This is a genomic window from Lactobacillus taiwanensis DSM 21401 (assembly GCF_001436695.1).
Lineage (GTDB): Bacteria > Bacillota > Bacilli > Lactobacillales > Lactobacillaceae > Lactobacillus > Lactobacillus taiwanensis.
The window spans coordinates 222,358-312,297 of the sequence record NZ_AYZG01000051.1 but is presented as its reverse complement, the minus strand read 5'-3'; the positions used below and the strand labels follow the sequence as shown (position 1 = coordinate 312,297).

Sequence of the window (89,940 nt, the reverse complement as noted above, 5' to 3'; positions counted from 1 at the left end):
CATAAAACTAAAGATGATGAGGTATTGTTAACTCTATCTGAGCGCATGAGCCGTGAATTCTTCATTATACGTATTCCCGACAAGACTTCTGTCAGTGTCATGCAGGCCTTTAAAGAACTCCAAAGGCAATACAGCGAACATTGGAATGATATTTTTAAAACCATTACCACTGATAATGGCTCAGAGTTTGCAGATCTTTCCAACCTAGAAAAAGTATCCAATACACTGGTTTACTATGCCCATCCTTACACTTCTTGTGATAAGGGAACAGTTGAAAAACAAATGGTCTTATTCGCAGATTCATTCCTAAAGGAGAAGCAATAGCTAACTATTCTTTACAAGACATCATTGATATTGAAACCTGGTGCAATTCTTTGCCAAGAAAGATATTGGCCTATCATACACCAGATGAAATCTTTGAAAGAGAATTAGATCTAATCTATCAAGCAGCTTAGCTAAAAGTGTTCAATTTATTATTGCAATTTGCGAGTTTATTAAAATAAAAAAGTCAAGAAGTTAGTCAGGAAAAATATGTGTTAGTTCTGATGCCCAAGAGAAAAGATAATAAATGCTTAGTTGATGGTAGCTAAATGTAGAAATTGTAAGTTTCTAATTTTTGGATTTTTATATAAAATCGGAGTCCTTGTAAGAAGTACCTTTAAAAAATTGGTCATTTAATATTATGTAAAGTGATGAGACAAAATCAAAGCAAAAAACTCTGTATAAACAAATTGGTTAATCAATTTATTTTATATTGTTTTAACTGTCTCCTTCTCTCCCGCGGTATGGATAATATATAAAATAGTTTTAGCTTACAATTTTACTCATAAATTAATATTGAATATAAGTATACTATAAAAAATAGTAACGCTAGTATATTGAACTTTGTTAAAATATAGAGAACACTAGTATATCGATAAAAAATGAAATTAGTAAAAAATGTTATAATTGTGATCTGACTTTTTATTTCAATAGATATTAATTTTATTGTGTAAATTAAATGTAAGAAGTGAAATTATGAAGATAAATGCTATTGATTTATTTTGTGGCGTAGGGGGATTAACGGCTGGTTTGCAAGAAGCGGGGATCAATGTCATAGCGGGGATTGATATTGAAAGTAAATGTAAATTTCCATATGAAAAAAATAATCATGCCAAATTTATAAATGCTGATTTAAAAAAAGTAAAAAGTATAGATATTGAAAAACTATATCCTAAAGATACGGATATAAAAGTTTTAGCAGGGTGTGCACCGTGTCAGCCATTTTCATCATATAGTTATAGGTATAGAGGCAGTGATGTAACAAAAAATAAAATGAACTTATTGGACACTTTTTCGAGAATAGTAAAAGATATTAAACCTGATATTGTTTCTATGGAAAATGTCCCCCAGTTGGCTAAAGAACCTATTTTTAATGATTTTGTTATGACATTAAAAAAATTAAATTATAAAGTAAACTGGCATATTGTTTATGCACCTCAATATGGCGTCCCACAAAAAAGAAAAAGGTTGGTTTTATTAGCCGGAAACACAGATATAGATTTAGTATCTCCATTATTTAATAAAGATAATTATCCTACTGTTAGAGATACAATTTTTAAATTACCTAAAATAGAGGCTGGAGCTACAAATAAGAGGGATCCGATGCATCGTTCTCCTAAATTGACAAAATTAAATATAAAAAGAATTAAACAATCTAAACCAGGAGGGACATGGCATGACTGGGACGAAAAATTACTTCTGAAAGCATATAGAAAGAAATCAGGTAAATCCTATACTTCGGTATATGGAAGAATGCAATGGGATGAACCCGCACCTACGATAACTACGAAGTTTTATGGCTACGGGAATGGTAGGTTTGGACATCCTGAACAGAATAGGGCCATTTCTTTTCGAGAAGGAGCAATGTTGCAAACTTTTCCAGAAAATTATCTCTTTTTTGATGAAGATCATCCTATTTCAGGAAAAGATCTAGGGATTATGATTGGAAATGCTGTACCGGTTAAATTGGGAGAAGCTATTGGAAAGAGTATTTTGAAAGGGTTTAATAAAGTTGAAAAGTGATAATAAAAAAGTAGATAATGCGATTAACATAGAAAACGCTAAGAAACAAATAAAAAGATTACAGCAAACGATAAGTTATGATACACGAGACTATCCAGTAGAATATCTGGTGAAAAATTATAATGATCATATATTTATTAGACCCGATTATCAAAGAAATGAATTAATTTGGGATAATTATCGTCAGGCTAGATTTATAGAGTCGTTATTATTAGGATATCCTACTCCAATGCTGTTTTTATCTGATACATCTAATGGTAATTTAGAAATTGTTGATGGATTGCAGAGAATTTCGACATTAGCAAATTTTTTTAAAAATGATTTAATCTTAGAAAAGTTAGAAAAATTATACGCTTTAGATGGATTTAAGTTTGAGAATTTACCGGAAGAAGAAAGAAAAAGATTAGCAGCTACTTCTTTACGTGTAATTGTTTTAAGGAGAGATACGACTTTAGAAACTAGAATTGATCTGTTTAAAAGAATTAATACATCATCGTTAAAGGCAAATGATAGTGAGCAGCGAAATGGAGCTGAAAGATTAAATCCGTTAATGCAATTGATTATTGATTTAGCTAAAGATCCAGTGTTTAATAGATTAGTTGGATTAACTGAAGCGAAGATTAGAAGAAAAGAAGATATTGAGTTGGTTTCAAGATTTTTTGCATATTCTTATGAATATAAAAATTTTAAGCATGAGGTAAGGCGTTTTATTACTAAATTTATTCAAGATTATGGAAATTCAAAACAATATACAGTTGGACGAGAAAAACAATTTAAAGATGAGTTTAGGGATACATTTCAATATATACAGAAAAACTACCCAGAAAATGTTTTTCATAATGGCAATAGAATAAATCAAACCCCCAGAGTAAGATTTGAAGCTATAGCTGTAGGAACAAATTTAGCACTAAAAAAGACTAATGGAAAATTAAAAATATCAAAAAGAAAAATTGAACAGCTTATAGCTGATCCCACATTTAAAGAGTATACAACGTCTGATGCTAGTAATAGTAGAAATAAGATTGCTAAAAGAATAGAATATGTTGAAAATTATTTGCTAAGAAATAATGAAAAAAATTGATAGAACAGAATTTAACAATAGAGTTTCAGAACTCCGATTTTATATTAGATCTTTAAAAAAATTAGAAACTTTATTAGAAATTGATAGAACAAATGAACATGGCCAATATTTAAGAAAAGAAATAGATGGTTTAGAAAAAAAGCATAAATCATCAGATTTAATTGCTATATTAAAAGCAAACGCTTATATGGTTATGTATAATTTAATAGAAGACACTATAAGAAAAATAGTGAAATATATATATTTATCTATAAATGAAGAGCAGTTAATATTTTCACAGTATAATAAAGAATATCAAGAATTAATTAGAAAATATAGATTAAATATAAAAAGTAATCCTAGTTCTACAAAAATGGCACATTATTCAGAAAGATTAATTTCTGATATTCTTAATGATGAAAATATACTACTTGAAATAAATAAATTTAATTTATCAGGAAATGCAAATTTGAAGGCAATTGAAAAAGTTTGTAGAGAGCATAAAATTCCAGTTACTATAAATTATGTTAAAAAATACAAAATAGAATTAGATGACATAAAAAAATTACGGAATGATTTAGCACATGGCAATGTAAGCTTTGTAAATGCTACGCGAAATAAAACGATAGAAGATACTAATCAATGTGTTTTGGACATAGTTCATTTTTTGAAGTACTTGATGAAAAAGGCAGAACAATTAATAGAGAAAAAAGGATATAGATCGGTAAATAATTAAAAGCATATAGATTAAATGCAAGTGCTACTAGTTAAATCGATTTAGACAATAGACCATGTTTAAAGCTAAAATTGCTACTTCTAATCTTTCTTAAAAATCCGTACATTTCGCGTTCGAGTGTTTTTTCTATTTTTGGTAAGATAACATCTTGAAGTCATTTTCGATAGCGTTCGGATAGTCATTAGTTGATAATTATTATACTTGTTGGCAGTTTTCATATTATGTCGCTTTGGCGTCTGAAGTATGTTTGCTCATTCTTTGGCTCAAATATCCTTGATCACAGAGATAATAGAGATTGGGCAAGCTGCCATTATGAACAACAGAAGTCATAACTCCATAATGTGAGAGATAGTCGTTGTTGTTAGCAATTACATGAACTTTAAACCATATCTGCCTAACTGTGAAAGCATCTTGCATCCCGGCGCATATTGATTGACACAGAGGTATTAAAACAGTATCAATGATTATAAGTTTGTTGGTAGATAGATAATATAAGAAAGAGGTAATAAGTCCCCAGCTTGACGATCAAATATTGATCTTAATAGAGTATAAGAGATTCATAAACTCTTCTCTGTGATTCTGTAGCTGTTTATCTTACTATTATAAACAAAGATAAGATAATCTCATCAAAGACTGTACATTTGTTTTGATTTTAGGCTTAAAAATATAGTCTGAAGGTAAAAGGGGATACCATTTATTACAAGTAAATATAGTGATAATTAAAATGCTTAAGCTTAAAGGTGTTCAATATCATCAGACTTCTTTCATATAATGTTTACAACTTGAGTCTAAGTGTATTGGAATTTTTTGTACCTACTACGACTTAACTGGTACGACACGTAGAATTAATTAATAAGATTATTTGTCACATCTCGTCGATAGAATATCATAGATATTCATCAACAGGAAAAAGTATAGAGCCTTTTTTATTAAGTAGCATTATTGTCCAATCAATTGCTGGAAATCGCTAACTAGTTTTTGAAAAGTTGCATTTAAATTCTGCATAAATTCGTTTTGATTATTTTTCATTTGATCTAATAATGAATCGGCCTGATTTGGATTTTGTTTGATTTGGTCGATAGTAGAGCCCAATTGATCAATTTGATTTTGTAAGGCTTGATTATTAGCAGCATTATTTTTCAATTGTTCATTTTCAGTTTTGATTTGGTTTAATTGGTTTTGTAATTCTTCCTTATTTTGATCCTGCTTATAGGTGTTAATGGCACTTTGTAGTTCTTTATTCTGTTGCATTAATTGCTTGTTTTGCTCAGACAGATTATCTAATTTACTGTTAGTATTATTGAGAGCATTACTTTGAGCTTGCTCATTTTGAACTGTATCATTATGAGCCTGACAAGCTGAAATACCAAAGATAATTGCAATTAGTAAAACAAGTACTCCAAGAACAATATATACTATCTTTTTCTTGCTTTTCCTTTTAGGACTAGCAGGTGTATTAGAAGAAGTATATTGGGCAGTTTTTTTAGGAGCCGGTTGAAGAGCAGGGGAAGAATCAACCACATTATTTTTATCCGTTACCCAGGCTTGAATTTTCTTGGTTGCATATTCATTATTAGTGCCAATTGCGGTGATAATTACAGGATATACGCCTGCTTCAGACCGATTAACGGCCTTTTTATTTATGCTAAGATTATCATTTGAAATAAGATGGCCATTTTCTGTAACTGTAAGTTCCAATTGAGAGATTATTTCTTGATTGGTCAAATTTTGATTAAGGGGCCAGGTAATTGAGTCTACTCTGGTATTGATTTGTAGTGTCATATCTAAATTCCTTTGAAAAATTTTAGTCTATTTAGTTCAATTATACTAATAAAATTTACTTAGAGAAATTAATTAACAGCAGTAAAATAAAACTTAAACAATAATAAATTATAGAAATAATATAATTAAAATTATGTAAAATGGAGAAGAAATGAAAAGAACAGAAGCTGTAACTTTAACTAATATGTGTATGATAAAAGATAAAGATAAAATTTTAGTTCTAAATAGAACTGATCCAGTTTGGCCCGGTTTAACTTTTCCAGGTGGTCACGTCGAATCTCATGAAGCTTTTCATGATTCAGTGGTTAGAGAAATAAAAGAAGAGACGGGATTAGAAATTGAGGATCCGCATTTAGTTGGAGTAAAGCAATTTTTTGATGATAATAATGAACGATACCTAGTCTTTTTCTATGTGGCTACTAAGTTTACTGGTACATTAAAAGCTTCTGATGAAGGAGATTTAACTTGGATGACAAGGAAAGAAATAGAAAAAGCAAAATTAGCCTATAATTTTGATCATGATTTACCAATCTTTTTCGATGAAAAGTTAAGCGAACATATCTTAGATGGAGATAGAGATCAAACTTATTAAAAAAAGACATTCGATCGAATGTCTTTTCTATTAGTCTTGAGTATTTTCAGTTGAGCTAGTTGATGAACTAGTTGATTCAGAGTCATTATTTTGACTAGCTGGCGTTTCTGTTTCCTTGCTTGAACTTGAAGAAGATTCAGATGAAGCAGTAGAAGATGATGAAGTGTGTGAATTTTCAGAGTTTGAACTACTTGTAGCAGAACTTTGAGTACCTGTACTTGCGTTACTGTTAGTAGTCCAGCTGTTATCAAAGTAATAGTTAGGTTGAGGATTATAATAACTATAATTGCGACGTGGAACAGTATAGAAAGAAGTACCAAAGTTAGATTTTGGTAGGGTACTGCTTGCCTTATGTTCACTGCGTTGAATAGATAAACTAGTACTTGATGAACTAGAACTTTGGTTTTCAGAACTAGATTGATTTTCTTTATTTTGGAGATTATCTAATTGATCATCCATCTTAGTATCTTCATCTTTTTTCTGATCAGTTTTGTCTGCTTTTTCCTTTTTAGTGTCTTTATTTTTGGATTTCTCTTTTTTAACTTTTTTATGAGATTGCTTATGAGAAGACTGAATAATGGCATAGTCTGCTGCAGAAGATTTATGTTTTGGCTCAACCAAATTGTTACGACAACCCGCAAGTAATAAAAGACTACAACTTAAAGCACCAACGATTAACTTTTTCAAATTAACTTCCTCCATTTAAAGCTCCTTTTATTATAACCAAATTTTTTGATATAAAACAGTGAATTTAAGTAATAGATAAGCTATTAAGAAATTGATGTATTATTTTTGCTGTTTAGGAGCTTAAAGAACATATTTTTTCTAGAAAAGATATAATAGATATGTAGTGAATTAATTTGTTAAATTTATTTTTAGATAAAGATGCTGGAGGTCAGTTTTTATGTATGATCTTGAAGACGTTTTAATGAAATCTTTTAGAGAAGATAATGGCATTAGTTCGGCATTTTCAATTGAACCAGTTGATGATAATGAATATCGTGTTTCAACTAATGTTATTGATGGCTTGAACGATACTATTCACTTTTATTTAGTTGTTTATCCTAACGGAACCTATGCCTTGAATGATCACGTATTTACGGCACAAATGATTGATGATAATATCGGCAGTTTTGCAAGTATTGCCCGTGATGTGGCACGTTTAGCGAGCGAATTTGGTGTATTATTAGATGACCGGGGAGAACTAACACGTGACTATATCAATGCTCGTGACCTTAGAAATGAAGTAAACAACTTTACTCAATTATTAAATCGAGTAGTTGAATTTGCTCAAACCCATAGATAATTTAATTGATAGAGAAGAAGCTGAAATCAGAAGCTTCTTTTTTTTTGCCCAATTAAGTTATAATTTGAATAAAACAAGGAGAGAACTATGAAAAATTCTGAAATAGAGTTAATTGAGCAAAATGCTATGAATTGGTTAAAAGAAAATATTCATTTTATAAAAGCCGGCTCAGATGTTGAGGTGGCAACACCCTTAATTGGTGCATATGGGGACTTAGTATATTGTTGGATTGAAAAAGAAGACGATTATTACCGAATTACTGATGACGGGGGAACTTTATTTAAACTTGATCCTGGCCAAGAAAATATGGATTTACTTGAAGAAGCAATGGATATTGTAATTGGAGCTGGTTTTGAATTTGATGAAGAAAGTTTAGAAATTTACCAAGTGGTAGATCAAGATGATATCCCAGCTGCACTTAATGATCTGACTCAGTTACAGGTTGCTTTGACTTATTTAGCCAGCTGATAACTTTCCCATCATAATTAAGCTTTGAAGCATATGTTTTTTGTTTTTAAAATGCCTATGATATAAATAATATGAAAGCGCTAATAACGCGTATTTCTTAAAATATTACAAAGAATGTAAAAAATGTCTTAATTTGTAACATTTTTGTAAAACTACGGTATAATAAAAGTAAATAAAACAGCAAGCTGAAGTATAGCTTACCTTGCTGAGGAAGCGTGATTATGATGAGAAAAATTAAAAAGAGAAGTATCATTACAAGTTTGGGTGCAGCTGCAATGTTGGCATCTTTGAGTGTAGGTGGAACTGCTTTTGCAGCAAGTACTACAAATACTGATAGTAGCACCGCAACCACTGATCAAGCCAAGACTTATCAAACTCAACTTGAAGAACATAAGAATTTACAAGCTTATACTAATCCATTAACTGTACAAGCTTTAACTACTACTAAGGGTGTTTTACCTGATGCAACAAGTGGCATTTCTAATTGGAGTCAAGTTCCAGCTGGAACAGTAGCTGCTTGGGATAATAAGCCTGAAGTTAATAAGGCCGGAACTAGTTACGGAACAGTTTATGTTACTTTCCCAGATGGTTCTAGATCAAGATTAGCAGTTTACGTAACAGTTAAAGATAGTGCAGCTAGTCAAAGTAGTGAGAAGACAAATACTACTTCTTCAGATAAAAACTCTTCAGCTGCGGTAGCGTCAAAGTCAATTGCTAAGAGCTCACAAGTAGAAAGTGAAGCTAAGACTTCTGCCAAAGACACTGATACTGAAAAGTCAAATACTGTAGATAATAAAGCTGATAAAGATCAAGCATCACAATCCAGTTCTAAATCTAACCAAGATGTAGTTGTAAAAGATCTAGGATCAACTACTGTTACTGAAAAAAATGTTAGTGTTGTAAGTAACTCAAAAGATAAGGACAAGAGTTCAAATCCAATTTCTGTTGCTACTCGCTTACCAGAAACTGTGGCTAAGGCTACTAATTCATTTGTAATAATTTGCGGTGCATTAATTGCAGCCGTAAGTGGTGCAGTAATTTGGAGTAAAAAATTAAAGAAGAGAAATTAATAGATAAAAAAAGAGGTCGAAAAACTGATTGTTTCGACCTCTTTTTTTATTTCTCTTTATTTTTTTCCTTATCTTTGCTATTTTGAGCTTTTTTCTTTTTAGGATCATCTGGCAAGATAGCAAATTTATCAAGCATTTTATCTAATTGATTATTTTTTTCAAAAGTTAAACCCATCTCTTTAGCTCCTTTGAATTAAGATAAGTGAATTATACTCCATAACTTTAACTAAAAAAAGTAAGCTGCATCTTATAAGCAGCTTACTTTTTAGTTTTTACGTCTTAATTTAGCTAAAAAGTCCTCATGTTCTTTTTCTAACTTTTCATCCTTATCAATAAAGAAGTAGCAGGCAGCTGCAATTACTGCAACAACTGCTCCTAAGAGTAAGGTCTTAGGAGTAAAGTTAGTAACCATATAGCAAGAAATAATTAAAGCGATAATTGGAATAGTATATTTTCCAGGTAATGAAAATCCATGTGGTGGATATTCATTACTATGCTTAAATTTAATAACTGCTAGAATTGATGGTACATATTGAACAAAGGATGCTAAAACTGTACATGAAACAAGGAATAGGTAACTTTGAGTAGCTAAGGCTCCTGAAAGAACAGCAGTAAAAATAATACCAACCCAAGGCGCATCATGTTTATTTTTCTTACCAATCCATTTAGGAAGCATTCCGTGTTCGGTAGCAAGGGATGCAATAAGTGAAGGGGTATTAAATGAAGCACTAAAGGCAACTCCAAAGATTGAGATTAACATTCCGACAATCATAAAAGCAAACCCCCATTGGCCAACACCAGTCTTTAGAGCACTAGCTAATGGATTAGAATAACTTCCTAGTTTTTGCCCACTTAAACCAATGGCAACTAAAAGCATCAAGCAGTCTAGAATTGTTACACTTGTCATTACTGCAATTAAAACCCGTGGAATATTCTTTTCTGGATTATTCATTTGCTTTGCAGCAATTGGAATAAAGGAAAAGCCAGTAAATAAGTAAAAAATTGGTGTGAAGGCATCTCCAAAATGTTTAAAGAATGGTCCAACACCGGTTAAAGCTGCATGTGGAATTACCGGGGTAAAGTGAGCTTTCTTAATAAAGAAGGCCCCCACAATAATGAAGACAAGTAATGTAATAATCTTAGCTGCAGCTGAAATGTTATTAACAACTTTTACCCAAGATCTACCAAAGAAATTAATAATTGAAAACAGTAAAATTAAGAAGATAACTCCACTAATGTAGACAGCATTGTTTTTAAAAATAGGTAGAAAACTCTTTAGAATGGTTAATAAAGCAACTACTTCAGCGGAAAGAGTTGTACATCCCAAAAACCAAGTAAAAATACCTAATTCATAACCCGAAAAACGTCCAAAAGCATTATACGAATAAAGCCAAGCGGCTCCGGATTGTGTGAAACGGCTGGATAGGTCAGCATAGCATAGAGCAATCATGCTGACAGTGATAGCAGTACAGAGAAGAACAAGAATAGCTGTTAAGTTCATGTAACGATAAATTACAGAAGGTAGCAGGAATGTCCCTGATCCAATGACTGCATTAATACCTAAAAAATAGATGGATATAAAGGAAAGTTTCTTAGGTACGGAACTTTTATTAGTCATATTTTTACCTCTCTATCTAATAATATTCTCCTTTATCTATTGTAGTGCTTTTGAATAGTAAATCTATACTAAATATTCAAAAAGATAATAAAATTGAGCTTAAGTAACTGACTTATTAATAATAAGTAATACTATGAAATTGTAAGTTAGAATAGCTAGGTAAGGAGAAAATTATGACTGGGATTATTCAAATTTGCACTGTAGTCAAATAGATATGTAGAACTTTTCATTAAAGTTATTGATTTTGTGATGCGAGAAAAATAAGAATGACAAAGATTGCTATTTTAGGGGCTGCTGGTCAAATTGCTCAATTAGTTGAACCAATGCTATTTAAAGAAGACGGATGTAGAGTTGGTGGAAGTCGAGAAGAAATAATCAAGGAGAGGAGGTCAGCAATTTTAATGAATTAAAGACAGTTTTAGCAAGTGTTGACCTAGTTTATGCAAACTTAGCTGGGTTAAATATTGAAGATCAAGCCAAAACTGTTGGTACTCAAACTCCATTTAAGGGAACCGAAGTATCCGGTTTGAGCGTAGCAGACTATATCGTTAATGTAATTGAAAATCCAGAAGAGAATCTTAAAAGCAATGTTGGTTTAGATAAGCCTGGAACTGACGGAAATAAGCCAGCCTGGTATTAAATTTAATAATAAGAAAAAAGAACGGTTTTTAAACCGTTCTTTTTGGTGTAAAGGGGGCAAGTTTAAGCTTATCTAGTTGATTACGATAATAAGTCAAACTCTTACGATTGCAGTGTAGGATTTCCATTAAGTTCAAGTCTGAGAGGCTCGGGTCATTTACCTTATAGTAAATATAAGAAAGGCGAAGTTTTCCTGGGGTAAGATCAAAATTTAAAATATCTTTATCTGGAGCAATTTTTCTAGTTAAAGAGGTTAGGGCAGAGATTTGTTTACCGGTCTTTGTTTGAAAAATAAGAGGATTTTCTTCAGTATTAGTCAGGAGAATAGAGCAATAATGTGAATTTTTAATTCTTGAAATATTAGCTTTACTTAAATTAAGAAATTGTTTTGGATCAAAACCATGAGCAATTAAAATCAGAACCTTTTTGCAATCAAGACTAATTTCAGGCCAAGTTATAATTTCATCAATCTGATCAAGCCATTCAATGCAAATATGAGGGGTTCGATCAAAAGTATAGCCGTGTAAATCGGTAAAAAGATAATTTTTAACTAGTTGATGGTCATAGAGAAAAGAAAAATATTTCTTTAAATGGGTGACATACTTATTAATCGTACTAATTGTTTTATTTTGATCTTGTTCTAAGTGGTCAATAAAGGCGCGGATATCTTGAGCTGATACATTGCCAACGGTTGGCTCTGAATTTGAATTTTGTAAAAAATAATTCCAAAAATAATAAATGGATTGATTAATTGAAGTAAGTGTTCGTGGCGCTAGATTTTGACTAGTGCACCATTGATTAAAATTTTTTTCGTATGGAAATAACATTTTTATACCTCATTAACAAAAATGTAATTGTTACTTTAACATAAACATAATTATAACAAAAAAGGTTGGCGAACTTCCAGTCCGCCAACCACTCTACAGCAAAATTTTACTTCTTAATTCGAGTTTTGTACCACTTAATTCCAAAGTAAATAAGTAGAATTAATAAAAGGGCAATAATTACGAGTGTGTAATCATCAAAGATTCTAACTACAACTTGCCAATTTTTTCCCATGTAATGTCCTAAACCAACTAAGACACTATTCCAAACTAAACTACCTAAAGTAGTCAAAACTAGGAATTTAGTCCAGCCGACATGGGCAATACCTGCGGGAATTGAGATTAAACTTCTAACAACAGGGATACAACGTCCGTAAAAAATGGCGCCAATTCCATGTTTGTCGAACCAATCGATGGCTTTTTGAGCGTCATCTTTTTTAAATCCTAAAAGTTTAAATAATTTAGTTTCAAGTAATTTTTCAAGTCGTGGTAGCGTTAGGTTACGACTTATTGAAAATAAAATAATCGCACCAATGATTGATCCTACAGTTGAAGCTAGGATAACTCCGATTAGAGTTAATTTAGTTCCACTAACTAAGAATCCCCCAAGGGTTAAAATCACCTCTGAAGGAATAGGTGGGAAAATATTTTCAACGGCAATTAAAAGAATAATGGCAATATAGCCGAAATTTTCGATAAAGTGTGTTAACCAAATTGTCATTTATATATTTATTGTCTTTCTAAAATTTTATCCATTTTTTTAAAGAATAAGTCTTTGTTTGCTTCAGTTACTTCTGTAATTTCTTTTCCGTTAGGATCTTGGAACATTCTTCCGCTTGCTAATCCTGAAGTAATAACGTCTACCTTTACTTGACGTGTTTTTACAATTTCAGGATATAAGGCGGACATAGTTGTTAGAACGTCCCATAGATATAATTCTGCATTAGGAACAGAAATAATTAAGCTGTAGCCCAGGCCAACTAAGTCAATAGCAGGATATTTTCTCAAGCTTGCCCAATGTTGACGCAGTTCATCAGTTAAAGGTAATTCTTCAGTACTTTCTAAGCCAACCATTTGAATTTCAAGGTCTGAGTTTAAGACGCGTTTAACTGCGTCGGGATCCCAAAAAGCATTCCATTCTTGAGTGCCGTCAGCATCAACGCTGACTACGTTTCCATGTCCGTCTAGAGAACCACCCATCCAGTAGACTTTTTCAATTTTTGATTGAATTGAAGAATCTTCGTCTAATGCTCGTGCTAAGTCAGTTATTGGACCAGTCATGACTAAAGTAACTGGACCATCTGCTTTTTTGATTTTATCAATCATATCTAAATGAGCTGGGAGCGGAGCTTTAGGAGTTTTGATTTCTCCAGTTTCATTTAGGATTGGAAAATAATTGAATGAGTAAGGTGCCATCCGCCATTCTTTTGGAAATTGATGAATTGCACGTGAATTTGAACGAGCAACTTCTAATTTATCACCGCGTAAATTGAATTTATCGACCATTTTCCGACAAGCTTCTACTGAAGGATCAATATATCCATCGCCATCAATGGCACTAATACCAATTAATTTAATGTCAGGTGCCTGCAATAGTAAAAGAAGTGAAACTAAATCATCAATGTTTCCATCGTGATTAAAATAAATATTTTTCATTTATTTGCGACCTTTCTTTTTGGTTTAATTTCTATTTTATAGGAAGATGAGCGATAACGTAAATAAAAAAAGACATCTTACTTGGTTTTAACAAGGAACGTGATAAAATACTATGGGAATTTTAATGGGAAGGAAAAATTAATGGCAACGGAATATATTGAAAATAAATTAAAGCTTTTGCCTGATAAACCAGGTTGCTACTTGATGAAAGATGTTAATGGCAATGTGATTTATGTAGGGAAATCTAAAAACTTAAAGAACCGCGTTCGTTCCTATTTTAAGAGTAAACAAGTGGATAGACGTGCCGAACTTGTGCGTGAAATACGTGATTTTGATATCATAACTGTTTCTTCTGATAAAGAGTCTTTTTTATTAGAGATTACATTAATAAAAAAATACCAGCCTTATTACAATGTACAACTAAAACAAGGAACAGGTTATCCTTACATTGAAATTACGAATGAACGTGATCCACAAACACGCTTGACGTCAATCGTTCATAAAGACAAAGGATATTATTTTGGACCTTATCCAAATGTTTATGCGGCTCAAGCAACCTTGAAATTTATTCAAAAAGTTTGGCCACTGAGAAGATGTTCCGGACATCAAGGTCGACCTTGTCTTTATTATCATATGGGACAGTGCCTTGGAGCATGTTTTAAAGAGGTGCCCAAAAGTGCTTATGATGCACAAATTAGAAAAATAAAGCGTTTCTTGAATGGAGATATTTCTCAAGTTAAACAAGATTTAACTGAAAAAATGACAAAGGCGTCAATGGATCTTGAATTTGAACGCGCTGCTGAAATAAGAGATCAATTGAAATATATTGAACAAACAGTTGAAAAGCAAAAAATCATTTCTAATGATCATACCCAAAGAGATATCTTTAATTTCTACGTTGATAAGTCTTGGATTTCAATTCAGATTTTCTTTTTAAGACAGGCTAAATTATTGCGCCGTGAAACAAGATTGTTTCCTTTGACAGACATTAGGGATCCAGAAGATGCATTTGTTTCATTTATTGCTCAATTTTATGGGCAACGAAACCGTGTTTTGCCTAAAGAAGTGTTAGTTCCGGCTGGAATTGATAATGAATCTTTGTCTGAAGTGTTAAAGGTTCCTGTGCGAACTCCTCAGCGTGGTCAAAAGCGTGCGCTTTTAGAAATGGCTCATGATAATGCCAAGCTAAAACTTGATGAAAAATTCCGTTTGCTTGAATTAGGAAATCGAAAGACTAAAGGAGCGCAAAAAGAAATTTTTGATGCTTTAGGGCTGCCATATGGACATCGAATCGAAAGTTTCGACCACTCGCATATTCAGGGGGCTGATCCAGTATCTGCACTAGTTGTATTTACTGATGGTGAACCAGATAAACATGAATATCGTAAGTATAAATTAAAGGGCGAAGTTGAACATCAAAATGCAGCTGACGAAGTTGGTAATACTCGTGAAGTAGTTAGAAGACGTTATAGTCGTCTTTTGAAAGAACACAAAAAAATGCCAGATTTGATTTTGATGGATGGTGGTCAAATTCAGGTTGATGCGTGTTTAGATGTTTTGAGAAATGAATTGAATGTAAATATTCCTGTCGCTGGAATGGTTAAGGATGATCATCACCGCACTAATCATTTGATTTTTGGAGACCCAACACAAGGCGAAGAATTAAAATTAATCCCGCTCAATCCTAAGTCTGAAGGCTTTTACTTGATGACTAGAATTCAAGATGAAGTTCACCGCTTTGCAATTACTTTTCATAGAAGAACGCATGCTAAAAATGCTCTTTCAAGTAAGTTGGATGAAATTAAGGGTATTGGACCAAAATCTCGTAATAAGTTACTGAGAAAGTTCGGATCCTTGAAGAAAATTAAAGAGGCATCGGTAGACGAATTAAGAGATGCAGGTCTAACTCTTCCTCAAGCACAAACTGTAAAATTGAGTTTATAAATTAACCACAAAAGACCTGATTTAATAGGGCTTGATATGGTATCATAGTTAAGAAACTTTAAGAATAAATTTAATGATAATTTGATAAATAAAGGAGGCAAATTATGTTTGTCGACCAAACAAAAATAGATGTACAGGCAGGAAAAGGTGGCGATGGAGCAGTTGCCTTTCGTCATGAAAAATACGTACCGCTTGGCGGACCAGCTGGTGGAGACGGTGGACGCGGTGGAAGTATTATCTTAGTTGCAGATTCCGGCTTAAGAACTTTAATGGATTTTCGTTTTAGACGTAAGTTTAAGGCAGATAATGGTGAAAATGGACGAATTAAATCTCAATACGGACGTGGGGCTAAGGACGTGCGTCTAAAAGTCCCAATGGGAACAACAGTCTATGACTTCAATACTGGTGAGCTTTTAGGTGACTTAGTTGAAAATGGTCAAGAATTAGTTGTAGCTCATGGTGGTAAAGGCGGTAGAGGAAATATTCACTTTGCGACCCCAACTAGAACTGCTCCTGAAATTGCTGAAAATGGTGAACCAGGAGAGTTTCGGACTTTGCGTTTAGAGTTAAAAGTTTTAGCAGATGTTGGTTTAGTAGGTTTCCCATCTGTAGGGAAATCAACTTTACTGTCTGTTGTAACTAAGGCTAAACCAAAGATTGCAGCTTATGAATTTACGACCTTAACTCCTAACTTGGGAATGGTTGTTCTTCCAGATGGACGAGATTTCTCAATGGCAGACTTGCCCGGTTTAATTGAGGGTGCATCTAAGGGTGTAGGACTCGGAATTCAATTTTTACGTCATGTTGAACGTACAAAAGTAATTTTACATCTGGTATCAATGGATCCAAATAATGGACGTGATGCATATGAAGATTACGAAACAATTCGGAAAGAATTAGCAGGTTATACTAAAGATTTAACTACTAAAAAAGAATTAATTGTTGCTACTCAAATGGATATTCCAGGTAGTGAGGAAAAACTAGCCGAGTTTAAAAAGAAACTAGGAGATAAGACTGTATATCCTATTTCTAGTGTGACTCATAAAGGTGTTAGTGAATTGATGGGCAAAACGGCAGATCTTGTTGAAGAAGTTGCTCGTCAAGAAGCTGAAAAGCCAGCAGAAATCAAAGTTGCCGAAAAAGAATATATTTACAAAAAGCCTGAAGATGAAGGATTTAAAGTTGAACGAACAGGAGAGCATAGCTTTATTGTTACGGGCAATAAGTTAGAGCGTCTTGTTCAAAGAACTAACCTTGATCACACCGACGGTATAATGCTTCTTGCTCGTAAATTAAAGCGGTTGGGTGTAGACGAAGCCTTAAGAGAAAATGGCGCAGTAAATGGTGACGATATTACAATAGCTGACTTTACTTTTGAATTTGTTGATTAATAAAAGTTGAAGAAGTAGGGAGTAAGACTTTTGAAAAGAAAGAACCGCTTTATTACAGGGTATGCGGGCTTACGTGCTTTAGCCGTTATTGGAGTTATTTTGTATCACCTTAATCCAAATAGTTTTATGGGTGGATATTTAGGTGTACCAATATTTTTAGTGCTATCTGGATACTTAGTTACAGATCATATGTTTCATGCCTATGAAGAGCGGGGAAAGTATGACTTTAAGTCTTTCTATTTGAGGAGGATCAAAAAGTTATATCCTCAAATGATTGCACTCTTATGGGGGTGTAGTGCATATATTCTGCTTTTCCAGCAAAATCTTTTAGCAAAATTAAATCAGATAGTGATTACTAATCTGTTGAATGTTTATAATTTTTGGCAGATAAAAAATGGACAGAGCTATTTTGAACGTTTTGCTTCAAATGAATCGCCATTTATTCATTTATGGACAATGTCAATTGAAGGACAATTCTATATTGTGTGGCCGTTGGTAATTTTCCTTTTAGTTAGATATGCTAAAAAGAAAAAAATCATTTTTTGGACAATTACTGCTTTGACACTAATTTCTGCTTTAGAAATGGCTATTTTATTTAAACCCGGTGTTGATACAAGTAGAATCTATTATGGAACAGATACTAGATTTTTCTCCTTAGGCTTGGGTGCAATGCTAGCTGTATTTTGGCCAACTTGGAAGTTAAACGAACATCTTGATAAGGGAGATAGACGTTTATTAAATATTATTGGTGGGGTAGCATTGATTGGTATCTTGTTGATGGTAACTAATCCTATCTTTAATCCACAAAAAGCTTTTGCTTATCGTGGTGGAATGTTCTTATTCTCTTTTGTTACGATGATTTTAGTTGGAGTAATTGCTCACCCTGGCAGTAGCTGGAATAGGTGGTTAACTAACCCAGTTTTTAATTGGATTGGTTCACGTTCATACGGAATTTACTTGTATCAGTTTCCAGTAATGATTTTCTTTGAAGATAAAGTTAAGGACATTGCTGACCATGTAGTGCTTTATCATACTATTGAAGTGATTTTGATTTTAATTATTGCTGAGCTAAGTTATCGTTTTATTGAAAAGCCATTTGGTCGAATTGACTGGGAAAAGGTGCATCAATTTTTAACTAAGGCTTTGAATTTTAAGGCTAAACATTATCAAGCTAAGGCCTTATTGGCTACGGGTATTATTGTTTTTATTTTGGGTAGTTTTGGTATCATAAAAGCTCCTACTGTAAAAGCGGAGAATCCAAATCACTCGGAATTAGCAACACAAATTAAATCTAATCGAAATCGGCAGTTAAAGAAGAATAAGAAATTAATCAAAGAAGCTCAATCTAGGAAGAAAGCTGCTCCAACTTCAAAATCGGCACTGTTAAAGCAAGCTAAACAATTGGCAGCCACTAAACCAGTAAATAAAGATTTCGAAAAATATGGAATTTCTCAAGTAGACCTACAATTAGCACAAAAGATTCAAGTGACTGCTATTGGAGATTCTGTAATGGCTGGTTCAAGTCAGAATATGCAAAAGCTAATGCCGCATTTAATTGTGGACGCTGCTGTATCACGGCAATTGGGTAATACTATTCCATTATTTGAACAGTATAAAAAGAAGGGTGCCTTAAATGATAATGTTTTGATCGGATTAGGGACAAATGGGGCCTTTACTCCTAAGGAGCTTGATCAATTAATGAAAATTATTGGGCCGAAACGACACGTTTTCTGGATTAATGTTCATGTTCCGACACGTGATTGGCAAGATCAAGTCAATAATGAGCTAAATGCGGCAACGAAAAAATATCCAAATTTAACGATTATAAAATGGCATGAAGTTGCTGCTAGTCATCCCGATTGGTTCTACGATGATCATACACACCCAACTACGGAGGGATCTAAGTTTTATAGTGCCTATGTAACTAAAGAATTAGTTACTAAGGGAAAATATTAGAAATAGGGTTTTCATGGAAATACAATTTTTAGGAACAAGTGCAGGACAGCCTTCAAAAAGCAGAAATGTTTCTTGTACTGCACTTAAATTATTAGATGAATTAAATGAAATATGGCTTTTTGATGTAGGAGAAGCAACGCAACATCAAATTTTAGATACTAATATTAGGCCTAGAAAAGTAACACGAATTTTCATTTCACATACTCATGGTGACCATATTTTTGGTTTACCTGGTTTTCTTTCATCTCGATCTTTTCAAGGGGATGGGGGACCATTAACAATCTATGGACCTGCAGGTATTGAGCAATTTGTTCAGACTTCTTTAAGAGTTTCAAAAACTCATGTTTCTTACCCAATTAAATATGTAGTTTTAAAAGAAGATGGTCTAATTTTTGAAAATGATATTTTTGCAGTTTATACTGCTCGTCTTGACCACCGTGTACCTAGTTTTGGCTTTCGTGTAGTTGAAAAGCCACGTTCTGGTGAACTATTGATGGATAAGGTAGCAGAATATAACGTGCCAAATGGTCCACTTTTAGGTCAATTAAAAGCTGGTAAGATAATTACATTAAGCAATGGTCAAAAATTAGATGGACACGATTTTTTGGGTAAGGAACGTCCAGGTCGAATTGTTACAATTATTTATGACACGCGCCCAACGAAAAATATTGGAGAATTAGTAGAAAATGCAGATGTTTTAGTACATGAAGCGACATTTAGTGGCGAGGAAGAAAAGATGGCTCATCGCTATTTCCATTCTACTTGCGTTGATGCAGCTCGTGTGGCCCGTGATCACAATGTAGGTCAGCTTTATTTAACACATATTTCTGCTCGCTATACTGGAAAAGCCGGGAGACAACTAGAGCACGAAGCAAAAAAAATATTTAAGCATACTAAATTAGCGAATGATTTAGATAGTTTTGAAATTACGTTGAGGGGATAATAAGATGAGTAATTCATTAAGGGATAAGGTAGTAATAGTTACTGGTGCTTCAAGCGGTATTGGACGTTCAATCGTTTTGGAGAGTGCAAGCCGAGGTGCAACTGTTATTTTAATGGCCCGTCATCAAGACAAGCTAGAAGAAATTGCAAATGAAGCACGTCAATTGTCAGGAAATGATGCATTTGTTTTTCCGACTGATATGAGCAAAGCTGATCAAATTGATCGCGCCTTTAATGAAATTGTTAGTCATGTAGATCATATTGATTATCTAGTTAATGCTGCAGGTTTTGGAGTATTTAAAGAGTTTTTAGAAACTTCACCTCAAGTTGTAACTGAAATGTTCCAAACTAATGTCTTGGGACTAATGTACTTTACTCGGCTAATAGCGCGAGTAATGATTGATCAAAAAGAGGGACAAATTGTTAATTTTGGCTCAATTGCTGGTATTGTTCCAACTACTAAGACGGCAGCTTACAGTGCTACTAAGGCAGCAATTATTCAATTTTCAAATGTTTTACGTCTAGAATTAAAGCCGTTTGGCGTTAAGGTTATGACAGTAAATCCGGGTCCAGTTTACACAAATTTCTTTAATATTGCTGATGAGACTGGTTCTTATGTTAACAATGTTCAACGCTTTATGCTTGATCCAGATGATGTAGCTTGGCAGGTAGTACACTTCTTTGGCTCTAAACGTCGTGAACTCAATTTACCACTTAGTCTAGCTACTTTGGCTAAGTTTTATCAAATATTCCCAACTATTGGTGACTGGGCAAGTTTAAAATTTGCTAGCAGAAAGTAGGTATGAACAGTGAATAAACAACGAAATTTAGTAATTGGGTTAATAATTGTTTTAGTACTTGTAATCTTTGCATGCTTAAATACTGAGCTTGTAGCAATTAATTTTGGTTTTTTCCAGCCTAAAATGCCCCTAATTATCGTTTTAGTAATTATGTTATTACTTGGTGCTTTAGTTTCACTTTTATTAGGAAGAGGAGAAAAGTTTTCTCCAGATGTTAAAAAAGCACTGGCAAAACAGAAGAAAGAATTGGATAATAAGTATCGGAGTGAAATTGAATCAAGAGATAAGCAAATAGCTGAATTAAAAAAAGTTAACAATTCTGAAGCTGCAAAATAAGATTGGACTTGATTTATCAGCTCTTAGATTGTATCATTGAAATACGTGAGTATTTAGTGAATTTGTTTATTTAAAGGTTCGCAAGTCTCAATTCTATAAAAAAGGAGATCTAACTAATGGCAGTTCCTGCAAGAAAAACTTCTAAGCAAAAGAAACGTTCACGTCGTGGTCATATTAAATTAACCACACCAGCAATGCATTATGATGCAACTACTGGTGAATACCGTTTAAGCCACCGCGTTTCACCAAAGGGCTTTTACAAAGGCCGTCAAGTTGCTAACGAAAACAAGCAACAAAATAACGATTAATTAAAGACACCGTGGGGTGTCTTTTTTTATATAATTTTTGATTAAAGGAATAAGTATTAATGAAACTAGTTATATTACACTCAAGTGATACGCATGGATTTTTAATGCCGACTGATTATCAAGATAAAGATAATTACGATGCTCCAATTTCTCTTAGCCGAGTAAGTAGTGTGGTTAAGAGCGAAAAAGAAAAATATGGTGCTGATAATGTTTTGGTAACAGATAGTGGTGATTGCTTACAAGGCTCTCCGTTAGCTAGCTATACGCAAAAGCTCCCTGAAAAAGAAGGATTGCGTAAGTTTACTGAAGCATATAACGAAGTTGGTTATGATGCACGTGCTTTAGGTAATCATGATTTTAATTATGGTTTAGATTATTTATCTTACTATGTTGATAATAATAAGGCCCCATTTATTAATGACAATGTTTTAGATGTTGAAACTAATGTACCCTTCTTTGGTAAGGAATATTCAATTATAGAAAAAGCCGGCTTAAAGATTGGTATTATGGGTATTACTACTCAATACATTTCTCACTGGGAATCAGAGGAGCATATTAAGGGATTAAAATTTGTTTCAGGTTATGATGTGCTTTCTAAATTAGCTAAGAAATTACGTCCTCAAGTAGATATTCTTTGTGCTATGTATCATGGTGGGTTTGAAAGTGATCCATTAACTGGAGAAGAAACTGAGCCTCATACAGGTGAGAATGAAGGATATAAGATTTTAACCGAGATTCCAGAGATTGATGTCTTTTTAACTGGGCATCAACACCGTCGCTTAAATTTAGTTACGCGTAATACTGCAATTGTTCAACCAGGTTATCGCGGAGAAGCAGTGGGTAAGGTAGTAATTGACTTTGATAAAGATGAGAATGGCAAAGTTAAAATTAATGATATGACTACTGAACTTATTGATAGTAAGGATTACGCTCCAGATCCTGCAATTGAAAAGATTGTAAAGAGTCTTGATGCAGAAACTCAAAAGTGGTTAGATCAACCGATCGCTCATTTATCTGAACCTGCTCCAATTGAGGATACAATTAAGGGCAGAATTGAAGGAGCACCGTTTATTAATCTTATTCAACAAATGCAACTTTGGTTTACTGGAGCAGATATTTCAGCTACAGCAATTATGTCCGAATCGGCTCATGGATTTTCAAAGAACGTTACAATGAGAGAAGTTTTGCTTAACTATCCATATGCTAACCAACTTTGCATTGTTAACTTAACTGGAAAAGAGTTAAAAGAGATTATTGAATATTCAGCTGGATTTTTAGAAAAGGACAAGGATGGTAAAATTAAATTTATCGATCGTTGGATTACGCCTAAGCCGATGCTATATCATTTTGATCTTTTCTATCCTGTTAAATATGAAGCCGATCTTTCTAAACCAGTGGGACAAAGATTAACCAAGATAACTTTGAATGGTAAAGATCTTGAAGATGATAAAGTTTATAAATTGGCTGTAAACAATTATCGCGCCTTAGGTGGAGGATTCTATCCAGCTTATAGTATGGACAAGATTGAAAAGATTTTTGATCAAGATTATGTTCAAATGTTTAGCGAATATTTGACCCATGGCGATATCAAAGTAGATACAAATAAAAATTATAAATTTTACTAATATGACAAAAAAGCTGTTTCACTTAAGAAACAGCTTTTTATAATATTCAAATTTAGTTAAATTATAGTTTGTTATACTTACTTTTATCTTTGTAGCTTTTAGCAGTAATGGCGGGAATAATAATTGCGAATAGCAAGCCAAAGACTGCGCCAATAATCAAAGATTGCATTGGATTAAATTGCATCTGAGTTAAAGAGGCAGCAATAAAACCGATAATTTCGCAAAAAATGCATGACCAAATCATTGTAATAATGTAGCGCATAATCTCTCCTTCTTTCGCTAGGTATCTTAGCAAAAATAAGAGATTTTCGCAAGCGAAGTTAATAGAATTTGCTATACTTAAACTATTAGAAAGGGTGAGCTTATGGGAGCAGTTAGTTTACAAAATCTTAGCAGCTTTACTTTACTTGAAAGTCCAACTAAAGTTAAAAATTTAGCTGAAAATGCTAAGAAAAAAGGTTATTCTGCACTTGCCTTAACTGATATTAATATTACTTATGGCTTAGTAAATTTCTATAAAGCTGCTAAAGAGGTTGGGATTAAACCCTTATTAGGAATGCAGCTTAGGATTAATGGCTTAATTGATGAAGCCAATAAGTATGATTTGATTGTAATTGCAAAAGATGATCAAGGATATAAAAATATTTTACGTTTATCTAGCGCGGTCAATTTATTAACTGAAAATGGTGAAAAAGAAAATGTCTTAACACTAGAAGAGTTAAAAAAATATCTTGGACATCTAGTATTAATTACTCCAAGTAATTTACATAGCGAATTGAAGATGATTCAGACTAATAATCCGAAGATGGGAGCAAATATAGTTCGAAAATTACTTGATTACTTACCAACTTCTTCTTCACTATATTTAGGTGTTTACGCGGCCCAAGAACAGGGTGAATATATAAGCTATATTCGATCCTTAGCAACACAATTTAACTTGTCGCTAACTGCTGTAGAAGATGGCGAGTATCTTAATCGTAATGAGCAATTTTTAAGACGAACTTTGCAGGCAATTAAAAGCAATGTTCATTTAGAAAATGTTGAACAGTTAGCAAAACAAGCTGGGTCACATTATTTAAAAACTAGCGAAGAACTGCAAGTTAATTATCGCAAATTTGACGTTGAAGATGCCTTAAAGAATGCGGAAAAAATTGGAGAAATTTGTAATGCTAAAATTACTTTCCAAGATCCGCAATTACCGAAGTTTAAGCAAAATAACTTTCCTACTTCAAAAGAATATTTACATTTTTTAGCGCAGGATGGTCTTGCTAAACGATTCAATAATCAAATTCCAGCAAAATATCAGGAAAGACTAGACTATGAGCTAAAAGTAATTAATGAAATGGGCTTTGATGATTATTTCCTCATTGTATGGGATGTAATGAATTTTGCTCATAGTGTCCATATTACAACTGGTCCTGGACGTGGATCAGCAGCGGGCTCGCTTGTGTCCTATGCTCTTAGAATTACAGAAGTTGATCCAATTGAATATAATTTGCTTTTTGAACGTTTCTTAAATCCGGCTCGTCAGCAAATGCCTGATATTGATTTGGATATTCCTGACAATCGACGGGATGAAGTAATCAAGTATATGTTTGAAAAGTATGGCATGAACCATGCAGCGCAAATTTTAACTTTTGGTACTTTAGCTGCAAAACAGGTTTTAAAAGATGTATGTCGCGTTTTTGGATTAAACAAAGTTGAAACATATCGCTGGCTGGATGCAATACCACGTTCTAAAGGTAAGATCACTTTGGATGAGGCTTATCGGCAATCAAAGGAATTGCAGCTTTTAGTTAATACAAATGTTCTTAGCAAGATCTTATTTGCGACTGCAAAGCATTTAGAAAATTTACCAAGACATTACTCAATTCATGCTGCAGGACTTGTAATTACTGATGATTCATTAGCAGAAATTGTAGGATTGCAGGCTGGACCTCTAGGAATTCCTGTAACTCAACAGACTAAGTTAAATGTTGAATCTTTGGGTTTATTGAAGATCGATTTTCTAGGCCTAAGAAATTTAACTATTTTAGGAAGTATCATAGCGGCTTTGAAAGCTGATGGAATTGAAATTGATCCTAACCAACTTCCCTTAGACGATCAAGAAACGCTAGCTTTGTTTCAACGCGGAGAAACAGATGCTGTCTTTCAATTTGAGTCCGATGGTATCAAGCACGTTTTAGAACAACTACATCCAGATAGTTTTGAAGATATTGTGGCTGTGAATGCTTTATATCGTCCAGGCCCAATGAATAATATTGATCACTTTATTAACAGAAAACATGGGAAAGAAAGAGTTCAATATCCTGATCCTAGTTTGAAAAAGATTCTAGGTCCAACGTATGGAATTTTGGTTTATCAGGAACAGGTTATGCAAACTGCTCAGATCCTAGCCGGATTTTCTTTAGGAGAAGCTGATCTTTTAAGACGAGCAATGTCTAAAAAGAATGCAGATGTAATTCAAAAGGAACGTAATAAGTTTATTCAAGGTGCCATTAAGTTAGGCCGAAGGAAAGAAACAGCAGAACAAGTCTATAACTATATTGCTGAATTTGCTAATTATGGTTTTAATAGGTCTCATGCTGTAGCTTATAGCAAGATTGCTTTTTGGCTCGCTTACTTTAAAGTACATTATCCAGGAGCTTTTTATCTTGCTTTGTTAAACAGTAATCTTGGAAATCGTCATAAGATTGCAGAGTATTTAATGCAGGCGCAAGAAGCGGGTATTAAAATATTGCCGCCAGATATTGAGAACAGTAAGGCTGATTTTTCTCTAGCAAATGGGAAAATTTTAGTTGGTTTAAGAGCAGTTCGAGGGCTAAGGAGCGATTTATTAAAACAAATTTTAGCAATTAAACGTCCAATTAAGTCAATGACTGATTTTTTATGGAAAATTGATAATAAATTATTGAGTACAGACGCCATTGGGAATTTAATTAAGGCAGGAGCTTTTGATCGTCTATCTCCTAACAGAAATGAACTTTTGACAATTAATAAGGATTTAGTTGAAAGCGTAAAAATGGCAGGATCTAATTTATCTCTATTTGAGACGCTTGAGCCAAAAGTTGCAGAGCAAAAGCAACCTACTACTGCTGAAAAGTCGGCAATGGAAGTTGAAGCAATGGGCTTTAGTACAGGTATTAACCCAATTATGGCTGTTCAAAAGTATGCCAGAAAATACAATGCAAAAAGACTACAAACTTTTGAAAGCAATGAGCAAGGAATTGCTGTTGGAAAACTAATGAAAGTTAAGCAAATCACCACCAAAAAGGGTGATAACATGGCTTTTGCTATATTTAGCGATAGCAGCGGTGAAAAAGATTTCACTATTTTTCCTCAAGTCTGGGAAAAAGTGGAAGAAAATCTGAAGATAGGCGAAATATATCTTCTTCAAGTGAGAACTCAAAGTGATAGATTTAACCCTAATAAGATTCAATTTTTGCTTTCTAATGCTCGTCAGGTTAATTTTAAAAATTAGCTAAATTTTCTTGAAATTGTAAAAATTGAGCTTAGCAGTATTGAAAGCGAAATCATTTATTTGATAGGGATGATTAGTGAAAAAAATAAGCTTTTTTTTGAAGACATTGAGTAAAAAAAATGGTACGATAAAACCGATGTGAGTAAAACACAGAAAATCGTAGAGGTGAATTCATGAAACGGATTGGTATTTTAACTAGTGGTGGAGATGCCCCTGGTATGAACGCTGCCATTAGAGCTGTTACTCGTACAGCTTTGGCAAACGGTATCGAAGTTTGTGGAATTCGTTATGGATATGCTGGCTTAGTTGCTGGTGATATTTTCCAAATGACTTCTGAAACAGTTGCGGACAAGATTAGCCGCGGCGGTACCTTTCTTTATTCAGCTCGTTTCCCAGAATTTAAGGAAGAAGAAGTTCAACTTAAGGGAATCGAACAATTAAAGAAGCATGGAATCGATGCTTTAGTTGTCATTGGTGGTGACGGTTCTTACCATGGTGCATTGAAGCTTACAAGACATGGATATAATGCCATTGGTCTTCCGGGTTCAATTGACAACGATATTCCTTACACTGATTTTACAATTGGTTTTGATACTGCATGTAATACTGCAATGGAAGCCATTGATAAGATTCGTGACACTGCAACAAGTCACCAACGTGTATTTGTTGTAAATGTTATGGGTCGTGATTGTGGAGATATCGCAATGCATGTTGGTGTTGCTACCGGTGCAGATGCAATTGTTATTCCAGAAGAACCTTATGACATTAAAGAAATTGCTGAAAACTTGAAGCAAGGATTTGCTAATGGTAAGAAGCATGGAATTGTTGTTCTAGCTGAAGGTGTTATGGACGCTGATAAATTTAAGGATGAACTTCTTAAGTATGGCGACTTTGATGCTCGTGCTAACGTATTGGGTCATATGCAACGTGGCGGAAGCCCAACAATGCGTGATCGTGTGCTAGCAAGTGAAATGGGTGCTTATGCTGTTAAGTTATTACTTGAAGGCAAAGGCGGCTTAGCTGTTGGTATGGAAGATAACAAGCTTACCCACCATGATATTCTTGATTTGTTTGATGCAAAACACCACGGTAATTATGCGTTATACTCATTAAACAAAGACTTAGCCAAGTAGTTTTTGATTTTGTATTATAGGAGATTTTTTCAAGATGAAGAAAACTAAAATTGTTAGTACTTTAGGGCCAGCCTCAAACGATGTTGAGACTATTACTAAATTAGCTGAAGCAGGTGCAAACGTATTCCGTTTCAACTTCTCACACGGTGACCACGAAGAACACCGTGAACGTATGAACATGGTTCGTGAGGTTGAAAAGAAGACTGGTAAACTTCTTGGCATTGCTCTTGATACTAAGGGTGCCGAAATTAGAACTACTGAACAAGAAGGCGGCAAGTTCACTATTAACACTGGTGACACTATCCGTATTTCTATGGACGACACTAAGAAGGGTAACAAGGACATGATCCACGTTACCTACGATGGTCTTTACGACGATACTCACGTTGGTGGTCACGTATTAATCGATGATGGTTTAGTTGACCTTTTGATTAAGGAAAAAGATGACGCTAAGAGAGAATTAGTTTGTGAAGCTCAAAACACTGGTTTAATTGGTTCTAAGAAGGGTGTTAACGCTCCTGGTGTTGAAATCCGCCTCCCAGGTATCACTGAAAAAGATACTAACGATATTAAGTTCGGTTTAAAGGAAGGTATCAACTTCATCTTTGCTTCATTTGTTCGTAAAGCACAAGATGTTCTTGACATTCGTCAATTGCTTGAAGAAGCACACTGTGAATATGTAAAGATCTTCCCTAAGATTGAATCACAAGAAGGTATTGATAACATCGACGAAATCTTAAAGGTTTCTGATGGTTTAATGGTTGCTCGTGGTGACATGGGTGTTGAAATTCCATTTATCAATGTTCCATTTGTACAAAAAGAATTAATCAGAAGATGTAACGCATTGGGTAAGCCAGTTATTACTGCTACTCAAATGCTTGACTCAATGCAAGAAAACCCACGTCCAACTCGTGCCGAAGTTACTGACGTTGCAAACGCTGTTCTTGATGGTACTGATGCAACTATGCTTTCAGGTGAATCAGCAAATGGTCTTTACCCAGTTAAGGCTGTTAAGGCTATGGCTGAAATCGATATGCGTACTGAAAAGCAACTTGCTAAGCGTAACAAGTTAGCTCTTCAAAGATTCGAAGAATACAAGGGCTCAAACGTTACTGAAGCTATTGGTGAATCAGTTGTTAGAACTGCTGAAGAATTGGGCGTTAAGACTATTATTGCTGCAACTGAATCTGGCTACACTGCACGTATGATTTCTAAGTACCGTCCAAACGCAGACATTATTGCTATGACTTTCAACGACAAGATTCAACACTCATTAGGTGTTGTTTGGGGTGTAAAGCCAATGTTGACTGAAAAGCCTAAGTCTACTGAAGAAATGTTTGAAAAGGCAGCTGAACTTGCTAAAGAAACTGGTCTTGCAAAAGACGGTGACTTAGTAATTATCGTTGCTGGTGTTCCTTTGGGCGAAACTGGTACTACTAACTTGATGAAGTTACAATTAATCGGTACCCAACTTGTTAAAGGTTTAGGTGTTGGTGAACAATCAGTTATTGGTAAAGCCGTAGTTGCAACTTCTGCTGAAGAAGCTAACAGCAAAGTTCAAGATGGTGACATCTTAGTTGCTAAGACTACTGATAAGGATTACTTACCAGCAATCAAGAAGGCTTCAGGTATGGTAGTTGAAGCTTCTGGTTTAACTAGTCACGCAGCTGTTGTTGGTCTTTCACTTGGTATCCCAGTTATCGTTGGTGCTACTGATGCAGTGGAAAAGATCAAGGATGGTTCTAAGATTACTGTTGATGCTCGTCGCGGTGCTGTTTACCAAGGCGAAGCAACTAACCTTTAATCTGAATTAAATAGCTTATTAAAATAGTCAGCGAAGGCTGGCTATTTTATTTTTGTCTTTTTTTCCTTATACTATAAGATGACAGACAAAATAAAAGGATTGAGGCGCTATTATGTTAGGTGAAATAAGAAAAGGAAAAGTTACTGATGAAAATGAATCTGCTTTTTATGTGCAGGTTGAAGGAGTAACTTTTGAATTAAAGAAAATAGAAATTACACAAGATGAACCAATCCACTTAGGTGATGAAGTCCAGGGCTTTATCTATGAAAATAAAGATAAAAAGAAAGCAATGACGCAATTTTATCCATTTGCTCAAAAAGATCAATACGGTTGGGCAACTGTAACAGAAGTTCGCCGTGATTTAGGTGTTTTCTTAGATATTGGTTTAAATGATAAAGATGTTGTTGTATCTTTAGATGATTTACCACTTGAAAAAGATCAATGGCCTAAAAAGGATGACAGGCTCTTGGTTCGCCTTGAAACAGATGAAAAAGAACGTATTTGGGCTAAGATGGCTGAAGAAGATGTTTTTGAACAATTAGCAGCTAATTTCCCAGCACACTTAGAAAATAAAAATATGTCAGGAACGGTCTATCGAAATTATGAAGTTGGTTCTTTTGTAATTACTGATCAATACTACTTAGCCTTTGTCCACAAATCTGAAATGTTCCGTCCATTACGTGTTGGACAAAAGATCAAGGCACGTGTAATTGGTGTTAGTCAGTATGGTAGATTGAATTTGAGTGTTCTTCCTCGTGGATTTGAAGAAATTGATGATGATGCTCAAATGATTTTAGTAAGTTTACGTCGTGAAGCTACTAAGACTTTACCTTTTTACGATAAGAGTGATGCTCAAGAAATTAAGAATCACTTTGGCATTTCAAAGTCTGCTTTCAAACGTGCACTGGGACACTTACTAAAGAATGGGTTAATTACTGAAGATAAAGATGCAGGAACAATTAGCTTGGTAGAAAAAGATGACTCAGACGCAGATAATGAAGGATAATTTAGAGGATTATTTAAGATTCGGTCAGGTAGAACGTGGTTTAAGTCCAAATACTATTGTTTCTTACCGAACGGATTTGGAAGAATATCTAAGTTACTTACAAGATCAAAATGAAACAAGTTGGGAAGTAGATTATCTAGTTGTTGATGCTTTTCTCGCTACTCAAAAAGATAAGGGGAAAGCAACTACCTCAATTAGTCGTATGATTTCTAGTTTGCGTAAATTTTATCAATGGCTTTTAAGGCAAGATATAATTGAGCGTGATCCGTTAGTTAAGATTGATTCACCAAAAAGTGAACGCCGATTGCCAACAGCACTCAGCCAAGACGAAGTTGACAAATTGTTGACTGCTCCTGATACGAATACTCGATTGGGAATTAGAGATCGAGCAATGCTTGAAGTTCTTTATGCTACAGGCATGCGTGTTAGTGAATTAATTAATTTACGGACTGGCGATATTCATAATGATTTGAAAATTATTCGAGTTCTTGGTAAAGGATCAAAAGAACGACTTGTACCAATTACCGAAGTTGCTTTATCATGGTTAGAGAAATATCAAAAAGACGTTAGAGAAGCTCAAGTCCTGAAGAGCGGTCAATTTACTGATGTAATATTTTTGAATAATCACGGTCATCAATTGACTAGACAGGCTGTTTGGCAAAAGATAAAAAAATATTGTCAGCTTGTTGGAATAACTAAGAATGTAACGCCGCATACTCTTAGGCATACTTTTGCGACACATCTGCTTGAAAATGGAGCAGATTTAAGAGTAGTTCAAGAAATTTTGGGGCATAGTGATATTACGACTACACAGATTTACACTAATCTGACACAGAAACATATTTTGGAGGTTTATAATCAAGCACATCCACGTGCCTAACTATTATGATCAGCAAATATAAAAAAGATTACGAAAAAACTGTGATGGGATACTTGTCGTATCTTTCAGATTTTAAAAATATTAAGAACTTACAGGAAGAAATGAAGCTATATACTAGCGATTCTAACCAATTTGAGGTTCTTGTTTATCAACAAAAGGGCAATGCTAGAGGAATTATCGGTATTCAGGAAGAAAAAGATTTTATCATTATTCGCTATTTATCTCTTGATCCAACAATGCGTGATCAAGAAACCGAACAGCGAGTAATGAATGATTTAAAGCACCTCTATCCTGATAAGATGATTACGGCTTTGCCTGACTGGGCCTTTTTATTAAATTATTTAAAGGAAAATAAAACTGATGAATAATGCTGATGAATTGACTTTAGATCTTCCTAATTTTACCGGACCCTTAGATTTACTTTTGCACTTAATTAGGTCGCAGAAGATAGATATCTATGATATTCCGATTGCGAAAATTACGGGACAATATTTAGCTAACTTAGCTCGCTGGCAGACTTTAGATTTACAGATTGCTGGGGAGTATTTTGTGATGGCATCAACTCTTTTAAGAATTAAATCGCAATATTTGTTACCTAAAAATGATTTTATTGAAGAAGATCAGTATCAAGAAGACCCACGTACTGAGCTGGTTGAACAGTTGGTGCAATATTCAGTCTTTCAAAGAATCGCAGATTATTTTAAAAAGCGAGATGAAGAAATGCCAATTACAGTGGCAAAAGATCCCTCGGTTTCACCCAAAAAGGAAATAGAACGATTGCCTTTAGGTGAAATTACAAGTGATGAACTTGCAAATACTTTTAAGGTTGTTTTAGAGCGATTTAAATTAAGAAAACCTCAAGTTGGAAAAATCGAAGTTCATGAAACTTCAATTGAAGAAATGACGAACTTTTTGAAAAATAAGTTACATAAGAAAAGATCAACTAGTTTTTTTGATTGTATTAAAAACTTTCAAGACCTTGATCAAGTAATTGGCTTATTCTTAGCAGTTTTAGAATTATGTCGTGATCATAAAATTTTGGTAAAACAAAGTAGAGATTTTGGTGATCTAGAGTTAGAGAAAGTAGAGACGAATGGCAAGTAAAGAAGCAGAATTAGAAGCCCTACTTTATGCAGCAGGGGATGATGGCTTAGATGCAGATAATTTGCTGCAATTATTAGAAATCTCGCCTTCTGCATTAAGAGAGCTGGCAAATCATCTTAAAGATCGACTGAAAAGTGATGAAAATTCGGGACTACAGTTAATTTGTATTAACCAAACCTATAAGTTAACTACGAGCGCTAAGTGCGGGGATGTCATTTCTAAATTCTTCCAAAAGGATTTATCAAAGAATTTAAGTCAATCAGCTCTTGAGATTTTATCTATCATTGCTTATCGTCAACCGATTACACGTGTTGAAATCGATGACTTAAGAGGGGTTAATTCTTCAGGAGCTTTGCAGACTTTAGTTTGGCGTGGATTAATTAAAGTAGATGGAAAAAAAGATGTTCCCGGTCATCCGAATTTGTATGTTACAACTGATTATTTCTTACAATATTTCAATTATGAAAGTTTAGCTGATTTACCTGTAATTGAAGAATTTGAAGCAGATGATAATCCAGTAAACTTATTTGATCAGGATGAAGGAAATAATAAAGAAATTAATTTTGACGAAGGTGAATAAAAATGGCTGAAAGACTACAAAAAGTGATTGCTCAAGCAGGTGTGGCATCAAGACGTAAGGCTGAAAAAATGATTACAGCTGGTCAAGTAACTGTTAATGGTAAGAGAGTTACTGAGCTTGGTACTAAAGTAGAGTCTAACGATAAAATTGAAGTAAATGGTGTCCCAATTGAGAAGGAAGCTTTGCATACTTACTTATTCTATAAACCACGTGGAGTAATTTCTTCAGTAAGTGACGACAAAGGTAGAAAAACAGTAGTTGACTTCTTTGAAGATGTACCATATCGTCTTTATCCAGTTGGTCGTCTTGATTACGATACATCCGGCTTATTATTAATGACAAATGATGGTGAATTAGCTAATAAGTTGATGCACCCACGTAATGAAGTACCAAAGGTTTATGTAGCAAAAATTAAGGGAATCTTGTCCCCAGAAGATATTCGTTCACTTACTCATGGAGTTCGAATTGATGGCAGAAAGAGCGCACCAGCTAAATTAAAGATTTTGAAGACGGATGATAAGAAGAACACTCAAATTGTTCAATTAACCATTCACGAAGGTCACTACCACCAAGTTAAGAGAATGTTCGAAGCGGTGCACCATTTTGTAGAAAAACTATCACGTGAAAAGTATGCCTTTTTAACTTTGAAGTCATTAACTTCAGGTGAATATCGCGAATTAACTCACGAAGAAGTATTTCGTTTGAATCACTTGGCTGATTAACACACACTTTACAAGCTGTGATAAAATAAAACTAATAATCTTTAATCGGAGGATCTTGGAATGAAGGAAAATAAATCTCAGGACAATAAAGAACCAAAGGGCCCATACAAGCACTTTCAACGTCCAACGACGTCTAGAAGCGCAATGCATCATCGCCATGCAGAGTTAGAACCTGAGTCTAAGCAAGCTCCTAAAACTCCTAATGAGTCAGAACAAAATTCTCATGGTATGCATCATAGTCAGTTATGGGCAGGGTTAATTATTGTTGCAATAATTTTGATCGCCTTAATTCCGATTGTTTCATCACGCTTGCGTTCAAACTCTAATACTGATTTGGCTGAAAAGAGTGTTAAAGTTTCAAAAACTAAGTCTTCTAAACCTCATAAGCATAAAAGTAAAAAGAGTAAGAGTAGTTTTTCTAAGAAGAGCAAATCAAAGAGTAGCGTAAAGAAGGAAGAACATTCATCTTCAAGTCAATCGCAAGATATGACTCCAGCAGTAACTAGTCAATCACAATCACAAAGTAGTGAAGTTGTTCAAAGTAGTAGTCAATCTTATGACAATAGTGCGAGTCAAACTACTGCGCAAGATCACACTCAACAATCTACGCAAAATTCATCTCACACTAGCCAAAACAATTGGCAAACTAGTGGTAGCAGTTCTAGCGAATATCAAGCTCCACATTCTTACACAGTTCAAGAAGGAGATTCTTTATCAAAAATTGCTCGTGAAAATAACACTTCAGTTCATCATTTAGAGCAACTTAATGGTTTAGAGTCAGCTGATAGTATTAGTATTGGTCAATCACTTAAATTGAAGTAATTAAGAACATTTATATTTACAATTTTACTAAGAAGTATTATTATTTACTTGTAAAAAACAAATAAAAGGATGTTGTCTTCAGGGCAGGGCGAAATTCCCGACCGGCGGTTAGAGTCCGCGAGCTACTTATGTAGTTGAACCTTAGGTACCGATAGTTAAAGTCTAGATGGAAGAAGACAGGCTAAAAACTAAACATGATTTAGATTGATAAGGTCTGTTGCTGAAGCAGCAGACCTTTTGTGTGTTATGGAGGAAATATATCATGCAAAGAAAAACAAGTTTAAGTCATGTAAGACTAGCTTATTGGCTCGCTTGGGCAATGATTGGTGCATTGGCATTTTTAATTATGAAGTTTGAAGTACCAATTATTCCAGGTTTTGATTACTTAAAGATGGACTTTTCTGATTCCTTAGTTGCCCTTAGTACTTTGGTTTTTGGTCCATTAGGCGGAACAATGATCGCGCTTTTTAAGTCATTATTGAGTCTGTTCATTTCTGGATTTAATCCAATTTCGATGGTTGGTCAGTTAGCTGCATTTCTAGCAAGTTTAGCTTATATCTTGCCTTTTTACTACATTAGTAAAAAACATGAAGATAAGGTAAGGTATCAAGTTCTCGGCTTAGTTGTCGGAACGATTGCTTTGACGATAGTAATGTCTTTAGCAAATTACTTTGTTTTAACACCAATGTATATCTCTTTAATGGGATTTAAGTTAAATTCATCACTTCTAACTTACATTGTTTCAGCAATTGTGCCATTTAACTTAATTAAGGGATTGATTAACAGTATAGTAGTTTTAATTTTAGCTAGGACCCTGTTACCAGTTTTAGAAAAATTCGTAAAACGCAATTTCTAGATTAAAAAGAATTTTATTTAGTAGGAGTCAACTGACTTCTACTTTTTGTTTTATGGTAGAATTTACTTTGAATGAAAAAGAAAGGAACTCAATTATTTAATGCAAGTAGCTATTGATGGTCCTGCATCAGCGGGGAAGAGTACAGTTGCTAAAGTTATCGCACATAATTTAGGCTATATTTATATTGATACAGGTGCAATGTATCGAGCATGTACATTAATTGCACACGATAATAATGTTGATTATGGAGACGAGAAGGCAATTTTAGACCTAATCGACAAGAGTACGATTGCCTTTAAACAAGAAGCAGGCGAACAGAAAGTTTTTGTAAATGGGAAAGACGTTTCTATTGCAATTAGAACGCCAGAAATTACTGAAAATGTGTCTCAAGTCTCTGCTTTAAAGGCCATTCGTGAAAAGATGGTTGAATTACAACGCGAAATGGCTGGTAAGAATGACGTTATTATGGATGGTCGCGATATTGGAACGACAGTTTTACCAGATGCTGAAGTAAAGATATTCTTAATCGCTAGTGTTGCTTCAAGAGCTAAGAGACGTTATTTAGATTTTGAAGAAAAAGGTATTCATCAAGACTTAAAAGATATCGAACATGATATTGAAGTTAGAGACTATAAAGATTCTCATCGTGAGATTTCTCCATTGAAAAAAGCAGAGGATGCAATTGAATTAGATACTACAAACTTAACAATTGATGAAGTTGTAGCCAAAATAACCGAGATAATTCAAAAAAAGCAAAAAAATTAAACAAAAGTGTGGAAAAAAGATATCAAGTACTTTAAAATAAAGTATGATATTGGGAGGTAATTATGACAGATAATAGTAATCAATTCTTAGATGCTCTAAAAGAAATGCAGGGAGTTGAAGTCGGCAACATTGTTAACGTTGAAGTTTTAAGTGTTGAAGATGGACAAATCGCTGTTGGTGTTGAAAATGCAGGTGTTGAAGGTGTAATCACTAAGCGTGAATTCACTAACGACCGTAATGCAGATTTGAACCAATTGGTAAAACCTGGTGATAAGTTTGAAGCTTTAGTTCTTAGAAGAGCTGGTGGCGACAAGGAAAACGGCGAATTCTTCTTCTCAGTTACTCGTTTGAAGGAAAGAGAAGCTTACAAGGAATTAGAAAAGGTCTTCGAAGAAGGCAAGACTGTTGAAGGTACTGTAACTGGTGCTGTTCGCGGTGGTTTATTAGTTAATGTTGGTACACGTGGATTTTTACCAGCTTCATTAATTTCTAACCGTTACGTTTCTGACTTGAAGCCTTACATTGGCAAGAAGATGAACTTGAAGATCACTGAAATTGATCCTAACAAGAACCGATTAATTCTTTCAAGAAAAGACTTAATTGAACAAGAACGTGAAGAAGCTTTCGAAAACGTTGCTTCACAATTAGTTGTAGGTGACACTGTTGAAGGTAAAGTATCACGTTTAACTGGTTTTGGTGCCTTTGTTGACGTTGGTGGTGTGGACGGTTTAGTTCACATTTCAGAAATTTCTTACAAGCATGTTGACAAGCCTAGCGATGTTTTGAAGGCTGGTCAAGATGTTAAGGTTAAAGTTATCGGTATTGATGACGACAGACACAGAATCTCCCTGTCAATTAAGCAAACTTTACCATCCCCATTTGAAGAAGCTACTGAAGGTTTACATGAAGGAGACATCATTGAAGGCGAAGTTAAGTCTTTAACTTCATTCGGTGCATTCGTTGAAGTAGCTGATGGAATTCAAGGCTTAGTGCACGTTTCAGAAATTGCTAACAAGCACGTTGATAAGCCAAGTGATGTTTTAAAGGTTGGTCAAACTGTTAAAGTTAAAGTTTTAAGCGTTGACCCAAGTGACAGAAGAATCTCATTGTCAATCAAACAAGCTGATCCTAATGCTGCTAAGAGTGAAAACAACTCACGCCCACGTCGTCGTCAAGATTCTGTAACTGATAAGTACATGAATGACAATGACAACGGCTTTGCTTTAGGTGACATTATTGGTGATCAACTTAAAGATAAGGATTAATCGTCATTACTCTAAAAAAGCTGACTCCGGTCAGCTTTTTTTATTTCTTAAGTAGAAAATAGAAAGGGGTAGAAATAATATGTCATTACCCATCGTTGCGTTAGTTGGACGACCAAATGTTGGTAAATCAACTATTTTTAACAGAATTATTAATTCTCGCGTAGCTATTGTTGAAGATAAGGCTGGCGTTACTAGGGATAGAATTTATGCCCGAGCTGAATGGATGGGCCATGAATTTATCCTAATTGATACAGGTGGTATTACCTTAGACTCTGGTGAAATTGAAGAACAAATTAAGGCACAGGCTGAAATTGCGATTGATGAAGCTGATGTAATTGTTATGTTGGGAGATGTTACTCAACACATGACCAACATGGATGAAACGATTGCTAAGATGCTTTACAGAACTAAGAAGCCAGTTATTTTGGCGGTAAATAAGGCGGATAATCCTGAACAAAGAACAGATATTTATGACTTTTATAGTTTAGGGTTAGGCGACCCAATTCCCGTTTCTGGTAGTCATGGAACTGGAATGGGTGACTTGCTTGATGCTATTGTTGGTGAATTTGGCGATAAGGCTAACCAACATGAAGATGATTCAATTCGTTTTAGTGTAATTGGACGACCAAATGTTGGTAAATCCTCATTAGTAAATGCTATTTTAGGTGAACAACGTGTAATTGTTTCTAATATCGAAGGAACGACGAGAGATGCTATTGATACGACTTTTACCAATAATGGACAAAAGTATACTATTGTCGATACAGCTGGTATCAGACGCCGTGGTAAGGTTTATGAGAAGACTGAAAAATATTCAGTATTAAGAGCGATTAGTGCTATTGAAGAAAGTGACATTACACTCTTGGTTTTAGATGCAAGTACTGGAATTCGTGAACAAGATAAACATGTTGCTGGTTATGCTCATGACGCAGGCCGCGGTGTAATTATTGTAGTTAACAAGTGGGATTTACCTAAAAAAGATAGTAGAAGTATGAAGGACTTTGAAGATACAATCAGAAGAGAGTTCCAATACTTAGACTATGCTCCAATTATTTTTGTGTCTGCTAAGACGGGGCAAAGAGTTCCAGATATCTTGAAACTAGTTAAAGAAGTTCATGAAAACCAAACTCGTCGTATTAAGTCTAGCGTTTTAAACGATCTTCTTCTTGAAGCAACTAGAATTACACCAACTCCATTGGTAAATGGAAAGAGATTAAGAATCTACTACATGACGCAAGTTGCAGCAACTCCGCCGACATTTGTAGTTTTCGTGAATGATCCAGAATTATTGCACTTCTCATATCAAAGATTCTTAATTAACCAACTGAGACAAAACTTTGATTTTGTAGGAACACCAATCAAAATCTTAGCTAGAAAACGAAAATAAACCTTAAATTTCAAAAATATTTGATATATCCTACGAAAAAGCTTGCAACTAAGCGTCCTAGTATGCTAATTTTATTTCAGGGAATAAATGAAGAATTCATTTTTCTTATTTTCAAAGGTTTGTTTTTAAAACATCATTAATTCATTTTGGGAGGTGAAGTGGAATGGCAAACAAGGCAGAATTAGTTTCTGAAGTTGCTGCTAAAACTGACTTAACCAAGAAAGAAGTTGCTGCTGCAGTTGATGCAATCTTCAACTCTATTCAAGAAGATCTTGCTAAGGGTGAAAAAGTTCAATTGATCGGTTTCGGTACTTTTGAAGTACGTCACCGTGCAGCTCGTAAGGGTCGTAACCCACAAACTGGGGCTGAAATTGAAATCCCAGCTTCTAAGGTTCCTGCATTCAAGCCAGGTAAGGCTCTTAAGGATGCTGTTAAGTAATTGTTCAGTTACTAGCAAAATAAAAGCGTGCTAAGTTGTATAGCTTGGCACGTTTTTTGTGTACAATTATTGTGAGAGCACAAATGAAAAGAGTGAAAAAATGACTTATTCTGAACAATTACTAGATGCAATTCAAAATCATGATTTTTCTAATAATCACATTTTATTAAAAAAGGCCCTAGACAATGATGATCCAGAAGTACTTGCTTCTCTAGCTGAAAATTTAACTGATCTTGGTTTCACTGATCTTGCTAAAGAAGTTTATCGTTTCTTGATTGGACAATTTCCTAAGGAAGACTTGTTTAAAGTATATTTAGCCGAAATTTTATTAAATGATGGCGATGAAGATGACGGTTTACAGCTTTTATATGATGTGAAGTCAGATAGTGATGCCTATGTTGAAAGCTTGCTTGATTTAGCTGATTATTATCAAAGTAATGGGTTAATTGAAACGGCGCGTCAAAAGCTCCTTGAAGCCCATAAAATGGCGCCTGATGAAGATGCAATTAACTTTGGTTTGGCTGAATTAGATTACTTAAGTGGCGACTACGCTGAAGCATTAGATTTATACCGTCAGCTTGCAGAAAATAACAAGACTTTTGGCGAAGTTGTCTTAAGTCAAAGAATTGCAGCTTGTTTGGCTAAATTAGGTGATTATGAAGAAGCTGCAAATGAAATTAAGAGCCATGAGAATGATATCTTAAGTATTGATGCTCTTTATGAAGCAGGCTTGATTATGCTTTCAGCTAATGATGATAAGGCAGCAATCAAATATCTAGATCAAGTAATTGAAACTCAGCCTGATTACGTTAATGCATACCCATTGCTTGCTCAAGCTTATGCGGCAGAAGATAACAATGAAGAAGTTTTGAGAACTGCTCAAACAGGACTTTCTTATAATGAACTAGATGAAGTTCTTTATAGTTTGGGTGCAAAAGCAGCCGCTAACTTAAATCAATTAGATGAAGCAGAACGTTTGCTTAAGAAGGGGTTAGAAGTAGCACCTGATAATAGTGATTTACGTTTGCAGTTGTCTAATTTGTACTTACATGAACATAAGGATGAAGCTAATATCAACTTGTTCAAGTTACTTGATGATGAAGAATTAGAACCACAAGCACACTGGAATATGGCAATTTCATATCAAAGACTTGAAGATTATGATAAGGCTAAGAGTGAGTTCTTGCTAGCATATCCAGCCTTTCAAAAGAACGCAAGCTTCTTGAGACAGATGATTAGCTTGTTCTATGAATTACGTGAAATTCCAACTACTAAGGAATTAATTAAGAAGTACTTGCAAGTCCAACCAGATGATCTTGATATGCAAGATATGTTAGATGAATTGAATAGTGAAGAGTAGTAAAAAAGCTGGCTTGTTGGCCAGCTTTTTTGCTTGGTTCATATTTTTTATTATGTGAAGTTGTATAAAGTGAGATAACCTTAAATTTTTCGATATTTTTCGTTTTTTTACAACGAAAGTCATATAAAATAATACATAGAGATATTATGAGTAGGAGAAAATGAATGGCTATCGAAAAAGCAGAGTTAATTTTTGAAGATAAATTAATCCATAAGTTAGAAACTCTTGGCGGAGTTAAACAATGGAAATATGAGTCTTCAATCAAAACTACCGATCAGCTTTGGAGTAACTTTAAAAATATTCTAGAAGAGAATAATCGTGACAAATTAGATGAACCATTATCCGCGGGAGAATTTGCACAAGTAAAACGAATTATTACTAATTTGAAAACTCCCTATGAAGCAGGTCAATTTTTATATGGTCTTAATGGTGTGTCACAAGTTGAAGTTGATTTAGATTCTGGAAAACATGTATATCTAACTGTATTTGATCAAGCTCAAATCGGTGCCGGTAATACAAGGTATCAAGTTGTTAACCAAATTGAAAGAGATGCAGTAATTCCTGGTTATCCAAAACGACGCTTTGATACAACCTTATTAATTAATGGTTTACCAATAATCCAAATTGAAGAAAAAGCAGATTATCATGATGTTGATGAAGCGTTGAATCAAATGCATCGCTACATTCATGAACAACAATATGGAGATATCTTTTCTACGCTACAAATCTTAGTAGGTATGACACCACATGATGCAAAATATATGGCAAGAACTACAGATGAAATGTTCAATAAGACTTTTGCCTTTCAATGGCAGCGTAAGGAAGATAATAGTCCAGTATTAGATTGGCAAGAATTTACCTCTAGTATGTTGTCAATACCAATGGCCCATCAAATGGCTACAAACTATATGATTTTAGATGGTACGCCAAGAAAACAAATGATTAAGGTTATGCGTCCATACCAAGTTTATGCAGCTAGCTCAATAATTGATAAAGTTCGGCAACATGATTTTGATATTAATGACCAAGAAATTGGATATATTTGGCACGCGACTGGTTCTGGTAAAACTATTTCGTCTTTTAAGACGGCTTGGCTTGCTTCAAGATTACCAAATGTAGACAAGGTTATCTTCTTAGTTGATCGAGTTGCTCTGACTAATCAGACAGTTGATGAATATAGCGCTTATGATCCTGAAAAAGGTGAAAATGGTAACGGCGGTGTGGTTACTGATGCAGCAAATCGATGGGTATTATCTAAAAAGATAAAATCTAAAGGGAATGGAATTATAGTAACGTCTATTCAAAAGATGGCCGCTTTGGTTAAAGACAAAAAAGGTATCAATGATATCGCCAAAAAGAATATCCTTTTTATTGTAGATGAAGCCCATCGTTCAACTGCTGGTGATATGCTTCAAAGTATCAAGACTACTTTTACTAGATCTGCTTGGGTAGGTTATACTGGTACGCCTAATTTTGATAAAGCTCCTACTACAAGAGATATTTTTGGAGATTTGATTCATGCTTATACTATTGTTGACGCTATTAGGGATGGAAATGTTTTAGGATTCAAAGTTGATTTTGAAACGACACTATCGGATAAAGTCTTAAAAGAACAATACTTACCAGCCTATTTTAAGGCAAGGTATCCTACCTATAGTGAAAAACAAATTCAAGATCGAATTGAAAACCTTCAACCAGAAGATATGGACGACATGATTGAGCCTAGCGTTTATGACAGTAATCAAAAGCATGTAGAGCTAGTTGTTAAAGACGTTTTAGATAATTGGGATAAGCGTTCAAGAAATAGTGAGTATAATGCCTTATTTACTACTCACGTTGGCGGTAATAAAGCTTCAACACCAATGGCAATGATGTTTTACCGAGAGTTTAAGAAACAGAACAAATTGCGTAAAAAGCCTTTAAAGATTGGCATTACTTTTAGTCAAGATAATTCTAATAGTGACAATCAGTTAGAAAACAATATGTCTCTTGAAGAAGCAATTAAAGACTACAATGAGCAGTTTGGAACTAGTTTTGGTGTTAAAGATGCGAAAGAATATACAGAACAGTTAGTTTCGAGATTAAATCGGACGATTTATGATGGAAATTACGTTGACCTTGTTATTGTTGTTGACCAATTGCTGACGGGATTTGATGCTCCGCAATTAAATACTTTATATGTAGATCGAACCTTGCAAGGCTCTGCTTTAATTCAGGCATATTCTAGAACTAATCGTGTTTATGATATGCAGACTAAACCATTTGGTCGGATTGTAAATTATCGTTGGCCGGTTCAAAGCGAGAAGCTAATGAAAAAAGCTTTGGCAGAATATGGTGATAAGAATTCGGCCAATGAACAACAGTGGTTAGATACGTCTGTTACTAACGAGGTCATTTCACCGAATTTTAAGAAAGTAAAAGAAGAATTAAAAGTTGTAGTTAAGCGACTAAGTGATACTACTAATAAATTCACTAGTGTTCCTCAGAATTTAGAAAAAAATCGTCAAGATCAAATGCTAAAAGATTTGCGCCAATATAATCATTTAATGGCAATGGCAAAGCAGGATGATGAATATGATGAACAAAATCCAGAAAAGTTTTTGAAAGAAATTGGCTTATCTCAAAAACAAGAAGAAACGTTAACGACAACGTTAGCCATTAAATTAAAGAAAAAAATTGCTCAAAGAATTGATGCAGATTTTGGTGATATTGATTTAAATATGGAGCATATTCATGAAGTAACTGTTTCATATAGCTATCTTAACCAATTAATAGCTGAGCTAATGAATCAAAAGCATAAAAAAGCAGAAGAAAAAGCTCAAAATACTGCTAAAAAGATTAAAGAACTTTCTGATCGAATGGATGACAGAAAAAAAGCAGAACAAATTAATCAATTTATAGACAGCATTTTGAATAATAATGGGTCTAATTTTAACTATCCTGTTACAGAAAATGATATTGATGAAATATTAGAAAGATATTCTAATCGATCAATGCGTGAGGAAATCCTTGCCTATAAGCGTAAATGGGGCTTAGTTGATATTAAAGATAATCAACGAGTTAACGAAATTATCTATAATCATGTTCAAGGTACTGATGATCTTAATATGAATGGGGATTTAGACAACATTATTCGTGAAGCATCACAAGTTTATACGACAGATGCGGAAGATGAAAAGATACGTGAATTTGGTAAATTTAAATATCTTAGAAGTTTAAGTGATAGTATTAGAGAATTTGCTGACGAAATAACAAAGAAATATTAAAAAGGGAAAATTTATGGATAAAGCTAAAGAAGTAACAAATAAAATATGGGATATGGCAAATAGATTAAGAGGAAATATGGATGCCTCAGAATATAGAAATTATATTTTAGGTTTTATGTTTTATCGCTATCTATCTGAAAGACAGGAAAATCATTTATTTAAGAATAAGATTTTAATGAATACTCCGGAAAATATTGATGGTATTAATGATGAGTATAGAAGAGAAGTTTCTGGAAAAGATGGGAGCGATTTATTAGCTTATATTGCAAATAGTACAGGTTATGTTATTGGACCAGAATATACATGGAAAACAATAGTAGATGAGGTAAATAACAATACTATTAAACCTGATACATTTCAGCAAATGCTAGAAAGTTTTGAAAATAATTTAAAACTTAATACAAAGTCTATTGATGACTTTAGTGGCATTTTTGCAGATATGAATCTTAATAATTCCAGATTAGGAAATACAACAACAGCTAGAGCTAAAGGATTGACTGAAATCGTTAATTTAGTAGATAGAATTGAGTATAAGGACGAGAACGGTAAAGATATTCTAGGACGAATATATGAATATTTAATCAAAGAGTTTGCAAGTAATTCTGGTAAAAAGGCAGGAGAATTCTATACACCTCATGAAGTATCACAAGTCTTAGCCAAATTGGCAACTGTATCATTTGATCAAAGTACGCTTTATCCAAGAGTATACGATTTTACTTGTGGTAGCGGATCATTACTTTTAACTCTGAAAAATGAAATAAAAAATAAGATCAGATATTATGGTCAAGAATTGAATACTACCACATATAATCTTGCTCGTATGAATTTAATGATGAATGATGTTAAATATGATCATATGAAATTAAGAAATGCAGACACTTTAGAACAAGATTGGCCGAGTGAGATAAATGAACAAGGAATTGAACGACCATTAAAATTTGATGTTGTTGTTGCTAATCCGCCATATTCACAGCGTTGGGATAATAGTGATCGTAAGTTAAAAGATCCACGTTTTAAAGATTATGGATTAGCTCCAAAGACTAAAGCTGATTATGCATTCTTGTTGCACGGCTTGTATCACCTAGATCAAAACGGAACTATGGCTATTGTTTTACCTCATGGGGTTCTCTTTAGAGGAGCAAAAGAAGGCAAAATTCGTGAAGCCTTACTTAAAAAGAATCAAATTGATGCAATTATAGGTATGCCGGCAGGATTATTCTACTCAACTGGAATTCCTACTGTTGTATTAGTGCTTAAGAAGAATAGAACTAATAAGGATATTTTATTTATTGATGCATCAAAAGGATTTGAAAAAGGAAAGAATCAAAACAAATTAAGAAAAGAAGATATTGATAAGATAATCAATACTTATAAAGAGCGTAAAGATGTTGAACGTTATGCTCACGTAGCTTCATTCGATGAAATTAAAGAAAATGACTTTAATTTAAATATTCCTCGATACGTTGATACTTTCGTTCCAGAACCACCTGTTGATTTGAAGAAAGTAGCTGCTGATCTTCATGAAACCAATATTGAAATTCAGAAGAATCAGAAAGAGTTAGTAGGGATGCTTAAAGAATTAACATCTGACGATGACGATATAATGGATGGATTAAACGCCATTATTAAGGAATTGGAGGAAGAAACTCGTGACTAAAAGTGACGATAAAAGAGTACCAGTATTGCGTTTTAAAGGCTTCACTGACGAATGGGAGCAACGTAAGTTGGGAGAACATATTATAGTTTCAAAACAAAAAAATAAAGATAATCTTTCTCTTCCAGCTTTTTCTATATCTAATAAGAATGGTTTTATACCTCAAGAAGAGCAATTTGGAAAAGATAATACATATTCGAAAACAGATAAATCGAGTAATTACATTGTAAAGCCAAAGTACTTCGCCTATAATCCAGCAAGAATTAATGTAGGGTCTATAGCTTATCAAAACACAATCACTCCTGTACTCGTAAGCTCTTTATATGAAATATTTAGAAGTGATAATAATATTGATGATGTATTTCTATAGTATTGGTTTAGATCAGAATATTTTTATAAACAAATTCAGCGACTTCAAGAAGGTGGAGTAAGACAATATTTTTTCATTGATAAAATGAGAGAATCACAAATATATCTTACTAATGTAAGTGAGCAAAATAAGATTGGATCACTTATTTCTAAACTAGATAAATTACTCACGCTTCAGCAACGAAAAGTCACACTCTTTAAGCAACTAAAAGGTTCGCTATTAGACAGTTTGATTTCCGGAAAAGATACACCTTTAGTTAGATTCAACGAATTTAAAAGTAAGTGGACACTATTTACTTTAAAGGATATTGTTACTAAAACAATAAAAGGAAGCGCCAAAGCCGAAATGCATGGTAAAGAATCTATATATTTAGATACGCATTATCTTAATGGTGGGAATCCATCAATGGTCAATTCTCCTACCAATGTCTCTTCAAATGACATAATCATATTATGGGATGGTTCACAAGCGGGAAAAGTGTACCATGGTTTTACCGGTGCATTAGGATCAACGCTTAAAAGTTATACTCCTAAATATTCTAGCGATTATCTTTTTCAATACTTAAAAAAATATCAAAATAAAATATTTGCAAATTATCGTACTCCAAATATTCCACATGTAATAAAAGATTTCGCTACTGTCTTTAAAGTAAATCTTCCTTCCACAAAAGAACAAATTATTATTTCTAGTTTATTAAAAACTCTGGATGTACAAATCACTACAGAAAACACTTCCGTAAATCATTTAAAAAATATAAAACAGTTTCTCCTCCAAAATATGTTCATCTAAAAACTCTTGCAAAAATATAATCTCCTTAAACAATTAAGTACGTGACTTAATATTTTAAGGAGGTTTTTCTATGTCACAAAAGAAATATAGCACCAAGTTATTCTATAAGTATTACCTGGATTGGATTCATATTTACAAAGACAATGCTGTTCGACAAGTTACTCTTGATAAGTATTATTTAGTTCAAAAACGTTTGAAAGAACTTGCGCCAGATCTACATATGAATGAACTTAATCGTCGTAACTATCAACAAATTTTAAACTTGTATGCACGTAATCATGAAAAGACGACTACTTTAGATTTTCATCATCATCTGAAAGCCAGCCTATTTGACGCAGTAGACGATGGGTTATTAAAAAGTGATCCAACAAGGCGTGCAATTATTAAGGGATGCAGTCCTAGCGAAAAGAAAATAAAGTATTTAAACTTGTTTGATTTACAAAAGTTACTTAGATCATTAGATTTAAATTCTGAGCTTAATTGGGACTGGTTCTTTTTACTAATTGCTAAAACTGGTTTACGCTTTGCTGAAGCGTTAGCTTTAACTAAAGAAGACTTTGATTATGAAAAGCAGAGAATAATTATTAATAAATCATGGAATTATAAAGAAAAAATAGGTCACTTTCAACCTACCAAGAATGAATCATCTAATCGTACTGTTATGGTAGATTGGCAACTAATGCAACAATTCCAATCTTTAATTCGTTCTAAAGAAGATAACCAATTGATATTCTTTGATAAGAATCAGCGAGTGTATAATTCTACGTTAAATCAAAAGTTAGCGACGTATTGTGAAAAGCTAGATATTCCGATCATCTCAATTCATGGCTTGCGTCATACACATGCTTCATTACTTTTGTATGAGGGAGTCTCTATAGCAAGTGTGGCTAAAAGATTGGGACATAGTAATACAACTACAACACAGGAGACATATATACATATTATTCGTGAACTTGAAAATAAAGATAATGATAAAATATTGCATCATTTATCACAATTAGGATAAGTAAAAAGGACATCGGTTAGTGATGTCCTTTTTGTAGTTAGATAAACATGTTTTGGAGAAGGAATTGTTTTATATTTTCTAGTTTTTTTATAATTTCTTTCTGATCAGAAATTTGAGTGTCTAATTTTGATAAAACATTTCCAATTTTATTTTGAAGCTTAATGTCTGGAAATGTTAAATATAGGGACAGGAAATCAGAAAAACTAATACTTCTACCATCTCTCACACCATATGTAATTTTTTTTAGTAATTGAATAAAATTATAACTTTTAAATTTTTCTTTCCAATACACTGAGTTATAAGCTACATTATTTTTAAATTTAAATATTGTATATGCTGGAGAAGCAATCCCTGTCTTGTCTGAGTAAGCAAAACCACCTTGGAAAGATCGGAGATGCACTACAAAATCATCAGGTTCAACTAATTTATAATTAGTTAAATTATCATGGGTATACAATATATTCTTACTTTCGTCTTTCCTAAAAACCATTCCTTTATTCTGTGATGCAGAAAGAACAGGTAAATGTGAAAGTCCCTTTTTACTATACGAAATAAATAATTGATTAGCCTTAACTCGATGTTCAAATAGAAGATCATTTTTGTTAACTATCTTATCATTAAAAAATATATTTGATAGCTTCTTTTTTATGAGTAAATAGTTTTCCAATTTTCGTTGCTGAAGCGTGATTAATTTATCTAATACTTTCATTAAATTGCCTAAATAATTTTGTTCACTGGTTAAACTAGGAATATAAAAATTCATTCTTTTTAATTCACCAGTCGTAATTTGATTAATCGTAGCACCTAAATTTTTATGAATTTCTCTTTTAAAATTATCTGAGTCAAATATCGCATTTATGAAATTATTATTATTTGAACGAATTCCAGTCATAAATGCTCCAATTACAGCATTATTTAGATTGAAATTTAGCTTTGTATGTTTTCCAATTAATTTTCTTGAGCCATTTCGTACAACGACAATTATGTCGTCTTTTTTTACATAAGTACAGTTGACTATTTCGGGAGCTACAAAGATATTGTCTCCAGTTACTAATTGACCATCTTTAATGTTAGAAGATCTGATTACAAAAGTACCTTTTTCTCGAATATTTTCAGGATGATAGGTAAGACCACTATAGAAATCTACTAAATTTTTTAACTTACGTTGCTCCCAAACAAGAATATATAAATTTGGAATAATAATCTTTGATATACTTGTTTTTATAATTAAAGATTAAAATGTAGAGATTATAGTAATTTATAGTATATAGAAAGTCGAGATGACGAGGTTGAGTGGTAATTTAAGTGCTGATGCTAATAGGAAATATGACTTACTTTTAAAGAAAAATATGTTGGATGATTTTTCAATTGATGCTGGTTGGATGCCTATAAAATCTTATACTAATTTGTTAACAGATAAAGATAAGTTTAAATATGGTACTTTGAATTATAAAAATGGATCGATGACATTAGATCTTTTCCAAGGATGGCCATTAAAACATGGAGCTATTACTTTTGGGACAAAATTAAGACGAATTGACAATATTTTTGGATGTATCGCTGATAGTAATATGTATTACGTATTTATTCCTAATATTGCCAAAAGTGATACGCTCGATCTTCATTTAGCTATAACAAAACAATCATGGAATTTAATACAGTTTTCCATAACAGATTATCTTCCATATGAAAAAGTCACATTGAATAACTTGATTTTAGATTACAATATGTTAGATAAATGGATTGCTCCGGCACAGAAATTTGTGTTTAAAGATGATATGTCTTTATCAATAGTTAGTTCTGATAATATATTTCTGTCTAATTTTACTTTTAAAGGACAGGTATTTAATGTGTTTTTAGTGGGAGATATTTCTCAAAAAAGTAAAAATAAAAACCGAAATGTTATCTATACTAATAAATCGTATTTATTAATAGAAGGCGAAGATAACATTTCAACTTCTGATGCAATATACTTCGCCACTGAATTTAGAAAGATATTGTCAGTAATCCTTGCTTGTCCAGTTAATACAACGCAATTATCAAAACGTGGGATAAAAAGGGATAAAGCTACTCAGGTTTCTGAAGATGTATATTTTTTAGAAACGAGATCGCAGAAAGAAATGCCTGAATTAAGTGCATTTTATACGTTTCAATTTAATACAGATATTAATTTCAGTAAAATAGTGTCAAATTGGTTTAATGCTAGTTCAGAATTAAAGTTGCTAATACAAGACTATTTATTAACAGTAAACTATACAATGAGTATGCAAAATATGCTAATAAATTTAACACAAGGAGTCGAAGCATTTTATAGAAAAGAAAAAGTTATATCTCGTAAAAAAGCAAAAAAGTATCAACGAAATTTATATCTACTTGAAAAAATAGAAAAGATGTTAAGTACTTTTTCTAATGAATTCATAAATACGATTGAAAAAGATATAGGTATGAATATAAACAAGTGGGCAAAGTTAATAAAGAATACTCGAGTTTTTATTGTTCATGGAAATAAAAAAGGAAAAATTATTGAAAATACAACAGATTTATGGCATTCAGTACAACTACTTCAATATTTAGTACAAGTATTTATTCTACAAGAATTAGGAATGATAAATTTAAGTGAACAGAAAGAATTTAATCAAATAGATAAAATATTTAGCTCTGAAATAATTTGATGTTTTATAGCCCTTTTGTTTTATGGGCTTCCTCAACTGGTCTGTAATTATATTAGACATATTTTAAATTAAGAATTGCTTTAATATAACATGATATTTGATCGGAAAAATAGGAGTAGAAAGATCCTACTAAATCTTAGTATTACATGGACCATGGACTTTGATTTAATAGGATTTTTATTTATACAAAAGTTTTAAAGTATCTAAAATAAACTTTCTTTGCTCGAAAAAATATGCGTGCTCCCAAACAAGAATAGTGTAAATCTATGGTAATAATTTTGATATACTAGTTTTGAAATTTAATACTAGAAGATGGAAAACAACAATGACTAATTTCACAGATATGAATCGGCAAAATCAACAAGCTTATTTAATGAAACCAATAATTGATGAATTGAAACAAGTTGGCGGTCAGTCGACTACTAAAGACCTAAAAAGAGCAGTAGTTGAAAATGATAAAAATATTCCAGAAAATATACTAACGATGTATAAAACATCAAGAAAGGGAAGAAAATACTTACCATTTAATTTTGCCTTTAACTTTGCTATTTCCAATTTGATTATGGCTGGAATGCTCGAAAGACCCAAACAGGGGATAGTAATTTTGACTGAAAAAGGGCGTCAATATAATGGAACTAGTAAAGAATTAAGTGCCTCAGTTTACAAAATTTCCCTTCCTCAATGGCAGAAAAGAATTAATAAGAATAAAAAAGTGAAAAATTTTCAAAAAGACATTAAAGAGGATGAAACAATAGATGATGAAGAAGATTGGAAGAGTAAACTTCTTGACGCTCTACTCAGTTTAAGTCCTAGTAAGTTTGAATTGTTTTGTCGAGCTTTAGTAACAAAAATTAATGTAGATATTGATGAAACTATTGGTACTAAACTTACAGGTGATGGAGGCCTTGATGGCTATGGATACATTAGAACCGATGATTTTAGACCAGCTCGTGTGGCAATTCAAGCTAAAAGATGGGATCTTAGTAATTCAGTATCATCACTAGAAATTGATAAGTTTCATGGAGCAATGGATAAGTTTAGGGCTGAATATGGTATTTTCATTACTACTTCAACTTTTACAAGAGATGCTATCAAAGCATCCCGTGCTGGAACACGAGTAATCACTTTGATTGATGGTGATCATTTATTAGATTTAATTGCTAAATATGAGCTATATGTAACTAAGAAAGTGGTTACGACTTATGAACTAGATGATTTTTTTGAGGATAAGGATTAGATATACATGAAGAATAGAAGATTGAGAGTAATAAGTGGATGCTTAAGTTTATTATTTTTATTTACCATGACTGGCTGCTCAAGTCATAGTTCTACAGTAGTACATACAAAAAGTACAAATAATGCGTCACTCTCAAAAAAGAGAAGTGCAAAAAGCAGCAAAAGTAAGCGAAAAGTTGTAAAAAGTAATAATAAGTCAGGTGAAAAGCAGAGAGTTCAATCTCAAACTGTACAACAATCATCTAAGAGTAATATTCAAAGTCAGCCTTTACAAAATAAGGTTAATCCACAACAAGCTGTAAAAAATTCTAAACAAAATAATACACCTCAAGTTAATCAATCTCAGAATACGCAGCCACAGACTCAACTGCCACCGGCTAATTCTTTATCAGATTTCGTAAATAAATACGGCGTTTCGCCTTCACTTTATTTAATGCAACATAACAATATGAGTTCTAAGCAGGCACTTGAAGCAGTACCAGATAATATGAAAACTTCTGGCGAATTACAAACTCAACATAATATGGAACAAAATAATAATTAAATAAAATGTCCAAAAAAGAAAAACTATATAACTTCATAATGGCTATTCTGGCCGTAATATCTATTATTCTTGTCATTCTAGACTATGCTTCGATTATCAATTTAGACACTGGGGTATGGATGTGGATAGACAATGGTATCTTAGTAATTTTTGCAATCGACTATTTTTATCGACTGACTATTGCAAAAAATAAATGGAGTTTCTTCAAGCATAATATTTTCGACTTATTATCAATTATCCCTGTAAATGGAGTTTTTACACTTTTCAGACTAGCTCGACTAGGGAGAGTAGCAAGAATTACACGCTTACTTAGAGTTTTGCACTTAGTTGGTTTAACTGGTAGATTGAGAAAAATTCTTTATACTAATGGTTTAATTTATATACTAGTCTTAGCCTTTTAATTATTGGCGCTATTACTTACTCTATGACCGAGCATGTTTCCTTAGCTCAGTCATTTTGGTGGGCGATTGCTACTGCAACGACTGTTGGCTATGGTGATATTTCTCCTCATACTTTTGTAGGAAAAATAGTAGACAGATCGTGTTGTCGCCAATTAGGAAGCATGTAAATTGTCTAAGGAATATAGAAGTGTAGCGTTCAAGAAAATTTGAAATTAGTCAAAAAATTTTTGATATAACTCAAGATTAGGTAAACGAATATGTGTAAAAATAGGTCGTATGATAGCTTAGTATCTACTGATCAAGAAAGATATTGGAAAGGATGAATTAGGCATTAGAAAAATAACTGATGACATTTTGATTGCCTTAGAATTTAAAAATAGAGATAGTCACTATACCAATACTGGTACTCTCTTAGCAGATAAAAATAATTATCGCGGAATTGATATTGTAAGATTCGGTGAGACTATTAACATTATACTTGATCAGCGGGCTTATGAGTAGATGTCTATTCTTGAAGAAAATAAGCAAGCAATTGAAAAATATCGTCAATATTATCAGCGCTAAGAAATTATTGGATCTGAGCGAAAGACGATACAATCTATTCCCGAAAAAGCCTTTCGAGAAGCTGTAACAAATGCTTTAGTTCAACGTACATGGGATGTAAATACTCAAATTAAAATTTCCATATTTGATGATCGAATTGAAATTACTTCTCCAGGTGGCTTGCCAGATGGCTTGGGCAAAGAAGAATATTTAGCAGGCCAGATTTCTATTTTAAGAAATCCAATTATTTCAGGCATGTTTTTCCGTTTAGGCTTAATTGAACAATTTGGAACTGGTGTACAGCGTATTTTAAAAGAATATAGCCATAGCATTATTCAACCACAATTTCTGATTTATGATAATTCAATAACTATTAAACTCCCAGTTGTTCAAGAATCGCTTCAAGATTTAACTGGAGATGAACAAAAAGTTTATAGTGTACTGGAAGATAAAGAATTGAGTACTTCAGAAATTGTTCAAATGACTGGTTTTGGGAGAACTAAGACTTTAGATGTGATTAAAAACTAATTGATGATGGTTATGCTACAAAAATTGGTAGTGGACGCAGTACTAAGTATCGAGTAGCAAAAAATAAATAATATAGGATTTTTTAGATAATGATTGATTATAAAACACTGAAACATAGTGATAATGGAATGCCAACTTGGGATGCTTTTCTAGGTCCTGTATTGCAGGTGGCAAGTACTAAAAGAGAATGGAGAGGGAAAGAATTGGATCAAGCTGTTTTAGATGAAGTTAATTTACCTGAAGAACTTGCTAAATTAAGATATGCATCTAAATATCACGATTTAATTGCATATAATCGTGTCGGGTGGGCCTTAAGTGAGCTAAAATTATCGGGTTTACTTAATTCACCCAGAAGAAGTATCTATAGGATAAGTGAAACAGGAAAAGAAGCATTATATAAATACGGACTGAATATTACACGTGATTTTGTTCATTCTCAGGCAGCGTACATTGAACATCAAAATAAGTTAAAAAATAAAAAAGAAATTGATAATGATATCGCTGAAGATCAGACTTTTGAATTAACTGAAAAACAAATCAAAGATTGGTTTGATAAGCAAAGTAGTGATTTATCGGAAAAATTAATTGCTAAATTACGTAGTACGGATCCTTATCAATTTGAGCATATGATGGTTAAGCTCTTAAATGAGATGGGCTATAAAGGGACTAATGGACAATCCGTCGTAACTCAGAAATCTAATGACGGTGGTATTGACGGAATCATTAATCAAGATCCACTAGGATTACGTACAGTTTATGTGCAAGTTAAAAGATATTCAGAAAAGAATGTTGTAGGCAGTCCTGAAATTAATAGTTTCTTTGGTGCACTTAGACGTAAGCAAGCAGATCGTGGAGTATTTATAACTACTTCGTCATTTACCAGTGATGCACGAGAAGCAGCTAAACAATTAAATATTGCCTTAGTTGATGGTGAAATGCTTACTAATTTAATGATTCAATATAAGGTCGGCGTACAGGTCAGTCAAACTTATGAATTGTATGATATTGATGATGATTTTTTTGAAGAATAAAGATTAGCAGATTATTGTATATGAAAGTTGTATAATCACATGAGAACAGTGCAAGAAGTCTTAAGAAATATAGATGAAAATAAATTTATAGAACATTTTTTCTATAAGCATCCCTTAATGGTTAACAAGCTTGATGATGATATGACTATCGGTCAAATTAAGTCGAATTCTAAATTAATATTTCGGTTATAATCATTAACAAATATAAAAACAGGAATTGAATTTGAAGATATGGAAATAAGAATTGATAAAAACTTTGTAATTAAAGTTCCTAGATTTACTGATGATCTTGAAGATTTGCATGAATTGTATCAAATCAATTTTGGAATGTTTAAATTTAATAGCGATGATTATGAGTCTTTAAATACCAAGATCATTTTGTCTAAGAATGATTGGTGGAACAAGGCAATTGCATTATTAATTTTAAATGCTAATTTGATCACTAAGAAAATATACGACAAGGTACATAAAGAAGAATATCCGTACTATGCTTATCCTTATATTCAATTTAAAAACAAAATAACATTTATAGTTGAATCTTTAGCCATAAATACTATTGATAAATTGATTCAAGATCTAAAAAAAAATCAAAATCTAAAAATCTCTACCTATGTTATAAATGCAATGACGTACGCTTTTAATAAAGATGGCGACCAATTACACGGAACTAGATCGCAAATTATACGTATTCCCTTGCTTAAGAAAAAACAGCAGCAAGCTGAAAAGTGGGTGGATAAAAAAATAAAGTATGATAGCTTATATGGAAGGCCTAAAAGAAGCTATAAAGATGAGCTTGCAAAAGTTCGTAAGCAGATTGGCAAGGTCGATATAAATGCAAATAAATTCGCTAAATTAAAAAAGCAAGAAAGACAGCTAGTCGTTCTTAATGAAAATGAACCCTCAAAAAATCTTCCGTATTTTGTAGTAATAGATGAGATTACTTTACTACCGCCAAAAGAGTTAAATAATACAATTGATCAAAACACTTATTGTTTTAATAATCGATGGGGTTCAAAACCCTATGCGACGTTGCAAGATAAATTAGATATAGTTTTAGATATATTAACTGATCGGGAAGATAGCGTTCTACGATTGCGTTACTACATTGATAGTTTTGATGATGAAGAAGAACAGGTAGGAAAAGTTAGAAGTGTAAGCGATATTGCAAGAATTTTTGGCGTAAATGAGTATCGAATTAGACAAATTATAAATAAGGCAATAAAAAAATTAAAAACTCCAGAGCGTAGTGAACAAGTACAAGAATTTCTGAATATGAATTATGAAGTATTTGAAATTAAAGATGAACATAATCAATTACCTTATAGTTGGTAATTAGCAAAAGAAATATTATAGTTAAAGTCTAAATGGGTAACAATTTTACGTGCGCAATAAAAACGGTCGAAAAGCTTTTCGAACGTTTTTTTAACCGCAAATAGATTGAAAAATAAACTTTCGCTTTCTAAAATGCTAAAAAATGTTGATATTATAGGATCCTTATTTCAACTTTTGTATTACGCGCGAAAATTTGCAAGAGTTAAGGAATATAAAAAGTTGCAATAGATCTCACATTGATCTATTGGCATGTTAATTAGCTTAATAGCCAATCAATTAAATTAAGTTTTTGGATACCGTTGTAATTTGCTGTGCGATTGATAGTGTCTAAAGTTAATAGATATTTAGGGTAGGAATCGCGAATTTGCTCTAGTGATCTTAATTCACGTTTTAGTACTTTTTCATCCATGGTAGTTAAAGCAACTTGATAATAGGAGAGCTGCTTCATATCGCTAATCCCGACAAAATCAACCTCGTATTTACTGCTTTCTCCAACGTAAACTGCTTTATTGCGTCTAAGTAACTCCAAGTAAACAATATTTTCAATAATATGTCCGAAGTCTTCTTGATGATCAGGTAGGAGAATATTTCTAATTCCCATATCAACGCCATAATATTTGCTCTGACTGTTTAGGAGTTGACGACCGCGAATATCATATCTTTTTGCTTCATACATTAATAGACTGTTTAGAATACCGCCTAAGTGTCGATCAACCGTTTTGTTGCTAGAAGAATACCCAGCACTTTTGAGAGTATTAGTTATCTTATTAATAGAAATCTGACTGCCTATTGAAGAGTAGAGGCTTTGAATAACTCGTTCCAAAACTGGTGTGTCTTTAATATTTAAATCTGAAATAATGAAAAGTCCACGTGCTGCGTAAGAACCGGCTTGAATCGAGTCTGTGATTCGAGATAATATAAAGCTAGCAAGTAAAGTATAAATCATATGTTTAATATCGAGGTAGGAAAGTGGAATAGTCAATACAAAGGCGTCTAAAGCAAGAAGTGATTTTCCAACAGGAATACCTAATTTTAAGTCGAGTATTCTAGCGATAATATCAGTTCCGCCATACTTGAACACAATCCCAATCCCAAATCCTGAAAATAATCCAGCTAGCACACCTGCGATAAAAAGATCATGCTCCAAATTCAATTGGTTTATAATAGGGATGTGCAACCAAAAGATAAAAAGAAGGATAGGCAAAGTGTGCCCCAAATGGTTAAAGCAAGGGGCCGTTTGCCCATAAATCGATATCCGATTATAATTAGAGGGATATTTAGAAGTAACGTGGACAAGCCAGGATTGATGTGGAACCAATATCTAAGTAAAAGGGCGATCCCACTGATCCCGCCGTCAGCAAGTTTGTTAGGGATGCTGATGGCATCTAAGCTAAAAGCATAAGCGCTGCAGCCTAGAGTAATGAAGAAGACTTGTTTAAGTAGTTATTTATTAAAAATTTTATTCATGTTACTTCCTTCTTTCTATAATGAAGAACAACGGAATTTTAAGGGGAATAGGAAAATATATGAAGATTGATAATTTACCGGAAGTTTTTACTGCTGCGCTTCCAGTTTTGAAAAAAATTAATGAAGCAGGCTATGAGGCCTATTTTGTTGGAGGCAGTGTTCGAGATTTACTCCTGAAGCGTCATATTCATGATGTTGATATTGCAACTAGCGCTTATCCAGCAGAAATTAAGCAGATTTTTGAGAAAACAATTGATACGGGAATTAAGCATGGAACAGTAACTGTTCTTTATGGGGGCGAAAGTTACGAAATAACAACTTTTAGAACTGAGTCAGGCTATCAAGATTTTCGTAGACCAGATCATGTAACTTTTGTACAAAATTTGTCAGAAGATTTAAAGAGACGAGATTTTACTATTAATGCTTTAGCAATGAACGTTGATGGTAACATAGTTGATCACTTCGATGGTTTAGGCGACTTAGACAAGCGACTTATTCGTGCGGTAGGGAAGGCTGAAAATCGTTTCCACGAAGATGCCCTTAGAATGATGCGTGCCGTTCGCTTTATGAGTCAATTACAATTTACTCTTGAACCAGAAACAGAACAGGCAATTAGTGACAATCATGAATTGCTTAGTAAGATTTCAGTTGAGCGTATTCGCGATGAATTTGTAAAAATGGGCATTGCACCGGGTAGTCAAAAGGCCTTTCAAATCTTTTTAGATACAGGTTTATCTGAAGAAGTCCCAGGTTTTAAAGGTAAAAAAGAAAATCTTGCTCTTTATCCTCAACTTAATTTTAGTCCTACTACAGAAGCTAATCTATGGGCTTTAATGATTATTTTGTTGAAATTACCTAATGAAAAAATTGCTCACTTTATGCGTATCTGGAAAAACTCTAATGCAATGGAACGTCAGGTAGCTGATATTGTAAGTTTCTTTGATCTAATTAGTTCACGTGCACCAAATAATTATAATCTATATAAAGCAGGTTTAAGAACGATTGTTTCAACTATTGATCTTGCTAATATTTTAGGGCAGCCGATTAATGGTAGAGCTTTAGTAGATAGATATGAAGCGTTGCCAATTAAGGATAGTCACGATTTGGTAGTAGATGGGCACTTTTTATTAAAGAATGGTATTCCAGCAGGACCAAGAGTTGGTCTTCTACTAGAAGAAATTAAAAAGGCAGTGCTTGAAGGCATTGTAAGCAATAATGAAGAAGCGATTACTGAATATATAGCTTTAAATAATTAGCAAAATAGGCTAGTGAAGAAGAAAATCACTAGCCTATTTTTTAAACGTAAAGTAAAATTGAAAAATACATCAAAATTGATCCAAGTAAAACGAACATGTGCCAAATAACGTGAATATAAGGAACACCGCACATTGAGAACAGGACTGCTCCGACCGTATAAGCAACTCCGCCCCAGACTAAAAGCCAAAATCCAGTAGGCCCTAATACGGGATAGAGTGTGCTTGAAGCAATAATTACGATCCATCCCATTAAGACATACAAAATTGTATCTAAGATCACATGTTTTCCTTGATTGAAAATATAAAATAAAATGCCAAAGATTGCGAGCGCTAGGATAATACCGAACATAATCCATCCCTTAACACCGCCGATTGCGACTAAGGTATAAGGAGTGTAGGTTCCAGTAATTAAAATAAAAATTGAAGAGTGATCGAATATTTGAAACACTCGCCTAGCTCGGGTAAAAATCAAACTATGATAGAGTGTTGAAAAAAGATAAAGGATAACCAAACTAGAGCCATAAAGAGTAAAAGCTGTCACCCTTAAGGCACTTCCTGTATGAGCTGCTCTAACAATCAAAATTACTAAGCCTGCCACAGCTAGTCCAAAGCCGATACCATGAGTGATGGCACTAAAAATGTTGTTCAAAATGTTATAGGTTTTAGATTGATTCTTTGGTTCTTGCCACAATTGTTTAAAAGACATTCATTTATTCCGCCTTATAATAACTTTATAATCTATTTAATAAATTTTAACTCATTTTTGTATTTTTGATATACTTGAGGTTGTACTTAATAAATTCTAACATAGAATAATAATTAAAGAAGAATAGGGGATAGGAGCTAGAATGGCTAAGATTAAAGTAGTAACTGATTCCTCAGTTCAATTAACTCCTGAAGAAATTGATAAATATAATATTACAGTAGTTCCATTAACTATTACTATTGATGGTCAGACTTACACAGATGGCGTCGACATTAGCCGCGAAGAATTTGTAAAAAAGATGGATGAATCAAAAGAATTGCCTAAGACTAGTCAACCGTCTATTGGAGTTTTTGAAAAAGTATTCAGAGAATTAACCGAAGATGGCAGTCAAGTTGTCGGAATTTTTCTTGCCCGTTCTTTAAGTGGAACTATTGAAGCTGCTAGACAGGCAGCCGATTTGATTGGTAAGAGTGATCAGATTAGTTTGGTGGATTCTGAGCTTACTGATCGTGCAGAAGCATATCAAGTTTTAGCTGCGGCTAAGGATGCACAGGAAGGCAAAAGTCTCGAAGAAATCCTTGCTCATATTGAAAAGCTTAAGCAAAATCAAAAATTGAGAATGATTGTCGTAAATCTTGATAATTTGATTAAAGGTGGTCGTCTGGGGCCGGTAGCTGGTAAGATTGCCACTTTATTAAATATTAGAATTGAATTGCACATGCCTGATGGTAACCTAGATGTTGCTAAAAAGGGACGTGGCAAGAAATTCTCTAAGAATTTTGATAAACGAATTTTAAAGTACGTAGAAGAGCATAAGCATGAACTTAAAGAAGTATCCATTTCTTACGTTGATACTTTAGAAGATATGCAAGCATTAGGTGAAAAAATTAAAGAAATTAATCCTGATATTAAGGTGTTAATTCGTGTTACTAGTCCAATTATTGCAACTCACGCTGGTAGCGGGGCTTATGCAGTTTTCTATACAACGGAGGACTATTAATGGCATATCGTGAAAGCTTTTATCGCTTTTTAATGACGCAAAGAAATCCAGGATCTTTAGATGATATTGCTCAATTTGCTAATAATGCTCAACATGACAGTTCTTTTCCAAAACAAGAAGAAGACTATGAAAAGTTATCAGAATATTTAGAATTAAATGCTGGTTATTTACCAAGCATGAGCGTTTTTGACAAGGCATATCAATTATATTTAGATAATATGAACTGAGGCTAATATGGCAGAAGTAGAACCAAATAATTCTCATCAAAATAAAGAAATTTCAAATAATAAAAAGAAGCATCTTCCCAAATATGCTCAATTTTTGTTAACCGGTATAGCTGGTGCAGCAATTGGTGCAGGTTTGACCTTTGGAATTATGGAAGTTAAGGAACTAAAGTCACCTTTTTATCAAGTTGAAAAAGTGTATGAGCAATTACAAGGTTCATATTATAAAAAAGTCTCACCGCAAACATTGCGCCAAGGGGCAATTAACGGGATGCTTAATAGTCTTAATGATCCTTTTTCTGAGGGATTAAGTGGAGCAAACCAAGAACAAGTCAATAATATTTTAGAGGGCTCGAGTTTTGGCGGGGTAGGTATTCAGATGGCAGTACGCAACAATAAAGTTGTTGTGGACTCTATTGTTGCTGATTCCCCAGCTTCGAAAAGTACTATTAAGCCTGGCGACGAGATTGTTGCCGTTGACAATAAAAAAGTCAGCGCAGCCCAATTTACAAAAGTGGCAACTTTAGTTAGAGGGAAAATTGGCACTAAAGTAACATTAAAGCTTAAGCGAGGTAATTCGACCTTTAACGTTACTTTAAAGCGTGCTAAAATTTCTCAATCTAGCTTAACTAAGCGTACTGAAGACAATGCTACGATTATTACAATTACGCAATTTGATGTTAATACTGCTAAAGATTTGAAGAGTGCTTTAAAGTCAATAAATACTAAAAAATATCCTAAGCTAATTATTGATTTACAAGATAATCCCGGTGGAGAAATGAATGCGGCTTTGAAGTCTGCATCGTATTTCTTACCCAATAACAAGATAATTATGCAGTACAAGGATCGTACCCAAAAAGAAGTGATTCGTTCTGATAAAAAATTATCGGGTGGCTTCCATACTTCATTAAGACCAATTATTTTAATTAATGGCAATACCGCTAGTGCCAGTGAGATTTTTACGGCTGCTTTAGTAGAAAATCACCGTGCAGTTTCTGTTGGTCAGACTAGTTATGGTAAAGGCACTGTTCAAGAAGTCGGACAAACAGCAGATGCAGAGTATAAATATACGATTGCTAAGTGGCTGACACCAAACAGTACTTGGATCAATCAAAAGGGATTAAAGCCTACTTATCCGGTTCCAGAATCTGCTTTAGCAAAACTACCGCAATTCCAAAGTATGAGTATTTTAAAGAAGTCAATGACTGGTGTTGATGTAGCTACTTTGCAGCAATATTTAACTGCTTTAGGTTATATGCCAAAGCACGTTACTGGTGTTTTTGATGATGAAACTAAAAATGCGGTAGTCGAGTTCCAAAAAGCACATAATTTGACAGCAGATGGTATAGTAAATGGGCAAGTGCAGGCTCAACTTTACTTGGCAGTAGCGCAAAAATTGCAAGATGATAATCCTGCTTTAAAGAAAGCTCTGAGTTTAAATCTAAAGGATGTGGAGGATTAAAATGGCAACTATTCAATGGTATCCAGGACATATGAATAAGGCTAAAAATCAACTTGAAGATAATTTAGACTTAATTGATGTTCTAATTGAAGTATTGGACGCACGCTTACCAGTTTCTTCCCGTAATCCAATGATTGGACAATTAACGAAAAAGAAACCGCATATCATTATCTTAAATAAGGCTGATTTAGCTGATTCAATTCAAACTAAAAAGTGGACTAGATATTATCAAGACGAGGGCAATTTTGTTATCTCAATGGATGCTCAGCACAACACTAATATGACTAGCTTATATAAGATAATTAAATTAGCTGGTAAGGAGAAAACTGATAAGTTAATTGCTAAAGGTGCATCAAATCCAATGATTCGTGTGGCAATTGCGGGAATTCCTAACTGCGGAAAATCAACAATTATTAACCGAATGGTTGGTAGAAATGCAGCAATTGTTGGTGATAAACCGGGCGTAACTCGCGGACAAAGTTGGCTTAAAACTAAAACTAACGTTCAAATTTTAGATACACCGGGTATTTTGTGGCCAAAATTTTCTGATCAAGAAGTAGGCTATAAATTAGCTGCTTGTGGTGCAATTAAGGCTGATATTTTCCATCCTGATGATGTCGCCTTATTTGTGATTGAATTTTTAAAGCAAAATTATGAAAAAGATCTTGTTAAATTTGCACAAGCAACAAGTGAAGAAATAAATAATATGTCTAATCCAGATTTGTTATTGGCAATGACTAATAAGTATGGCATGAGAGACGATTATGATAAATTCTCGCTTTTCATGCTTCAACGCTTGCGTAAAGGAAAATTGGGAAGGATTACATTCGATCTTAGATGACCATTACTGAAATCAAAAGCTTGCTTCAAGGAGAAGTAAGTATCGAACAATTAAATGAGTTAAAAGCTGACGAACGAAAAGGAGTTCAGAAGCTGTTAATTAGTTATGAGAAACGCCAAGCAAAATTTGCTCAAGCTAAGGCTCAATTTCAGGATCGCTTTTCTTATGAAAAAAGGTTCTGGCTAAAAGATCAGCTAGTTGCTGGGGTTGACGAAGTAGGACGTGGTCCATTAGCTGGACCAGTAGTTACTGCAGCGGTTATTTTGCCGCATGATTTTGATTTAATTGATGTTAACGATTCAAAAAAATTATCTCCCAAAAAACGCCAGGCTCTTTTTCCAAAAATTTTAGAAAAAGCTATTAGCGTAGGTGTCGGGTTAGCTAATAATGATGTTATTGACCGAATTAATATTTATGAAGCTGACCGTGTTGCAATGGCACATGCAGTCCAAGGATTGAAGGTAAAGCCAAATGCTTTATTAGTCGATGCTATGAATGTGCCTTTAAACATTCCACAGGTTAAATTAATTCATGGGGATGCAAAATCTAATTCAATTGCGGCAGCTAGCATTGTTGCTAAAGTTTTTCGAGATAATTTAATGGATGCATATGGCGAATTATATCCTGAATATGATTTTAGACATAATGCAGGATACGGTACACGTGAACATATGGAAGCACTAAAAAAATATGGTCCAACGCCGATACATCGCCGTTCTTTTGCTCCAGTTAGCGAATACGAAAAATAAATAAAAAATAAACCTTCACTTTTGCGTACTTGATAGTGGAGGTTTTTATTTATATGAATTTAAAAGAATTTTGTTTAAGATTAAAATTGCAACAAGGTATTGGGATTACCACTTTAGGGAAAATTGCAGAAAGTTTTACTTCAGAGGAAGAAGTAACAGTTGACAAAATAGAAACTTTATCATTAAAATCAAATATCCAAAATCTTGTTTTTGCTGCGATGAAAAATGATAAGTTTAATTCTTGGATTGAGAAAATTGAGTTGCAGTGTAATGTTGTAACAATTTTTGATTCAATCTATCCTGATCGACTTCGCGAGATGTATAATCCACCGACGCTACTTTTTACACGAGGAGATTTATCCTTGCTGCAAAAAGAAATTACAGTTGTTGTTGGCGCTAGGCAGCCAACAAGTTATAGTCGCTTTGTATTAAAGCAATTAATTCCGCAGTTAATTGAGCAGGATTTTGTGATTGCAAGTGGATTAGCGCGTGGAGTTGATGGAATTGCTCATCGAGAAACGTTAAATAACCATGGCAAGACAATTGCCGTAGTTGGAAATGGCCTTAACCATTTTTATCCGCAAGAAAATAAGGCGCTTCAAGAAGAAATTGTGGCTAAGGGATTACTAATTAGTGAGTATCTACCCGACACGCCACCGCGCCCTTATAGGTTTCCTGAACGCAATAGGATATTAGCGGGTTTAAGTAAAAATATTATTGTCACTGAAGCGAGGAAGAGATCAGGATCTTTAATTACTGCAAATATTGCTTTAGAAGAAAATAGAAATATTTTTGCAGTTCCTGGCCCTGTTTCTAGTCCCTTATCTGAAGGGCCTAATGAGTTGATTGCAGCAGGTGCTTATCCATTAGTTAATGCTGACTTTAAAAACTTACTTTAGTTGACAAGAGTGAAATTTTTGGTATTTTAGAATTTGGTAGAAATTGTGCAAGGAAGGGGCATTTTATGCCTACTAAACGAAAAAATAAAAAGAATTTAGTTATTGTCGAGTCCCCTCATAAGGCTAAGACAATTGAAAAATATTTAGGTAGAAATTATCATGTTATCGCTTCAAAAGGTCATATCCGTGATTTACCCAAGTCCCAAATGGGAGTTGATGTAGACCATGATTATCAACCAAAGTATATTTCCATTCGTGGAAAAGGCGATACGATTAAAGAATTAAAAAGTGAAGCTAAAAAGGCTAAATACGTTTATCTTGCTTCCGACCCCGATCGTGAAGGAGAAGCTATTGCTTGGCACGTTGCGCATGCTTTGAACTTAGATCCTAAAGAACATAACCGAGTTGCCTTTAATGAAATTACTAAAGACGCTGTTAAAAATGCCTTTAAAAATCCACGAACAATTGATATGGATATCGTTGATGCTCAGCAAGCACGTCGTGTTCTTGACCGCTTGGTTGGTTATTCAATCAGCCCTATTTTGTGGCAAAAGGTTAAGAAGGGGTTGTCTGCTGGACGTGTTCAGTCAATTGCCTTGAAGCTTGTAATTGATCGTGAAAACGAAATTAAGAACTTTAAGCCAGAAGAATACTGGACAATTGATGCTGATTTTGAAAAAGGCAAAGAAAAATTTAAGGGTGCTTTTTATGGTATCAAAGGTAAAAAGCAAGAATTGCCAAATAATGAAGCAGTTCAGGATGTTTTAAAACGCATTGATAAGCGGAAGAACTTTGAAGTTACAAAGGTGGTCAAAAAGGAAAGAAAACGTCAGCCTGCTGCTCCATTTACTACTTCAACTATGCAGCAAGAAGCAAACAAACGCTTAGGCTACCGTACTCGTAGAACAATGAGAATTGCTCAATCTCTTTATGAAGGGGTTAACTTAGGTAAAGGTTCAGTAGGATTAATTACTTATATGCGTACTGACTCTAAACGAATTGCTAATGTTGCAAAACATGAAGCTTCAAAATTTATTCACGAAGAATATGGTGAAAATTATGCAGCAGTTAAGCCACAGCATTTTAAAAACGATGCGGATGCTCAAGATGCTCACGAAGCAATTCGTCCAACCTCAGCCTTTAGAACTCCAGCTTCAGTTAAAGAATATTTAACTACTGAAGAATATCGTCTGTATACTTTAATTTGGTCAAGATTTATTGCTAGTCAAATGACTCCAGCTGTTTATGATACAGTCAGAGCTGATATTGAGCAAAATGACGTAACTTTTAGAACAACTGGTTCAAAACTTAAGTTTGCTGGTTTTACCAAGGTTTACGACAATCAAAAAGAAAAGAACAATGAGTTACCTGAGTTAAATGAGGGCGATAAGGTTAAGCTTAAGAAGACTGATGATCGTCAGCACTTTACTCAACCACCAGCACGTTATACTGAAGCTAGTTTAGTTCGTGCTCTTGAAGAAAATGGCGTAGGTCGTCCATCAACTTATGCACCAACAATTGATACTATTCAAAAGCGTTATTACGTGAAACTTGAAGGTCGATCTATTGTACCTACTGAATTAGGTGAAATCGTTGATAAGTTGATCGAAGAGTTTTTCCCAGATATCGTTAACGTAGACTTTACTGCGCAACTTGAAAACGATCTTGATGGTGTTGAAGTAGGGAAGAAGAATTGGATCAAAGTAGTTGATGAATACTACAAACCATTTTCTAAAGAATTAGATAAGGCTGATCAACAAATTGAAAAGGTTCAAATCAAAGATGAACCAGCAGGCTTTAACTGCGACATTTGTGGAGCACCAATGGTAATTAAGATGGGACGCTATGGTAAGTTTTATGCTTGTTCACGCTTTCCAGATTGTCGCAACACTAAACCGATTGTTAAAAAGGTTGGCGTAACTTGCCCTAAGTGTGGCAAAGGCGAAGTTATCGAAAAGAAGTCTAAGCGTAATCGTAAATTCTACGGTTGTTCTCGTTATCCAGATTGTGACTTTGTTTCATGGGATCAACCAATTGGGCGTAATTGCCCAAACGATGGTCATTTCTTAGTTCAAAAGAAGAACAAGAAAGGCCTAGTAATTCTATGTCCAAATGGCGATTATCGTGAAGAGCCAGAAGAAAATTAAATTATTAAAAATTTCAATGATATCATTAAAACGAAAGCGGTTTAATGATATCATTTTTATATAGACTTAAAAAAGTCGAGCAGAAAGGAAAGATTACATGGTAAAGAATGTAACCGTAATTGGCGGAGGTCTTGCAGGAAGTGAAGCTGCATGGCAATTAGCTAAGCGTGGCATTGAAGTAGATTTATATGAAATGCGACCTAAGAAAAATACGCCTGCTCATGAAACTGCAAATTTTGCAGAACTAGTATGTACTAATTCAATGAGATCTAATCAACTCTCTAACGCTGTTGGTTTGTTAAAAGAAGAAATGCGTCAGCTTGATTCGTTGATTATGAAGGCTGCAGATGAAACAGCCGTTCCTGCCGGTGGAGCATTAGCAGTAGATAGGGATAAGTTTAGTTCAGTAGTTACTCAAACTTTAAAGGACTTGTCAAATGTGCATGTTCACGAAGAAGAAATTACTGAGATTCCCAAAAATGGTATTACTATCATTGCAACTGGTCCGTTAACATCTGATACTTTGGCTGAACAAATCAAAGAATTTTGTGGTACTGATTCATTACACTTTTTTGATGCGGCAGCTCCAATTGTGGCAGCAAGCTCAATTGATCGTGATATTGTTTATAAAAAGTCTCGTTATGATAAAGGTGAGGCTGCGTATTTGAATTGCCCAATGACCAAGGAAGAATTTTTCAACTTCTATAAAAACCTAATTAGCGCAGAAACGGCAACTTTACATGGTTTTGAAGATAAAAATGTCTTTGAAGGTTGTATGCCAATTGAAGTAATGGCTAAAAGAGGAGAAAAAACTATGCTCTTTGGTCCGCTTAAACCAGTTGGCTTAGAAGATCCTAAGACTGGAAAAACTCCTTATGCGGTTGTGCAATTGCGTCAAGATAATGCAGCAAGTACAATGTACAACATTGTTGGTTTCCAGACTCATTTAAAATATGGTGAACAAAAAAGAGTATTTTCAATGATTCCAGGTCTTGAAAATGCAAAATTTGTTCGCTATGGTAAGATGCACCGCAATACTTATATTGCTAGTCCAGAAGTTTTAAATGCAAACTATGAAGCTAGAAAACAAGCCGGTCTATTTTTTGCAGGACAAATGACAGGGGTAGAAGGTTATGTTGAAAGTGCAGGTTCTGGTTTAGTTGCCGGAATTAATGCGGCTAGAGAAGCTTTAGGAGAAGAAACGCTAGTCTTTCCTAAATCAACTGCTCTTGGCTCAATGGCACATTACATTACTACAACGAGTGCTAAGCACTTCCAACCAATGAATGCTTCATATGCACTCTTGCCAAAATTAGACTACAAGGTAAGAAACAAGCAAGAAAGACACTTAGAAATTTCTAAGCGGGCACTAAAAGATCTTGAGGCATTTAAAGAAGAAAAGAAGCTTGATTAATAATGTCTAAAGAAAATGATAAATTAATCAAACAATTTCAAGATTACTTGAACTATGAACGTAATTATAGTAAAAATACTGTAAGCTCTTACTTAAATGATCTAAAAGAAGCTAAAGACTTTTTTAAAGAAAATGGAGGCTTTAACGGCTGGGATAAAGTCAAAAGCCGTGATGTTGAAATTTTTCTACAAAGTTTAGCTGCTCAAAATAGATCTAGAACAACCCAGGCGCGTAAGATGTCGAGCTTAAGATCCTTTTATCGTTTCCTTGTTAAAAGAGAAATTTTAGAAAATGATCCTATGCAGACAATTAGCTTAAGATTGGGTGAGAAGAAATTGCCGCAATTCTTCTACGAAAAAGAAATGAGGCAAGTCTTTGAAAGCTTGACTGCCCACGATCAGCTCACAGTAAGAAATCGCGCAATGTTTGAGCTTTTTTACGCAACTGGGATGCGTTTAAGTGAGATGGCATCTTTAAAGCTAGATCAGATTGATTTTGATTTAAAGATTATCTTAGTTCATGGGAAAGGTAATAAAGATCGCTATGTTCCTTTTGGAAAAGATGCAGCGAATGCACTAAAAGAGTATCGCGATGATGTGCGACCTGTGCTACTTGGTCAAAATGACGATTTCGGTTATGTATTTTTAAATAATCGTGGTCAGAAATTAAGTGGTCGCGGTATTGAATACATCATGCAGCAAGTGTTCATTAAGGCTGGAGTAGGTGGGAAAGTTCATCCCCATATGCTTAGACACTCCTTTGCAACTGAAATGTTAAATAATGGTGCAGATTTACGAAGTGTCCAGGAATTGTTAGGACATGAATCTTTGTCGACAACGCAGATTTATACGCATGTCACGATGAAACATTTACAAGCAGATTATCAAAAATTTTTCCCGAGAAAAGATAAGAAAGACGAGGCATAATAATATGACAACAATTTGTTCTGTTAGATATAAAAATAAAACTGCTATTGCAGGTGACGGACAAGTTACCTTAGGTGAAAAAGTTATTGCTAAGGCAACTGCTAAAAAAATTAGAAGAATTTATCATGATCAAGTAGTAATTGGTTTTGCAGGTGGTGTAGCTGATGCTGTTAGCTTGCAAGATATGCTTGAAGGAAAGCTTGAGACTTATTCAGGTGATTTACGTAGGGCAGCTGTTGAAATGGCACAGAGTTGGAGAAAAGATCCAACTTTAGCTAAATTACAAGCTATGGTTATTGCTTTTAATGATAAGGATTTGCTTTTAATTTCTGGTAATGGTGAAGTTCTTGAACCTGACGAAGATGTGGTAGCAATTGGTTCCGGCGGTAACTTTGCTCAAGCAGCTGCAATTGCAATGACTCGTCACAGTGAAGGTATGAGTGCAAGTGAAATTGCAAAAGAAGCAGTTAAGATTGCTTCTGGAATTGATGTATTTACAGATGACCACATTACTACTGATGAAATCTAGGTGAAATATTTTGACTGAAGAAAAAACTCCAAAACAAATTGTAGAACTACTTGATAAATATATTATTGGCCAAAACGAAGCTAAAAAATCTGTTGCCGTAGCTTTATATAATCGTTACCGTCGTTTGCAACTACCTAAGCAAATGCAACAAGACATTACGCCAAAAAACATGTTGATGGCTGGTCCTACTGGTGTAGGTAAGACAGAAATTGCTCGTCGACTTGCTAAAATTGTTGATGCACCTTTTGTTAAAGTTGAAGCAACTAAGTTTACTGAAGTTGGTTATGTTGGACGTGATGTTGAATCAATGGTTCGTGACTTAGTTGAAGAAGCTGTTCGCATGGAAGAAAAAGATCAATTCGAACGTGTTAAGCTTCAAGCAACTAAGAAGGCAAATAATCGTTTAGTTAAATTGATTGTGCCAGGCATTAAGCGTGAAAATCGTGAAAACTCAATGCAACAAATGATGCAAATGCTTTCTGGTAACTTCAATATGAATCAACCACAAGATAATGAAGAAGTAACTGATGATATTCGTAATGAACGTCTTAGCGTAGCTGATCAACTTAACAAAGGCTTGCTTGAAAATCGTGAAGTTACGATTGAAGTTGAACAAGCTCCAAAAGTTAACCCAATGGGCGACATGATGGGACAAATGGGAATCGATATGTCTAGCTTAATGGGAGACTTAATGCCTAAGAAGACAGTTAAGCGTACTTTGAAGGTTTCAGATGCACGTGAAGTTTTAATTCAAGAAGAATCAAAGAAGTTAATTAACTATGATTCTCTCTACCAACGCGCAATTGAACGTACCCAACAAAACGGAATTATCTTTATCGACGAGATTGATAAAATTACTGCCGGTAACAAAAAGACCTCTGGTGAAGTATCTCGTGAAGGTGTCCAAAGAGACATCTTGCCAATCGTTGAAGGGTCAACTGTTTCAACTAAATATGGTCCGGTATCTACTGACCACATCCTATTTATTGCAGCTGGTGCTTTTGCCGAAAGTAAGCCAAGCGATTTAATTCCAGAATTGCAAGGACGTTTCCCAATTCGTGTTGAATTAAATGCCTTGACCCAAGAAGACTTCGTTAAGATCTTAAAAGATCCTCAAAACTCACTTTTGAAGCAATACATCGCATTGCTTAAGGCTGATGGTATTAAATTAGTCTTTACTCAAGAAGCAATTGACCGAATTGCTCAAATAGCTTTTGAAGTAAATCAGGGAACTGATAACATTGGTGCCCGTCGTTTAGCAACTATTTTAGAAAAATTACTTGAAGATGTTCTTTACGAAGGTCCAGACATGAATATGGGCGAAATTACAATTACTCAAAAGTATGTTGACCAAAAATTGAGTGATATAATTATTAATAAAGACTTAACAAAGTTTATTTTGTAATTTTAGTAGATAAAGAGAAATTAAATTATGGATTATCAATTAAAAAATAATTTTTTAACAGTAACGCTTTCTGATAAGGGTGCTGAAATCCAAAGTGTTAAAGATGTAAACAGCGGTCGAGAATACATGTGGCAGGCGGATCCCGAAATTTGGGGACGGCATGCTCCGGTTTTGTTCCCAGTAGTTGGACGTTTAAAGGACGATCAATATACTTATGATGGTAAAACTTACCATATGGGACAACATGGTTTTGCTCGGGATGCACAATTTACTGTTGAAGAACAAGATGATAAACACATTGTTTTTCTTCTAACTTCTAATGAAGATACTAAAAAGATGTATCCATTCGATTTTGAATTAAGAGTAACTTACACTCTAATTAATAACTTGCTTTCAGAGCACTTTACTGTCACTAATACTGATACTAAGGAAATGATTTTTGGTATTGGGGGTCACCCAGGTTTCAACTTGCCAACTGATAATGGCTTGACTAAGAACGATTATTACTTTAAGTTTGATCCTTCAATGGATCATGTTAAGATCCCACTAAAAGCACCATACCTTGACTGGGATAATCGGTCATTACTTGCAACTGATTCAATGTTTGAAATTAGTGATGAGTTGTTTAAGGATGATGCGTGGGTCTTTGAATTAAAGCAACCTAATAAGATTTCGATTAGAACTGATAAGAGTGATTACCACATCAATGTTAAGATGGAGAATGCACCATTTGTTGGTTTATGGTCACAATATCCTAAGTCCGGTAATTATATTTGTGTCGAACCATGGTGGGGTATTGCAGATACTTTAGATAGTGATGGTCAATTGGAACATAAGCGTGGAATGAATCATATCGCTCCAAAAGAAGTTTGGGAGAATGGTTTTACTATTGCGTTTCATGACAAAGCTAAGTAATTAAGATAAATAAGACTTTGGTTGAAAGATCAAAGTCTTATTTTGTATGCAGGTGAGAAAATGAAGATTGGATATTTAAAAAATTTAGGCAGACATGAGCTTGAAAAAGGAGCAAGTAGATGGCGAGCTTTACATAAAAATGAAAAAGTAATTTTAGAGTCTGTCTCATATGATGAGCTTGAAAAGAAGATTCAAAATAATGAGCTAGATACAGTATTAGTTAATTCAAGACATACTATCTACCGGCGACTAGCTACTTATCCGGTTGATGAGGTGTCTCTAGTAGTCCTAGTGCAAGCGGGTAATTTTAATAAATATCAACAAACTGTTGAAATGAGTGATTTAAAGAATTTATCTTGCATTATGGTAGCAGGAGTAGAGGAAGAAAAAAGCGAATACCATTATTTAAAAGGTGTTCTTCAAGTTGATAGTGATTTACTTGCAGTTGAAACTTTAGGAGAGGCAGTTTTAATGGTTGAATCTGGGTCGGGATACTTAATTATGAATGAAAAAACAACAACCCACATTGATGATGATCAAGTACAAAAGTTATTCTTATTGAGAGAGGGAAAACAATGCACTGAAGAATATGCTTTTATTGCTAAACCAGAAGATCAGCGAGTAAAAGAATTGAGCAAGATATTAAAAGAAGCTATCAATTAAAAGTAAAATAATTATATAAAGCTATAAAAGCATATTATTTGAAAACTCTAGTGCAAAACTAGAGTTTTTTTATACCTTGGCGTATACAAGTTCCCATTCTGGTGGGAATTTTGTTAAAATAGAATATATGTTCTAGAGAGGGTGAAAAGAAGTGCTGACTAGGTCACATAGAATTTGCAGTATTGCAATCGTTGAACTAAGCTTATTATTAACTAATCGTCTATTGATCGATCCAGTTAACAACATTATTGTTCTGGCTGCGACTGCCATTGGCGCTTCTTTACCTGATATTGATGAATATAACAGTTCTGCAAGCAAGAAATCAGTGATCAATTTTAGTCTTTTTCTTAAACATCGAGGAATTACTCATTCTTTCCTTGGCTGGGTCAGTTTTTCTGGTGGTCTATATTATTTAATGAATAGATTTATTCCTATTCATATCAACAATCTAACTTCTCAGAATTATTGGAGTGCACTTTGGTTTGGGCTGGTAATTGGCTATTTTTTGCATTTAGTTGAAGATAGTTTCAGTAAGCAAGGAGTAGAGTGGCTAGCGCCATTCTATAAGAAAAAACGAAAGTCACCAATTCATTATAAAGTTGGAGGTTGCTTTGAGAACTTTTTAACTATGATGTCTTATTTAGCAGTAATTATGATGACTTTTTATTGGATTTGGCTTTCTTTGACACCTGCAACACAAGTCTTTTTGTTTTGAAAAGTAGACTTAAGCCTGTAAGATAGGTACTGGGGGAAGATTCCAAGAGAGGAGTCCTGACTATGTCCCAATTATTAATAATAGCCGGTTTAATCGGTATTTTGTATGGTGCAGTTGGGCTTAAAGCCCAGCCAATTCCAGTTGAAAATGATACAGTTCATAAAGGACGTTAATTGACCTAGATGACCAAGAGCTAAAATTGCTCTTGGTCATTTTTAGTTTAACCAGTATACTGGTAGAAAGAAGAATATTAAAGGATATGAAGTATGGATTCGAATGAATTAATTTTTACTAAATTAGAAAATAAACGTTTACGTTACAATTTGCTTGCGGACATCTTGCTAATTCTTGGAGGTATTTTAATGTTTAGACAGCCTCCAATGAGCCTATTATTTCAATTACTTGGAGCTGGTTTAATTATTATCGGAACCGTATTTACTTTTTTATCATTTCGAGTAAGAACTAGTAAACAATATCATGACCTATCTTTATTAGTTAAAAATGAGCCAAGTAGTTTTAAGGAAGTCGTTAATTTATTTGGAGCAAAGTTAGCTGCCTTAGCTTTGTTTGTGGGAATAGGGCTTATCGCATTAGCAATTTGCTTTTTCTTTTTACTTAGTCGCTCTTGGATTAAAGCTTTATTGTTTTTCTTAACATTTGAGACTGTAATTGATTTGAAAGATTTTATGAATAATATCACAAAATTAAAGGATGAAAGTACAATTTAAGCTATCATCCTTTTTATATCAATAAAAATATTTGTGATTTTGTGAGCATATTATTTTACTTTAATTATTGGATTGGATATTATAGTATCATAATAATTTTGCTTTCGAGAAAGAATCACTTTAAAACACTATATGATTGCTTATTCTGTAAATTTTCCTGGGTGGGAGTAAGTAATTAAACTGGAGGTATTTTTTATTGATAAGTATTGTTAAGAGTAAATCATTTGGTCTTGCAGCTGTAATGACTTTAATTTGTTCCGTGGCAGGTATTTTTCTAGCAAAATTCCCCTATGTTAACTTGATTGGTGCGTTGGTAATTGCCCTTTTATTAGGAATTTCACTGCAGGTTTTACCGATTGGGGTAAGAGAAGAAGCAGCCCCAGGGATTGGTTTTATTTCTAATAAGTTTTTGAGATTAGGAATTATTTTACTGGGTTTTAGACTGAATCTTACTAAGTTAGCTGATGCTGGTATTAAAACAATTTTAGTTGCAATGCTAGGGGTAAGCGGAACGATTGTTTTGACCTACTGGCTTAGTAAAAAGTTTGGGGCGGAAGATGAATTAGCTGTGTTATCAGCTTGTGGCTGTGGAATTTGCGGAGCAGCTGCTGTAATGGGCGTTTCCCCTCAAATTGAGAGTAGAGATGAAGAACGTAAAAGAGAAAACGAGGTACTTGCTGTTGCCGTAGTGTGTGTGATGGGAACAGTATTTACACTCTTAGAAATTGTGATTAAACCAATGCTTGGGTTAACAGATTCACAGTTTGGTATTGTTGCTGGCGGATCTCTTCATGAAATTGCTCATGCTATCGCAGCCGGCAGTGCTTTTGGTGAAGCTAGTTTAGACAGTGCCTTGATTATGAAGCTATCTCGCGTTCTGCTTTTAGCACCGGTTGCCTTGATTGTAGGTTACTGGTACCAAAGAAGACTAGTAAAAGAAAGTGCGCAAGATCATACGCAAGCACCTAAGAAATTACCAATTCCTTGGTTCTTAGGCGGATTTATTTTAACAAGTATTTTAGGTACTTTCTTACCATTCCCACCAGTAGTTTTAGATGGCTTGGTTCAAGCCGCATACGTATTCTTGGGAATGGCAATGGCCGCTTTAGGTATTTCTGTTAATTTCAATGTGATCTTTAAGCGTGGTGGTACAGTCTTTGGTGCTGCTGCAATTAGTTCAACTTGTTTGATGATTTTTATGATTATCATGAGTAAATTATTCTTTTAAACTGATAAGATATAAAATATAATATTGCTTTGCGTTTTTGCTAGTTTAGATATATAGGATAAAGAATATGAAAAAGAGGTATGGATAATTTCCGTACCTCTTTTTCATATAATAATTACTTATATTATTAGAGCATATTTTAATTAAAATTCGTTAAATTTATAACTTTTGGTTTACTTTTTGAATCTGAGTTTTAACTTGGTGGTAAATACATAACCAAATTATAATATAGCCAATTATGTAACAAAGTGTAAAGATAATTAATGACATAAAACTCATTTCAATCCAATTGTTAAATAAATAAAAGAATAGATAATCTAGATAAATTACTACAGCATCAATTAAAGTAGCGATTCCAAGAGATAGTTTTTCAATCTTAAATACAGCACTGATACCTCCAGCAATAAAGGCTAAAAGTAAACTAGATAAAATGTTTTTGTTAATTTCTAAAACAGAAGTTGGATTGTAACCAATTGCAAAATAGTAGCCGTAATAGAAAATAGTTAAGATTAAGGGACCGAAGCCAGCTGCAATTAGACCTCTTTTGATAAAATCTAAGATAAATTTTTTCATTTTAATCTAGCTCCTTTCGTATTTTTTTGAAACAACGTCTAGAAACATAATCTGTAAGACCGTTTTTCATAACAATGTTTACACCTGCTGTCTTAGTTTCTTCAAAGCGATCAATATAGATTTGATTAACAATTGAAGATTTATTAATGCGCCAAAAATTATCTGGCAATTCATTAATTAATTGATAGATACGTTTACGTAGATGGTATTTTTTATTGTTTACGCAAATTGCAAATACCTTATTACTAAGGATTGTGATCATAATAATGTCTTCTAGTTGCAAAATAATAATATCTTTATCGTCGTAAGCAATAATTGAATTTGAATTACCATTTGTTAAAACAAACTTTTCTAAATTATCAGTAAAAATACTTTTTTGATGTACTTGTGCTTGAATTATTTCCTCTTTGTTAGGATTAATTAGCAATTTAAATTTCATCTTTTTAGCTCCTTTCAAGAAAAATTATATTTGATAAACATGAGAATATCTTACTATTGCAATTATCGGTAAATTTTAAAAATTAATCGGTTTAAAAGTTGAATGTTGAATATACAAAAAGCTAGTGTATGTTAATTGATGCACTAGCTTTTACTTTAAAGATGTATCTAAAAGAAATTATTATAGAGTGATCTGTTTGATTAGAGGTTTACTTTTGATCGTATTTACTCCACTGGTCTTGCAACTTTTCAATTAAAGGTTGAACTCGATCCTTATTGTGTTTTAAGTAACAAGCGTAGAATTTCTGATGTGCTACTTCGTCTTTTAAGGGACGCACGCTATGGTTATCAGGCAAATTATGTCCCCACTTAGAATCTAAACTCGTCAAGTTTGTTGTAAAGAAAGGCAAAAAAGAGTATTGAAGAATCTCACTGTATTCACTTGATTCGTTTTGAAAGATTATCTTGCTATCTGGAATTTCCTCTTGATAAATTTTAGACCAAAACCCAATTGGCGATGGACTTAAGATTGTCTTTCCCTTGAGCATCTTAAATGACAGTTGCTCATGTTGATTGAGATTACAATTAGCTGGCAAGTTAACAGACATGGATTCTGTCCCTAAGTAAGTTGAACCAATATCCCGATCGTTAATAGGAAAGTTAAGCAAAAGACAGGTCACTTGGTGCTCAGCTAATAAATTTTCAAAATTTGATTCAACTAACTCACTTACAATTTGAATATTTTTATCATGTAAAGATCGTAAAACAATACCAGGACCAGGTGCATTGACGCCGACAATTAACGTGGTTTGGTCTTTTTCAAATTGCTTGACCCGTTTAGTAAAATCAAGATTATCGTCGATTAACTTTTTTGCTTCACGTGCTGTGTATTTGCCCGTCTCACTTAAGGAGAGTCTGTTTGGCTTTCTAATGAATAAAGTAACGCCCAAATCTTCCTCAAGCTTTTTCATAGAATGAGTAATGGCTGGTTGAGTTAATCCAAGAACTTCTGCTGTCTTGGCAACCGTTCCGTACTTTGCGAAGGTTACTAGTTCTTCTAGTAAGTAATTTTCGATCATCTATATGTACCTCATTACGATAAATTCAATTTATACTAGCATTAAAAACTGTGATTTTTCAAGTATTAGACGACTAACTATAATTAATTATGAAAATTGAATATAAAAGAAGGAGGCTTTATGACGAAAGTAGTAATTTTAACTGGAAGTCCGCACTTTAATGGTGCTTCTAATAAATTAGCTGATAAATTTGAAAAAGGAATAAGAGAAACTGAAAATAAAGTTTATCGCTATGATGCAGGTTTGCAAGGCGAAAGTGCACCTCATTTTTTGCAGTTAGAACACGCACCAGGTATGGAAGTTGGCATTCCAGATAATGACATAGTAGAAAAAGAAGTAATTCCTAAGCTGCTAGAAGCTGATATTGTTGTTTTAGTTTCATCCCTTTATTATTTTGGTCTTAATGCCCAACTTAAGGCAGTCATTGATCGTTTTTATGATTATAATCATGAACTTAAAGATAAAAAGATGGTCTTTATGATGGCTGGGTATGGTACGCAAGAAGATATGGATGCTGTGAAATTACATATACATAAGTTAAGTGATGATATGCGCTGGCAAATAATTGACGAAATTTATGCGGATGATTCATGGAATGATCAAAAATTAGAAAAGTTTGCTCAAAAGGCTTATGAATTAGGTAGGAGTATTAAATAAGGAGATCTATTTATGAAATATGCAGAATTTGTTAAGGCTGGCGAAATGAAAGTTGTTGATAAGCCAATGCCAAAGATTGAAAAGGATGACGATGTAATCATCAAGGTCCTTCGTACCTGTGTTTGTGGTTCTGACTTATGGGCATATCGTGGTTTAGAAGAACAAGGCCATGAAAATGCTGGTCATGAAATCATCGGTGTGATTGAAGAAGTGGGCAAAGATATTACTACTGTTAAAAAAGGCGATTTTGTAATTGCACCATTTACTCATGGATGTGGACACTGCCGAGCATGTTTAGCTGGCTTTGACGGTGTATGTATGAATCATGACTTGGGTGACAATTTCTCCAGTAGTTATCAAGCTGAATATGTGCGTTTCCAACATGCACAATGGTCATTAGTTAAGGTTCCTGGTAAGCACGAAGACTACAGTGAAGGGATGCTTAAGTCGTTTTTAGCATTAGCAGATGTAATGGCAACAGGTTATCATGCGGTTCGAGTTGCTAATGTTCAACCAGGTGATTCCGTAATCGTCTTAGGCGATGGTGCTGTAGGTTTATCAGCAATTATTGCGGCTAAGTTGCGTGGAGCAAAACAAATTGTTTCAACTAGTCGTCACCCTGACCGTGAAGCATTGGCTCGTGAATTTGGAGCTACAGATAATGTAGTGCAGCGTGATGAAGAAGGAATTCAAAACTTGCTTGCTATTACACATGGCGGAGCTGATGCAATATTAGAATGTGTTGGTAGTAAGTTATCAAATGAAGAAGCTATTCAAGTAGGTCGACCTGGCTCATTGGTTGGTCGTGTTGGGTTACCACACGGAGCAGAATTAAATCCAGGTTTAATTTTCTTTAAGAATATGAGTGTTGCTGGTGGACCTGCATCAGTTACAACTTATGATAAAGAAGTATTACTTAAGGCAGTCTTAGATGGCAAGATTAATCCCGGTAAAGTATTTACTAAGACTTATTCTTTAGATCAAATTAATGAAGCCTACCAAGATATGGCAGATAGAAAAGTAATTAAATCCTATATTAAAGTTAGTGATTAAAGGTGATATTAATGGCACAATGGACTGATGAAGAAATAGCAGCTTTTAAGAATGCGCAAACCTTGCAGAATCGTCCTTATAACGATGACCAATCAAGCTTTGCGGAAGATAATCCAGTTTGGGAAGTAGTTGTAGATAAGCAAGTTTTTATTCGTGGTGCTAAAGGAATTAAGGATACTAAGTGGTATCAAGCAGGCACTAAAAATGGTGGCCAAGTAGAAATTAATGGTCGAAAATTTGAAGTTGAATATCAACCAGTTAATAATACAGATTTGATTCAAGATATTACCGATGCTTTTAATAATAAATATCATGGTCAATATCCAATTGATTTGATGGTATCAGATCCAGTTGCTAAGGCAACGATTGCAATTGTGAAAAAGTAGAAAAATGAAGAAGAAAAATTTATTTGCTTTATTAATGACCAGCATCCTTTTAATTTTGGCAGGGTGCTCAAGCCAAGATAATACTAGTAGTAAAAAGGTGCAAATTACTTCAACGCCAACATTGTTTTTTCATGGTGGAGGCTCCTCCTATCATGCAGAAGAGCATATGGTCAATGCTGCAAAGAAGGCCGGAGTAACTACATCTGTTATTCGAGCGGAGGTTTCGAAAACTGGTAAAGTTACTTTAGTTGGTACTTGGCCTAAAAATGCTAAAAATCCAATCTGTGAAGTAAACTATGAAAATAATCGTCAACTTAATTTCAATAAGCAGGGTGAGTATGCGGCTAATGTAGTGAAGGCACTTCAAAAGAAGTATGGAATTAAGAAAATCAATATGGTGGGACATTCATTAGGTAATATTTCGATTATTTATTACATGCTCCAAAACGGAAATAAGAAGAATATGCCTCAAATTCAAAAGCAAGTTGATATTGCTGGTCATTTTGCTGGCTTAGATTTTGATGGAATTCCTAATTCAATTAAACAGCCAAAAGGAATGAAGTTGAATAGTAATGGTAAGCCAAATAAAATGAATTCAACTTATAAACAAATGACTGAAGTTAGGAGTATTTATGCTAAAAAGCATGTGAAAGTGCTGAACATCATTGGTGATATTGGCAACGGTAGTGATGGTAGGGTTGATAATAAGTCATCCCTTTCATTGCAGTATCTTGTTGGGGATGGTAACAGTACTTATCGTATTTTGAAGATTAACGGCAAAAATGTACAGCATTCAAAGCTCCATGAAAATGTACAAGTTGATAAAGCTCTTATTAAATTCTTGTGGAATAAGTGATAGTCCTTGATTGAAGGGATAAAGGACTGATTTGGATTAAAATTTATAGATTGGTATAATATCAAACCGAATTTGTATATTTATGTAATATAAAAAATAATATTAATATACTAAACTCTATGAAGTATTGGTTAATGTTTCATAGAGTTTTATTTATACTGTATATTACGTTTTGATAAAGAATGGAGGGTTGAATTTGCTTCCAGATAAGAAAAAACAAATAAGATCTATAATTGGAATGTTGGTTTTACTCATATTTTTAATCCTGGTGAATGTATATCATCAGAGATTAGATGTATATTGGACTAGTTTCTTGATCATCGGCGGAAGCGTGTTGTTGATTGGAGTTATTTATAGGATTATAAAAATTATCAAGGAATAGTTGAATAATAGATAGACTTGTTGAGGTATAAATTAACTATTTATGATTGATTTTGATCAGATTTCATGATATCTTAATTTTATCAATTGAAATTCACCTTTAGAAAGAAGGGTCGCTGTTGCGTCTTTAATCTTGCAAAACTAAGCATAGTTGAAATTATTCGTTTTTTATTAAAGGGATGAACTATGCACTTTTGACAAGATTATTAGACTAACATGATCTTCTTTTAATACGTAAAAACATGGAGAGTCTGTACTTGTCATAAAGTGCAGGCTCTTTTTTCGAGGTGATTTAAATGAGTAGTATTAAAGTTTCAGATGTATCATTTAGATATGAAGATAGTAGCAACAATATTTTTAATAATTTAAATTTAGACTTAGATAGCTCTTGGAAGCTAGGACTAGTGGGTAGAAATGGACGAGGAAAAACGACTTTTCTTAATCTTTTACAGGAAAAATTAGTTGGAAGAGGTGAAATTCAAACTAAATTGAATTTTTCTTATTATCCAATTAGGATTAAGGATCCGACTAATATCACTCTATATGAGTTGCAAGATCAAGTTATGTTTGAAGAATGGAGACTAGAGCGTGAGCTAAATTTAATGCACGTTGACTCAAATTTAATCTGGCAGCCCTTTAATACTTTAAGCGGTGGAGAACAGACCAAAATTTTATTAGCTTTATCATTTATTGATCAAAATTCTTTTCCTCTTATTGATGAACCTACAAATCATTTAGATGAAGAAAGTCGTCAGGCAATCTGTAAATATTTAACTAAGCATCATAGAGGATATATTGTTGTAAGTCATGATCGTAATTTTTTAAATCAAGTAACTGATCATGTACTAGCAATCGAAAATACTGAAATTCATTTATATCAAGGGAATTATGCAACATATGAACAAATCAAAAAAGGACGTGATGAATTCAATCGTGAAAAGAATGAAAAACTAGCTGGCGAAATTAAAAATTTACATAATCAAAAAGAGCAATTTTATCATTGGGCACAAAAAATAGAAGCTAGGAAAAATTTGGGACAAAAAACACAATATATTCTTAACCGTAGAGCTAGAGTAAATAAGGCTGCGATTGGACATGCAGCCGCCAAAATGATGAAGAAATCTATTACAAGTAGAAATAGAATGGATAAAAAGATTGAAGAAAAAGAAGGATTAATGGTTAATATTGAAGATATACCAAAATTAACGATGAACTTTCAATCTAATTATCATTCCACTCTTCTTGAAACTAGAGGTTTAGGTCTGAAAGTAGGGAATAAACACCTATTTTCTAATTTGAATTTGATAGTGAAAAATCATGGCATTGTTGCACTTGAAGGTAAAAATGGCTCTGGAAAATCTACTTTTTTAAAATTTTTATTGAATAAAGTCCTAATAAACAGTAGCGGAAAATATCAGCTAGCTAATGGATTAAGAATTTCGTATTTACCGCAAGATTTCACAATATATCAAGGGAGTTTAAAGAATTTTGCGTTTCATCAAAAATTGTCTTATGAGGATTTTCTTAATATTTTGAAGAAGATGGGCTTTCCTCGTACTAACTTTAATGTGTCAATTGAAGCGATGAGTATGGGACAACAGAAAAGAATCGCTTTGGCAAAATCACTACTTGAGCCGGCAGATTTGTATTTATGGGATGAACCAGCAAACTATCTAGATGTCTTTAATCAAGATCAATTGATTAATTTACTACAAGAAGTAAAACCAGCAATGCTTTTAATTGACCATGATCAGTATTTTATTGAACAAGTTGCCGATGAAAGAATTAAATTAGCTAACTAAACCATATTAAAAAATGGATAGGTGAAAAGAAACCTATCCATTTTTATTTACTTATTTAGTTATGTGGGAAAAATGATTAATTAAAATTCAAATTTTCTTGTAAAAATAGGGTGAGTACGATGATCTAAGTAGGCTGCTTCTTTTGGTGTAATTTCTAAAACCCGTAGATCTTCTTTTGCACCTTCAATATCATCTGCATATATTTCATTTAAATAATCATTTTTTTCAAAAATTTCGTCAATATATTTATGTTCGACATTTTTAATTGTTCCCCGAATTGAAAAACCACATGAATCCATCGTGCCATCTCCTTTGTATCCATTAATAATCACCTTAGGTTGATGGATCAAATCTTGAAAGAAGGGATTTTGGCTAGAGGTAACAATGTAGAGCTTACCATTTTTATTTAAAACTAGATCACAAACCTGAGCAGAAGGTGCACCATGATGTGTTGTAGCAACATCAACATTGTGAACTTCATTAGTTGCAAATTTTAAGAATTCTTCATTACTAGTTTGATTATTTAAGATGCTAACCATGTCTATTCCTCGCTTAAATTTATTTTTATTCAAGTTCTATTATAGAATGGATTTGTGATATATCTATATTAGAAGTAGTTGATTTGAAGTTTTCTATTCATTTTGAAGAGATAAAAGATAGTTTTAAGGTCAAGAATTTAACTCAAAAAGAATTAGAAGATAGGATTTTAGCTGACTATCCTTATAAAAATGTCTTTTTTACAGTTAAAATTGTAGAAACTTTTTCAATTGTTAAAACAAGAGTAGTTGAAAAGCAGTCAAGACCTTACAAGACTTTATTGCAAGTAGCAGATGAACAAGCCGTTTTTGAATCTACTGATGTTTCTAGTACAGCTATAGGTTACTTTGCACTGAAGATGTTCCAAGGAATGGCAGCTGCTGGATATCATTTACATTTTTTAGCAGATAATAAATCAATTGGTGGGGAGAATGTCTCCGATTTGGTAGAGTCTTTTTCTGATGCGGTATTGCTTATTATTGCAGATAGCAAAAATCTTATTTTCAATAATTGTAAATATTATAATACTGTCTAAGTTAAGCATAATTAAGTCTTTATCATCATAGGCAGGTATTATATTTGAATTATCGCTTGATAAAACGAATTGCTTTAATTGAGTAGAAAAATCACTTTTTCGATGAACAGTAGCCTCGACAATTTCTTGACTGTTTGGATTAATAAATAACTTAAATTTCATTTCTTACTCCTTTCAAGTTAAATTATATCGATATGAGATATTTTTACTTTATTTTGTCAGTCATCGGTCGGAAATGACTTTTAATCGGTAATGAGAATTTAATAAATAATACTATACCTAATAAACACTGAATAGAAAAAAGTTATTTAATAGAGAAAGAAATTTATTAAAGAAAATATTAGAAATAATCCGATATTGTAGAATGAAATGGAGACACATGTTACTATATAATTATTAATAATTGAATTGTGTGTATTTGTATAATTTTTTTATTATATTTAATTTTAAATAACAGTAAGGGAATGATAAAATCAATAGGTTTAAATTTAAGCCAAATTGAATAGACAACAATTTTTAATTGAATCGACTTAAATTTGTCATTGGAGGAAAAATATGGTTTCAAAGAATAATATTGAAATGAAAAATAAAAAAATGAGAGACGAAAAACAACGTTTCTCCATTCGTAAATTTAGTGTAGGTGCTGCATCCGTTTTAATCGGATTAAGTTTTAGCTTATATAACGGACAACAAGCATCTGCTGATACGGTTGATAATGGCAATAAGTCTGTGGTAGCAAGTTCACAAGATAAAGAACAGACAGACAATAATCAAAGTGCTGATACTAATACTCAAAATAAGAGTGAAGAAAAATCAAATACTAATCAAGCTAAAAGTACAGTAACTGATGATCTTGATCACAGTACAGTTGTTGCTAGTTACAAGGCTCATACTCCTAATAATGCTAGCGAATTTAACAAGAGTAGTGAAAATACTGAAAGTAAGTCAGATGAAAAGCAGACTGCAGCTACTGAAACTGTTAAAACTGAAGAAACTGCTACTAAGGAAGTAGAAACAAAGAATACTGCAACTAATGATGTAGCTAAGAAAAATGATGAAGCAGCCGCTAAGACAAATATTGCTACTGATGTTAATAAAAAAGTAGTAGAAAATGTAAAGACTAAAGCTGCTACTCCTAATGTAGAGACTAAGAACACTGAAACTCAAACTGCAAAGACTGACGAAGAAAAAGTAAAAACAGCAACTATTGATAATGCATCTACTGATTTGAACAATTCAGTAGATGATGCAACTACTGAGGTTTCAACTAATACGTTTAATGTAAATGAAGCAGTTAAGAATGCATCATTCCTTAGTGCGCGAGCTGCTACTGAAAGCAAAGTGACAACTAGAGCACTTGCAGCTGAAGCAGAGGATCCTAATGCAGTAACAGTTACGGATGCTCGAGGATTAATCAATGCAATTCAAAAAGGGTCTGCTACAACTATTAATGTGGCTAATGATATTAATCTTGCGACAGTTACTGATTCTAACTATACATATGTTTCAAGAATTAATACCAGAGACTTTACAATTAAATCTGCAACAAATGGTGTAAAACATACTATTGATTTTTCTGGCTATGTTTTTAACATGAGTACTCCAAACACAGTAACTTTCAAGGACTTGGATATCTATGCACGTAGTTACTGGGGAGTAATTTATAATGCTGGTGGGTATGTATATGATAATGTAGACTTCACTGGATCACAGCTTATTTATACGGCTTCTAATACTAATGCAACCGTTACATTTAAGAACAAAGTTACAGCTACTACAGTAGGATCATACACTAGTCCAATTGATGGTAAATCACGTTCCAGTCAAGGTGGGGACACCCAACAAATTCTTCAATTTGAGGGTGGAAGAAATCATATTATTTTTGATGGAAACAGTAATGTGACCTTAGGGACAACCAACTCAAATGTACTTGAAATTGATGGTGGTACAGCTACAATTGACGTTAAAAATGGTGCTAATGTAACTATTAACCCACATTCTAAGGGAAATCCAGAAAATCGTAATGGTATTGGAACTGGAAGAATTGCCCGGGCGATTGCTTCAAACGCCAATACTACAATTAACGTTGATAAAGGTGCTAACTTAACTATTAATACTGAAAAAGCTAGCGGTGATAGCGATGTAGCTGGTGCTTTATATTTAAATTCTGATGCCACTCTTAATGTAAATGGTGATTTGAATATCAATTCAACAGGTACTCCAAGTACTAGAGATAATGGTTACCCAGTATACATTGCAGGTAATGCAGCAATTAATGTTGGTAATGGTGGTAAGTTTAATTTAAGTGCTACTAATACTGGAAGTTACAACGATAATTTGATGTCAATTTCGGGTAAGGGAACAGTTAAACTTGCGCCTCACTCTAACTTTAAGATTAGTGCTGACGGTACAGGTGCTTTAACTGCTATTAATTTATCATCTGGTAGTACATTCACTTCAGATCAACCAGATTCATTTGCTATCGATCTTTCCGCAAATACCAGTACTGGTAAGTCACTAATTAAAAATGGTACTATCAATTTCACCCGTGTTAAGACGGTTACTGATGGAAACGAATCACAGCCTTTGGGCAAAATTGATGTAACTTATGATAGAAATGGTAATGCTACTTCTTACACTATTACGTCACAAAATGAAAATACTGTTAAGCAAGTTGGAGAAGGTCTTGCTAACAAGAACTTGATTGATCTTGTTAAGGCTGGTGAAGACGTTACTCTATCTAACCTTCATTTAAGTAAGAATAATATATTGACTGGTACTGTTGCTTCAAGTGGTAGCAACAACCCAATTTATGTAACTGTTACTGTTGGTGGAGTAAGCACTAATGTGCCAGTAGTCGGAAATTATACTGTGTACACCAACACTAACGGCACAGTAACTTCAGACAATGTTGATTACGCTGCACAAACTGCTTCAACTGGTGGTAACTTCTCTATTGATTTATCAAAACTTGCAAGTAGCTTGACTGATGATGCACAAGTTGCAGTTACTGCTACAAAAGATTTCGTTGAATCCTCTCAAACTGAAAGTGTGGCAGCATTACGTGCACTTAATACCACTACTCTTCAAGAATTAGTAGATGCTGCTCCGGAAGAAGAAAAGAAAGCAAGTTACTACAATGCTACTGAAGAAGCTCAAAAGGCATATACTGATGCAATTTCAACTGGTAAAGACATTCTTGCCAATCCAAATAATTACGATCAAGTTGACGTTGATGATGCCGTAACCGCCATTCAAAATGCTCAGAAGGCTTTAACTGGTAAAGAAACCAATAAGACTGAACTTCAAGATGCTATTGACCAAGCATCAACAGTAGAATCAAGCAATAATTATACCAATGCTGATGCTAATTTACAAAGAGCCTACACTGATGCAATCAGTGCCGGTCAAACAGTTTTAAGTAATGCTAATGCTACTCAAACTGAAGTAGATAATGCATTGACCACCATTAATAATGCAAAAGATGCTTTAAATGGTGATGCTAAGAAAGCAGCAAGTAAAGAAGCCCTTCAAAAAGCAGTTGATGAAGCACCTACTGTAAAATCAGATGATGCTGCATACTACAATGGCTCTGATGAAGCTAAGGCTGCTTATGATAAGGCAATCAGTGCTGGTCAAACAGTTTTAGCTGATCCAGACGCAACTGCTACTCAAATTACAGATGCTTTGAATGCCATTAATAGTGCTAAGGGTAATCTTAAGGGTGAAGCAACTGATAAATCAGCGCTTCAAACAGCAGTTGACAATTCTGCGACTGTAAAAGAAAGCAATAACTATACTAATGCAGACGAAACTCAAAAGACTACATATGATAATGCAGTTACAGCTGCACAAACAGTTTTAGATAAAACTAATGCAACTCAAGCAGAAGTAAACCAAGCTCTTCAAGATCTTGAAACTGCGAATAATAACCTAAATGGGGATGCTAAGACTGAAGCTGCAAACAAGGCTGCCTTAGAAGCTGCTGTTAAGGATGCGCCAAATGTAAGAAATACGCCTGCATACTACAATGGTAGTGAAGAAGCCCAAACAGCATATAATAGTGCAATTACTGCTGGGCAAGCAGTTTTGAATGAAACAAATCCATCGGCAAGTGACGTTAAGAATGCTTTAGATGCAATTAATGCAGCAAAAGATAACCTTAAAGGCGAGGCTACTAATACTGAAGCCTTGGAAACAGCTTTAACCAATGCTAATAATGCTAAGGAAACTGGTAACTATACTAACGCCGACCAAGCAAATCAAGAAGCTCTTAACAATGCAATTACTGCTGGTCAAGAGATTTTAAAGAATACTAATGCAACTCAGGCAGAAGTAAACAATGCAGCCAAGGCTATTACTGATGCAATCAATGGCTTGAATGGTGATAGTAACCTTGCAAATGCTAAGACTGCTGCTACTGAAGATATTCAAAAGGCTTTAGATACTAAGACTACCGAAATCACTGACGCTACTAATATTGATCAAGTTACTAAGGATCAATTAATTGCAGATGCTAAGAAAGCCGCAGAGGATGCTAATACTGCTATTAATCAAGCAATCGATGCAAATGCAGTTAACACTGCTAAAACTGAAGGAATTACTAAGATTAACAATGTAAAAATTCCAAGTTTAGATGATGCTAAAACTAACGCAGCCAAAGAAATTGATCAAGCATTAGCTGATAAGACCAAGGAAATCAATAACGCTAACAATATTGACCAAGCAACAAAAGATCAGTTAATTCAAGAAGCAACTGATGCAGCAACTACCGCAAAGGCTGCTATTGAAAAAGCTACAACTAATGATGCAGCAACTAAAGCGGGCCAAGATGGTGTTGATGCAATTAACAATGTAAAGATACCAAGCGTTACTGATAGTCAAAATGCTGCAAAAGAAGCAATTGATGATGCCCTTAACGCTAAGACTAAGGAAATCAACGATGCTAACAATATTGATCAAACAACTAAAGATCAATTAATCAAAGAAGCAACTGATGCAGCTAATAATGCTAAAGAAGCCATTGATCAAGCAACTACAGCTGATGCAATTAAAACTGCACAAGATGAAGGAACAACTAATATTAATAATGTTACTGTTCCAAGCTTGGAGGATGCCAAAAAGACAGCCAATAAAGCAGTAGATGATGCTCTTACTGCTCAAACTGAGGTAATTAACAAAGCTGATAATCTTAGTGATGCAGAAAAGAAAGATCTAATTGATCAAGCAACTGCTGAAGCCAATAAGGCTAAAGAAAATATTGAAACAGCTACGACAAACAACGAAGCAGCTCAAGCAGGCCAAGCTGGTGTTGATGCAATTAAGAAGATTGGTCCAACAAGCTTAGATACTGTGAAGTCGGATGCAAATAAAGCAATTGACAATGCTTTAACTAAGAAATTAGAAGAAATTAATTCAGCTAGTGATCTAACTACTGATGAAAAGACTGCGTTAATAAAAGAAGCTAATATGGCTGCAGATAAGGCAAAAGAGGAAATTACTAAGGCAACGACTAATGATGCTGTAATTGAAGCACAAACAAATGGAGTTACTGCAATTGATGGCATTAAAGTTCCAACTGAATCAGCAGTCAAAGAAGCAGCTAAGAAAGCAGTAGCTGACGCAGCAACTGCAAAGAATAAGGCAATTGATGCTTCAAACTTAACAGATGAAGAAAAAGTTGCGTTGAAGAAAGCAGTAACTGAAGCTCAAAATGTTGCAGATCAAGCCATTGATAATGCAACAACAAACGCAGCAGTAACTGAAGCTCAAACCAATGGCGTGAATGCAATTGACGGTATTAAAGTACCAACTGAATCAACAGCTAAAGAAGCAGCTAAGAAAGCAGTAGCCGACGCAGCAACTGCAAAGAACAATGCAATTGATGCTTCAAACTTAACAGATGAAGAAAAAGCTGCTTTGAAACAAAAAGTTACTGAAGCACAAAACGCTGCAGATCAAGCCATTGACAATGCAACAACAAACGCAGCAGTAACTGAAGCTCAAACTAATGGCGTGAATGCAATTAATGGCATTAAAATTCCAACTGAATCAGCAGTCAAAGAAGCAGCTAAGAAAGCAGTAGCTGACGCAGCAACTGCAAAGAATACTGCAATTGATTCTTCAAACTTAACAGATGAAGAAAAAGCAGCCTTGAAACAAAAAGTTACTGAAGCACAAACAGCTGCAGATCAAGCCATTGACAATGCAACAACAAATGCAGCAGTGACCGAAGCTCAGACCAATGGCGTGAATGCAATTGACGGTATTAAAGTA

General features: G+C 33.9%; 82 protein-coding genes, 3 pseudogenes and 1 riboswitch. Of the genes and pseudogenes, 70 read left to right on the top strand and 15 right to left on the bottom strand.

The genetic code is table 11. The features are described from left to right. The 4 genes and pseudogenes from FD18_RS10275 to FD18_RS07720 form a co-directional block, all read left to right on the top strand. A pseudogene (locus FD18_RS10275) lies at positions 1 to 455 on the top strand (IS30 family transposase); the annotation flags it as partial. Between the two features lie 562 nt (positions 456 to 1,017). Then, entirely contained in the window at positions 1,018 to 2,064 is a 1,047-nt protein-coding gene (locus FD18_RS07730; RefSeq protein ID WP_057719346.1) for a DNA cytosine methyltransferase, read from the top strand. After that, positions 2,054 to 3,145 (top strand): DUF262 domain-containing protein, encoded by a 1,092-nt coding sequence (locus tag FD18_RS07725; protein ID WP_057719345.1) that lies wholly within the window; start codon positions 2,054 to 2,056, stop codon positions 3,143 to 3,145. Before FD18_RS07730 ends, FD18_RS07725 begins: the two co-directional genes overlap by 11 nt. Beyond that, entirely contained in the window at positions 3,132 to 3,860 is a 729-nt protein-coding gene (locus FD18_RS07720; RefSeq protein WP_057719344.1) for an MAE_28990/MAE_18760 family HEPN-like nuclease, read from the top strand. The genes FD18_RS07725 and FD18_RS07720 overlap by 14 nt, the downstream gene beginning before the upstream one ends. A gap of 939 nt (positions 3,861 to 4,799) precedes the next feature. Here the strand turns inward: FD18_RS07720 and FD18_RS07715 are convergent. Further along, positions 4,800 to 5,642 (bottom strand): hypothetical protein, encoded by an 843-nt coding sequence (locus tag FD18_RS07715; protein WP_057719343.1) that lies wholly within the window; start codon positions 5,640 to 5,642, stop codon positions 4,800 to 4,802. A gap of 151 nt (positions 5,643 to 5,793) precedes the next feature. Here FD18_RS07715 and FD18_RS07710 point away from each other — a divergent pair, with 151 nt between their 5' ends. Further along, entirely contained in the window at positions 5,794 to 6,234 is a 441-nt protein-coding gene (locus tag FD18_RS07710; protein WP_057719342.1) for an 8-oxo-dGTP diphosphatase, read from the top strand. Between the two features lie 30 nt (positions 6,235 to 6,264). Here the strand turns inward: FD18_RS07710 and FD18_RS07705 are convergent, their stop codons facing one another. Continuing rightward, complete coding sequence (locus FD18_RS07705; protein WP_057719341.1) at positions 6,265 to 6,936, bottom strand: hypothetical protein; 672 nt, start codon at positions 6,934 to 6,936, stop codon at positions 6,265 to 6,267. A 202-nt stretch (positions 6,937 to 7,138) separates the two neighbouring features. Here FD18_RS07705 and FD18_RS07700 point away from each other — a divergent pair, with 202 nt between their 5' ends. The 3 genes from FD18_RS07700 (at position 7,139) to FD18_RS07690 (ending at position 9,078) form a co-directional block, all read left to right on the top strand. Then, positions 7,139 to 7,540 (top strand): hypothetical protein, encoded by a 402-nt coding sequence (locus FD18_RS07700; protein WP_057719340.1) that lies wholly within the window; start codon positions 7,139 to 7,141, stop codon positions 7,538 to 7,540. 87 nt (positions 7,541 to 7,627) lie between these two features. Continuing rightward, positions 7,628 to 8,008 (top strand): DUF1828 domain-containing protein, encoded by a 381-nt coding sequence (locus FD18_RS07695; protein ID WP_057719339.1) that lies wholly within the window; start codon positions 7,628 to 7,630, stop codon positions 8,006 to 8,008. A 221-nt stretch (positions 8,009 to 8,229) separates the two neighbouring features. Then, positions 8,230 to 9,078, top strand: coding sequence for a Rib/alpha-like domain-containing protein (locus FD18_RS07690; protein ID WP_057719338.1), 849 nt, complete (start codon positions 8,230 to 8,232; stop codon positions 9,076 to 9,078). 46 nt (positions 9,079 to 9,124) lie between these two features. Here FD18_RS07690 and FD18_RS10365 read toward each other — a convergent pair whose 3' ends face one another. Together FD18_RS10365 and FD18_RS07685 are read right to left on the bottom strand one after the other, a co-directional pair. Beyond that, positions 9,125 to 9,253 carry an SPJ_0845 family protein gene (locus FD18_RS10365; RefSeq protein WP_253938993.1) on the bottom strand — a complete coding sequence of 43 codons (129 nt, stop codon included), beginning with the start codon at positions 9,251 to 9,253 and terminating at the stop codon, positions 9,125 to 9,127. Positions 9,254 to 9,343: 90 nt separating this feature from the next. After that, on the bottom strand, positions 9,344 to 10,696 hold the full coding sequence (locus FD18_RS07685; RefSeq protein WP_057719337.1) for an APC family permease: 1,353 nt from the start codon (positions 10,694 to 10,696) through the stop codon (positions 9,344 to 9,346). 266 nt (positions 10,697 to 10,962) lie between these two features. Here FD18_RS07685 and FD18_RS10405 point away from each other — a divergent pair. After that, a pseudogene (locus FD18_RS10405) lies at positions 10,963 to 11,336 on the top strand (Rossmann-fold NAD(P)-binding domain-containing protein). 28 nt (positions 11,337 to 11,364) lie between these two features. Here the strand turns inward: FD18_RS10405 and FD18_RS07680 are convergent. The 3 genes from FD18_RS07680 to FD18_RS07670 form a co-directional block, all read right to left on the bottom strand. Further along, positions 11,365 to 12,162, bottom strand: coding sequence for a site-specific integrase (locus tag FD18_RS07680; protein ID WP_057719336.1), 798 nt, complete (start codon positions 12,160 to 12,162; stop codon positions 11,365 to 11,367). Between the two features lie 106 nt (positions 12,163 to 12,268). Further along, the gene (locus tag FD18_RS07675) at positions 12,269 to 12,880 is read right to left on the bottom strand and encodes a DedA family protein (protein ID WP_057719335.1); all 612 of its coding nucleotides are present in this window, start codon (positions 12,878 to 12,880) and stop codon (positions 12,269 to 12,271) included. 8 nt (positions 12,881 to 12,888) lie between these two features. Beyond that, positions 12,889 to 13,815 (bottom strand): nucleoside hydrolase, encoded by a 927-nt coding sequence (locus FD18_RS07670; protein ID WP_057719334.1) that lies wholly within the window; start codon positions 13,813 to 13,815, stop codon positions 12,889 to 12,891. Between the two features lie 141 nt (positions 13,816 to 13,956). Here FD18_RS07670 and uvrC point away from each other — a divergent pair, with 141 nt between their 5' ends. The 8 genes from uvrC to FD18_RS07630 all read left to right on the top strand — a co-directional run bounded on the left by uvrC (position 13,957) and on the right by FD18_RS07630 (position 23,117). After that, complete coding sequence (gene uvrC, locus FD18_RS07665; RefSeq protein ID WP_057719333.1) at positions 13,957 to 15,759, top strand: excinuclease ABC subunit UvrC; 1,803 nt, start codon at positions 13,957 to 13,959, stop codon at positions 15,757 to 15,759. A gap of 104 nt (positions 15,760 to 15,863) precedes the next feature. Continuing rightward, complete coding sequence (gene obgE / locus FD18_RS07660) at positions 15,864 to 17,150, top strand: GTPase ObgE (RefSeq protein ID WP_057719332.1); 1,287 nt, start codon at positions 15,864 to 15,866, stop codon at positions 17,148 to 17,150. A 30-nt stretch (positions 17,151 to 17,180) separates the two neighbouring features. After that, complete coding sequence (locus tag FD18_RS07655; RefSeq protein WP_057719331.1) at positions 17,181 to 19,106, top strand: acyltransferase family protein; 1,926 nt, start codon at positions 17,181 to 17,183, stop codon at positions 19,104 to 19,106. A gap of 13 nt (positions 19,107 to 19,119) precedes the next feature. Next, the gene (rnz, locus tag FD18_RS07650; protein WP_057719330.1) at positions 19,120 to 20,049 is read left to right on the top strand and encodes a ribonuclease Z; all 930 of its coding nucleotides are present in this window, start codon (positions 19,120 to 19,122) and stop codon (positions 20,047 to 20,049) included. Positions 20,050 to 20,053: 4 nt separating this feature from the next. Then, entirely contained in the window at positions 20,054 to 20,848 is a 795-nt protein-coding gene (locus FD18_RS07645) for an SDR family NAD(P)-dependent oxidoreductase (RefSeq protein ID WP_057719329.1), read from the top strand. Between the two features lie 9 nt (positions 20,849 to 20,857). Next, positions 20,858 to 21,184, top strand: a complete 327-nt coding sequence (locus tag FD18_RS07640) for a lipopolysaccharide assembly protein LapA domain-containing protein (RefSeq protein ID WP_057719328.1) — start codon at positions 20,858 to 20,860, stop codon at positions 21,182 to 21,184. Between the two features lie 116 nt (positions 21,185 to 21,300). Continuing rightward, positions 21,301 to 21,492 carry a 50S ribosomal protein L32 gene (rpmF, locus tag FD18_RS07635; protein WP_004894461.1) on the top strand — a complete coding sequence of 64 codons (192 nt, stop codon included), beginning with the start codon at positions 21,301 to 21,303 and terminating at the stop codon, positions 21,490 to 21,492. Positions 21,493 to 21,551: 59 nt separating this feature from the next. Beyond that, on the top strand, positions 21,552 to 23,117 hold the full coding sequence (locus FD18_RS07630; RefSeq protein ID WP_057719327.1) for a bifunctional metallophosphatase/5'-nucleotidase: 1,566 nt from the start codon (positions 21,552 to 21,554) through the stop codon (positions 23,115 to 23,117). Between the two features lie 61 nt (positions 23,118 to 23,178). On the opposite strand, the gene FD18_RS07625 is transcribed toward FD18_RS07630, so the two are convergent. Continuing rightward, entirely contained in the window at positions 23,179 to 23,379 is a 201-nt protein-coding gene (locus FD18_RS07625) for a YjzD family protein (protein ID WP_057719326.1), read from the bottom strand. 102 nt (positions 23,380 to 23,481) lie between these two features. Between FD18_RS07625 and FD18_RS07620 the strand changes: the two genes are divergently transcribed. From FD18_RS07620 to FD18_RS07520, 21 genes are all read left to right on the top strand, one after another. After that, positions 23,482 to 26,598, top strand: a complete 3,117-nt coding sequence (locus FD18_RS07620) for a DNA polymerase III subunit alpha (protein WP_057719325.1) — start codon at positions 23,482 to 23,484, stop codon at positions 26,596 to 26,598. A gap of 173 nt (positions 26,599 to 26,771) precedes the next feature. After that, complete coding sequence (gene pfkA / locus FD18_RS07615; protein ID WP_057719324.1) at positions 26,772 to 27,731, top strand: 6-phosphofructokinase; 960 nt, start codon at positions 26,772 to 26,774, stop codon at positions 27,729 to 27,731. A 34-nt stretch (positions 27,732 to 27,765) separates the two neighbouring features. Further along, positions 27,766 to 29,535 carry a pyruvate kinase gene (gene pyk, locus FD18_RS07610; RefSeq protein ID WP_057719323.1) on the top strand — a complete coding sequence of 590 codons (1,770 nt, stop codon included), beginning with the start codon at positions 27,766 to 27,768 and terminating at the stop codon, positions 29,533 to 29,535. A gap of 112 nt (positions 29,536 to 29,647) precedes the next feature. After that, positions 29,648 to 30,541, top strand: coding sequence for a CvfB family protein (locus FD18_RS07605; protein ID WP_057719322.1), 894 nt, complete (start codon positions 29,648 to 29,650; stop codon positions 30,539 to 30,541). Further along, a complete protein-coding gene (gene xerD / locus FD18_RS07600; protein ID WP_057719321.1) occupies positions 30,531 to 31,421 on the top strand; it encodes a site-specific tyrosine recombinase XerD in 891 nt (296 codons plus the stop codon). Before FD18_RS07605 ends, xerD begins: the two co-directional genes overlap by 11 nt. Before the next feature lie 5 nt (positions 31,422 to 31,426). After that, positions 31,427 to 31,789, top strand: a complete 363-nt coding sequence (locus tag FD18_RS07595) for a hypothetical protein (protein ID WP_057719320.1) — start codon at positions 31,427 to 31,429, stop codon at positions 31,787 to 31,789. Further along, complete coding sequence (locus FD18_RS07590) at positions 31,782 to 32,525, top strand: segregation and condensation protein A (RefSeq protein WP_057719319.1); 744 nt, start codon at positions 31,782 to 31,784, stop codon at positions 32,523 to 32,525. The genes FD18_RS07595 and FD18_RS07590 overlap by 8 nt, the downstream gene beginning before the upstream one ends. Further along, positions 32,515 to 33,105 (top strand): SMC-Scp complex subunit ScpB, encoded by a 591-nt coding sequence (scpB, locus tag FD18_RS07585; RefSeq protein ID WP_057719318.1) that lies wholly within the window; start codon positions 32,515 to 32,517, stop codon positions 33,103 to 33,105. Before FD18_RS07590 ends, scpB begins: the two co-directional genes overlap by 11 nt. Before the next feature lie 2 nt (positions 33,106 to 33,107). Continuing rightward, positions 33,108 to 33,827, top strand: a complete 720-nt coding sequence (locus FD18_RS07580) for a pseudouridine synthase (RefSeq protein WP_057719317.1) — start codon at positions 33,108 to 33,110, stop codon at positions 33,825 to 33,827. A gap of 60 nt (positions 33,828 to 33,887) precedes the next feature. Then, positions 33,888 to 34,649: a LysM peptidoglycan-binding domain-containing protein gene (locus FD18_RS07575; protein WP_057719316.1), complete on the top strand. Its 762-nt coding sequence runs from the start codon at positions 33,888 to 33,890 to the stop codon at positions 34,647 to 34,649. A 70-nt stretch (positions 34,650 to 34,719) separates the two neighbouring features. Next, positions 34,720 to 34,831: riboswitch (FMN riboswitch) on the top strand. Between the two features lie 80 nt (positions 34,832 to 34,911). Then, the gene (locus FD18_RS07570) at positions 34,912 to 35,505 is read left to right on the top strand and encodes an ECF transporter S component (RefSeq protein WP_057719315.1); all 594 of its coding nucleotides are present in this window, start codon (positions 34,912 to 34,914) and stop codon (positions 35,503 to 35,505) included. Positions 35,506 to 35,604: 99 nt separating this feature from the next. Then, positions 35,605 to 36,270, top strand: a complete 666-nt coding sequence (gene cmk, locus FD18_RS07565) for a (d)CMP kinase (RefSeq protein ID WP_057719314.1) — start codon at positions 35,605 to 35,607, stop codon at positions 36,268 to 36,270. A gap of 62 nt (positions 36,271 to 36,332) precedes the next feature. Further along, the gene (gene rpsA / locus FD18_RS07560; RefSeq protein ID WP_057719313.1) at positions 36,333 to 37,535 is read left to right on the top strand and encodes a 30S ribosomal protein S1; all 1,203 of its coding nucleotides are present in this window, start codon (positions 36,333 to 36,335) and stop codon (positions 37,533 to 37,535) included. A 79-nt stretch (positions 37,536 to 37,614) separates the two neighbouring features. Next, positions 37,615 to 38,922: a ribosome biogenesis GTPase Der gene (gene der / locus FD18_RS07555; RefSeq protein ID WP_057719312.1), complete on the top strand. Its 1,308-nt coding sequence runs from the start codon at positions 37,615 to 37,617 to the stop codon at positions 38,920 to 38,922. A gap of 163 nt (positions 38,923 to 39,085) precedes the next feature. Beyond that, positions 39,086 to 39,361, top strand: a complete 276-nt coding sequence (locus tag FD18_RS07550; protein ID WP_004894504.1) for an HU family DNA-binding protein — start codon at positions 39,086 to 39,088, stop codon at positions 39,359 to 39,361. Between the two features lie 100 nt (positions 39,362 to 39,461). After that, positions 39,462 to 40,721, top strand: coding sequence for a tetratricopeptide repeat protein (locus FD18_RS07545; protein WP_057719311.1), 1,260 nt, complete (start codon positions 39,462 to 39,464; stop codon positions 40,719 to 40,721). A 164-nt stretch (positions 40,722 to 40,885) separates the two neighbouring features. Beyond that, the gene (locus FD18_RS07540; protein ID WP_057719310.1) at positions 40,886 to 43,987 is read left to right on the top strand and encodes a type I restriction endonuclease subunit R; all 3,102 of its coding nucleotides are present in this window, start codon (positions 40,886 to 40,888) and stop codon (positions 43,985 to 43,987) included. 13 nt (positions 43,988 to 44,000) lie between these two features. Then, complete coding sequence (locus tag FD18_RS07535; protein WP_057719309.1) at positions 44,001 to 45,644, top strand: type I restriction-modification system subunit M; 1,644 nt, start codon at positions 44,001 to 44,003, stop codon at positions 45,642 to 45,644. Then, complete coding sequence (locus FD18_RS07530; RefSeq protein ID WP_057719308.1) at positions 45,637 to 46,011, top strand: hypothetical protein; 375 nt, start codon at positions 45,637 to 45,639, stop codon at positions 46,009 to 46,011. The genes FD18_RS07535 and FD18_RS07530 overlap by 8 nt, the downstream gene beginning before the upstream one ends. 84 nt (positions 46,012 to 46,095) lie before the next feature. After that, positions 46,096 to 46,800, top strand: a complete 705-nt coding sequence (locus tag FD18_RS09500; RefSeq protein WP_083486772.1) for a restriction endonuclease subunit S — start codon at positions 46,096 to 46,098, stop codon at positions 46,798 to 46,800. A gap of 70 nt (positions 46,801 to 46,870) precedes the next feature. Next, complete coding sequence (locus tag FD18_RS07520) at positions 46,871 to 47,806, top strand: site-specific integrase (protein ID WP_057719307.1); 936 nt, start codon at positions 46,871 to 46,873, stop codon at positions 47,804 to 47,806. A gap of 37 nt (positions 47,807 to 47,843) precedes the next feature. On the opposite strand, the gene FD18_RS07515 is transcribed toward FD18_RS07520, so the two are convergent. Further along, positions 47,844 to 48,989, bottom strand: a complete 1,146-nt coding sequence (locus FD18_RS07515) for a restriction endonuclease subunit S (RefSeq protein ID WP_200953895.1) — start codon at positions 48,987 to 48,989, stop codon at positions 47,844 to 47,846. A 97-nt stretch (positions 48,990 to 49,086) separates the two neighbouring features. Here FD18_RS07515 and FD18_RS07510 point away from each other — a divergent pair, with 97 nt between their 5' ends. The 8 genes from FD18_RS07510 to FD18_RS07480 all read left to right on the top strand — a co-directional run bounded on the left by FD18_RS07510 (position 49,087) and on the right by FD18_RS07480 (position 56,093). Next, positions 49,087 to 50,478, top strand: a complete 1,392-nt coding sequence (locus FD18_RS07510) for a HEPN domain-containing protein (RefSeq protein ID WP_057719305.1) — start codon at positions 49,087 to 49,089, stop codon at positions 50,476 to 50,478. Between the two features lie 325 nt (positions 50,479 to 50,803). Next, a complete protein-coding gene (locus FD18_RS07505) occupies positions 50,804 to 51,715 on the top strand; it encodes a restriction endonuclease (RefSeq protein ID WP_057719304.1) in 912 nt (303 codons plus the stop codon). A gap of 6 nt (positions 51,716 to 51,721) precedes the next feature. Then, positions 51,722 to 52,258 carry a hypothetical protein gene (locus FD18_RS07500; protein ID WP_157053620.1) on the top strand — a complete coding sequence of 179 codons (537 nt, stop codon included), beginning with the start codon at positions 51,722 to 51,724 and terminating at the stop codon, positions 52,256 to 52,258. A gap of 5 nt (positions 52,259 to 52,263) precedes the next feature. After that, positions 52,264 to 52,659 (top strand): ion transporter, encoded by a 396-nt coding sequence (locus FD18_RS07495; protein ID WP_338141087.1) that lies wholly within the window; start codon positions 52,264 to 52,266, stop codon positions 52,657 to 52,659. A gap of 23 nt (positions 52,660 to 52,682) precedes the next feature. Further along, positions 52,683 to 52,826, top strand: a complete 144-nt coding sequence (locus tag FD18_RS10265; protein ID WP_235499910.1) for a potassium channel family protein — start codon at positions 52,683 to 52,685, stop codon at positions 52,824 to 52,826. Between the two features lie 556 nt (positions 52,827 to 53,382). Beyond that, entirely contained in the window at positions 53,383 to 53,730 is a 348-nt protein-coding gene (locus FD18_RS10260; RefSeq protein ID WP_235499909.1) for an ATP-binding protein, read from the top strand. Positions 53,731 to 53,819: 89 nt separating this feature from the next. Beyond that, complete coding sequence (locus FD18_RS07485; RefSeq protein ID WP_057719302.1) at positions 53,820 to 54,761, top strand: restriction endonuclease; 942 nt, start codon at positions 53,820 to 53,822, stop codon at positions 54,759 to 54,761. Between the two features lie 231 nt (positions 54,762 to 54,992). Continuing rightward, positions 54,993 to 56,093 carry a sigma factor-like helix-turn-helix DNA-binding protein gene (locus FD18_RS07480; RefSeq protein ID WP_057719301.1) on the top strand — a complete coding sequence of 367 codons (1,101 nt, stop codon included), beginning with the start codon at positions 54,993 to 54,995 and terminating at the stop codon, positions 56,091 to 56,093. Between the two features lie 256 nt (positions 56,094 to 56,349). Here the strand turns inward: FD18_RS07480 and FD18_RS10450 are convergent. After that, a pseudogene (locus tag FD18_RS10450) lies at positions 56,350 to 57,515 on the bottom strand (YitT family protein). 104 nt (positions 57,516 to 57,619) lie between these two features. Between FD18_RS10450 and FD18_RS07465 the strand changes: the two are divergent. Then, positions 57,620 to 58,816, top strand: a complete 1,197-nt coding sequence (locus FD18_RS07465; protein ID WP_057719299.1) for a CCA tRNA nucleotidyltransferase — start codon at positions 57,620 to 57,622, stop codon at positions 58,814 to 58,816. Positions 58,817 to 58,856: 40 nt separating this feature from the next. Here the strand turns inward: FD18_RS07465 and trhA are convergent, their stop codons facing one another. Beyond that, positions 58,857 to 59,522: a PAQR family membrane homeostasis protein TrhA gene (gene trhA / locus FD18_RS07460; RefSeq protein WP_057719298.1), complete on the bottom strand. Its 666-nt coding sequence runs from the start codon at positions 59,520 to 59,522 to the stop codon at positions 58,857 to 58,859. 142 nt (positions 59,523 to 59,664) lie between these two features. Here trhA and FD18_RS07455 point away from each other — a divergent pair, with 142 nt between their 5' ends. The 16 genes from FD18_RS07455 (at position 59,665) to FD18_RS07380 (ending at position 75,367) form a co-directional block, all read left to right on the top strand. Next, positions 59,665 to 60,522 (top strand): DegV family protein, encoded by an 858-nt coding sequence (locus FD18_RS07455; RefSeq protein WP_057719297.1) that lies wholly within the window; start codon positions 59,665 to 59,667, stop codon positions 60,520 to 60,522. Further along, positions 60,522 to 60,749, top strand: a complete 228-nt coding sequence (locus FD18_RS07450; RefSeq protein WP_057719296.1) for a YozE family protein — start codon at positions 60,522 to 60,524, stop codon at positions 60,747 to 60,749. The genes FD18_RS07455 and FD18_RS07450 overlap by 1 nt, the downstream gene beginning before the upstream one ends. 7 nt (positions 60,750 to 60,756) lie before the next feature. Beyond that, on the top strand, positions 60,757 to 62,208 hold the full coding sequence (locus FD18_RS07445; RefSeq protein ID WP_057719295.1) for a S41 family peptidase: 1,452 nt from the start codon (positions 60,757 to 60,759) through the stop codon (positions 62,206 to 62,208). A gap of 1 nt (position 62,209) precedes the next feature. Beyond that, positions 62,210 to 63,049, top strand: a complete 840-nt coding sequence (gene ylqF, locus FD18_RS07440; protein WP_057719294.1) for a ribosome biogenesis GTPase YlqF — start codon at positions 62,210 to 62,212, stop codon at positions 63,047 to 63,049. After that, positions 63,046 to 63,798 (top strand): ribonuclease HII, encoded by a 753-nt coding sequence (locus tag FD18_RS07435; protein ID WP_057719293.1) that lies wholly within the window; start codon positions 63,046 to 63,048, stop codon positions 63,796 to 63,798. The genes ylqF and FD18_RS07435 overlap by 4 nt, the downstream gene beginning before the upstream one ends. Before the next feature lie 53 nt (positions 63,799 to 63,851). Beyond that, entirely contained in the window at positions 63,852 to 64,697 is an 846-nt protein-coding gene (gene dprA / locus FD18_RS07430; RefSeq protein WP_057719292.1) for a DNA-processing protein DprA, read from the top strand. Between the two features lie 65 nt (positions 64,698 to 64,762). Then, on the top strand, positions 64,763 to 66,844 hold the full coding sequence (topA, locus tag FD18_RS07425; RefSeq protein ID WP_057719291.1) for a type I DNA topoisomerase: 2,082 nt from the start codon (positions 64,763 to 64,765) through the stop codon (positions 66,842 to 66,844). A gap of 97 nt (positions 66,845 to 66,941) precedes the next feature. After that, a complete protein-coding gene (trmFO, locus tag FD18_RS07420; protein ID WP_057719290.1) occupies positions 66,942 to 68,258 on the top strand; it encodes a methylenetetrahydrofolate--tRNA-(uracil(54)-C(5))-methyltransferase (FADH(2)-oxidizing) TrmFO in 1,317 nt (438 codons plus the stop codon). Between the two features lie 2 nt (positions 68,259 to 68,260). Next, complete coding sequence (xerC, locus tag FD18_RS07415; protein WP_057719289.1) at positions 68,261 to 69,184, top strand: tyrosine recombinase XerC; 924 nt, start codon at positions 68,261 to 68,263, stop codon at positions 69,182 to 69,184. Between the two features lie 4 nt (positions 69,185 to 69,188). Next, positions 69,189 to 69,713: an ATP-dependent protease subunit HslV gene (gene hslV / locus FD18_RS07410; protein WP_057719288.1), complete on the top strand. Its 525-nt coding sequence runs from the start codon at positions 69,189 to 69,191 to the stop codon at positions 69,711 to 69,713. A 10-nt stretch (positions 69,714 to 69,723) separates the two neighbouring features. Further along, positions 69,724 to 71,118, top strand: a complete 1,395-nt coding sequence (hslU, locus tag FD18_RS07405; RefSeq protein WP_057719287.1) for an ATP-dependent protease ATPase subunit HslU — start codon at positions 69,724 to 69,726, stop codon at positions 71,116 to 71,118. Between the two features lie 27 nt (positions 71,119 to 71,145). Next, entirely contained in the window at positions 71,146 to 72,033 is an 888-nt protein-coding gene (locus tag FD18_RS07400) for an aldose 1-epimerase family protein (RefSeq protein ID WP_057719286.1), read from the top strand. A gap of 60 nt (positions 72,034 to 72,093) precedes the next feature. Next, positions 72,094 to 72,696, top strand: coding sequence for a LysR substrate-binding domain-containing protein (locus FD18_RS07395; RefSeq protein WP_057719614.1), 603 nt, complete (start codon positions 72,094 to 72,096; stop codon positions 72,694 to 72,696). Between the two features lie 151 nt (positions 72,697 to 72,847). Continuing rightward, complete coding sequence (locus FD18_RS07390) at positions 72,848 to 73,411, top strand: metal-dependent hydrolase (protein ID WP_057719285.1); 564 nt, start codon at positions 72,848 to 72,850, stop codon at positions 73,409 to 73,411. A 266-nt stretch (positions 73,412 to 73,677) separates the two neighbouring features. Then, positions 73,678 to 74,139, top strand: coding sequence for a hypothetical protein (locus FD18_RS07385; protein ID WP_057719284.1), 462 nt, complete (start codon positions 73,678 to 73,680; stop codon positions 74,137 to 74,139). 196 nt (positions 74,140 to 74,335) lie between these two features. Next, positions 74,336 to 75,367, top strand: coding sequence for a YeiH family protein (locus FD18_RS07380; RefSeq protein ID WP_057719283.1), 1,032 nt, complete (start codon positions 74,336 to 74,338; stop codon positions 75,365 to 75,367). Between the two features lie 159 nt (positions 75,368 to 75,526). Here FD18_RS07380 and FD18_RS07375 read toward each other — a convergent pair whose 3' ends face one another. The 3 genes from FD18_RS07375 to FD18_RS09485 form a co-directional block, all read right to left on the bottom strand. Continuing rightward, positions 75,527 to 75,940, bottom strand: coding sequence for a DUF3021 domain-containing protein (locus tag FD18_RS07375; protein WP_057719282.1), 414 nt, complete (start codon positions 75,938 to 75,940; stop codon positions 75,527 to 75,529). 1 nt (position 75,941) lies between these two features. Further along, a complete protein-coding gene (locus tag FD18_RS07370; protein WP_057719281.1) occupies positions 75,942 to 76,379 on the bottom strand; it encodes a LytTR family DNA-binding domain-containing protein in 438 nt (145 codons plus the stop codon). A 208-nt stretch (positions 76,380 to 76,587) separates the two neighbouring features. After that, complete coding sequence (locus FD18_RS09485; RefSeq protein ID WP_083486770.1) at positions 76,588 to 77,457, bottom strand: LysR family transcriptional regulator; 870 nt, start codon at positions 77,455 to 77,457, stop codon at positions 76,588 to 76,590. Between the two features lie 120 nt (positions 77,458 to 77,577). On the opposite strand from FD18_RS09485, the gene FD18_RS07360 reads away from it, so the two are divergent. The 5 genes from FD18_RS07360 (at position 77,578) to abc-f (ending at position 82,592) form a co-directional block, all read left to right on the top strand. Further along, entirely contained in the window at positions 77,578 to 78,114 is a 537-nt protein-coding gene (locus tag FD18_RS07360; protein WP_057719280.1) for a flavodoxin family protein, read from the top strand. A gap of 12 nt (positions 78,115 to 78,126) precedes the next feature. Further along, a complete protein-coding gene (locus FD18_RS07355; protein WP_057719279.1) occupies positions 78,127 to 79,167 on the top strand; it encodes an alcohol dehydrogenase catalytic domain-containing protein in 1,041 nt (346 codons plus the stop codon). Positions 79,168 to 79,178: 11 nt separating this feature from the next. Further along, positions 79,179 to 79,553: a DUF2255 family protein gene (locus FD18_RS07350; RefSeq protein ID WP_057719278.1), complete on the top strand. Its 375-nt coding sequence runs from the start codon at positions 79,179 to 79,181 to the stop codon at positions 79,551 to 79,553. Between the two features lie 4 nt (positions 79,554 to 79,557). Continuing rightward, the gene (locus tag FD18_RS07345) at positions 79,558 to 80,409 is read left to right on the top strand and encodes an alpha/beta hydrolase (protein ID WP_057719277.1); all 852 of its coding nucleotides are present in this window, start codon (positions 79,558 to 79,560) and stop codon (positions 80,407 to 80,409) included. A gap of 677 nt (positions 80,410 to 81,086) precedes the next feature. Beyond that, entirely contained in the window at positions 81,087 to 82,592 is a 1,506-nt protein-coding gene (gene abc-f / locus FD18_RS07335) for a ribosomal protection-like ABC-F family protein (protein ID WP_057719275.1), read from the top strand. Between the two features lie 80 nt (positions 82,593 to 82,672). Here abc-f and FD18_RS07330 read toward each other — a convergent pair whose 3' ends face one another. After that, positions 82,673 to 83,131 (bottom strand): pyridoxamine 5'-phosphate oxidase family protein, encoded by a 459-nt coding sequence (locus tag FD18_RS07330; protein WP_057719274.1) that lies wholly within the window; start codon positions 83,129 to 83,131, stop codon positions 82,673 to 82,675. Positions 83,132 to 83,214: 83 nt separating this feature from the next. On the opposite strand from FD18_RS07330, the gene FD18_RS07325 reads away from it, so the two are divergent. Both FD18_RS07325 and FD18_RS07320 read left to right on the top strand, forming a co-directional pair. Then, a complete protein-coding gene (locus FD18_RS07325; RefSeq protein WP_235499908.1) occupies positions 83,215 to 83,664 on the top strand; it encodes an acetolactate decarboxylase in 450 nt (149 codons plus the stop codon). A gap of 555 nt (positions 83,665 to 84,219) precedes the next feature. Further along, positions 84,220 to 89,940, top strand: a 5,721-nt coding sequence (locus FD18_RS07320) for a DUF1542 domain-containing protein (RefSeq protein ID WP_157053624.1), incomplete at its 3' end; no start/stop codon positions are given.

What these genes read in the sequence shown, in the direction of transcription:
- FD18_RS07730 (WP_057719346.1), top strand. Translation starts at nt 1,018, where the DNA reads ATGAAGATAAATGCTATTGATTTATTTTGTGGCGTAGGGGGATTAACG.
- FD18_RS07720 (WP_057719344.1), top strand. Translation starts at nt 3,132, where the DNA reads ATGAAAAAAATTGATAGAACAGAATTTAACAATAGAGTTTCAGAACTC.
- FD18_RS07715 (WP_057719343.1), bottom strand. Translation starts at nt 5,642, where the DNA reads ATGACACTACAAATCAATACCAGAGTAGACTCAATTACCTGGCCCCTT.
- FD18_RS07710 (WP_057719342.1), top strand. Translation starts at nt 5,794, where the DNA reads ATGAAAAGAACAGAAGCTGTAACTTTAACTAATATGTGTATGATAAAA.
- FD18_RS07705 (WP_057719341.1), bottom strand. Translation starts at nt 6,936, where the DNA reads ATGGAGGAAGTTAATTTGAAAAAGTTAATCGTTGGTGCTTTAAGTTGT.
- FD18_RS07700 (WP_057719340.1), top strand. Translation starts at nt 7,139, where the DNA reads ATGTATGATCTTGAAGACGTTTTAATGAAATCTTTTAGAGAAGATAAT.
- FD18_RS07695 (WP_057719339.1), top strand. Translation starts at nt 7,628, where the DNA reads ATGAAAAATTCTGAAATAGAGTTAATTGAGCAAAATGCTATGAATTGG.
- FD18_RS07690 (WP_057719338.1), top strand. Translation starts at nt 8,230, where the DNA reads ATGATGAGAAAAATTAAAAAGAGAAGTATCATTACAAGTTTGGGTGCA.
- FD18_RS10365 (WP_253938993.1), bottom strand. Translation starts at nt 9,253, where the DNA reads ATGGGTTTAACTTTTGAAAAAAATAATCAATTAGATAAAATGCTTGAT.
- FD18_RS07685 (WP_057719337.1), bottom strand. Translation starts at nt 10,696, where the DNA reads ATGACTAATAAAAGTTCCGTACCTAAGAAACTTTCCTTTATATCCATC.
- FD18_RS07680 (WP_057719336.1), bottom strand. Translation starts at nt 12,162, where the DNA reads ATGTTATTTCCATACGAAAAAAATTTTAATCAATGGTGCACTAGTCAA.
- FD18_RS07675 (WP_057719335.1), bottom strand. Translation starts at nt 12,880, where the DNA reads ATGACAATTTGGTTAACACACTTTATCGAAAATTTCGGCTATATTGCC.
- FD18_RS07670 (WP_057719334.1), bottom strand. Translation starts at nt 13,815, where the DNA reads ATGAAAAATATTTATTTTAATCACGATGGAAACATTGATGATTTAGTT.
- uvrC (WP_057719333.1), top strand. Translation starts at nt 13,957, where the DNA reads ATGGCAACGGAATATATTGAAAATAAATTAAAGCTTTTGCCTGATAAA.
- obgE (WP_057719332.1), top strand. Translation starts at nt 15,864, where the DNA reads ATGTTTGTCGACCAAACAAAAATAGATGTACAGGCAGGAAAAGGTGGC.
- rnz (WP_057719330.1), top strand. Translation starts at nt 19,120, where the DNA reads ATGGAAATACAATTTTTAGGAACAAGTGCAGGACAGCCTTCAAAAAGC.
- FD18_RS07645 (WP_057719329.1), top strand. Translation starts at nt 20,054, where the DNA reads ATGAGTAATTCATTAAGGGATAAGGTAGTAATAGTTACTGGTGCTTCA.
- rpmF (WP_004894461.1), top strand. Translation starts at nt 21,301, where the DNA reads ATGGCAGTTCCTGCAAGAAAAACTTCTAAGCAAAAGAAACGTTCACGT.
- FD18_RS07630 (WP_057719327.1), top strand. Translation starts at nt 21,552, where the DNA reads ATGAAACTAGTTATATTACACTCAAGTGATACGCATGGATTTTTAATG.
- FD18_RS07625 (WP_057719326.1), bottom strand. Translation starts at nt 23,379, where the DNA reads ATGCGCTACATTATTACAATGATTTGGTCATGCATTTTTTGCGAAATT.
- FD18_RS07620 (WP_057719325.1), top strand. Translation starts at nt 23,482, where the DNA reads ATGGGAGCAGTTAGTTTACAAAATCTTAGCAGCTTTACTTTACTTGAA.
- pfkA (WP_057719324.1), top strand. Translation starts at nt 26,772, where the DNA reads ATGAAACGGATTGGTATTTTAACTAGTGGTGGAGATGCCCCTGGTATG.
- pyk (WP_057719323.1), top strand. Translation starts at nt 27,766, where the DNA reads ATGAAGAAAACTAAAATTGTTAGTACTTTAGGGCCAGCCTCAAACGAT.
- FD18_RS07605 (WP_057719322.1), top strand. Translation starts at nt 29,648, where the DNA reads ATGTTAGGTGAAATAAGAAAAGGAAAAGTTACTGATGAAAATGAATCT.
- xerD (WP_057719321.1), top strand. Translation starts at nt 30,531, where the DNA reads ATGAAGGATAATTTAGAGGATTATTTAAGATTCGGTCAGGTAGAACGT.
- FD18_RS07595 (WP_057719320.1), top strand. Translation starts at nt 31,427, where the DNA reads ATGATCAGCAAATATAAAAAAGATTACGAAAAAACTGTGATGGGATAC.
- FD18_RS07590 (WP_057719319.1), top strand. Translation starts at nt 31,782, where the DNA reads ATGAATAATGCTGATGAATTGACTTTAGATCTTCCTAATTTTACCGGA.
- scpB (WP_057719318.1), top strand. Translation starts at nt 32,515, where the DNA reads ATGGCAAGTAAAGAAGCAGAATTAGAAGCCCTACTTTATGCAGCAGGG.
- FD18_RS07580 (WP_057719317.1), top strand. Translation starts at nt 33,108, where the DNA reads ATGGCTGAAAGACTACAAAAAGTGATTGCTCAAGCAGGTGTGGCATCA.
- FD18_RS07575 (WP_057719316.1), top strand. Translation starts at nt 33,888, where the DNA reads ATGAAGGAAAATAAATCTCAGGACAATAAAGAACCAAAGGGCCCATAC.
- FD18_RS07570 (WP_057719315.1), top strand. Translation starts at nt 34,912, where the DNA reads ATGCAAAGAAAAACAAGTTTAAGTCATGTAAGACTAGCTTATTGGCTC.
- cmk (WP_057719314.1), top strand. Translation starts at nt 35,605, where the DNA reads ATGCAAGTAGCTATTGATGGTCCTGCATCAGCGGGGAAGAGTACAGTT.
- rpsA (WP_057719313.1), top strand. Translation starts at nt 36,333, where the DNA reads ATGACAGATAATAGTAATCAATTCTTAGATGCTCTAAAAGAAATGCAG.
- der (WP_057719312.1), top strand. Translation starts at nt 37,615, where the DNA reads ATGTCATTACCCATCGTTGCGTTAGTTGGACGACCAAATGTTGGTAAA.
- FD18_RS07550 (WP_004894504.1), top strand. Translation starts at nt 39,086, where the DNA reads ATGGCAAACAAGGCAGAATTAGTTTCTGAAGTTGCTGCTAAAACTGAC.
- FD18_RS07545 (WP_057719311.1), top strand. Translation starts at nt 39,462, where the DNA reads ATGACTTATTCTGAACAATTACTAGATGCAATTCAAAATCATGATTTT.
- FD18_RS07540 (WP_057719310.1), top strand. Translation starts at nt 40,886, where the DNA reads ATGGCTATCGAAAAAGCAGAGTTAATTTTTGAAGATAAATTAATCCAT.
- FD18_RS07535 (WP_057719309.1), top strand. Translation starts at nt 44,001, where the DNA reads ATGGATAAAGCTAAAGAAGTAACAAATAAAATATGGGATATGGCAAAT.
- FD18_RS09500 (WP_083486772.1), top strand. Translation starts at nt 46,096, where the DNA reads ATGAGAGAATCACAAATATATCTTACTAATGTAAGTGAGCAAAATAAG.
- FD18_RS07520 (WP_057719307.1), top strand. Translation starts at nt 46,871, where the DNA reads ATGTCACAAAAGAAATATAGCACCAAGTTATTCTATAAGTATTACCTG.
- FD18_RS07510 (WP_057719305.1), top strand. Translation starts at nt 49,087, where the DNA reads ATGACGAGGTTGAGTGGTAATTTAAGTGCTGATGCTAATAGGAAATAT.
- FD18_RS07505 (WP_057719304.1), top strand. Translation starts at nt 50,804, where the DNA reads ATGACTAATTTCACAGATATGAATCGGCAAAATCAACAAGCTTATTTA.
- FD18_RS07500 (WP_157053620.1), top strand. Translation starts at nt 51,722, where the DNA reads ATGAAGAATAGAAGATTGAGAGTAATAAGTGGATGCTTAAGTTTATTA.
- FD18_RS07495 (WP_338141087.1), top strand. Translation starts at nt 52,264, where the DNA reads ATGTCCAAAAAAGAAAAACTATATAACTTCATAATGGCTATTCTGGCC.
- FD18_RS10265 (WP_235499910.1), top strand. Translation starts at nt 52,683, where the DNA reads ATGACCGAGCATGTTTCCTTAGCTCAGTCATTTTGGTGGGCGATTGCT.
- FD18_RS07485 (WP_057719302.1), top strand. Translation starts at nt 53,820, where the DNA reads ATGATTGATTATAAAACACTGAAACATAGTGATAATGGAATGCCAACT.
- FD18_RS07480 (WP_057719301.1), top strand. Translation starts at nt 54,993, where the DNA reads ATGGAAATAAGAATTGATAAAAACTTTGTAATTAAAGTTCCTAGATTT.
- FD18_RS07465 (WP_057719299.1), top strand. Translation starts at nt 57,620, where the DNA reads ATGAAGATTGATAATTTACCGGAAGTTTTTACTGCTGCGCTTCCAGTT.
- trhA (WP_057719298.1), bottom strand. Translation starts at nt 59,522, where the DNA reads ATGTCTTTTAAACAATTGTGGCAAGAACCAAAGAATCAATCTAAAACC.
- FD18_RS07455 (WP_057719297.1), top strand. Translation starts at nt 59,665, where the DNA reads ATGGCTAAGATTAAAGTAGTAACTGATTCCTCAGTTCAATTAACTCCT.
- FD18_RS07450 (WP_057719296.1), top strand. Translation starts at nt 60,522, where the DNA reads ATGGCATATCGTGAAAGCTTTTATCGCTTTTTAATGACGCAAAGAAAT.
- FD18_RS07445 (WP_057719295.1), top strand. Translation starts at nt 60,757, where the DNA reads ATGGCAGAAGTAGAACCAAATAATTCTCATCAAAATAAAGAAATTTCA.
- ylqF (WP_057719294.1), top strand. Translation starts at nt 62,210, where the DNA reads ATGGCAACTATTCAATGGTATCCAGGACATATGAATAAGGCTAAAAAT.
- FD18_RS07435 (WP_057719293.1), top strand. Translation starts at nt 63,046, where the DNA reads ATGACCATTACTGAAATCAAAAGCTTGCTTCAAGGAGAAGTAAGTATC.
- dprA (WP_057719292.1), top strand. Translation starts at nt 63,852, where the DNA reads ATGAATTTAAAAGAATTTTGTTTAAGATTAAAATTGCAACAAGGTATT.
- topA (WP_057719291.1), top strand. Translation starts at nt 64,763, where the DNA reads ATGCCTACTAAACGAAAAAATAAAAAGAATTTAGTTATTGTCGAGTCC.
- trmFO (WP_057719290.1), top strand. Translation starts at nt 66,942, where the DNA reads ATGGTAAAGAATGTAACCGTAATTGGCGGAGGTCTTGCAGGAAGTGAA.
- xerC (WP_057719289.1), top strand. Translation starts at nt 68,261, where the DNA reads ATGTCTAAAGAAAATGATAAATTAATCAAACAATTTCAAGATTACTTG.
- hslV (WP_057719288.1), top strand. Translation starts at nt 69,189, where the DNA reads ATGACAACAATTTGTTCTGTTAGATATAAAAATAAAACTGCTATTGCA.
- FD18_RS07400 (WP_057719286.1), top strand. Translation starts at nt 71,146, where the DNA reads ATGGATTATCAATTAAAAAATAATTTTTTAACAGTAACGCTTTCTGAT.
- FD18_RS07395 (WP_057719614.1), top strand. Translation starts at nt 72,094, where the DNA reads ATGAAGATTGGATATTTAAAAAATTTAGGCAGACATGAGCTTGAAAAA.
- FD18_RS07385 (WP_057719284.1), top strand. Translation starts at nt 73,678, where the DNA reads ATGGATTCGAATGAATTAATTTTTACTAAATTAGAAAATAAACGTTTA.
- FD18_RS07375 (WP_057719282.1), bottom strand. Translation starts at nt 75,940, where the DNA reads ATGAAAAAATTTATCTTAGATTTTATCAAAAGAGGTCTAATTGCAGCT.
- FD18_RS07370 (WP_057719281.1), bottom strand. Translation starts at nt 76,379, where the DNA reads ATGAAATTTAAATTGCTAATTAATCCTAACAAAGAGGAAATAATTCAA.
- FD18_RS09485 (WP_083486770.1), bottom strand. Translation starts at nt 77,457, where the DNA reads ATGATCGAAAATTACTTACTAGAAGAACTAGTAACCTTCGCAAAGTAC.
- FD18_RS07360 (WP_057719280.1), top strand. Translation starts at nt 77,578, where the DNA reads ATGACGAAAGTAGTAATTTTAACTGGAAGTCCGCACTTTAATGGTGCT.
- FD18_RS07355 (WP_057719279.1), top strand. Translation starts at nt 78,127, where the DNA reads ATGAAATATGCAGAATTTGTTAAGGCTGGCGAAATGAAAGTTGTTGAT.
- FD18_RS07350 (WP_057719278.1), top strand. Translation starts at nt 79,179, where the DNA reads ATGGCACAATGGACTGATGAAGAAATAGCAGCTTTTAAGAATGCGCAA.
- FD18_RS07345 (WP_057719277.1), top strand. Translation starts at nt 79,558, where the DNA reads ATGAAGAAGAAAAATTTATTTGCTTTATTAATGACCAGCATCCTTTTA.
- abc-f (WP_057719275.1), top strand. Translation starts at nt 81,087, where the DNA reads ATGAGTAGTATTAAAGTTTCAGATGTATCATTTAGATATGAAGATAGT.
- FD18_RS07330 (WP_057719274.1), bottom strand. Translation starts at nt 83,131, where the DNA reads ATGGTTAGCATCTTAAATAATCAAACTAGTAATGAAGAATTCTTAAAA.